This window comes from Mesorhizobium norvegicum (assembly GCF_004919685.1).
GTDB classification, from domain to species: Bacteria; Pseudomonadota; Alphaproteobacteria; order Rhizobiales; family Rhizobiaceae; genus Mesorhizobium; species Mesorhizobium norvegicum.
This window is the reverse complement of record NZ_SMYZ01000039.1, coordinates 53,921-141,147: the sequence shown is the minus strand read 5'-3', so window position 1 is coordinate 141,147 and position 87,227 is coordinate 53,921. Positions and strand designations below refer to the sequence as shown.

The 87,227-nt window shown below is 61.9% G+C and carries 63 protein-coding genes and 1 pseudogene (1 of these 64 cut by a window edge); 32 read left to right on the top strand and 32 right to left on the bottom strand.

All coding sequences use genetic code 11. The features are described 5' to 3' along the window. Window positions 1-23 precede the first annotated feature (23 nt). Window positions 24-968 (bottom strand): MurR/RpiR family transcriptional regulator, encoded by a 945-nt coding sequence (locus FCU66_RS16255; RefSeq protein ID WP_136621203.1) that lies wholly within the window; start codon window positions 966-968, stop codon window positions 24-26. Between the two features lie 322 nt (window positions 969-1,290). Here FCU66_RS16255 and FCU66_RS16250 point away from each other — a divergent pair, with 322 nt between their 5' ends. The 5 genes from FCU66_RS16250 (at window position 1,291) to FCU66_RS16230 (ending at window position 7,207) form a co-directional block, all read left to right on the top strand. Beyond that, on the top strand, window positions 1,291-2,118 hold the full coding sequence (locus FCU66_RS16250; protein ID WP_136621204.1) for an ABC transporter ATP-binding protein: 828 nt from the start codon (window positions 1,291-1,293) through the stop codon (window positions 2,116-2,118). After that, complete coding sequence (locus FCU66_RS16245; protein WP_136621205.1) at window positions 2,115-2,963, top strand: ABC transporter permease; 849 nt, start codon at window positions 2,115-2,117, stop codon at window positions 2,961-2,963. The genes FCU66_RS16250 and FCU66_RS16245 overlap by 4 nt, the downstream gene beginning before the upstream one ends. Before the next feature lie 70 nt (window positions 2,964-3,033). Continuing rightward, window positions 3,034-4,197: an ABC transporter substrate-binding protein gene (locus FCU66_RS16240; protein WP_136621206.1), complete on the top strand. Its 1,164-nt coding sequence runs from the start codon at window positions 3,034-3,036 to the stop codon at window positions 4,195-4,197. Between the two features lie 268 nt (window positions 4,198-4,465). Then, a complete protein-coding gene (locus tag FCU66_RS16235) occupies window positions 4,466-5,557 on the top strand; it encodes a Gfo/Idh/MocA family protein (protein ID WP_136616195.1) in 1,092 nt (363 codons plus the stop codon). A 213-nt stretch (window positions 5,558-5,770) separates the two neighbouring features. Beyond that, complete coding sequence (locus tag FCU66_RS16230) at window positions 5,771-7,207, top strand: amidase (RefSeq protein WP_136616194.1); 1,437 nt, start codon at window positions 5,771-5,773, stop codon at window positions 7,205-7,207. Between the two features lie 299 nt (window positions 7,208-7,506). Here the strand turns inward: FCU66_RS16230 and FCU66_RS16225 are convergent, their stop codons facing one another. Continuing rightward, window positions 7,507-8,751 (bottom strand): M24 family metallopeptidase, encoded by a 1,245-nt coding sequence (locus FCU66_RS16225; protein ID WP_136616193.1) that lies wholly within the window; start codon window positions 8,749-8,751, stop codon window positions 7,507-7,509. A 372-nt stretch (window positions 8,752-9,123) separates the two neighbouring features. Then, complete coding sequence (locus FCU66_RS16220; RefSeq protein WP_246093919.1) at window positions 9,124-9,672, bottom strand: invasion associated locus B family protein; 549 nt, start codon at window positions 9,670-9,672, stop codon at window positions 9,124-9,126. 293 nt (window positions 9,673-9,965) lie between these two features. Between FCU66_RS16220 and FCU66_RS16215 the strand changes: the two genes are divergently transcribed. From FCU66_RS16215 to FCU66_RS16190, 6 genes are all read left to right on the top strand, one after another. Continuing rightward, window positions 9,966-22,868 (top strand): hypothetical protein, encoded by a 12,903-nt coding sequence (locus FCU66_RS16215; protein ID WP_136616191.1) that lies wholly within the window; start codon window positions 9,966-9,968, stop codon window positions 22,866-22,868. A gap of 151 nt (window positions 22,869-23,019) precedes the next feature. Next, a complete protein-coding gene (locus FCU66_RS16210; RefSeq protein ID WP_136616190.1) occupies window positions 23,020-23,526 on the top strand; it encodes a phage tail protein in 507 nt (168 codons plus the stop codon). A gap of 12 nt (window positions 23,527-23,538) precedes the next feature. After that, window positions 23,539-24,042, top strand: coding sequence for a phage tail protein (locus tag FCU66_RS16205; protein ID WP_136616189.1), 504 nt, complete (start codon window positions 23,539-23,541; stop codon window positions 24,040-24,042). Between the two features lie 9 nt (window positions 24,043-24,051). After that, window positions 24,052-24,576 (top strand): phage tail protein, encoded by a 525-nt coding sequence (locus tag FCU66_RS16200; protein ID WP_136616188.1) that lies wholly within the window; start codon window positions 24,052-24,054, stop codon window positions 24,574-24,576. Window positions 24,577-24,605: 29 nt separating this feature from the next. Then, on the top strand, window positions 24,606-25,910 hold the full coding sequence (locus FCU66_RS16195; protein ID WP_136616187.1) for a PLL family lectin: 1,305 nt from the start codon (window positions 24,606-24,608) through the stop codon (window positions 25,908-25,910). An 11-nt stretch (window positions 25,911-25,921) separates the two neighbouring features. After that, entirely contained in the window at window positions 25,922-26,458 is a 537-nt protein-coding gene (locus tag FCU66_RS16190; RefSeq protein WP_246093918.1) for a GNAT family N-acetyltransferase, read from the top strand. A gap of 295 nt (window positions 26,459-26,753) precedes the next feature. Here the strand turns inward: FCU66_RS16190 and FCU66_RS16185 are convergent, their stop codons facing one another. Beyond that, window positions 26,754-27,023, bottom strand: coding sequence for a DUF6916 family protein (locus tag FCU66_RS16185; RefSeq protein ID WP_136616186.1), 270 nt, complete (start codon window positions 27,021-27,023; stop codon window positions 26,754-26,756). A 271-nt stretch (window positions 27,024-27,294) separates the two neighbouring features. Here FCU66_RS16185 and FCU66_RS16180 point away from each other — a divergent pair, with 271 nt between their 5' ends. After that, complete coding sequence (locus FCU66_RS16180; protein WP_136616185.1) at window positions 27,295-28,083, top strand: SapC family protein; 789 nt, start codon at window positions 27,295-27,297, stop codon at window positions 28,081-28,083. Between the two features lie 187 nt (window positions 28,084-28,270). On the opposite strand, the gene FCU66_RS16175 is transcribed toward FCU66_RS16180, so the two are convergent. The 4 genes from FCU66_RS16175 to FCU66_RS16160 form a co-directional block, all read right to left on the bottom strand. Then, window positions 28,271-28,606: a hypothetical protein gene (locus tag FCU66_RS16175; protein ID WP_136616184.1), complete on the bottom strand. Its 336-nt coding sequence runs from the start codon at window positions 28,604-28,606 to the stop codon at window positions 28,271-28,273. 41 nt (window positions 28,607-28,647) lie between these two features. Beyond that, window positions 28,648-29,244: a hypothetical protein gene (locus FCU66_RS16170; protein ID WP_136616183.1), complete on the bottom strand. Its 597-nt coding sequence runs from the start codon at window positions 29,242-29,244 to the stop codon at window positions 28,648-28,650. Between the two features lie 26 nt (window positions 29,245-29,270). Beyond that, window positions 29,271-30,602, bottom strand: a complete 1,332-nt coding sequence (locus FCU66_RS16165; RefSeq protein ID WP_136616199.1) for a gluzincin family metallopeptidase — start codon at window positions 30,600-30,602, stop codon at window positions 29,271-29,273. 137 nt (window positions 30,603-30,739) lie between these two features. Further along, on the bottom strand, window positions 30,740-32,617 hold the full coding sequence (locus FCU66_RS16160; protein WP_136616182.1) for an adenylate/guanylate cyclase domain-containing protein: 1,878 nt from the start codon (window positions 32,615-32,617) through the stop codon (window positions 30,740-30,742). 174 nt (window positions 32,618-32,791) lie between these two features. Here FCU66_RS16160 and FCU66_RS16155 point away from each other — a divergent pair, with 174 nt between their 5' ends. Continuing rightward, a complete protein-coding gene (locus FCU66_RS16155; RefSeq protein WP_342778170.1) occupies window positions 32,792-33,136 on the top strand; it encodes a SapC family protein in 345 nt (114 codons plus the stop codon). Window positions 33,137-33,207: 71 nt separating this feature from the next. Here the strand turns inward: FCU66_RS16155 and FCU66_RS16150 are convergent. Further along, window positions 33,208-33,399: pseudogene (locus FCU66_RS16150) on the bottom strand (DJ-1/PfpI family protein); the annotation flags it as partial. A 505-nt stretch (window positions 33,400-33,904) separates the two neighbouring features. On the opposite strand from FCU66_RS16150, the gene FCU66_RS16145 reads away from it, so the two are divergent. After that, window positions 33,905-34,129, top strand: coding sequence for a hypothetical protein (locus tag FCU66_RS16145; RefSeq protein WP_136616181.1), 225 nt, complete (start codon window positions 33,905-33,907; stop codon window positions 34,127-34,129). A gap of 818 nt (window positions 34,130-34,947) precedes the next feature. Here the strand turns inward: FCU66_RS16145 and FCU66_RS16140 are convergent. Beyond that, complete coding sequence (locus FCU66_RS16140) at window positions 34,948-36,852, bottom strand: adenylate/guanylate cyclase domain-containing protein (RefSeq protein ID WP_136616180.1); 1,905 nt, start codon at window positions 36,850-36,852, stop codon at window positions 34,948-34,950. Between the two features lie 410 nt (window positions 36,853-37,262). Then, window positions 37,263-38,591 (bottom strand): adenylate/guanylate cyclase domain-containing protein, encoded by a 1,329-nt coding sequence (locus FCU66_RS16135; protein WP_168991725.1) that lies wholly within the window; start codon window positions 38,589-38,591, stop codon window positions 37,263-37,265. Between the two features lie 662 nt (window positions 38,592-39,253). On the opposite strand from FCU66_RS16135, the gene FCU66_RS16130 reads away from it, so the two are divergent. Continuing rightward, window positions 39,254-40,351 carry a polyamine ABC transporter substrate-binding protein gene (locus FCU66_RS16130; RefSeq protein ID WP_136616178.1) on the top strand — a complete coding sequence of 366 codons (1,098 nt, stop codon included), beginning with the start codon at window positions 39,254-39,256 and terminating at the stop codon, window positions 40,349-40,351. Window positions 40,352-40,391: 40 nt separating this feature from the next. Here the strand turns inward: FCU66_RS16130 and FCU66_RS16125 are convergent, their stop codons facing one another. Then, window positions 40,392-42,143, bottom strand: coding sequence for an adenylate/guanylate cyclase domain-containing protein (locus tag FCU66_RS16125; RefSeq protein WP_168991724.1), 1,752 nt, complete (start codon window positions 42,141-42,143; stop codon window positions 40,392-40,394). Window positions 42,144-42,619: 476 nt separating this feature from the next. On the opposite strand from FCU66_RS16125, the gene FCU66_RS16120 reads away from it, so the two are divergent. After that, window positions 42,620-43,882 carry a tyrosine-type recombinase/integrase gene (locus FCU66_RS16120; protein ID WP_136616176.1) on the top strand — a complete coding sequence of 421 codons (1,263 nt, stop codon included), beginning with the start codon at window positions 42,620-42,622 and terminating at the stop codon, window positions 43,880-43,882. A 53-nt stretch (window positions 43,883-43,935) separates the two neighbouring features. Here FCU66_RS16120 and dpdD read toward each other — a convergent pair whose 3' ends face one another. From dpdD to FCU66_RS16030, 18 genes are all read right to left on the bottom strand, one after another. Next, a complete protein-coding gene (dpdD, locus tag FCU66_RS16115; RefSeq protein WP_281285530.1) occupies window positions 43,936-46,056 on the bottom strand; it encodes a protein DpdD in 2,121 nt (706 codons plus the stop codon). Beyond that, window positions 46,053-46,574 (bottom strand): phospholipase D-like domain-containing protein DpdK, encoded by a 522-nt coding sequence (gene dpdK, locus FCU66_RS16110; protein WP_168991723.1) that lies wholly within the window; start codon window positions 46,572-46,574, stop codon window positions 46,053-46,055. Before dpdK ends, dpdD begins: the two co-directional genes overlap by 4 nt. Next, window positions 46,571-51,040 (bottom strand): protein DpdJ, encoded by a 4,470-nt coding sequence (gene dpdJ, locus FCU66_RS16105; protein ID WP_136616173.1) that lies wholly within the window; start codon window positions 51,038-51,040, stop codon window positions 46,571-46,573. Before dpdJ ends, dpdK begins: the two co-directional genes overlap by 4 nt. A 2-nt stretch (window positions 51,041-51,042) precedes the next feature. Continuing rightward, window positions 51,043-51,768, bottom strand: a complete 726-nt coding sequence (locus tag FCU66_RS16100) for a hypothetical protein (protein ID WP_136616172.1) — start codon at window positions 51,766-51,768, stop codon at window positions 51,043-51,045. Next, entirely contained in the window at window positions 51,758-54,808 is a 3,051-nt protein-coding gene (gene dpdH / locus FCU66_RS16095) for a protein DpdH (RefSeq protein WP_136616171.1), read from the bottom strand. Before dpdH ends, FCU66_RS16100 begins: the two co-directional genes overlap by 11 nt. Further along, window positions 54,805-55,659, bottom strand: a complete 855-nt coding sequence (dpdG, locus tag FCU66_RS16090; protein ID WP_281285529.1) for a protein DpdG — start codon at window positions 55,657-55,659, stop codon at window positions 54,805-54,807. The genes dpdH and dpdG overlap by 4 nt, the downstream gene beginning before the upstream one ends. A gap of 14 nt (window positions 55,660-55,673) precedes the next feature. After that, window positions 55,674-58,181, bottom strand: coding sequence for a protein DpdF (gene dpdF, locus FCU66_RS16085; RefSeq protein ID WP_136616169.1), 2,508 nt, complete (start codon window positions 58,179-58,181; stop codon window positions 55,674-55,676). Beyond that, window positions 58,178-61,225, bottom strand: coding sequence for a protein DpdE (gene dpdE, locus FCU66_RS16080; RefSeq protein ID WP_136616168.1), 3,048 nt, complete (start codon window positions 61,223-61,225; stop codon window positions 58,178-58,180). Before dpdE ends, dpdF begins: the two co-directional genes overlap by 4 nt. A gap of 242 nt (window positions 61,226-61,467) precedes the next feature. Continuing rightward, window positions 61,468-62,169 (bottom strand): 7-cyano-7-deazaguanine synthase QueC, encoded by a 702-nt coding sequence (gene queC, locus FCU66_RS16075; protein WP_136616167.1) that lies wholly within the window; start codon window positions 62,167-62,169, stop codon window positions 61,468-61,470. Then, the gene (locus tag FCU66_RS16070) at window positions 62,166-62,537 is read right to left on the bottom strand and encodes a 6-pyruvoyl trahydropterin synthase family protein (protein WP_136616166.1); all 372 of its coding nucleotides are present in this window, start codon (window positions 62,535-62,537) and stop codon (window positions 62,166-62,168) included. The genes queC and FCU66_RS16070 overlap by 4 nt, the downstream gene beginning before the upstream one ends. Beyond that, window positions 62,537-63,169, bottom strand: a complete 633-nt coding sequence (gene queE, locus FCU66_RS16065) for a 7-carboxy-7-deazaguanine synthase (RefSeq protein WP_136616165.1) — start codon at window positions 63,167-63,169, stop codon at window positions 62,537-62,539. Before queE ends, FCU66_RS16070 begins: the two co-directional genes overlap by 1 nt. A gap of 5 nt (window positions 63,170-63,174) precedes the next feature. Continuing rightward, window positions 63,175-64,263 (bottom strand): DGQHR domain-containing protein DpdB, encoded by a 1,089-nt coding sequence (gene dbpB, locus FCU66_RS16060; RefSeq protein WP_136616164.1) that lies wholly within the window; start codon window positions 64,261-64,263, stop codon window positions 63,175-63,177. After that, window positions 64,260-65,549, bottom strand: coding sequence for a tRNA-guanine transglycosylase DpdA (gene dpdA, locus FCU66_RS16055; RefSeq protein WP_136616163.1), 1,290 nt, complete (start codon window positions 65,547-65,549; stop codon window positions 64,260-64,262). Before dpdA ends, dbpB (FCU66_RS16060) begins: the two co-directional genes overlap by 4 nt. After that, window positions 65,549-66,658 carry a DGQHR domain-containing protein DpdB gene (gene dbpB, locus FCU66_RS16050; protein ID WP_246093917.1) on the bottom strand — a complete coding sequence of 370 codons (1,110 nt, stop codon included), beginning with the start codon at window positions 66,656-66,658 and terminating at the stop codon, window positions 65,549-65,551. Before dbpB (FCU66_RS16050) ends, dpdA begins: the two co-directional genes overlap by 1 nt. Before the next feature lie 26 nt (window positions 66,659-66,684). Continuing rightward, a complete protein-coding gene (locus tag FCU66_RS16045) occupies window positions 66,685-67,650 on the bottom strand; it encodes a hypothetical protein (RefSeq protein ID WP_136616161.1) in 966 nt (321 codons plus the stop codon). A 581-nt stretch (window positions 67,651-68,231) separates the two neighbouring features. After that, window positions 68,232-69,272, bottom strand: coding sequence for a CBASS cGAMP-activated phospholipase (locus tag FCU66_RS16040; protein WP_136616160.1), 1,041 nt, complete (start codon window positions 69,270-69,272; stop codon window positions 68,232-68,234). Then, window positions 69,269-69,682, bottom strand: coding sequence for a type II CBASS E2 protein (locus tag FCU66_RS42990; protein ID WP_484177839.1), 414 nt, complete (start codon window positions 69,680-69,682; stop codon window positions 69,269-69,271). Before FCU66_RS42990 ends, FCU66_RS16040 begins: the two co-directional genes overlap by 4 nt. Before the next feature lie 41 nt (window positions 69,683-69,723). Beyond that, the gene (locus FCU66_RS16030; protein WP_136616158.1) at window positions 69,724-70,983 is read right to left on the bottom strand and encodes a nucleotidyltransferase domain-containing protein; all 1,260 of its coding nucleotides are present in this window, start codon (window positions 70,981-70,983) and stop codon (window positions 69,724-69,726) included. A gap of 213 nt (window positions 70,984-71,196) precedes the next feature. Here FCU66_RS16030 and FCU66_RS16025 point away from each other — a divergent pair, with 213 nt between their 5' ends. The 7 genes from FCU66_RS16025 to FCU66_RS15995 all read left to right on the top strand — a co-directional run bounded on the left by FCU66_RS16025 (window position 71,197) and on the right by FCU66_RS15995 (window position 82,807). After that, window positions 71,197-71,517 (top strand): helix-turn-helix domain-containing protein, encoded by a 321-nt coding sequence (locus tag FCU66_RS16025; RefSeq protein WP_136616157.1) that lies wholly within the window; start codon window positions 71,197-71,199, stop codon window positions 71,515-71,517. Next, window positions 71,514-72,437, top strand: a complete 924-nt coding sequence (locus FCU66_RS16020) for an ImmA/IrrE family metallo-endopeptidase (protein WP_136616156.1) — start codon at window positions 71,514-71,516, stop codon at window positions 72,435-72,437. Before FCU66_RS16025 ends, FCU66_RS16020 begins: the two co-directional genes overlap by 4 nt. Window positions 72,438-72,738: 301 nt before the next feature. Further along, window positions 72,739-73,701 carry an ArdC family protein gene (locus FCU66_RS16015; protein ID WP_136616155.1) on the top strand — a complete coding sequence of 321 codons (963 nt, stop codon included), beginning with the start codon at window positions 72,739-72,741 and terminating at the stop codon, window positions 73,699-73,701. A 147-nt stretch (window positions 73,702-73,848) separates the two neighbouring features. Next, complete coding sequence (locus FCU66_RS16010; RefSeq protein ID WP_136616154.1) at window positions 73,849-75,978, top strand: ParB/RepB/Spo0J family partition protein; 2,130 nt, start codon at window positions 73,849-73,851, stop codon at window positions 75,976-75,978. 177 nt (window positions 75,979-76,155) lie between these two features. Beyond that, a complete protein-coding gene (locus tag FCU66_RS16005) occupies window positions 76,156-80,496 on the top strand; it encodes a strawberry notch-like NTP hydrolase domain-containing protein (RefSeq protein WP_136616153.1) in 4,341 nt (1,446 codons plus the stop codon). Next, window positions 80,496-81,554 carry a DUF7146 domain-containing protein gene (locus FCU66_RS16000; RefSeq protein ID WP_425462856.1) on the top strand — a complete coding sequence of 353 codons (1,059 nt, stop codon included), beginning with the start codon at window positions 80,496-80,498 and terminating at the stop codon, window positions 81,552-81,554. Before FCU66_RS16005 ends, FCU66_RS16000 begins: the two co-directional genes overlap by 1 nt. Before the next feature lie 314 nt (window positions 81,555-81,868). Next, window positions 81,869-82,807, top strand: coding sequence for a DUF2493 domain-containing protein (locus FCU66_RS15995; protein ID WP_136616151.1), 939 nt, complete (start codon window positions 81,869-81,871; stop codon window positions 82,805-82,807). A 53-nt stretch (window positions 82,808-82,860) separates the two neighbouring features. Here FCU66_RS15995 and FCU66_RS15990 read toward each other — a convergent pair whose 3' ends face one another. Next, entirely contained in the window at window positions 82,861-83,070 is a 210-nt protein-coding gene (locus FCU66_RS15990; RefSeq protein ID WP_136616150.1) for a hypothetical protein, read from the bottom strand. A gap of 295 nt (window positions 83,071-83,365) precedes the next feature. On the opposite strand from FCU66_RS15990, the gene FCU66_RS41155 reads away from it, so the two are divergent. Together FCU66_RS41155 and FCU66_RS15985 are read left to right on the top strand one after the other, a co-directional pair. Next, complete coding sequence (locus FCU66_RS41155) at window positions 83,366-83,533, top strand: hypothetical protein (RefSeq protein ID WP_168991721.1); 168 nt, start codon at window positions 83,366-83,368, stop codon at window positions 83,531-83,533. A 141-nt stretch (window positions 83,534-83,674) separates the two neighbouring features. Further along, the gene (locus FCU66_RS15985; RefSeq protein ID WP_136616149.1) at window positions 83,675-84,115 is read left to right on the top strand and encodes a hypothetical protein; all 441 of its coding nucleotides are present in this window, start codon (window positions 83,675-83,677) and stop codon (window positions 84,113-84,115) included. Window positions 84,116-84,387: 272 nt separating this feature from the next. On the opposite strand, the gene FCU66_RS41580 is transcribed toward FCU66_RS15985, so the two are convergent. Further along, window positions 84,388-84,657 (bottom strand): hypothetical protein, encoded by a 270-nt coding sequence (locus FCU66_RS41580; protein ID WP_181956556.1) that lies wholly within the window; start codon window positions 84,655-84,657, stop codon window positions 84,388-84,390. Window positions 84,658-84,705: 48 nt separating this feature from the next. Between FCU66_RS41580 and FCU66_RS15975 the strand changes: the two genes are divergently transcribed. From FCU66_RS15975 to FCU66_RS15945, 7 genes are all read left to right on the top strand, one after another. Further along, complete coding sequence (locus FCU66_RS15975; protein ID WP_023760184.1) at window positions 84,706-85,029, top strand: DUF736 domain-containing protein; 324 nt, start codon at window positions 84,706-84,708, stop codon at window positions 85,027-85,029. 190 nt (window positions 85,030-85,219) lie between these two features. Next, window positions 85,220-85,474, top strand: a complete 255-nt coding sequence (locus FCU66_RS15970; RefSeq protein WP_136616148.1) for a helix-turn-helix domain-containing protein — start codon at window positions 85,220-85,222, stop codon at window positions 85,472-85,474. 131 nt (window positions 85,475-85,605) lie between these two features. Beyond that, entirely contained in the window at window positions 85,606-85,869 is a 264-nt protein-coding gene (locus tag FCU66_RS15965) for a DNA -binding domain-containing protein (RefSeq protein ID WP_136616147.1), read from the top strand. 120 nt (window positions 85,870-85,989) lie between these two features. Beyond that, window positions 85,990-86,316, top strand: a complete 327-nt coding sequence (locus FCU66_RS41575) for a transcriptional regulator domain-containing protein (RefSeq protein WP_181956555.1) — start codon at window positions 85,990-85,992, stop codon at window positions 86,314-86,316. After that, entirely contained in the window at window positions 86,258-86,767 is a 510-nt protein-coding gene (locus tag FCU66_RS15955; protein WP_136616146.1) for a DUF2285 domain-containing protein, read from the top strand. Before FCU66_RS41575 ends, FCU66_RS15955 begins: the two co-directional genes overlap by 59 nt. A 135-nt stretch (window positions 86,768-86,902) precedes the next feature. Continuing rightward, window positions 86,903-87,184 (top strand): helix-turn-helix transcriptional regulator, encoded by a 282-nt coding sequence (locus FCU66_RS15950; protein WP_136616145.1) that lies wholly within the window; start codon window positions 86,903-86,905, stop codon window positions 87,182-87,184. 20 nt (window positions 87,185-87,204) lie between these two features. Further along, window positions 87,205-87,227: the 5' end (the start) of a replication initiator protein A gene (locus FCU66_RS15945; protein WP_136616144.1), read on the top strand. It continues 1,120 nt past the right edge of the window; only the first 23 of its 1,143 coding nucleotides appear in the window; it begins with the start codon at window positions 87,205-87,207; the stop codon falls past the right edge of the window.

The following is an 87,227-nucleotide window of genomic DNA, read 5'->3' as shown; positions in this document are numbered from 1 at the left end:
CCCCGTGAACGGGGAGAAGGGAGCTAGTCTCCGAGCGGCTCCATCTCCTTGCCGGTGCGGTGGATCTGGGCGTTGTATTTGATGCGGCGGACGGTCTCGCGGGCCGAGCCGTCGAGCTTGTAGGCCGAGGCCACCGCCAAAAGGTCGATCGCCGCCAGGAAGGCGAAGCGCGACGCCGTCGGCTTCAGCGTATCGGGATATTCGGGCACCGCCACCGTCAGCCTGACGTCGCAGGCGCGCGCCAGTTCGGTGTCGGGCGCGGTCACCGCGATCGCATTGGCGCGGTAGTGCTTGGCGAGCTCGACGGCCTCGATCACCTCGCGGGTGCGTCCCGTGGCCGAAATGGCGATCACCAGATCGCCGGGCTTGAGCGTCGAGGCGGTCATGCGCATCAGATAGGGATCGCATTGGGCGCTGATCGATATGCCGTAGCGGAACAGCCGGTACTGGGTTTCCTGCGCCAGCGCCGAGGAGCTCCCGCCGAGGCCGAAGACGGTAACCTGGCGCGCCTTGGCGATCAGCTCGGCCGCCTTCTGCAACTGCGCCGGGTCGAGCTGCCGCTCGGCTTCCTGCAGTGCCCGGCGGGCCTCGCCGAACACGGCGTTCCAGAACGGCATGCCATTGTCGTTGCTGACGGAAGGCGACTTGGCCAGATAGAGCGCACCGACGACGAGGCTCTGCGCCAGCTTCAGCTTGAAGTCGCGCACGCCCTCGCAGCCGATGGCGCGGCAGAACCGGGTCACCGTCGGTTCGCTGACCCCGGCGCGCTGGGCAAGGGCGGCGTTGGAGGCGTCGACGGCGTATTTGACATCGTCGAGCACGACATCGGCGACACGCCGTTCGGCCGGGCGCAATTCGCTATAGGAATCCTTGACCAGCGAGATGATGTCGGGGATGCGCCGGACAGGGTCGCGCGCCTCAGTGTCGTGGCCTGAAACAGGCTCGTCCTGGCTGCCAGCTTCGATCATGGAGTCCTGGTCTTTCCCTGGGTTGCGAGGCTGTTGTCTTAGCATGTTTGCACGCCGTGGCTCCATGTGCCTGACCGCATCGCAACCGGAAACCTCACCTTCTCCGCTTCCTTCCAGCCCGTGCGAGTTCCGAAGTATGTAGGAAAGCAACATATATTTCAAGGTCATGAAAACATCGTGAAAACAATTGGATAGCTATGAAAGCCCATTTTTGTGATACGGGTACCAGCGCTCGTGCTTGACAGGAAAGTAGGATAGTTACAGACTGATTTTCGCGGTCGGGTGAGCCAGTGGCTCATCGCGCAATCTTCCCGGGGGGCAGATGAATACGGGCGATGCAAGAAACCCGAAGCTTGGCGTGCAGGCAGCGACCAAGATCTATCACACGGCCTCCGGCGACCTGCTGGCGCTGGACGGTTGCAGCCTCGACATCAGTGCCAATGAAATCGTCTCGATCGTCGGCCCTTCCGGCTGCGGCAAGACGACCCTTTTGTGGTCGATGTCGGGCCTGCACAGCCTGACCAGCGGCGAGATCCGGCTCGACGGCAAGGCCATCACCGGACCGCATCCCGATATCGGCATCGTCTTCCAGGAAGCGAACCTCCTGCCGTGGCGCAATCTCGACGCCAACATCCGCTTCCCCTTCGAGATCAAGGGCGAGAAGCCGGATCGGGCGTGGATCGCGCATCTGCTCAACCGCGTCGGGCTCGACGGCTTCGGCGGCAAGTTCCCGCGCGAACTGTCGGGCGGCATGCAGCAACGCGCGGCGATCGTGCGGGCGCTGGCACTGAAGCCGTCGGTGCTGCTGATGGACGAGCCGTTCGGCGCGCTCGACAGTTTTACCCGCGAGGAGATGAACCGGCTGGTCGAGGAGATCTGGCTCGACACCAAGACCACCATCGTCTTCATCACTCACAGCATCGAGGAGGCGATCTTCCTCTCCGACCGGGTGGTGGTGCTGAGCGCCCGGCCGGGTCGTGTCGCCAAGGAGTATCGCGTGCCGTTTGCGCGGCCGCGCTCGCTGGAGATCATGGCGACGAAGGAGGTCTTCGACCTCACCAACCGGATCAAGATGGACATTGTCGGCGAGCGCACGCGGCCAAAAGCGCCGGAGCGCCCGAGCGCCGAGATCGTGAGGATCAGACCGTGAGCGGAGGCGACGCCATTCCGGAATTCTCGAAGTCCAAGTCGGGCGACGGCCATGAGGTCAGCCTGACCAACCTGTCGGCCTTCGCCAGTGGCCCCGGCATCAAGTCGGGCAAGGAGGTGGCGGCCATTCTTGCCGTGGCGGTGATCATCATCGGCGGCATCGAGCTGGCGCTGCGGCTGTTCCACGTGCCGCTCTATATCATGCCGCCGCCGAGCTCGATCGCCTATGCGCTGTTCGACGAGTTCCCGCTGATCGCGCCGCATCTCGGCTACACGCTGGTCGAGCTGCTATCCGGCTTCACCATCGGCGCCATCATCGGCCTGGTGCTGGCCGCCGTCATCACCCAGTTCCCGTTCGCCGAGAAGATCGTCGCGCCCTACATCCTGCTTTTGGTCACCACGCCGATGCTGGCGCTGGTGCCGCTGCTTATCCTGCGCTTCGGCTTCGGCTACACGCCGCGCATCATCGCGGTGGCGCTGGCCGCCGGGCCGATGGTGATGATCAATGCCGCCACCGGTTTCCGCCGTGTCGACAGCGCCAAGATCGCGCTGGCGCGCTCCTATGGCGCCAGCACCTTGCAGATATTCTGGAAGATCCGCGCGCCGATGGCGCTGCCGATGATCCTGGTCGGGCTGATGATCGGCGCCATCTTCGGCCTGCTGACCGCGGTCGGCGCCGAAATGGTCGGCGGCGGCTTCGGCCTCGGCAACCGGCTGACCACCTATTCGTCGATGATCCAGATGCCGCAATTCTTCGCGGTGGTGCTGATCCTGTCGACGCTCGGCATCCTGATCTACGTGCTGTTCTTCCTGATCGGCAAGAAATGGGCGAGCTGGGAGGCTTGAACACAAAGGATAAGACGGCGCCCGGGAGGCGGGCGGCAAGAGACTGACGTCAAACAAAAAGGGGAATGCCATGACCAAAGAGAACTCGATCAACCCGGCGGGGATCAGCCGCCGCTATTTCCTGCAGGTGACCGGCGCCGGGCTGGTGACCGCTACGGCGCTTGGCGCCACGGGCCTCAAGGCCAGGGCCGAGGCTTATGGAAAATTCACCTGGATCTCGCCGCGCGGCACGCTCGAAGTGCTCGACGACTATCCCTACTGGGCAGCCAAGAAGGCCGGTTATTTCGACGGGCTGGACACCGACATGCAGCCGGGACCGTCGGACGGCACCGCGACGGTGAAGTTCGTCGATGTCGGCCAGGCCGATATGGGCTTTCCGTCGCCCGGCGTGTTCTCCTTCGCCATCCAGAACGGCATGAAGCTGAAGTCGGTGTTCCACATGGGCGCGCGCGACACGTTCAGCTTTGCCTTCCGCAAGGGCGAGGGATCGAACGATCTGAAGAAGCTGGAAGGCAAGACCATCCTGCTCGGCTCCGCCGCCTGGCAGTCGATCACCGACCCGCTGCTGGCCGCGCAAGGCGTCGACATCAAGAAGGTCAAATATGTCGAAGCCGGCTGGCCGACCTGGGGCACCGCCCTTGCCGGCGGCCAGGGCGACGCCGCCCTGTCGTGGGAAGGGCTGCGTGCCGAATGGATCGCCAAGGGGCTCGACTTCGAATACTGGCTCGGCGTGCAGAATTCGAAGCTGCCGGCCAACACCTTCGTCGTGCGCGCCGCCGACCTCGAGGATCCCGACCGCAAGGCGTTCCTGGAAAAGTACCTGCGCGGCTGGGCGATGGGCCTGGAGTTTGGGTATCAAAATCCCCGCGCGGCCGTCGAAGCGGTGTTCGAGCAGTTCCCGACGCTGGCCAAGAATCTGGGCCCCGAGCTCGGCACCACCTCGATCCTGCAGCAGATCAACGTCTTCCGTGGCGACATGGACAAGCGTGGCGGCTGGGGCTCGCACGACATGGCGAGCTGGCAGGGCTTCTTCGACGAGATCCACAAGATCGGCCAGATCACCGCTCCGGTGAAGGCCGAGGACGTCTGCACCAACGAGCTGATCGGCCCGGCCAACGATTTCGACAAGGCCAAGGTCAAGGCCGATGCCGACGGATACAAGCTGTCGGAAGGCTTCGCCGCGCTCGACGTCGAGAAGATCAAGGCGCATCTGTTCGATTCGGCGGTGAAGTGACAATTGTCGAAGTCGGCGCCGCCCCTCACCTGCCTGCCGGCATCCTCTCCCCGTAAACGGGGCGAGGGACGCTGTCATCGCCGATTTCGCCAATCTCCAATGTCGCTAAGAAGGCGCCAGCGTCGCGGCCAGCGCCTCTCTCCCCGTTCACGGGGAGAGATGTCCGGCAGGACAGTGAGGGGCGGCGCCGACCTGACGTAATTGCCCGTCGAAACATACATGCGGCGGCTCGCCGTCCGCGATCCGATCAAGAATTTGGGAGGCTGACATGGCCGACAAGGTAAAAGTGCTGGTGGTGGGTCTTGGCAATATGGGTGCGTCGCATGCCAGCGCCTATCACCGCTCCGAGGGTTTTGAGATCGTTGGCATCATGAGCCGCTCGATCAAGAGCAACACGAAGATCCCGGCCGAACTGGCCGGCTATCCGCTCTACGAGGATTTCGACCAGGCGCTGAAGGAGGCGAAACCCGACGCCGTCTCGATCAACAGCTGGCCGAACACTCATGCCGAATACGCGCTGAAGGCAATCGCGGCCAATTGCCATGTGTTCATGGAAAAGCCGCTCGCCACCAACAACGAGGACGCCGAAAAGGTCGTCGCGGCGGCGCGGGCCAAGAACCGCAAGCTGGTGCTCGGCTACATCCTGCGCGTCCATCCGTCGTGGATCAAGTTCATCGAGGTCGGCAAGACGCTCGGCAAGCCGCTGGTGATGCGGCTCAACCTCAACCAGCAGAGCAGCGGCAGCGCCTGGCACTGGCACAAGAACCTGATCGATTCGCTGATCCCGATCGTCGACTGCGGCGTGCATTATGTCGACGTCATGTGCCAGCTGACCGGCGCCAAGCCGGTGCGCGTGCACGGCATCGGCGCCAAATTGTGGGCGGAAGCCGACAAGCAGAATTACGGCCATCTGCACGTCAGCTTCGATGACGGCTCGGTCGGCTGGTACGAGGCCGGCTGGGGGCCGATGATGAGCGAGACGGCCTATTTCGTGAAGGACGTGGTCGGCCCCAAGGGTGCGGTCTCGATCGTCGCCGGACAGCAGGCGAGCAGCGGGGCTGATGCCGCCGAAGTCTCGAACTCCGCCGACATCGACCGCCATACCAAGACCGATGCGCTGAAGATCCATTACGCGCAGGTCGACGGCGACAAGAATTTCTCGAAGCCCGACGAGATCGTCAGCATGGAGGACGAGCCCGGCCACCAGGAACTCTGCGATCGCGAGCAGGCCTTCTTCCTGCGCGCCATCCGCGAGGATCTCGATCTGACCGAGCAGATGGATGCGGCGGTCAACAGCCTGCGCATCGTGCTCGCCGCCGAACAGAGCATCGCGCTCGGGCGGACCATCGACCTGGCCTGACGCAATCCGAGTGCTGGCAGGCCCCCTCATCCGGCCGCTTCGCGGCCACCTTCTCCCCGCTGGGGAGAAGAGGGAGGCGCCAGCGCGTGACAGTCTCCTCTCCCCTCGGGGAGAGGTCAGCCGAGCGAAGCGGAGGCTGGGTGAGGGGGCCGCTGCCCGAACGCGGTTATCTGCGAGGCATCAACACAAAGCCATTGGCTGAAGGAGAGAGACATGGTCACTGACAGTCTGCTGAAAACCTATGCCGAGTCCGACGCGCTCGACCTGGCCGGGCTGGTGCGCGGCGGCCAGGTTTCGCCGGCGGAACTGGTGGAGGCAGCGATCACGCTGGTCGAGCGGCTCAACCCGGCGCTCAACGCGGTCATTCACCGCCTCTACGACATGGCGCGCGCCCAGGCGCAGACGGTCGACACATCAGCGCCCTTCGCCGGCGTGCCGTTCCTGCTCAAGGAGCTGGCTTCGTCCTGGACGGGCGCGCCAAACACCAATTCGAGCTTCTACCTGAAAGACGTCGTCGCCGACTTCGATACCGAAGTGGTTCGCCGCATGAAGGCGGCCGGCCTGGTGCTGGTCGGCAAGTCGAACGCGCCGGAAAACGGCTGGTCGATCACCACGGAACCAAAACTCTACGGTGTCACCAAGAACCCGTGGAAGGAAGGCATCACGCCGGGCGGCTCGAGTGGCGGTGCTGCCGCGGCCATCGCCTCGCGCATGGTGCCGATCGCCGAGGCCAGCGATGGCGCCGGTTCGATCCGCATCCCGGCCTCCTGCTGCGGCATCGTCGGACTAAAACCGTCGCGCGGCCGCGTCAGCCTCGCGCCGTTCGGCGACTATTGGTATGGCGGCGCCTACTTTCTGTGCTGTTCGCGCACCGTGCGCGACACGGCGGCCTATCTCGATGCGGTCGCCGGCGCGCTGCCGGGCGACCCCTATACGCCGCCGGTTCCCAACGGTTCTTGGCTCAGCCTGTCGGCGCGGGCGCCAAAGCAACTGCGCATCGGCTTTTCCGTCAAACCGCCCAACGGCACCGCGATCGATCCGGAGGTGAAGGCCGCGGTACTGGCGACCGTCGCGGCGCTCGAGCGTCTCGGGCACGATGTCGAGGAGCACGACATGCCGCTCGACGCCATCAAGGTGTGGAAGACCTACACCAACATGACCTGCGTGCAGACGGCGGCGACCTTCGACTACCTTGAAACGGTGATAGGCCGGCCGGTGACGCCAAACGACGTGGAGGCGGTGACCTTTGCGATCATCGAGCGCGGCCGCTCGACCAGCGGTACCACGCACATCTCCGATGTCGAACAGCTCAGGCAGATCGGCCGCGACATCGTCGGCGACCTCGGCGCTTACGATCTCTTCATAACCCCGACGCTCACCCAGCTGCCGCGCCCGTTCGGCTACTACGACATGTCGGAAACCGACATCGACCGCTACAATGCCAAATGGGCGGACTCGGTGTTTGCCTTCCCCTTCAACATTTCCGGCCAGCCGGCGATCTCGCTGCCGCTCGGCTGGTCGAAAGGCGGCGTGCCGATCGGCGTCCAATTGGTCGGCCGCTACGGCGACGAGGCGACGGTGCTGGCCGCGTCGGCGCAGCTCGAGCAGGAGATGCCGTGGAAGGAGAGGCGGCCGCCGGTGAGTGCTTAGATGCTTGGCATGGAGGTTTTGGCGGTTCGAATCACACGACTTCGAGATTGGCCGAATCGCCTATCGTTTCGTCATCCACGGGCGGAGCAAGGAGCGCAGCGACGCAGCGCAGACCCGAGGATCCATGCCGCGACTTCAAAGCGTCGCTACGGTGCAGAGTTCTGCTCCGCTGCATTCCTCGGCCAAGGTCACGGCATGGATCCTCGGGTCTCCGCGACGGAGCTTCGCTCCTGCTCCGCCCGTGGATGACGAGGTGGAGAGGCTTTGGCCAACCTCCGGCGTTGCAGACTTGAAGTCGGCTAACCGATTGTCTCCAGCCGCCTCGGCAGGCGGTTCATGGCAACAGGTCCGTCCGGCGTGATCAGGAACTGGTCCTCGAGATTGAAGCTGGCGAGGCCGTCGATGTAGAGCGGGATCTCGAAGGCCAGCACCATGCCGGCTTCGATCACGACATCGCTGTCGGCCGCGATGAACGGCCATTGTTCTGAGAAGACCGACTGGCCGACGCCATGGCCGAAATGACCGCGGCGGTAGAAGCGCAGCCCTTGCCGTGCCAGGCTGTCGGTGGCGACGCGATGCACATGGGCGAGCGTGGTTCCTGGAATAAGGGATGCCAGCCCGTCCTCAAAGGCCCGCTCGGCGATGGCATGCAGCTCGGCCTGGTCGGTGGATGGCGGTCCGAAGGTGAAGTTGCGCGACATGTCGGAGGCGTAGCCGCCCACCGTGCAGACCATGTCGCACTTCAGCGGATCGCCGGGCATGGCTTTCGCATCGGCGCTTTTGGCTCGGGCGCCGAGCGTCACATATTCAGCTGTCGCAACCGGATGCGACAGGCCGGACGCCGCCGTGGCGACACCTTCCCGGTAGAGGGCAATGAGATCGGCCTGGCGCATGCCGGCCATGGCATCTACTTGCAGCCGGTCCAGCCCGGCTTCCGACAGGATGATGCCTTGCTGCAGCAGGTCGATCTCGCGTTGCGACTTGATGGCTCGCAACCGATCGAAAACGGCCGAGCCGTCGACCATCGTGCAGCCCGGCAGCAGCGCCTGCATGGCCGAGAAATCGGCGGTAGCGATGAAATCAAGATCGACGCCGATCGTTGCGCGCTCGAGTCCGAACCCTGCCAGGATCTGCTTCAGCTCGCGGACGGAATGGACGAGTTCGAATGTCGCGGGTCGAGAAAAACCAGGCGCCCGGCCGGATGAGGCAAGGCCGACCTCGATGCGTTGCGCCAGCCCTTGCCCTGAGGTCGAGGGGTCAAGCGTGGCGGTTTCGATCCAGATCGGGTGGCTGCGGATGACAGTGTCCGGCAGAGCCCGTTGCAACTGTGCCGCATTGAAATCCGCCGCCACGACGCCGATCGGCAGGTCCTGGGCAGCCGGGATGACGACGAAGCCGGCGCCGGCGCGCCGGAACAGTCCCGCCGGGCCGATCGAGGCTCCGGTCGCATAGTGGAAGGCCTCGGGCGCGCACAGCACCAGCGCCTCGATGCCGGCGCGGTCCATCAGTTGCGCCGCGCGCTGGCGGTCGACGAAGCCTGTCATGGGTTTCTCCGAATGTCCGAAGCGGCAACGGAGCATTCCGGGTATGGACAATCAAGCGAGTTTCTCGCTGTACCGATGCACTGCATGCTTTGAAGACTAGCGGAGACGCTCTTCACTTCGTCATCCCAGGGCGGAGCAGCCGCGAAGCGGCGTCGCGGAGACCCTGGGATCCATGCCGCGATCTCAGCCGTGGAGTGCAGCGGAGCAGAATTTTGCGCCGTAGCGACGCCCGGAAGTCGCGGCATGGATCCTCGGGTCTGCGCAGCGTCGCTGCGCTCCTTGCTCCGCCCGTGGATGACGAAGTGATTGATGTTCCCGCCAATCGCCAAAGCATCCGATCCGTGGACGCAGCCCAAACGAATGGCGAAATCCCTATTTGATGGATTCCAGCTTGGCGACGGCGGCCGTGAAGCCAGCCAGCGACACCGGGATGGTGACCGGCTTGCGGGTGACCGATTCCATGCCGATGTTCAGATTGGTCCCGGACTTCATGGCGGCGATGAGGTCCGCCGACAGCGGGGTGGCGGCATAGGCGCCGTTCTGGTCGCTGGTCTGGATGGCAATCGTCGTCTTCTGCCCCTGGTCGATCTGGTAGGAGGCGCCGGACGGCAGGAACAGGCCGTGCGGCAAAGCGAGCAGCATGGCCAGGCTGCCATTGCCCTTGTCGCGGCGCACGGTCACGGTCAGCACACGCTGACCGGTCTTGGCTTCGGTCAGGTTTTGCGACACCTGACACTGAAGCTCGGCCGTCGATGAACCGCTGGAGCAATTGATCGCCCATGGATTGGCGTCGGCGGGCTTTGCTTCGGCCGGCTTGGCGTCTTCGGCAAGGGCTGGCCCGGCGGCGGCCAGCACCAGCGACAGGACGGCGAACCCAGCGACCACGCCAAGTAGATTAGCTTTCGCTAAAATAAGTGCCATGTTCTTTTGTCGGATGGCTTGCATGTTTCCTCGCCCTGCCAGGTATTCTCGTTGGTGGGGCTTGATACAACACTCGGGACTGTTTCGAAAGGCGGACCGGAACCAAGCAAGCCGGCAAAAATACTGTGACCTTTCGGACACAGCGAGCAATTTTGGAGGAAAGCCCTAGAAATCGGGGAGTCCAGGACTCGCTATACAATAGAATTCGAGTAAGAATTTACACGGGGCACGTGTAGTCCCAGAAGGACTCGCCAGGGATGGGAACTACCGAGAATTCTCGGCAAGTTGGTGAGATGGCGGCGCGTGGGAAGGATTTCCGCGTGCGCGCCGGCTATGGCCGTTCACGAATTGCAAGGCATCTGTGGAAGACGACGGCGCTTACGACGCTGGCGCTCGGCCTTTCCGGCATGGCCGCCCATGGCGATCCGAACGGTCTATGGCAGCCGCAGATCCGCGCCATCATCGGCGCCGACAACAATGGCGGCAACGCCGCGCTCGAAGGCTTCATCCCGCTCAAGCAGACGGCCGAATCAGTGCTGTTTCTGGATGTCCGGGCCAAGCATGATTTCAAGGACAGTTTCGGCCAGGATGTCGGCCTCGGCATTCGCCGCATTGTCAACCCGGACCTGATGATCGGCGGCTACGCCTATCTCAACGTCGAAAACTACAACTCCAACCAGTTCACATCAGCCACGCTCGGCGCCGAAGCGATCACACCGCATTTCGACGCGCATGTGAACGTCTATCTGCCGATCAAGGGCGACTCGACCGATCACTCGGCGAGTTCCACCCTGTCGATGGTCGGCAACCAGCTGATCGAGCAGATCTCGGTCCTTGATCACCGCGACTACGCGGCATGGGGCATCGAAGGCGAGGTCGGCGCGCAGGTGCCGATCAACCTGCCCGACAAGCATTCGCTGCGCCTGGATATCGGCGGCTATCATTTCGAGGACCCGCACGGCAACGACCGCAGCGTCACCGGCGCCAAGGCCGGCTTCGAATACACGATTGGCGATGTCTTCGGCAGCGGCACCGAACTGGTGCTCGCCGGCGAGGTCCGCAACGACAATCGTGACGACACCCAATTCGCCGGCAGCGTGCGGCTGAACATCCCGTTCAATCCCGGCCATGGCTCGGACACGACCGGGGCCATCAGCGAGGCGGACCCGGTCTATCCAGTCAGCGAAGGCCTGCGCAAGCGCGTCAACGAACGGGTGCGCGGCGATGTCGGCGTCAGGATCCAGTCACAGACGCTGACCGGCGGTTCGGGGACGCGCGTGGCGATCAACGCCGCCACCAATGCGGCCTTCGGCAAATTCTATTTCGCCGACGGCGGCCTGGCCGGTGCGGGTACGCAGGCCGACCCGACGACGCTGGACGACGCCGTCACCAAGGCCGGCAGCGGCGGCTTTGTGGTGGCGCTTGGCGGCAACGGCAATCTGACGACCGGCGGCGTGACGCTCGCCAATGGCCAGACCGTCATTGGCGGCGGCGAAAACGTCACCGCCAAGCTTTTCGGCGGCGGCACCAGCACCTTCAACCTGGGCGGCAGCGACGGCACGATCCAGGGCACCAACGTCGCCAATCCCGTCATCCGGCTGGGCAACGGCAACACGCTGAACGGCATCACCATTACCGGCGGCGCCGACGGCATCCTCGGCAACAACATCACCGGCGCGACGCTGACCAATGTCACTGTCACCGGTGCCGGCGGCAACGGCGCCGACTTCACGGGCACTTCGACCGGTATCACCGGCTCCAATTTCACCGCCACCGGCAACGGCCTCGACGGCCTGCACATCGACGGCGACGGCACCTACAATTTCACCGGCACGACGTTGCTGCAGGGCAATCTCGACGACGGTCTCGATATCACGGGCAAGGGCACCTACACCTTCGCCATCATCAATGCGAAGGACAATGCCGACCGCGGCATAACCGTTCAGGGCACGCCGCCCGGCAGCGGCACGTTCACCACCACCGGCGGCACAGTATCGGGCAATGGCGGCATCGCCGTCTTCATCGATCCGATCACCGCGCATGTCGTGCTGGATTCGATCACCCAGACGGGCGGCACGTCGGGCGTCGTGCTCGAGAATGTTTCGGGCAGCTTCACCGTCAACGGTGCGACGACGATCTCGAACACGTCGGGACCGGCGATCGCCATTTCCGATTCGCCGGCGACGATCCGCTTCGGCGACATCAACGTCACCAATCCCGGCGCCGACGGTATCTCGTTTGCCGGCGTCAATGCGGCGGTGGCCGCCGGCAACATCGTCATTTCCGGACTGGGTGTCGGCACCGGCCTCGACTTCTCCGGAGCCAAGACCAATTTCACCGCGCAGTCGCTGAACATCACCGGCACCGGTGCGGCCGGCTCGATCGGCATCGATCTGACGTCGCCGAGCGCGGGCGGGGCAACGATCATCATCACCAATGGCGGTGTGATCGCCAATGTCGACACCGGCGTGCGCTTCGGCATAGCGGGGTCGCTGGCCAATTCGGCCAATGCCGAGTTCACCTTCGGTGGCGGCTCCATCGCCGGCATCACCGCTTCGCTCGACGCGCGCGGCCTAAACCAGACGCTCGGTCATTACGCCTTCGGCTCGACCACCTTCAGCGGTCCGCAGCTGTTCGACCCGCAGAATGTCATCTTCATCGGCTCGTCGGCGACAGGCAGCGGCGACGGCTCCTCGCTGGCGAACCTGGCGGCGGTCGGCACCGCTGATGGCATCACCGACAGCGACGCCATCTTCGTGCTGGTCAATGACGGCACGGCAATCGATGCCACGGGCGGCTTCTCGCTGAGCGCCGGCCAGACGCTGGCCTCGTTCGGCAACGGCCGCACCTTCTCGCTCGGCGGTGTTCCGGTGAACGTCACCGGCGACAATGTCGAGCATGACGTGCCCATCTCGGACGCCGGCGGCGCGGCGACGCTGACCAATTCCGGCGCCGGCGATGTCGTGACGCTGGCCAACAACAGCTCGCTGCTCGATTTCAACATCTCCGGCGGCGGCGGCAACGGCGTCCACGGCAGCGGCGTCAGCGCGGTGACGATCTCCGGCCTGTCCGTTTCGGGTGCAGGTCTGAACGGCGTGCTGTTCGACGGCACCAACAACGTTACCGGCAGCAACCTCAGCTCCAGCGGCAATGGCGGCGCGGGCCTGTCGATCCAGGGCGACGGCACCTACGCTTTCGGCGGCACGACGACGCTGTCGGACAACACAGGCGACGGCCTGCTGATCAACGGCAACGGAACCTATGGGTTCGGCACGCTCAATGCGGACGGCAATGGCGGCAGCGGCGTCAACGCGACCTCGACCGGCGCCGGCCACCTGTCGACGACGGGCGGGACGATCAGCAACAACACCACATCCGCCTTCTCGGCGACAAATATCGGGCTCGGCGTCACACTTGGAAGCATCGGTCAGGTCGGCGGCACGACCGGCGTCAGCCTTTCGGGCATCACCGGCAGCTTCAGCGTTACCGGCCCGACGACGATCGACAGCACCACGGGTGACGGGATCTCGATCAGCGGCAGCGCGGCGACGGTCGGGTTCAGCGGCGATGTGTTCGTCACCCAGGTGCTCGGCAACGGCATTGCGCTCAGCGGCAATAGCGGCGCCGTCAGCTTCGGCTATACGGAAATCGGTCTGCCGGGCCTCAACGGCATCGACGTCCAGGGTGTCAACGGCACGATCGGCTTCGGCAATATCTATATGGGCGGCGTCGAGGCCACCGGGCTCGACCTGTCGGGCAGCCGGTCGACCTTTACCGCCACTTCGCTCAACATCTTCGGCGGCGCTACGTCGACCGGCATCGATCTTTCCGGCACCACCGGCGGCTCGGTGACGATCGGCACCGGTGGCATTTCGACTGACACCGGCGCGCAGATGGGCACGCATGGCGCGGCCGGCACCACCGCCAACACGACGTTCTCGTTCGGCGCGGCCGGGGGTGCTTCGATATCAGGCACGACCGCATCGCTCGACATGCGCGGCCTGTCGCCAGGCAGCGGCACCTATGCCTTCAACACCACGGTGCTGAACGGTCCGCAGCTGTTCGACATCGCCAATGTCATCTACGTCGGTTCCGCCAATACGGGCCTCGGCGACGGCTCCAGCGTCAATGACCTGATCAATGCCACCGCGGCGGACGCGCTGGCGGCCCCTGCCAACACGATCTTCGTGCTGGTCAACAACGGGACCGGAAACATCGATACCGATGGCGACGGCTTTACGCTTGCCGACGGTCAGTCGATCGTGTCCTTCGCCAATGGCGCTTCCGTGGACCTGGGTTCGCCGCCCGCCAATGTCACCGGCACGAATGTCATCAGCGGCACGCAGGTGCAGGACGACCCCTTCGGCAATGGCGGCGCGACGCTCGACAATGCGGCCGGCAACACCATCGACCTGGCCAACGGCAACGCGGTCAAGAACCTTACCGTCAGCAGCTCCGGCTTTGCGATCGACGGAACGGGCAGCAATGGCGCGACGATCGACGGGGTGACGATCAGCGCCGCCACGATCGGCCTTAGGCTCGACGGCACCACCGGTACGGTCACGGCCAACAATCTGACCATCCAGAGTGCGAGTCTGACCGGTATCGCACTTATCAATTCGAGCGCGACCCTCAATTTCACCGGCAACACCAAGATCACGGGCGCCACCAGTGTCGCGCTGTTCGCCAACGATTTCGACGGCAGCGCCAGCTTCGACGATCTCGATATCACCGGCGGCGGCTATGGCGTCTCCATCCGCAATACTTCAAGTGGAACGCTGACCTTCGGCGCCGGCAGTTCCATCACCAACACCGGCAACGCCGCGTTCGATGTCGTCAACAGCTCGCCCAACGTCACCTACAGCGGCACCATCAACCAGGCCACTGCTGCAAGCGCGGTGCATATCTCCGGCATGACCGGCGGCACCGCCACCTTCGGCGGCAAGATCACCGCCAACACGGGTGCCGCCGCCGCGATCGACCTGAGCGGCAATACAGGCGCCACGATCAACTTCACCGGTGGGCTCGACCTCACCACCGACGGCGGCTTCGCTTTCAGCGCCATCAATGGCGGTACGCTGACGGTGACCGGCTCCAGCAATACCGTGGCGACCGGCCTCGGGCCGGATGAAAAGGGCATCCAGATCGCCGGCATGACGATCGGTGCGGCCGGGGTGAACTTCTCCAGCGTCACCGTGGATGGCTCGGGCGGCGGCGTTTCGACCGGCATCGCTATTTCCAACACCAGCGGCGGCAACGTCACCTTTGGTGGCGTCGACCTGTATCGCATCAGCGGCGTCGCCATCAGCCTCAACAATGTCGCCAGCGGCACCTACAGCTTCAACGGCACGACCAAGATCGACACCGTGGTGGGCGGAGGCCCCGGCTTCCTGGTTCAGAACAGCGCCGCGACCGTCAATGTCAGCAACCTCGTAACCACGAATATTGCCGGCTCCGATGTCAGCCTGACCAACAACACCGGCACGATCGGCATTGGTGGCACCATCACCAACAGCGGCACGGGCGACGGCGTCGTCGTCTCCGGCGGTAGCGCGACGATCACGGTTTCGGCCGGCATATCCAGTTCGGCAGGCACGCCAGGCGCGGCGGTCAAGGTCGATGGCACCACCGGTGGCTCGGTGGCCTTCAGCGGCAATGTCACCTCGACCGGCACCGGCAATCTTTTCGCGATCGGCTCGTCGCTGAACCCGGTCGGCGGTGCGATCAGCTTCACCGGCTCGACGCTGTCTGCGACGGGCGGTGGTAGCGCCGTCGTCGCCGGCCTTGCCGGCACCGCGACGCTGAACGTCACAGCTCCGCTGTCGATCACCAATGCCACGGCCACCGGCCTGTCCGTCGCCAATGTCGCCAGCACTGCATCAGCGACCTTCGGGGCGGTGACCGTGTCGGGTGCCACAGGCAATGGCATCGACATCACCAACAATGCCGGCGCCGTCACCTTCGGCACCACCAGCGTGACGATGGGCTCGACGGTCGGCCCGGCCGGCATCAACTTCGCCCTCACCAACGCCGACGTGACCTTCGGCACGACGAACGTGACGCTGGGCGCGGGCGCCAACCAGACCGGCATCGACTTCAGCGGCTCCTCGACGACGGCCGATTTCGGCCTGACGACAATCACCGGCACCGGCGACCTGACCTCGCGCGGCATCGACCTGTCGTCGACGACGGGCAACAAGGTCATCACCTTCCTGCGGGGCTCCGAGATCAAGACTGTCGGCATCGGCGTCGACCTGTCGTCCGGCCTCACCACGGCGACATCGGCCGACGCCACCTTCACCTTCGGCGACGGCGATTCGACCGATGGACTGCAATCCAAGATCACCATCACCGCGCTCGGCGGCTACACTGTCAACACCGTCGGCCTCGATCCGACGAAGGGCAGCTACGATTTCGACGACGTCTTCTTCACCGGCAGCGCCAATCTGGCCTCGGCGGCCGGTTCGGTCACCCTGGTCTCGCAGTCGGGTGGCTTCATTGCCGCTGGGACGACCGGCAATCTCAGCATGGGCGTCAACACCATTTCGCTCGCCGCCGCCGATGCGCTGACCGGCGCGCAGAATTTCGCCTTCGTCGGTACGATCGATCTCGGCGCCACCGCCTTCACGCTCGACTCAGGACAGACCATTGCCGGCTTCGGCAATGGCAGCGTCGTTTCGACCGGCACGATCCAGCCGGCCAATGTCCATGGCAATCTCGGCGCCACCGGCGGCAACATCACCGGCGACGAGGCCGTGGTCAGCGGCACGGCCAACCTCATGCAGCTGCTCGGCGACAATGCCGTGCGCAACACCGCCTTCGACTTCAGCGGTGCCACCGGTGCTGCCTTCCTCATCGACCAGAGCGCCGTCGGCTTCAGCAATGCCGGCGGCATCACCATCGAAGGCGTGACCATCAGCAATGTCGCGGTGGGCCAGACGGCGGTCAAGGTCGTCGGGCTGGACAGCAATCTGTCGGTCATCAACAACAACATCAACGTCGCCGGCACGCTGCTCGACGTCGATGGCGGCACCGGCACGATCTCGGTGTCGCGCGGCTTCCTGCCCAATGCCGGGCCTGCAGGCACGCTGACCGGCGGTGGCATCAACATCGCCAACCGCACCGGCGGCGCGGTGACCTTCACCGATCAGGTGACGATCAATGGCGGCGGCGTGGCGATTTCGGGCGGCAGCGGGGCGGCAGCGGTCAATTTCAACGGCGGCCTCGCCATCACCGCATCGACCGCCACCGGCCTCAGCCTTGCCGGGCTGAACAGCCTGACCGTTGCCGATGCCGGCACGACGACGATCGACGCGACCGGCCAGACGGCATTGTCGCTGCAGGGCACGGTCAACGCCAGCGGCGTCCACTTCGACAGTGTCACTTCGACCAACGCGGGCACACAGGGCGTGCTGATCAGCAGCGCCAGCGGCGGCGCGGTCGATCTCGACGCGGTCACCGTGACAACTTCCAACGGCGCCGGCATCGAAATCCTCAATTCGGCCGGCACCTACACATTCGGCAACACGACGATCGACAATTCGCAGTCGTTCGGCCGTGGCGTTAACATCGAGAATGCAGCCGGCGTCACGTCAGCCACCTTCGACGGCACGCTGGCGATCACCACCGCCACCGGCACCGGTTTGCGTGTCGTCGGCGGCGCCACGCCCGCTAACACGAGCGTGAGCTTCACGGGTGCCGGCATAAAGAACATCACCGCGCAGGCCGGCGAGGCCGTCGACATCACTTCTGCAAACGTCAACGGCACCTTGACCTCGACCAGCGCCACCTTCGGCGCCGGCCACGGCATCAATCTGCAGAATCTGACCGGCACGCTGAACCTTGGTGTCGGCACGCTGAACAACCTGGGTGCAGGCGCCGCTTTCAATGTCGGCTCGGGCGCCGTTCTCAGCGGCGGCAGTGCGGTCGTCTCCTATGCCGGCGCCATCGCCAGCAACGGCACGGGCGCCGCCGTCTCCATCCAGCAGCTGACCGGCGGCTCGGTGACGCTCTCAGGCAATTTGACCGATACGAACGCCGCCGGCGGCGGCCAGATCGTCGTGGCCAACATCAACAACGGCATCGCGGCCACCGTCACCTTCTCCGGCGCCACCAAGCAGATCCAGTCGGGTGCGACCGACGGCGTCAACCTGGTCAGCAACATTAATGGCACCATCGATTTCAGCAATGGTGGCCTGGCCATCAACACGACCAGCGGCATCGGTTTCATCGCTCAGGTCGGCGGCACGATCAGCGTGGGCGGCACCACCAACACGATCACGTCGACCGGGAACGCGCTCAGCCTCAACACCGTGACCGTTGGCAGCGGCATCAACTTCAACTCGGTTTCGACCAGCAGCGGCGTGGTCACCGGCATCGGGCTCACCAACGTCGCTTCGTCCGGCGGTGCCATCAATCTCGGCACGGTCAACCTGCAAGGCGTCAGCTCACGCGGTGTGGACGTCACCGGCACACTCGGCGCGGCGCTCAATTTCAACTCGCTGAGCATCGGCCTGGACAGCACCACGGCCGTGGCCTTCGACCTCAACGGCGCCACCATCAACGCGCCGATCACGGCCAACGATTTCGACGTCACCAACCCGGTAGGCGCCGGCACCTCGATCGGCATCGACCTGCGCGGCGCCACTGGCGGCCAGGTGGTGCGGCTCGGCGACGCCGTTGTCGGCGGCAACAGTTCGAGCATCACCGGCGTCAACACCGGCGTGTATCTCGACAGCGCCACCAATCTCGCCTTCACCTATGGTGACGGCGAAACGGCGACGGACCAGAATTCGACCATCGGCGCCGCTATCGGCATCGATGCCACCAGCGCGCCGGTTGCCGGCACCTACAATTTCCAGGATGTGTACTTCCAGTCGGCCCCCGGCCTCGGCTTCGGTGTCGGCAGGATCTATTTTGTCGGCGCGTCTCCAACCGGCGATGGCACCGGCCGCGACCAGAGCAATCTGGCGACGCTGACAACGGCGGAAGCGGCGTCCGGCGCAACCGATGTCCTGGTCCTCGTCAACAATGGCGGCACCATCACCGCGGCGGGCACCAATGTTGACAACACGCTGGTGCTTGACGCCAACGAGCAGGTGCGTGGCTTCGGCAATGGCAACATCAACCTGGCGATGTCGGTGCCGTCGACCATCCAACTCGCCAACAACAGCATCGCGATCGTCGACCAGACCCCGGACGGCGCGGCGACGCTGACGACGAGCGCCGGCAACAACGCCATCACGCTCGGCGCCAGCGGCAACATCATCGACGGCTTCATCCTCGACGGAAGCCCGGCAGGCGCCGCACGCGGCATCAAGGACAATGGCGGCGGTGCGTCCGGCACCATCATCAGCAACATGACGATCCGGAATTTCCTGACTGCTGGCGTCGAGATCACACCATCGACCAACACGACGATCGACCATGTGACGTTCGCCGGCAATGCCACGGACGTCATCGTCAACGCGCTCAACACCACCATCAGCAACGTCAGCAGCACAGGCGCCACCGGGATCGCCTTCGATATCCGCAACACGACCGGCACCACGACGCTGACCAACCTCAACGTCACCACGGCGTCGACCGGCACCGGCATCGTCTTCGGCGGTGGATCCGGCCCCCAGGGCACGATCACCGGCACCAATGTCGATGTCACGGGCGGCGCCGGCGGCGGGATCAAGGTTACCGGCGGCAACGCTGCCATCACGTTCGATGCGGCGAGCTTTGTCGGCGTCCCCGACACGTCGAGCGGCACGGCGGTCACGATAACGGGCCGCAGTGGCGGCAGCTTCGCCTTTGCCGGGTCGGTCGTGGCGAATGGCGGGGCGAGCGGCATCAGCGTTTCCGGCGCGACGGCGGCCAACACGGTCAGCTTCACCGGCGCGGTCGGTCTCGGCACGGTCACGACGCTGACCGGCACCGCGGTCTCGATCAACAACAACGGCACGGCTTCGACCGTCGGCTTCTCGAACCTCGGTATCGTCACCAGCGGCACGACGGGCTTCAGCGCCACCAACGCCGGCACGGTCAACGTGACGACGGGCACGGTGAGCTCCACCAACGCGCAGGCGGTGGACTTGTTGAACGTCGCAGCCGGTATAACCTTTACGTCGACCACGTCGACAGGTGGTGTCTATAACGTCAGCGCATCCAACGTCACTGGTACCGTCGCCCTTGGTTCCGGCGCGCTGAGCGGCGCCACGAGCGTTGCATTGATAGTGAACAGCGGAACGACCGCGGTCAGCTATTCCGGCAGCGTCACCAAAACGGACGGAACGGGCCTGGGCGTCGCCGTCGCCAACCGGCTTGCCGGGGCGGGTCTGGTTTCCTTGAGCGGCAATCTGACGGTGGACACCTCCAACACAGGCATAGCCATCGACAACAATGCCGGCGGCAGCGTGACGCTGTCGGGCGCGTCCAACAGCTTGACCGGCACCGGCACCGGCATAGCCATCACCAACAACACCGGGGGCACCTACACTGTCAGCGGCGCGAGCTACGACATCAACCTCACCGGTGCGGGCATTGGCGTCAACCTTGCGGGCAACAGCAGCCCGGTGACAATGAACTTCAGCGGCGGAGGGCTGAAGATCGCCACCGCCACCGGCACCGGCTTCAGCGCCACCGGCGCGGGTACGGTCAGCGTGACCGGCATAGGCAATTCCATCACGACGACGAGCGGCGTCGCGATGAACCTGCAAGGCATCACCGTCGCCGGCAGCGGCCTGAACTTCGCCTCGACCAACAAGGGCGCCGGCGGCACCAGCGCCGTGGTCATGAACGGCGTTGCCGGCACCGGGTCGGTCAACCTCGGCACCGGGTCGCTCATCGGCGGCATCGGTGCTACGATCTTCATCGGCGACGGTGCCGGCGGCGCCAACACCGGTGGCACGGCGGGCCTTATCTATGCGGGCGGCATCACCAGCGGAACCGGACGAGCCATCGACATCCAGGACCGCATGGCTGGCGCGCAGAACATAACCCTGTCGGGTAACATCTCGCACATTGTGTCGGGCCAGACCGGCATCTTCCTCGCCGACAACGCCGCCGGCACCATCACCTTCTCGGGTGGGACGAAGACGATCAGCTCGGTGAGTGCAACCGCTGTCAGCATCGCAAACACCGGCGCGAGCGTTGTCTTCAATGGCGGCGGCCTGAACATCAACACCACGTCGGGAACCGGCCTCGATATTTCCGGCACCGGCACGGCGACGATCAGCGGCGGCCTCAACACCGTCAACACTACAACCGGAACCGCCTTCGCCAATCTGGGCGGCAGCGCCACCATCACCAGCGACGCGGCGCTGACGACCAGCGGTGCGGGACGGGTGGTCGACATCCAGAACCGCACGGCCAACAACGTCACGCTGCTCGGCAATGTCATCAACATGGGACCCGGCGCGCTCGGCCTGCGCGTCCAGAACGTGACCGGCGGCACCATCACCTTCTCCGGCGCGAAGATGTTGACCACCGCCGCCAACACCGCCGTCAACTTGAACAGCAACACCGGCGGCACGATCGACTTCACCGGTGGCGGCATGACCATCAGCACCACCAGCGGCACCGGCTTCAGCGCCACCGGCGGCGGCACGGTGACGGTGCAGGGCATCGTCAACACGATCACGACCACCGGCGGCACGGCGCTCAATGTCGCCAACACGACGATCGGCGGCTCGGGCCTGACGTTCCAGAGCATTTCGGCGAATGGCGGCACCAACGGTATTGTGCTCAACAATACCGGCCTTGCCGCCGGCAATGGCGGGCTGACGGTCACCGGCACTGGCGTTACGGCAGGTTCCGGCGGCACAATCCAGAACACAGTGCAAGGCGCGCTGTTCACGTCGACGAAGAATCTCTCGCTGTCGAACATGAACTTCACCAATGCCAACAGCGGCAACGGCACGGTGAACAACATCGACACCGCGACATTCAACAGCGCGGCCATGGCCGCCATCAACATGAGCGGCGTGTCGACCGCGACCTTCACGAATCTCGCTGTCGTCGGCAATGGCGGCACCGGCGGCGCGCAGGTCGGCATCAACGGCCAGAACGTCTCGAACCTGACGATCGCCAACAGCACAGTCACCGGCTTCGGTGATAATGTAGGCGAGGGCAACGTCAAGCTCTGGAATCTCAGCGGCACCTCGGCGGTCACCAATTCGACATTCGGCTTCGTGCCTGGCGATGCAACGGGCGGCGAGAACCTGTTCGAAGTCCGCAACACCAGCGGCACGCTGACGCTGAATGTCACCGGCAGCACGTTCCAGAACACCAGGGATTCCGCCAACGGCTCCGGCGGAATCGCCATCACCACGACCGGTACCGCCACCGCGACCGTCAATGTCTCGAACAGCAACTTCCTCAACCTGAAGACTTCAGGCTTCGAAGGCTTCGCCAGGCAGACGTCGACGTTGAACGTCAACATCACCGACGGCGGCACTGTCGGCAACGGCAACACCTTCGACCCCACCGGCACCAATCAGCTTAGCCGCGCCATCGGGCTCAATGCGCAGGACACCGCGCATCTGACCTTCAACATCAACCGCAACAAGAAGATCTATGGCAGCGGCGGCCCGGTCATCAACATCTACGGCCAGGACAGCGCGAACATCCAGGGCCGCATCAACAACAATGGCGATATCCAGAACAACAACACCTCGGCGACTTCCGTTGGAGGTCCTATCTTCATCCACACCACCAGCACCGCTGCCACAGCCGTGGTCGAGATTATCGGCAACACCATCCTGAACAATGGCAGCAGTCCGTCCATCGAGGCCGATGTGGTCGGCCAAGGCGGAGCCAGTGACCACGGGACGATGGACATCACGATCAGGAACAACACGCTGACATTCGCGGGCAGGAACCTGACGGACAGCAACCTGTTCAATGATGGCATCTATCTGACCAGCGGCGCCAGCAACAGCGATGCTACCACTATGACCGCAAACGTGCAGGGCAACACCGTCACCGGCATAACCGGCCCCAGCGGCAATGTGGCGTTCGTCATTGGCAATTTCGGTGGACCCAGCGCCAACTTCTATCTCGAAGGATTTACGACCGACGTCGCGACCACGTGGAGCAGCAGAGGCAACACGCCTGGGGCCTCCGTGCTCGACAATGGAGGCGTCTTCGGGGCGATCCCGGCTGGCCACAATGGCGGAGCCACGATAACGCCGAGCAACCCGAACCAGTAATTGCCGCAATGTCTAGTTGCGCCGGTGTGTAGAACATTAGCGAAAGCGAATACTGAAATTTCTTGCCGGCAAAGCAAGTCGAAATCGCTGGACAGTTCCCTAGGGGAAGGATACTTTCAACTCCAAGCAAAATTGACGTTGGGGGGCGTAGATGGCCGAGCCTTTTCTCTCGGAAATCAGGATCATGTCGTTCGTCTTCGCGCCGAAAGGCTGGGCGCTTTGCAACGGGCAGCTCCTGCCAATCAACCAGAACCAGGCGCTGTTTGCGCTGCTCGGCACCACCTATGGCGGCGACGGCCAGACGAACTTTGCTCTTCCCGACATGCGCGGTCGCGTGCCGAACCACACCGGCGGTATCGGCCATTTCCTCGGTGAGCGAGGCGGCGAACAGGCGCATACGCTCACCCTCGCAGAGATGCCGACCCATACGCATCCAGCAAATGCGTCCAACAATGCGGGATCGGCCCAGGTGCCGGGCGGCAATCTCGTGGCCAATTCCGCGCCAAACCTGCTCTATGGCCCGACGCAAAATCTCACCAATTTGCGGCCGGACACTGTCACTATTGTCGGAGGCAGCCAGGCACATCTCAACATGCAGCCGTTTTTGACATTGAGCTTCTGCATTGCCCTGCAGGGCCTCTTCCCCTCGCAAAACTGACGGAGACGCACCGTGGCACAGCCTTATGTTGGTGAGATCCGCATGTTTGCCGGCAATTTCGCGCCCGCCGGCTGGATGTTCTGCGACGGACAACTTCTACCGATCTCGGAAAACGAGACCTTGTTCAACCTGATCGGCACCACCTATGGCGGCGACGGGCAATCGACTTTCGCCTTGCCCGATCTGCGCGGCCGCCTTCCAATTCATCAGGGCAATGGCTTCACACTGTCCGAGACCGGCGGCGTCGAAGAAGTCACTCTGAACGTGAACCAGATGCCGGCGCACAGCCACCTCTTCATCGCGTCAAGCGATGTGGCGAATTCGCCTAATCCGGGCAGCAGCCTGATCGGCAGGTCGCCTCAGGTCAACATGTTCATCAACGCCGTCCCTTCGGTTCCGATGGCCCCGCAGTTTATCAACAGCGTTGGTGGAAATCAGCCGCACAGCAATTTCCAGCCTTATTTGTGCGTGGATTTCATCATCTCGCTCTTCGGGATTTTCCCGTCACCGACTTAAGAGGACGTCATGGCCGATCCGTTCATCGCCGAAATCCGGATTTTCCCGTTCAATTTCGCGCCCAAGGGCTGGGCGTTCTGCGATGGGCAAATCCTGCCGCTTTCACAGAACACCGCTTTGTTTTCGCTGCTTGGCACCACCTATGGCGGCGACGGCAAATCGAACTTTGCCCTGCCGGATATGCAGGGCAACGCGCCCATGCATCCCGGCCAGGGCCCCGGTCTTTCACAGCACTATCTCGGCGAGCCTGGCGGTTCGGAGACGGTTACTCTGCTGGAGAGTGAAATGCCGTCGCATCCGCATTCTGTCTTGAGTGTACCAGGCAATTTCGCCGCCAATACGAACGTCCCCACCAACACTGCGATTGGCAAGACATCTCAGGGAAATATCTACACGCCTGCCGCAAATCAGGTGGCCTTGTCGAACCAGGCCATCGCTCCCGCCGGCAACGGCCAGCCGCACAACAACATGATGCCGTACATCACCTTGAGCTTCTGCATCGCGCTGCAAGGCGTCTTCCCGCCAAGAACCTGAATTCCGAGCCAACACGCAGGATCGATACAATGGCCAAGAAAGCAGCATCAGAGTCGACCGCGCCAGGCAGCGCAGCCAAGAAGACGGCCGCGAGCGCCACGGCCACGTCGCCGACCGCGCCCGTCTTCCAGAGCATGCCGGCCGGCGCGCCGTTCTTCGAACTGTCGCGGCTGATGGTGGTGGCCATCGATTCGTCGGCCGGGCGCCTGATCCAGAAGGCGCAGACCGCGCCGAACGGACCGTGGCCCGCGGCCTGGTCGATCATCGCTCCCGGCACCTATGTGCAGATGACGGCCGGCATCACCAAGGACGGAAGGGTGGCCGTCGTCGCGCAGCTGTCAGGCAGCCCCAATCTGTTCTTCATCACCGAAGACGCCAACCAGATCGGCCCGATCGACAAATGGACCGCGCCGATGAACATCGGCGCGCCGGCCGGCGCCGCCAGCTACTACAGTTTTTCGATGGCGCGCGATGTCGATGGCCGCATCGAACTCTTTGTCCTCGACAACCAGGCGCGCATCTGGTGGATCTACCAGAACCCTGACCAGGTGGTGCAGGTGCAGAAAACGATCACGCCGCCCGGCACCTCCACGCCGATCGTCGTCACCGTCGAGGAACGCGTTCCGCCTGCCAAGATGTGGAGCGACTGGCTGCAGATTCCCGGCGGGCTGGTGTCGATTTCGGCGATACGCCAGGCCGATGGGACCATTGCGCTGTTCGGCATCAATTCGGCGGCCAATCTCTATCGCTGCCAGCAGAATAAGGCGCAGGCGCTGAAGGTTGCCGACTGGACGGGCTGGGTGCAGATCGACACTTCAGGCACCGGTGGGTTCACCGTCATGGCGCCGGTTGTCGGTCCGCTGGGTGCCACCAATCTGTTCGCCTTGACGAAGAGCGGCCAGGTTCTGCACACGCGCCAGAAGCCTGCCGGAACCGCCACATGGACGCCTTGGGCAACCACCGGCTACAGCAGGGTCGGCAAATATACGCTGGCTTCCGGCATCGAGGGCAATGGCGACATCATGCTTGTCGCGTCCGACCAGCAGCACGTTCACTCGTTCAACGCCCAGTACGACGCTGCCACGCAGAACTGGTCGGGCTGGCGCGATTTCAACGCCTCCGGCTCCAACACGCGACTGATGCTCGATTACAATGCCGACGGCCGCCTCGCCGTGTTCAGCCTGTTGAGCGGTGCCGCCGGCAACAGCAACTCGCTGTGGACGCTGTCGCAGATGAACATCGACAGCACCGAGTGGGAGTATTCCTGGGTGTCGCTTGCCGACAGCAACGTCAACCAGGCCATCGTGGTGCGCGACCTGACCCCGCCGGTCTGACGTCAGGCAGCGTGGCAGAAGTAAAGCAGGCACATCCCTGTTCAGTGTGGGCCCGGTCTGATAAGGCCGGGCTCGGCTTCCGTGCGGCGACAGCGGCCGATATGCCCTTCCTGTCGCGGCTCTATGCCTCGACGCGCATGGATGAACTCGCCGTGACGTCGTGGACCGACGCGCAGAAGGCTGACTTCCTCGACATGCAGTTCCAGGCGCAGCACGCGCATTACAGAAAACACTATCCCGAGGCCGACTGGCTGGTTGTGGAACGCGATAGCGAAGACATTGGCCGGCTCTATGTCGAGCGTTGGCCGAGCCAACACCGCATCATCGACATCGCTTTCCTGCCGGAACATCGCCGCAAGGGCTATGGCAGGGCGCTGCTGCGCGACCTCATCGACGAGGCATGGTTAGCCGGCAAATCGGCCTCGATCCACGTCGAGAAGCACAATCCGGCGAGGCGGCTCTATGTCGAGCTCGGCTTCGCGGTTCTCGAGGACAAGGGCGTCTACGATTTGATGGCCTGTGCGCCGCGGGCGGATGACGATCTATGATCGTCGGAACCAATTTGCTGCGCCATGGCGGCATTCTCAACGGTCATCGTTTGCGCCGCCCCTCACCTGCCTGCCGGCATCCTCTCCCCGTAAACGGGGCGAGGGACGCTGTCACGGCCGATTTCGCCAATCTCCAGCGCAGCAAGAAAGGCGCCGGCGTCGCGGCCAGCCACTCTCGCCCCGTTTACGGGGAGAGATGTCCGGCAGGACAGTGAGGGGCTGCGCCGACGGCAAAGATTGTCGCATTGGGCCCTGTCACAATGCGGTAGGCCTGCATGCAGCCCAAAACCGGGCGCTAATTGAACACCGCCTCGTAAAGCCGCCCCGTTGCATCGGCCGCGACCGGCACGACGAAGATCTCGTGGGTGCCGCTCTTGCCGGTGAAAAGATAGGTCGCCTGCGGCAGCGCGATTTCGCGCGGGCCCCTGAATAGCAGCGAGAAGCCGCCGCCCGGGCGCGGGCTGGCGACGATGGGGTTGACCGCGCTCAGCTCGAGCGGGATCTGCTGGCCCCCGGCTTCGATGGTGAAGGTCTGCCCCTGTTCGAAATCCGATACCGACGCCATGCCATCAGCCTCAATTTGTCCACTGCCGGCGGCACTGTCGCCGCTTCGCCGTAAGCTGTCCAGAGGCGGGCAGGTTGCCGGGCCATGCCCGCAAGACAATTCGCCGCCGCAAACCCAAAATACAGCACCGCCTGTCCTTTTATGCGCGCAAGAGACGCTGTAGTACTTTGCTCCTGCGCGGGATTCCTTTCGATCCAAGATCAGCGCAAACAAGAACAGATCCCGGCTTCGGGACCATTGGCGGCCGGATCGGCTTGCGGGGAGACGGACGATGGCGGATGCAAAGACGGAAGCAGCAAGCGATGCGATGCCGCTGTTCTATTCCAGGCCGGAAGCGCTCAACCCGGCGCGGCACGGCTCGCTTGGCCTGACCGCCCGCAGCGATTTCGGCTTCGCCCGCTCGGCGCACGCCATTCCGGTGGTGGCGTCGGAAATGCCGGCGGCGATGCGCTCCTACCCGATCGTCTTCATCGGCGCGGCCAAGGCGCCGGTGATCATCACCGGCGTGCGCCAGGATGAGAACCTGTTCGTCGACGCCGACGGCAAATGGACCGGGCCGCACTACATCCCCGCCTATGTCCGCCGCTATCCCTTCATCCTGGCCGAAGACCCGAAGGCGCCCGGCCGGCTGACGCTGTGCGTCGACCGGGCCAGCGACCGCGTCGTCGACCAGTTGCTGGCGCCGTTCCGTGACGAAAAGATCGCGCCGTTCTTCAACGGCAGCGAGCCGACCGAAGCGACCAGGCAGGCGCTCGCCTTCTGCAACCAGTTCCAGATCGACTTCAACGCCACCCGCGCGATGATCGAGAAGATCGAGGCGCACGGCCTGTTTTCGCCGCGCCAGAGCAAGGTGACGCTGGAAGGCGGCGAAGTGCTCAACCTCACCGATTTCCAGGTGATCGACGAGCCGGCCTTCAACAAACTGAGCGACGAGGCGTTCCTCGACCTGCGCAAATCCGGCGCGCTCGGCATGCTCTACTGCCACCTCGCCTCGACCAACAGCTGGACCTCGCTGGTGCACCAGGCATCGTTGCGGAAGGCGGGGCTGCCGGCGGGCTGACTTCTCGCTGGCCCGCATGAGGTGAAAGACTTGAGGAGGCAGCTGCGGAAACCGCATGATCAAGCAGACACTCGACCCACAAAACATCATGAACCCGGCAAGATTTTGCCGGCGTGAGGGCAGAGCCGCTGATTGCCGATGTGACCTTACGATCAGTCACAGAGTATTCGTTTGGCAATGACCAACTTTAGGATACAGTGATAGTCCCATCATCGGGATCACTTGCAATCGTTTCACCTGAGGACTTTTTCTTGATCTGAACATAGTATTCTCCGGGCGAAGCGCCATATTCTGCTTTAACCTTGAAGTTAATTTCTGTTGAATACTCGACGGTTATTTCGTCATGGTATACCGATAGATAATCAGTGCCCTCTAAAGTGACTGCGTAAATAAATTTAATTACCAAGTCTTCTGGGTCGTCAAACCAACCTGGGGCCACCGTCACACCGACCGTGACCGGATCTTTGTCTCTTACAGCATTCCCTTCAGGTGTTTCGACACGTACTATCTCTGCTTTTGCCATGATCCATCTCCTTCGGCATTCTCAATTAACGATCGGAAACGCTAGTCCAAATCGCCGCGCCCCCCGCGGTTCATGGCGCCACCGGACCGTCCCATCGCACCGCCAGACCTGCCCATGGCGCCGCCGGATCGGCCCATCGCACCGCCGGATCTGCCCATTGCTCCACCCGATCGACCAAACGAACGCGGGTCCAGCTCTGCATTCAACAGGACATCTTCGAGCGTTCCGGTGTCGAGTTCCAGCCGCATTGTCAGATCACTCTTGTCGTAGACCCAGACCTGCATTCCGCGCGCAAACGAGCCTATCTGCGATGACAGTCCGGTATAGGCAGGGTCGCTTGGACCACGGCTCATGACCTTGAGATCGGTGGCCCCCGGGGCTGGATAATCAACGGCAGTGCCAGGCCCATGGACAAGAAGTATGGTCGGTCGGGCCAGCTCGTAGAACTGCGCCTCGAAGGTGAACGCATAGATCCTTGCCAGCAGGCTACCGGAGGCGTCGATCTGGTTCTGCAGGAATCTGTTGTTGCCAGGCCTTGGAGGCCGTCCCCCATCGATCCTCTTCTTAAGCTTCAAATCTTCAAGAACTCTACCGAACAAATGTATGGCCGAGGTACTTAGAATGGTTTCGGTTGTCATGGATCACCCCATCTTCTGCATGTCGATCAAAGCTCGGCGCCACTTCTGGACATCCAATATTTCTCGAAATAGCTCATGTCCGGCAGACGCGCCTGGTCCCGTGGAAGAGCGATTCGGCCCTCATGAAAATGGCTCTTTCGGGTTGGCTTCGTCAGGCGAGGCCCGGCACGGTAGCGAAAAATCCCTCTCCGGTCGAAATCCCGGAAGATGATGCTTGATAGTTCTCCTCCGGTCACACTGTCGTCGACCGCGAGCATCGTTCTCGCCACGTCACGGTAGTCCAGGAAATCCGGGGCGAGAGCCCACAGCGTCTCGGCGAGATAGGTACCCACGATATCGCGCGCGTCGAGCAGCGCGTCGACGAAACCTTCTGGATTGCGAGCGAAATCGCGGTCGAAGACTTCCTGGACCGGCAGCTCGGCAGCTGGGTCGATCTCGGCGAGGTCGGCAAGATTTTCGGCCTCCGGCGAGATCAGCCCTCGAGCCACCAAGCTCTCGTGGAAGACATCGACCAGAATGTCGAAGACGGCGCCCGTGAGAGGTTGTGACAGGGCATGCTCGTCGGTCCAGCCGTCCGCAAAATCGGCCATCGTCAGTTTGTTGTTGGCCTCGCGTATCTGGCGGTGCGGCGAAAATTCCGAGAAGCGAGAGAGTTGGTTGGCGATGTAGAGATTCCCGCGCGTCTCCGTCAGAACATTTTCGATCACGGAGGGAAAATGCATGGCCGCGATCAACGAAACGCAGTCGGAAAAGGCCTCCTGAAAGCCCAGATATTCGGGGAGCTCAGCTCCCGGCTTCGGCATACCGAGGACGCTGTAGACGAATGCATGGCCAACCTCGTGCGCGATAATATCGAAGTCGAGGCTGAAGGGGAGCGCGCGTCCGTCTTTCAGGAATTGGCTGCCGAGCTCGAGGAAGCCATAACCGTATTGGGCGTTATCCCAACCCGGCAGGATCGAGATTTCCAGACGGTCGTAGTGATCGCGGAAATGCCAGGTGAGCGGCTGGCCGATGTAACGCTCCCAAACGTCGAGCGTGAAGCGCACGCAACCGAACGCGTGCGCTGCTTCGAAGCCGGGCGTCGAGGGCTGATAGTGATCGAAATTGCCGTCCTCGTCGGGAACGGCCGGATCGAGGATCGCTCGCGTCCAGGGCGGCAGGGAGATGAAGGGCGTGCCCAACGGGCCGTGGTTGACGCCATAGGGCCGCGTCTTGTCGACCGGCTCGACGACATACATACGATCGTCGGACGGGCCAGGTCCGACGCTGCCTGGCGGGGAAGAAACCGAAATGATCTCAGGGCTTGACGCAGGGTCTTCGAACGGAGGCTGAACGAACAACCTGAACCGGGTACCCATTCCCCACCTCTCGGTTATATTAGTAACATAACATAATATCCGTGGGATGGCGAGGGCGTTGGTTTGTCGGGTAAATCTTCCTGAAGGCCGGTTCTTGATTGTCGGCAATAAAATTGTCTCAAGAACAATGCGTATCGCTACTGCAGCAGCTGGAGCAACTTCTGGTAGCGAGGATGACTGCGAACAGAGGCGAAATCGGAATCGTTCTTGAACCAGAGTCTCATCTCGGCGCCAGCCTGCGGCAGCCACGCTTCCAAAAGGTCGATCGAGCGTTCGAACTCCCCCAGCAACGCATAGGTACAAGCGGCGTTGTATTGGACGTTGATATCGCTAGGGTCGATCGCCAGAGACCGGTCAAGCCACTTCGCCGCCCTATCGCGTTCACCAAGGAAGGCCAGCACGATAGCCCCCAGGCAGGCACAATTGGCGTTCTCCGGATGCAGACGGAGTTCCTCTTCAGCTCTCTCCAATGCGATCCGCGCATAAAGCTCCGCGTCGTTCTGTTGGCCGAGAGTGCGGAAGACGTTCACCAGCATGACCGGTGCGCCGTAGTCGGCCGGCTTGATTTCCATCGCGCGCATGAAGTACGTCGCGGCGAACTCGAACTGGCCGCCGGTTACGCAGAACTCGGCATAGTAGCGATTGGCCTCGTGGCAATTGGGGTCGAGCGTAAGAGCCTGTTCGAACGCCGCCGCGGCCTCGGAACGGCGGTCGGCGAGGGACAGGGCAAAGCCCCTGGCTGAATGCGCCTCGGCCAAATTCGCGCCCAGGGCCAGGGCCTTGTCGGCGGTCGCGAGAATGTCGTCCACTTGGATCGGTGAGCCGTAGATCGACTGAAGGCGTACGTCGCAGACCGCCAAGCCTGCATAGGCGCGGGCATATCCCGGATCGAGCTCGATGGCCCTGATATAACTTTGTCTGGCCATCAGGTGATTGGCTCTGGTCGCGATGTGGCTGTAATCGCGCCCTCGAAGATAATGCGTATAGGCTTCCACATTGTCCGTCGGCGCCTGCTCGATAGCTTTCCTCTCCTCGGGCAGGAGTGTGACCCTGAGCTGCGCCACGACCGCCTTGGCGATTTCGTCCTGCACGGCGAAGATGTCGGTGAGGTCGCGGTCGTAGCGGGCAGCCCAGACGTGTCCGTCCGTGGCGCCCTCGATCAGCTCGGCATTGATCCTGACCCGGTTTCCCGCCTTGCGGACGCTGCCCTCGCCAATGTAGCCGACGCCAAGCTCCCTGGCGATGCGTTCCATCTTCTCGGTCCTGCCTTTGAAGGCGAAGACCGTATTGCGGCTGAGCACGAACAGGCCGGAGACGTTCGAGAGGTCGGTTATGATATCTTCAGTGATGCCATCGCTGAAATACTGCTGGTCGGGATCATTGCTCAGATTGGCGAAGGGCAGGATCGCCACCGACGGCTTGTCGGACCGCACCAGCGTCGGGACGCTCCTGGCCGCAACATGCGTCTCGACATGCGGGACGCCCTGGTCCCAGTTGGCGAAATAGACATGCACCGGCTGGGCAATGTTCTTGACGGTCCTGGTGCCCTGATCGGCGAAGTCGACGCCCAGCCTGTTGCCGACCGCATGGCGCACCGCTTCCGAGCAGGCGATGCCACCGGGTATCGCGAGGCCCTGCAGCCGCACCGCAAGATTGACGCCGTCGCCTTGGAAATCATCACCGTCGACGATGATGTCGCCAAGGTTGATGCCCATGCGAAACTTGAAATGCCGGTCCTCGGGGATGCCGGCATTCCGCTCGGACATGCCGCGCTGGATCTCGACCGCGCAGCGCGCCGCATTGATTACGCTGCCGAACTCGACCAGGAAGCCGTCACCCATCACCTTGAAGATGCGCCCACCGTGCTTGGTGACGGTCGGATCGAAGAACTCCCGTCGATGCTGCCGAAGGAGATTGAGCGTGTGCTCTTCGTCGACCTCCATAAGACGGCTATAGCCGACCACATCCGCGGCCAGGATCGCCGCCAGCCGCCGCTCAACATGCTCCTCGGACATGTCGTCTCCTGAAATCGCAGACAATTGTTCTGCCTGATTTAGTTCTAGCTGATTTACCTGCTCGGCGCCAACGCCGCTGGAATGGTCGCTCGCGACGGTCCCGATACGGTTGCCAACCCAGGTGGGCGCAGCACTAGTCGCAACCTAAGCGATCCGGCCGTGCGGTCGACGTGAATAGGAATCGGCACCGAGCCGACCAGGCAGGCGCTCGCTTTCTGCAACCAGTTCCAGATCGACTTCAGGGCCACCCGCGAGATGGTCGAGAAGGTCGACGCGCACGGCCTGTTTTCGCCGCGCCAGAGCAAGGTGACGCTGGAAGGCGGCGAGGTGCTCAACCTCACCGATTTCCAGGTGATCGACGAGCCGGCCTTCAACAAATTGAGCGACGAGGCGTTTCTGGACCTGCGCAAATCCGGCGCGCTCGGCCTGCTCTACTGCCACCTCGCTTCGACCAACAGCTGGACCTCGCTGGTGCATCAGGCGTCGCTGCGGAAATCGGACGGTGTGAAGAGCGGCTGAAATATGGAAAAGGTTGCGCCGACGCTTCCCGGCGCAACCTTTCATGCAATGCGTTCCGACTGACAGATGGGCTAGGCAGCCGCCCTTCTGTCGTGCCGACCTTCCCTGATTTCCTCGGTGAGCTTGTCGCAGAAAGCGTCGAGGTCGCCGGGGTTACGGCTGGTGACAAGCCCCTGGTCGGTGACGACCTTGCTGTCTTCCCAGATACCGCCTGCATTGATCATATCGGTCTTGATCGACTTGTACGACGTGACCCGGCGGCCCGGCGGCCGTTGGCGCTTCTGCCGGAGCCTAAAGCGCGTCGCGTTTGAACGGATTCAGGCGACGCAGCTTTAGATCTTTGTTTTTATGCATGTCGTTCTCCCAAAACCGGGGCCACTTTTGGGCGACATGCATTAGCCGGCAGGGCGCGCGTCCAAAGGGATTAGTCCGGCGCGAAATCCGCCCCAGTCCAAACGTGGCACGGTTCTTGCTTCTGCTGTTTCAGATATGCCGGGCGCAAAGACGCTGTTCCACATCGACACCGGCGTGTGAGGTTAGGACAATGATGTCGCGTAACCTGCTGTTTGGCGTTGCCGTCGTGTTCTTGGCCACGGCCGTAGGGGTAGCGCTGTTGTTGTCCGTGACCTCAAGGGGATTTCTCACCGCGACCCAAAACGATGCGGTCTTTTGTTCAAGCGGTCTATTAGCGAAGACCGTATCGGCGTCGGCGTCGCGGACTTTGCCGCCATGTCCGCCGGGCGTCACAAGGTCATAAGGAGCGCCTCGATGGCCGCGAAACTGAGGATATGGTCGCGCATAGCATTCCTGAAAGATGCGGAGGCGGCCGGTACATCGGTGGTGGGCGGAAAGGGCGTGGTAGCGCAGTTGGCACTAGCCTTTCGCGAATTCGTTGCACCGCGCTACCGGCCAGAGCTCCACTATATGCGCGGCCCCGGGCCGGCGTCTGCGCACCGCGTCAGCTCGCTGAAGGCCGGTCTTCATCCCTCCTGATCTCTTGCCGTGTCGCATGGCGCAGCAACTCTGCGCCTCAAGTATCGCGTACCGCGCACCACGTCTTCCGGCTCGGCGCCCAGGCCCTCTGCTCAACCAAATCCGGTCCTGGCGGTCCGGTATGTTTCCCATTCTCCTACTCCCCGCGCGACTACGGTCCTTGGCTGCTGTTCGCGCTCAGCCGCAATCGTGCCGGCGCCATTTCTTAGGCCGTCGGGACCTCGGCCTTGTTGGATCGGCGGACTGGCCTCCATCGCATCGCGATTGCCGCGAGGGGGACCCGGGGAGAAACCGGTGCCGGAGCTTTTTTGAGCGGGGGAGCTCCCGAACGACGCGCCAGGGTGCTAAAACGACCGCCGCATAGCGCCGCACCGAGCGCGGTTGCCCCGGCCAACAAAGGTAACACTGTCGTCGGACAGCGTGGAGACAGGCGCGGGCAGGGCCGTCGGCCATAACCGAGCTGGCAGCGCTTCGCCTTGCTCGGCCAGGGCGGGCTTGGGATGCGTTCACCCTGATCGTCACGGCAACGCACATCGTCGGTTCTGCGCGCCGAGGAGCGGTCCGGCGCCGCCGCGCGGCACCGATCCATGAGGCAGGGCCCCGCCCACAGACTCCGAGTTGCACACCGCTGCCGACGGTCGGCTTGCCGGCCCGTGCAGACAGCGGGGCGAGCTTGGCGGCTGGCTGGAGCTTTGCACACCGGCGCAACCATTTGCGTCATCGCACCAAACCTCCGCGACAGCGCCCGCCGGTACCGGGCGATCAGCGGCCCGCGCACCTTGCACAGGGCTGTTCTATGGCTCCCTAGGCGAATTCGTCTACCCCGCCTCGCATTCCGGCAGCCGCACAGGTTTGGCGAGATTTGCCAGCGCCTCGGGCTTGGCGCAAAGCGGGAAGCCGGCGAGCGGCATTGTCTCGATGAAACGAGCGCGCTCCGTCTTGCTCAAGCTGAATTCATTGACCATACCCTCGACGGTCAAATCCGAGTAGTGCTTGAGAGTTTCCCTAACCGAAGCATTCGCCTCATCGATTCGACCCAGTGCCGCCCGGGAGCTGCTACGCATCACCCATTCCCATTTGCTGTAGTTATCGGGCGTCTTGCGTTCCAGCATCTTCAAGGCGTCCTCATAGCGGCCAGCCATAAAATAGGCAGTGGAGTAGAAACCAGTTGCCCACATCGGGTAATTCGGGTCGAGCCGTATAACTTGGTCGACCAACTGAGCGCCGCGTTCGGGTTCGTCGAAGCCTGACGCAAAGCCGGAATAGAATGTCAGGATTTCGGCCGAACCGGGAGCGAGGCGGAGGGCCGTGTCCAGCTCGACCTTGGCGCGGGCGTTGTCGCCCTTGTCTTTGAGGCTCATGCCAAAAACGGCGTGCGCCTCGGCGTCGCTCGGATCGAGCCGCACCGCGCGTTCGGCCACATCGGCAGCCGCCTTGATCTCGCTCTCGGAATTGATACCGAAGCCAGCCAATATGTTATGAGCATGATAGAGTTCCACCCAGGCGCGGGCGAACTCCGGGTCCAGCTTGACAGCGAGGTTGAGCAGCCTAATGGCCTCCTCCTCATCCGCTACGGTAATCTTTTCAATCCTTTCAGTTCCGAGCAGATAGTAATCATAGACAGTCAAGTTGTCCGGCCGTTTACGCTTCGCTGCAGCCCGCCCCGCTCCCTGAATCAGTCCCACGCCGTTGCCGAGACGGTTGGTGACCTGCTCGGCGATCTCGGTTTGAACGGCGAACACGTCTTCAGCAGGCCGGTCCCATCGCTCCGACCACAGATGGTTGCCGGTTTTTGCATCGATCAACTGCGCGGTGATCCGCAGCCGACCGCCCTGGCGCTGGATCGAGCCTTCCAGCACATAGCCGACGTCGAGCGCACTCGCGACCTGGCGGACATCCACCGACTTGCCTTTGTACGCTTGCGTCGAATTGCGTGCCACGACGTCGAGTTCGGGGAACTGCGCGAGATCGGTGATGATGTCCTCGGTGAGGCCATCGGCCAGACGCCCGGTGGCGTCGTCGCCGCCAAAGTTGTTGAAGGGCAGCACTGCGACCGACGGCTTGGAACCCAGAGCAGCTGAATGAAAGAACCACCATGTCCCGCCGCCGCCCAGCAGAGCAAATAGCACGATGGCCGCCGCCGTCCCAACCCAGCGCGGCATCGCCTTACGCACGGTCCAGCGCGGCCGCTTGCCATCGAGCCTTAGCCGGTACATCCGCACCGGACGACTGATATTCTTTACTTGTTGCTCGCCAGCGAAATCGAGGGACCAATCAAGCTTGCCTTGCAGATGGTCAAAGGCTGTGCCCGACACGATCACGCCGCCAGCATCAGCTAGTTGCTGCAATCGCGCCGCGACATTGACGCCATCGCCATAGACATCGTTGTCAACCAGCGCAACGTCGCCCAAATTGACCCCGATGCGGAACACGATGCGCTCAGGCTCGGGCAGACCTTCATTGCGCGCGGCCGCCGCGCTTTGGATTTCCGCTGCGCAGGCGACTGCGTCGACCACGCTGTCGAAGGCGACAAGCGCGCCATCGCCCATCAGCTTGATGAGGCGCCCATGGTGCTGGGAGATGGCGGGGTCGAACAGCTCGGCACGAACGGATTTTAATCGCTCAATGGTGCCGGCCTCATCGGCCTCCATCGCCTTTGAGTAGCCGACCATATCGGCCGCCAGGATCGCCAGCAGCTTCCGGTCGAGCGCGGGGACTTTCACGATCGTACCCTTGCAGGAAAACACAGTATGCTGGAAACCCTACACCTATCGGGGTGCCATGGCGAGCACACCGCCAAATCGGCATGTCTGCTGTTGGCCCAAAGTAACGAGGTGAGGCATGTCGCAAATTGGATGCCCTAGGCATCCTTCTTTGGTCACCTTGTCCGCAGAATTGACGCTCTTACGGTTGGGCCCGGCTGCTTCTCTTTTGACCAGTAGAAGCGGCCGCCCAGGCGGGTGGACGCCCTCCCGACCTGGGCGCGCCCTCAGTCCCGGTAACGGCGGTCCTACGCTGTGGGGTAGTTTAATGCGCGCGCGATTTAGCCGGATTTGTTCGGTCTCGTTGGCCAAAAACTTGCTCGACGTCGGTCGGTCGTGGCACCCACTGGCGCGCGGGGTCTTTTTGGCTGTCAAGGACCGGGGATAGGCTGATCGCGCTCGCCCACGGCTTTGCGGGCGAGCAAATAGTACAGTTCCATCTCACCCTTCCCCTTGACATGAACTCGGGCGCGTCTCTCAAACACGTACTCGTCAGCCAGAATCTGCATAGCTGTCTCGGTCACCTGAATCCGGCCGGCACTACCAAGTGACTCCATCCGAGATGCGGTATTCACGGTATCTCCCCATACATCGTAAAATAGCTTCTGTGTCCCGATCACTCCTGCGACTGCCGGCCCTATGTGGATTCCTATCCGAATGGCTATTTCCTCTCCTATCTCTTCCGAGAGGTCGCGGGTCGCGTCCAGCATGTCGAGTGCCAACTCGGCTACCCGTCGAGCGTACCCTTGATGGCGGTCAGGCATGCCACCCGCCACCATGTAGGCGTCTCCAACCGTTTTGATCTTCTCCAAGCAATGGATCGCTGCCAAGCGGTCAAATCTGGTAAAGACTCGATTGAGGAACCGCACAACCTCTACCGCGGGTAACTTGCTAGCGCGAGGCGTAAAATTGACTACGTCGGCAAAAAGAATAGCTACCTCGTCGAAGTGATCAGCGATAGTTTCTTCCGGTTTTTCTTTCAATCTTGCAGCAATCGATGCAGGCATGAGATTAAGCAAGAGGTGTTCTGACCGCTCATATTCACGCTCAAGCGCCGCTTCAGCGCGGTCACCTACATAGAGAGCATAGTAGATCGACCAAAATAATAATATAGATGAGCCAAATAAACAATACTGTAGATTTAGTTCGGCAAAATCTCTTGGGACAGGCTCGAACGAGGAGCTTGGAAACGTGAATTCCACTATATAGAATCCGAAAAGCGCCCAGAACAAAAGTAATATTGCGATCAACATTCGCTTGGATCCGAGAGAAATCGATACCGCGGGGGCCGCTAATAAGAAATAATGACTACCAAGCGAAGAGCCAGCGATGTATCCTTGAACAACAAAACCGATCCAAGATACGCCAACAAAATATGTTGTCGCTACAACTTCGCCAAACCGATTTGACAGCGGAGTAAGTGCCCACATGAACAGGATAAATGACGCCCATAAAATCAAGGCGTGATGTTTAGCGAATCCAAGGCGAAACAAAGACTGTCCTATCACGAATATTGTACTTAGCACTACCAGCGTGACGAATACGTTGAGGGCCCTAAGGTGGCGACTGGATACTGGATCTTTGCCGGTAGTTCCGAACGCGATCATATTTTGTAATGGGCCGGCAAGTCTGGCAAAAATCGTTCGGAGCAGTTTCGATAATTGCAGCGTCGCAATAAGTATGACGTTCGGGCGTGCCATACGAGTTCCCCGCCTGACCATAGAAGTCCGAGCATAGTGGCATGCGCCTGAGCAAGCTACTCAAGAACACCATCACCACCGACGGTCCAGTGGATCCGAGCTGGGCGACTCCTCCCCTCCCGGCTACATTGATTTTCGTCCGCTCCTGCTTCTCGCGATTAGAATTAAGGTTTGCTCGCACCGGTCGGACCACCCTCTGCCCGGGCCAGCCTCGATCTAGCAGTCCCCCGGCTCACCACGCCAAAACAGCGGCCCAGCGCCCTTCGGCTCCCCCAGCGCTCCCCGGCACGGCCCGGGACCAGTGCCGGACCGAGGCTCGGCAGGGCATTCGAGGCCGAGACCCTAACTCTGGTTGGAGTATGCCGGCTTTGTTTGGGCGTCGTCACCAAAATGCGGCCCGGCGTACGACCGCGCAGGGAAGACAACAGAGCGGCGCGAAGACAAGCCGTCCATCGGATGCTATTATGCCGCCGTGTATCGGTCCGGCACCCGGTGCGCTGTCCTCGTTGCGGAGCTAAATCCGGCAAGAGTCTGCCAGTGATACTCGGCGAGTCGGACCCGCTGGCCCGAGAACGACGCGTTCCCCTCCTTTCAGTATGTGCTAATGTTGCTTTTTTCACGTGGCCACAGGCGCAGCTGAGGCCCGAACTATGGTGAGCATCATGATCGGCAAGAGCCTCTTCTGGTCGGCCGCACCTTTGTTTGCCGCCGTCCTGACTGTGTCGGCGCACGCCGCAGACAAAGTGGTCAACGTTTACAACTGGTCGGACTATTTCGAGCCGTCGGTTATCGACGAGTTCACCAAGGAGACCGGCATAAAGGTTGTATACGACGTCTTTGACTCCAACGAAATGCTAGAGACCAAGCTGCTCGCCGGCGGTTCCGGCTACGACGTGGTCGTGCCGAGCGCGAGTTTCCTCGCCCGCCAGATCCAGGCGGGCGTCTTCCAGAAGCTCGACAAGTCGAAGCTGCCCAACATCTCCAATATGTGGGACGTCATCCAGCAACGCACCGCCAAGTACGACCCGGGCAACCAGTATTCGGTCAACTACATGTGGGGCACCGTCGGCCTCGGCTACAACACCAAGAAGGTGCAGGATGCGTTGGGCGTCGACAAGCTCGACAGCTGGAGCTTCTTCTTCAATCCCGAAATGCTGAATAAGCTGGCCGCTTGCGGGGTCTACGTGATCGATTCGCCGGCAGAGATGCTGCCAATCACGCTGAATTATCTTGGATTGAATCCCGAGAGCACCTTGCCCGAAGACTTCGGCAAGGCCGAAGAGGCGTGGATGCGTATCCGCCCTGACCTCCGCAAGATCGAGTCATCGGAGTACATCAGCGCTCTGGCCGACGGCGACATCTGTCTGGCGATCGGCTGGTCGGGCGACGTTCTACAGGCGCGCGGCCGTGCGACTCAGGCCTCTCATGGCGTCACGATCGCATACACAATCCCGAAGGAAGGCACAGTTATGCAGTTTGATCAGCTGGCGATCCCCGCCGATGCGCCACACGTCGAAGAAGCGGATGCCTTCATCAACTATCTCATGAGGCCGGACGTCGCAGCCAAGAATACGAATTATGTATTCTATCCGAATGGCAACAAGGCCTCGCAACAATTCGTTGAGAAGAGCATTCTCGACGATCGGTCTATCTATCCTGACGAGGGAACGTTGAACAAACTCTTTACGATCTTTCCGTACGACACGAAAACACAGCGCTTGGCCACACGCACTTGGACGAAGATCGTCACGGGTCAGTAAATCGGTCGTTGTCGACAAACCGCCCGGTTGTTTTGGCGGGTCATCCGTCATCCGTAATGCCTGCCTTCCGCAGTCCGTCGAGCCAGTGCTCCACGTCCTGCGGTCGGCGATATGGAGAGCTGCGCTTGTAGTCATCCAGAGTGAACTCAGGCTTCCGCTCAAGGCACCTGCCCCAAGCCAATCTTGCTTCATCGGCGCGTCCGAGTTGGCCTAAGCAAGCAGCCAAATTGGCGAACCCCCGATTATAGTTATTGTTGTCCCAGCGGCGGAATGACTCCAGGGATGCCTCATACTCGCCAAGCAGATAGTAAACGAATGCGAGCAACTCGTGGACCTCGCGATGTTCGAGCGGACTCAATCGTCTGAGCCGCTCGCCGATCTCGCGGGCCTTCGTGAGTTGACCACTCCAAAGGCAGATGTACCCGACCCAGATGAGTACGCTCGGGTTTGTCGGGGCCATCGCGAGCGCGCGTTGCCAATGAGTCTCGGCAGCCTCGAACTCCCCTTTCAATCCATGCAGAGCGGCGACGACAGCCTCCGCAAATCCGCTGGCGTCGCCGAGTTCGATAGCCCGCAAGGCCGACTGCATGGCCAACGCCTTCATGTCTCCGTCAGCTCTGAAAACGGAGAGGGTCGCGTAGGCGTCCGCGAGCGATGCATGCGTCCGCGCCGAATCTGGCTCCAAGCCGAGAGCCATCGTGAAGAACTCGACCCCAGCGGCGGCGTCCTTCTCCGTGAATCGGTTCATCGCTTCGATCCCACGCAAGAATGCGTCATAGGCACCAAGGCTCGTCTTGATTTGCCTGGTTCTGGCGATCTCCGCAGCCCCCACCTTTCCGACCAGCGCCCAGGCAATCCTCTCTGTCAGCTCGTCTTGAACGGCGAAGAGGTCTTCGAGATCTCTATCGTATCTTTCGGCCCAGACATGATTGCCGGTTGGCGCTTCTATCAGCTGCGCCGTGATCCTGACTCGCGATCCAGCCTTTCGCACGCTGCCCTCGACGACGTACCGTACCCCAAGCTTCCTTCCGACATCGGTAATGTTTGCCGCTTGGCCCTTGAAAACGAACGAGGAATTGCGCGCGATGACGAACAGGCTCTGACTGCGGCTGAGCTCGGTTATGAGGTCTTCGGCCAAACCATCCGAGAAATATTCCTGCCCAGGGTCTGCCGACATATTTGTGAAGGGAAGCACCGCCACGGATGGCTTGAACGGAGGCGCCAAGTCCTGCGCCGAAGAGACGGGCGGAGGGAGATCGGAACCCGATTCTCCCATTTGGACCCGGTAGGCACGCACGGGCCCCGCAATGTTCTTCATCACGTGCTCGCCCAAGTCGACGAGCGTATAGGGGACCTTTCCCCTGACCTGATCATAGACACTGCGGCCAATAACGACGCCCCCGGCCTGGCTGAGCTTCTCCAACCTGGCAGCGACGTTCACGCTGTCACCGTAAATGGTAGTCTCATCGGCGATCACCTCGCCGGCGTTGATACCCATTCTGAAGGCCATGCGCTGGTCTTGGGGGAGATTGATGTCGCGTGCGGTGATGTGTTCTTGGGTTTCGACCGCGCACTGCAGCGCGTCGACAGCACTTGGGAACTCGACCAGCAGGCTGTCGCCTGCCGTGCCGACCAGCCGACCCCGGAATTGCGCAATCTTCGGATCGATGACTTCGGCCCGCAGCGTCTTCAAATGGATAAGCGTCCCGGCCTCGTCAGCTCCCATCAGACGCGAATAGCCGGCTACGTCCGCAGCCAACACCGCCACAAGCTTCCGTTCCGGCCGGTCCACGAGGCCTCCTGGATTACGCGACGACGCGTGAGGTTCCTTGGAAAGTAGCACTCGCGTTCATCAGTAACTAGCGGGTTGGAAGAGAACACACCTCGCGCGGCCGTGAGTCGAAGTTCGCATTCGGCGGGCGGCACGCTGTTCGGCTCCCCCGCCCGCTCCCCGGCGCCAGATAGCAAAAAGGCCCGGTTACCCGGGCCCTTTATGCTTTTCAAATCTAAAGAAGATTTGGAGCGGGTGAAGCGATTCGAACGCTCGACCCCAACCTTGGCAAAGTCAATTTCTGACCGCGCTGCACTATCCGAATCTCCGCTATTCTGCGATAAGTCATTCATTCATATCTGCATTTCACATTTTGACTTTCGCATCAATATCCGATGATCGCCCCGCATGCTATTTCAAATGCTTACATTACGCTTACATTCTGCCGTCGCTGTGATAATGTAAGCAGAGAAGCCAACAACCGCGAGCTGTGTGCAATGGGAAAACTGACTAAACGCGCCGTAGACGCCCACACGCCCCCGGAAAAAGGACAGACGTTTCTGTGGGATGGCGAAATAAGAGGCTTTGGTGTCCGCGTTGTGCCTTCTGGCTTGAAGACATTCGTCGTTCAGTACCGCAATGTGGAGGGCCGCACCCGACGCATGGTTATTGGCCGCTACGGAGTGATGACGGTCGAGCAAGCCCGTGATCAGGCCAAAGTCAAGCTGGGCGCCGTAGCCGGTGGCGCTGACCCGGCCGCGGAGAACGCCAGTGTGCGCGAAGCGATCACGGTCGCCGAGGTGTGCGACTGGTATCTGGCAGAAGCTAAGGCAGGCCGTATCCTGGGCCGCCGTCATCGTCCAATCAAAACATCCACGTTGGCAATGGATCGGAGCCGTATTGAAACTCACATCAAACCGCTGCTCGGCCGCCGGCAAGTGCGCGCGCTCAAGCTCGGTGACATCGAAGCCATGCAGTCGGACATCGCAAGTGGAAGGACTGCGAAACCGCGCGGCGTTGGCCGCGGCGGAGCCACCACCGGCGGCGCCGGTGTCGCGGCGCGAACCGTCTCGACGCTCCAGAGCCTCTTCGCGCATGCAGTGCGGCTCGACGTTATTCCTTCCAACCCGGCAGCGGGCGTGCGCAAACGCGCCGGCAAGAGGAGGGAACGTCGCCTGAGCGTCGCTGAGATCAAAAGGCTGGGCGACGTGATGCGCGTCGCTGAAAGGAATGATGAGCACCCAGTCGCGCTGGCCGGCGTGCGACTGATGCTGCTGACTGGATTTCGGATATCGGAAGTTCAAGGAATGAAGCGCGACTGGTTGCATGCCGATCAGGGCTATGTCCATTTCCCTGATACCAAGAGCGATGGTCAGGTGCGCGCGATCGGACCGAGCGCCGCTGATCTCGCAGCCAGCCAACCGACGCGCAAGAACTCCCCTTACGTTTTTCCATCAGATATCGGCGATGGTCATTTTACGGCGACAAAGAGCTGTCTTGCTCGGTTGTGCGCCGGGGCCAACATCGAAGGCGTTACTCCGCACACGCTGCGGCACACCTTCGGGAGTGTCGCTGGCGACTTAGGATTTTCCGAGTTGACGATTGCCGCGCTTCTCGGCCACGCCGCCCGGGGCGTCACTCAGGGATACGTTCATATCGACGAGGCTCTCAAACTGGCCGCGACGCGGACGTGCGAGGAGATCGCCTCTCTTCTAGGTGCCGGCTGGGAGCGCTCGGCCTTTGGGGAAAAGCTTCGCTAAATGGGCGAACATCTCACTTACATCAACTGCCGCTCGTCAGTCGACCGGCCGGGTTAGCTATCCCGCACCCACTCCTCAACAGCGCGCAGAATGCTCGCGGCTCCGCGCCCGGCAGCGTAGACGACGGGCCGTCCCCCTCGCCTAGCGCGAATGAAATCTGTTGCGGCATGGGTCGCAGAAGCCGCGACGATGACAAAGAGGTCGGCGTTCTCCGCGAGAGCGCGCAAGCTGGGGCCGCCACCATGGTCGCTGTTAACCCGGACCTGTAGGGTGGCCTCAAGTTCCATGAGAATTGCCGCGGATTGGGCGCCGGCAGACTCGGTGAGCGTGTAAATCCCGATCAACTTGCCTGCTAGGCTGGCAGCGAGTTTCGTCTCATTCGCCGCGTCCGTACTGGCATTGACCAACTCCGTGGGGAGGGTCGCGGTCCAGCCCAGCGCATTGGCCACGCCAATTAGACTGCGTCTCTGGAGGGGCGAAAGTTGATGGGCAATCGGGATTAACCGCGAGACGGCTCCTTGCCAGAATTGCTCTCTCGCGGTTTGATCCGGCGCGGGGGCGGCGATCGTCTCTTCGACAAGATCGATCAGCCAGTAGGTTGAGCGAAGTCCGGCGCTCTCTCCCGAATACTCAAGTAGGTCAAGAAGGAGGCGACGATAGTCGGTCGCCAGGAGGCCCCCCGATAGTAGTGCTCGAGCCAGAACCCCGGCAGAGTCGAGCATCAACGGGGCAAATCGCCCGCTCAACATGATACGCTCCAGGGCCGCTTCATAGACGACATGGCCAGAGACGCGGGGGAACTCCGGATCTTTCTGAAGCCAGGCCACAAAATGCGGCAGCGCTTCCAGGAGGCGATCGAGCGCAGGAGGCTCATCCGATGCGCCCCGAAGGCAGTCCGCCAAACCAGATGCCGTCGCTGGATCCCCCAACTCGTCAACCGTGCTCCACTCTTCGGAACCTCGGCGAGCGATGGTTGAGGCGCTTGTGAATGCGGGTCGCGCAATCGCGCTGAGCCAATGTGGCCAATTTGTCGGCAGATCATCCTGGCCGAATTCCTGATCTAGGTTAGAGAGCGCCCGTCGAACAACGTAGGAACGAAGAAGGCTCTCGCGGTCAGGTTCCGGCAGGGCCTGCAGCAGCGCGTTCGCTTGGTCGTACGCCGAAAGACTGCCGGTGAGGTCAGCTTCGGCAACCGCCTGCGCGGCCAAAAGAGCCGGCTCAGCGTTCTCGGTGTGCACATGGAGGACGGTTGACTCCACCAACCCGGGCACCAGCACGGTCGCCAACTCGCCAAGGTCCGCGCCGGACGCCAATGCGGCCTGTGCCAGGAGGCCAGAGGGATCGGTGGCCAAGGCCTCCATAGCGTAGAGCCGCCAAGCGCCCTCCCCGAGTAGTGGCGAAGCCGGCAGACGAATGAGATCGCGGGCCATCGGTCGTACGGCAGCAGCATAAATACCGACGTCATAGGCTTGATCGCTAAATGTCGTCCAATACAGGCTTTCCAACAGGGCAGCGGTCACAGCCGCCGGACGCCGCGCCTGTACAAGGGACTCGAACGCTGGCATGCCGGCTATGGCGGACCAATCGCGCGCGGCCGCCCGGATCTCAATTTCCAAAAAGCGCAGATTGAGCGCGTCGAGACGGTGCTCCGAACGGCACCTCTGGAGAACAGCGAAGGCGTCGTCGATTGCAAGCGCATTGAGGTGGTCTCGGATTCTCGCCAGCAGTCGGCTGGTAGGTTCCGGAATGGGCTCCGTGCTCGGTGGTGTCCGCGCGACCATCGCGACGAGACGGCCAAGCGCACGCTCGGCGCTGTCCGCCGTTTCCGGCGACGGCACCAGCCTAGCAACGGCTGCGAGGCCCGCATCCACAAGAATCCTCTCGTGAGGCTGGTAAACCTCTGGGTGGTAAGGGAGACCTCCAAAGTTGGTAAGCGTTGGCCCTACGAACGACAGAAGAAGCGGACGAAGACGCCTCCACTCCGCCGGCGTGTTGGCGACGGCGTAGTAGATCGTGACCTTGTTCCCACGAGGCCAAGCGAGTATGGCGCCGGGAAACGCTGCATCTCTAGCCGTAGCCTCCAACGATGTGTGCCGATCGGAAAGCGGGCTTGGAGCAAAAGCCCGAAATGCCGCTAAGACGCCTTCGGCCTCGGATACGGCAGCGCCAATCATCGGCCGTGCCCCCACTTCTCCTCAAGCTGGATCCGCCGCTCGGCCACTGCGGCGGGATCCCGCCGAAGCAGAACATGCTCGTCGTTTACGGTGATGCCGCTCCATGTGAGATTCATGGAGCCAGACAAGACATAGCCATCGCCCAGTATGCCCTTCTCGTGAAAATCGGGCGTGACGAGAACCCGCACAGCACCGCCATTGGCGCTCCCTAGCGCTCGCATCTTGTCCACAAAGCTCACGTTATGCGGATGATCCCGGGTGAGTACGATCACCTCGCAGCCTTTGTTGGCCAGCGCCTCGATCACAGCCGACAAGCGAATGGCAGCAGCGGGCCAATCCGGCTGCAGCGCGGAGAATTGTCGAGCTTCATTGTCGAGGATATCGATGTCTGTGATCCAGCCGAAACCGAGCCAAAGTCTGCGGCTAGGGGACAACAATTCGATGGCGAACAGAGACTGGAGAAGGTCTCGGATAGCCCGCGTCTGACCTGGGCCCGTGAGATCCCTTGAAGCGGTCATACCTGCTCCTGCACGATCAGGGTGGCGACCCATCCGGCGGGATGGCTTTCGACACGTTCCACCCGGGGGAAAAATTGCAGAAACCCGACGTCGACAGGGTCCAAAAGTACCTCCAGGAGTGCGGACCGGAAAGCAGCGGCGGCCGCCGCCGGTGCGAACAGTTCCGCCGACCCTTCCTCAGCTAGCGCCTCTCCGAGACGGGCTTGCCATTCCACATCGACCAGGGATACTCGCCGCCCGGATCGTTCAAGGAGGGCTCGCGCAAGTCGGGGGTCAGCGTGTCGTCGCGCGGCGTATGGACTGTAGGACTGAAGCGCCCGTTGGCTGGTCTCTACACCGCGTGGCCAGAGCACGTTTGCGAGAAGTTGCGCTGCCTCGGCGTGATCCAATTCGTGGGCAGACCCGACCACAATGCGCAACCGCGCCCGGACATTCGGATCCACGCCAAAGACATGGGCAATCTCGCGAACGCCCACCGCGACGCCGATCCGCGTCTCAAGATCCCTCCAGCGTGCCAACAGGTCATGTAGTAAGCCATCAAGTTCCGGTCCATTCATGGGCGTCAGAAGTCGTGCATTCAGCGAAACACTGAGGGCATGGCCAACGTCAAGCCCGCGCGTAGCGAGCAACTGGTAGAGGCGGGCGCGCAATCCTTCCCTCTCGGCGTGGCCGGAAGCACTACGAAGCAGGGCGACCGCTGCACGCACGTCTCGATCGGTGTGCACCAGTTCCACGAAGGCTTCGAGGCCATTCGCGGCGACTTCGAGGTCGGTCGGGGCTAGTGCCCCTTCCATTGCTCGAGCAAGCAGCCGCGGCTCTTCAGCGGCTCGCTCTGCTATGGCCTGGAGCACACCCGCGCCACCTAGCGTAGTTTCACTGACCCAGATCGTCGGCGACGTAGCATGTTCGGTGTCCGCCACAAGCGAGTCCGCGGAAATGTGTCGCGGCGCCATAGCGGCGCACGCTTGGAGGACAGCTTCCGTCAGCGTCGCGATCACCGTGTCGACCATCCAAGCCCGAAAGGCGCGGGGCTCGGGTTCGCTCGCCTGCTCGGAGAGAGTTCGAAGGCACTGCAGGACCTCGTCTCGGCTCATGACGTCGGTCAACGCCTGTTCTTGGCCGCTGAGGTGGCCGTCGGCATGGGTAGGGGGAGCGTCGTCCGGGCCGCCATCTTCGCCGTCAAGATCACTGACGGCCTGATTCTGGAAGATAACGGCCATAGCCAAGCGCAGGCGGTCCACCGCGTTAGGTTGGTCCAAGATGGATACCGCAGCAGCGGAGAGGCCGACGTTCTGATCTACCGAGTCCACAAGTGCAGCAGAAAGCAGGACTTGATGCAGCCATTCGCGCTGAAACGGGTCCACGTCGCTGGGCATTTCCGGGTCATGCAGGATCAGGTGCCGGAAATAGGCGGACCGGCAACCGGCGAGTGTGTCCGTCGGTAGTGTTAAGGCCGCCCTTTGCAGAACCAGATCAAGGTTCAGCTGAAGGCTGAGCGCGTCGACCTCAATTTCAAAACCGATCGCCGCGGGCGCGCCCTCGTCGTCGACAAAGCGATACCTAATGCGTCGGTCGCCGCTCTGTCTGCGCAGGATGGCTTCACCGCCCGGGGCAAAGCGACGAACGCCGATATTGCTCCGGTGTCGGTGCAGGTAGAAAGAGATTTTGGAAACGTGCCTCCGCCAAGGACTGCGCGGGCTTAGGTCGATGGAGAGTGGGTCGCCCTGCGGCACAAATTCAGAACGCCAAACAAACGAACCGTTGGATGTCGGCCCCGCTATATGCCGGGCTGGCGCTTGCAGCCGAACCCGCCACGGACGGTACACGTGAAACGCCCCCTCCTGGGTCACAAAGTCCCCGATATACTCGGAGAGTTCCGCATAATGACTGATTAAAAGAGCCTGGTCGTCGATGTCAGGATCAAGTGGCGACCAATGGTGGAGCCCGCCCCGTTCAACAGCGAAGCGGCGGGTCACGCGGCCCGGCGCCAACTGGGCGAGGGCAGCGGCAATGGGCATCCCCCGCTGCTTTTCGTCTAACTGTACCGTGGCCGGGGGAAGTACGACTGTGACTTCTGGGAGGTTAAGATCGCTAAATAGGTTGCGGGCCACGAAATCGGGCAGCGGATGCCACTCCGTATGGAGATCGAGCATCCCGTCGCGCGGCGGGTGTGCGAGACGCCAGTTTCGATGGAGCCGCCGGGACAGAGTAGGGATGGCGTCTAGTAGCAGTGATCGGGGCGGCTGCCATAGGAGAGTCTCGACCGTGGGTTGGTCAATCTTCAGAGCGCGGCGAAGGTGTTGCGTTAGGCTAGCGATTGCCGTGGGCTCGCCACGACTGAGGTCGAGAAGTTTTTGTTTGGCGACTTCGCGCAAGGCATCGCCTGCGCTCGCTCTGTCACCCTGCGGCCGGCTCAGGACATCCCATGCCCAGCCGCGTCCCTGTTGACCGGCCTGATCCGCTATCCAATCGAATAGCGCATAGGTTGCCTGCATGCGCAGCACATATTCGTTCTGAACGGGCAGTGGTTGGGCGGGAAGGACGGGATCAAAAAGATGTTCGTAGGCTTGAAACGCGACCCGATCCCGTCCGTAATCGCTCAGCACCGTGACGGTTAATGGGCGCATACCTCTAGTTCGCCCCGCGCGACCGCGGCGCTGGAGGTAGGACGCCGCGTCCTTCGGCGCCTTATGTTGTAGCACTGCGCCCACTCGCGCATCATTGTACCCGACCTCCAAAGACGCCGTGGCCACCACAACATCGGCATTTCCGAGCACGCCTGCATCTTCGGACGTCGTTCGACCCACCAGCAACGGTTGATCCAGCCTCCGACCGATGTCCTCGCTTACCCGCCAGTTTTGCCCATCTAACTCCCGTCGTGCGAAGTCCGCCTCACCCGGTAAGGGCCGCCTTAGCGCCGCTAAGGGTTGCGTGCCCCCCCGCGGTCTACCGAATATATCCAGACCTTCGGCGTCCCGGAGATTGTCAAACAATCGGTTGATCACGTCGAGGTTGTCTGTGAACGCAAACAGGCGGCTGCCGAAGCGGCCGCCTGACCGGCCGTTCTCAAGCGGGTCTAGCATACGTGACAGGAGCATGGCCGACTGGATCGAGGTGGAGAGTACGGAACTTCGCGACGCCGGATCGCTGCGCAGCAATACTTGGTATTCAGCCCCTTCCTTAACGAAGGCCGTTGGCGAAGCCTCCTCCACGAGACTTGGATCAAGACCAACGAGATCGGCGAAAAACTGCGTCGCCTGGCGCAGCGTCGCTGAGAGGCCTACGAAGGTGACGGGCGCGTTGACGGCATGGCGCCATCGCCTAAGTGTGAGAGCCGCCTGGGCTCCGGCCGTTCCAGTGTAAGTGTGGACTTCATCCAACAGAGCAAACAACGGCCGTCGGTCGCTGGGTTGACCGACGCCGAACATCCGACGGGCATCCAGGTCAGATAGCCGCTGGTTCAACATCTCCGTAGTCGTGAAAAGGAGATCGGGCGGTTCTCGTCGCAACCGCTGCCGGGTGAGCACTATTTTGTTTTCATCGATCTCGCTGGCGCACCGTGGGTTCACGCACGTCAACCGTTCGCGCCGGGCCGCAAGATCGGCTTCGGCCCAGATCAGATCTCCCCCACAGACCGTGCATGGCAGCCATGGGCAAACGAAAGACCCACCACGGCGCGTCCAGCCCCGGCTCTTCACGTCGGCCGGATCTGGATAGCCGGGTGTGGAACTAAAATAGGCGCCGATCCTGATCGGACGTCTCGGCGCGACCTGGACACCATCAAGCCGTCGAGCCATCCGGTACGTCTCGGCAAATTGGTCCTTAAGTAGTTCGGTGCGCGGATAAACTGCTAGAGCTTTGGTCCAGTTCTCATTGACCCGCACCAATTCAGCGATTCGCGTGAGGGCAGGAAGGTAGAAGGCCATTGTTTTGCCAGACCCGGTGCCGGCTGTAACAATCAGGCCGAGATCTCCGGAACTATGCAACAGGCGCGCCGCCGCTTCCTCTTGAAAATCAGCCAGCAACAAGTCTGCTCCGCTAAGAGCTTCCCAGATCTGCGTTCGAAGAGGCGTAGCCGTGTTGCCGGCGATCCGCAAAAAGACTCTGCTTGCAGGCAAGTCGCGGCTTGGATAACTGCGGCGTCGGATGTCGACGCGAAAGTCGGACACAAGCCGGGGCGCACTGGTCCACGGCGTGTTCGGAAAAATTTGGCGCAGGCGGCTGAGGAGGCGGACCGTTTCTGCAAAGCGCGACCTTAAGCGCCGTTGGTCCCCGGGCGCCCAGACCTCGACCAACAACCGGCCGCGCACCAGGGCATCAAGCGTTACCTCAGGATCGGCTTGCGTCTGAAGCGTATTGGTTATGATCTCGAGCGCTTCGGTTTCCGAGAACGACCCGTCTGCGAATCCCCAACGAAGCGAGCGAAGCTCTAAGCTCTCGAACGCCTCAAGGATTTCGTCCTCCATGCTCAGGTGGTCCTTTTGGATACGATACGGAAGGCATCGCTCAGCTTGCGGTCCTCAAGCCAGGTTGCCACCTCCTCAGTGAAGTCGGAGAGGGCCGCCCCTTGTTGTCCGGCGGCGCGCAGAAAGCGAAGCACTTTCGCAGGCAGACCGTCGCCCGTCATGGTTCCGAGTTCAGCGTCTTTTGCTGAGCGTGCGGCCGTCAACTCCGCGAGTTTGCTGGCGACATGCTCTGGATCCGGAATGCGACTGCGCAGGGTGTTCACACGCTCGGCCACGGCTCGAATGCGCTGGACGTGGCTGTGATAGTTAGGGATCGCTTCAAGTGCGCGAAGGACATCTTCGCTTGGAAGATCCGCTTGTTCATCGACGGTCTCCGTCCAAGCAGAGAGCGCCAGGCGGTCGATCTCCTCAGCCACCTTCTTCACGGCGGGCAGGAACTCAAACCGAATACTCTCGTCCGCATTGCGCAATGCGGCCCGATCAGCGCGGAAGGTCGCCAGGAGTTCCTCTGCGCGACGTCGGAGGCCCGGTAGAGGGAGATGCGCATGGACAGCGACGTTCTGGGCTTTGAGACCCGCCCAGGATGCACACGCATTCGATAGCGCCGTCGCAGGGGCTGACAACTGCGCAGCGCGGGTCGCGAAAACCTGCGCTTGATTGCTTGCCGCTTTCAAATCTTGGTGCTCGGCCAACGCAGCTTTTAGAGCAAGAGCGCGATCAAGTAGCATGCTCGACCTCGAACATGCGCAGTTGGTTGCTGATCACATCTAGGGACGTCTCGATCCTCTGAATGTCCGTCGCCACGGCCTGCTCTTGGGCTGATTGTTGGTCCGCCTGCTCCCGCAGGATGGTTTCGGATTGATCCAGAAACGCCTGCGTCGCTGCGACCAGTTCTCTGGCCGCAATGACAGCACCACGCCGCCCGCGGGCAAACGCGCAAATCATTCCTACTGCGTCCGGAGCGTCCCGCAGTATACGCGAAGCCGACACAGCATCATCGAACTGCACGCCGTCGAACCGCCCGAGGGTCTCTTCCAACTTGCCTGCCGATCGACCGGCCAAACCCGTGGCAACTAAGCTCGTCCTAACATCTGCGAGTGTCGTCACAATCGTTAGCTTCTTTGCTTCCGGCCCAAAGGCGGCCTCCATCTCGCTGAGCCATGACAATCGGTCGGCTCGCTCGACGTTTGCCGCCGGTTCCAGCGCCGCTGCAGTCTTCCGGTAGAGATCTGCCGCCTTGCGAAGGAGGTCGAAGTTTATGTCCGAGGGCGGCTTGAGCGTGAGGCGCCATCCCTCAGCCCGCACCCGCTTGAGAGCTGCGATAGGAACAGCGGGATCCACAAGAGTGCCTACTTCGCCACCCTTGCTCCCGGAACAAAAGGCCCGCAGAACGTCAATGAGCCCGTTGCGGCCAGTGTAAAGAGTGCCATAGACTCGTCGCAAATCATCACTCACGGCCTGAATTTCCTCCGGCCACTCGGCCGTGAAGAGTGCAGCGACGTCCGACGTCAACTCGGCGTCCGCCTTGATTTTGCCGTTCAATGCCGCAGCGACTGCCAGCAGTTCTGCTGCGGCCATCGCATGAGACCAATCGGCCGTAGCAGCAGTCAAATTACGGATTTGGCCAATGACATCATCGCGCCAAGCCGACAGACATTGAAGGAAGGCCGCGAGTGCCTGCGATCCGCCTTGAAAATCCCAAGTGCCATCTCTCTGGGCTCGCAGCAGGCCCTGCAGTGCTAGCGCTGTGCGGTCGAATTCGGCCGCGCTTGCATTCGCGCCCGGAATTTCGACCGAGACCAGGGAGTTTATCGCCGCTGTACTTTGGCGCGTGAAAACGACCGACCGCCGTCGGAATGGGCGAGGGCTGTCGGCGCCACAGAAGGTGCTGCGCTCTAACCCAAGCCCATCCCAATCGATAGAGTCGGCGATTGCGTCGAACAATAGCGGTCGCAACTTGTCAGCAGCGTTTTTCAGCGTGTCTCCGGTTGCCCACGCTTCGAGCTCACGCTCGTCTCGTGTGCGCATGTCTGGCGCCGGTTGGTCCCTCAGAGGTCCGGGCTCGTCCGCAGTCTCTTTCTGCTCTTCTCTCTCTGCCGCATCAGGGATCTCAGGAGCGCTGAAGGCATCCAGAATATCTGGCGGAAGATTCAAAATCGCTCCTGATCCGTCCCAAAGCTCCAACAAGGCGCCAAGACGCCCTTCTTCGCCGGGCATCCGCCTCCGGAGCGAATCTCGGGTCGTCGCCGAAAGATGTTGAAAACCCCCCAGTTCGTCCAACAGCGCGCTGGGTGGGAAGTGCCCGCTTGCAAGGGATGGGCCATGATTGTCGAGCACTTTAACCAGCACATTGGTTTGCAGGGCGCGCGGATTGAAAGCTTCCTGCATCCGCTCATCGGCTCGCTCAGTCATGTTCCACAACGCTGTGGATGTGAAGGGATAGAGGCCATGGCCCATCGTCGTCGCGCCAAAGGCATCGTGGCAGGACGACATAAATGAGCACTCCTCGCAGGCGTTTGGAAGCGGGCTCGCCGATCCAACCGAGTCCCATTCCTCTAGGCGCCCCAAACCAAGGCGAACGGCGTTGAGATACGGGCCCGCGAACGCCGCAAGAGAGGAACGATCCATCCGACCGGACGCCTGCCGGCCAACGGATTTGTCCATATCGACCAAGAAGCTCATTCGCGTATACACGGTCTCGACTACTTGTTCGAAAAAGCCCGTCGTTACCGCAATCGCCCACCGAAGCCTGCAAAGTCTGTTTTCGGAATCCCCCTGTTCGATCATCGCCTGTAGCAGCGCACGATCGAGACCTTGGAGCCTTGCAAAATCCTCGATCAGGAGGATTAGTTCGCGGCCCTCGCTGAAGAGTTGCCGGCGCAGATCGGCCATAAGTCCTATTAGGCGGTCGCCAGAGAAACTGAGAGTCCGCATGATTGCCGAATTGAGGCAGTCATTGATGATAGTCACAGCCATCTGTAGGGCTTCGGGCACTCCGTAGAGGTAGTGAAGGGCTTGCTGAGCAAGTTTGGCGGCCTGGCCAAAGTCTCGTGGATCGACCGGAAGATCGTCAGACGTGAACCGACGCCGTTCGTCGGCGGGACGGTATGCGGTCGGCGCGGCGAAGACGTGATCGACCAACTCAGAAATGACATTTCCATCCCGCAAGAAATGCTTCTGGCGAAAATAAACATCCTGAAAGAGATACGGAAGCACCTTGATAAGCTCCCGTTCTAGATCGAGGTCGGGTGAACCGGGCAAGGGGACCTTTTCACCAATTGCGTACGCGATCTCGTTTAAAAGCCTTTCCTTTTGGCCCGCACGTGTCGCGGTGGCATCGCCAGTTCTTTCAAGCACCTCCCGAAAGCTGATCTGCCTGTCGGGTACGAGTTGCTCGATGATCATCTCAATTATCGAACGCAGGCTGGTGCCGGCCTTTGGGATCACCAAGACGAGGCGGTCTTCTGATTTCGGAATGTTCAGTTTCAACCAGTGGATCAGGTGGGACTTTCCCGATCCACTACGACCATATACGGCAAGTCTCGAATAGTTGACCTCTGGTCGAAGGAATTCACGCAGCAGATCCTCTTGAGACATCCCGGTGAAATGGCTTGGGGCGAGGTCCTGGAACGCCGTTCCCATGGGGGGCGAAACCTGCAATGTACAGTCGCTGTGTACAGCGCGGAATATCGCGGGCGACACTGCTTCGGCCTCGGTGTTAACGACCGCCGTGACACCCGTTGGGCTCCAACAGAGATAATTCTTCACGCGCGCTCGCCCTTATAAATCACCCGACTGAGCCGACGCGGTGCATCTGCGCCGAAATCCATCACCATGGCCTGCGCGTCAGCACGAGCGTCTAGGTGGATCAGACCCAGTTGCTCAAGCCTTATGAGAGCGAAACTCGTGGATTGCGACAGCCGTTGGGCTTGACGGGCGAACGCGGGACGACAGCGGCCTTCGACTTCGCTGCGGACCCTGCCCTCCTCGAAGACCGGCGACACGCTAGCCAAAGATTGCAGGAAGGTTCCGATCGGCGCCTCCTGCCCCTTGGAGAATACTCTTGGGAGCAACCGGCGCAGGGCTACGGTGGGATCCGGGACCATGGAGCGCGCCGCCAGGGCCTCTCCAAACCCGAGGTACCGGCACCAATAGGTAAACGCGTTCCAACGATCCTTATTCGTTAGGTCATAGACATCCCCCTCGTCGCCTAACTGTTTCTGGATGTCATCCTTCTTCGTGACGCCGAATTGCAGAGGAAGCTTTACTGATTGCATCAGGAACCAAGCTATAGCTCTCGCGAAGGCTGCCTCGCCGTCGTCGTCAGGAGCCGAAACTGGAAGCAGAACGGCCTCTAAGGACGCCAAGAATGTGGCTTCTGTAAACTCTCGACGAGACGACAGATGCGAGGTTAGGCGCAGCTTGTCTCCGTCTTCTTCAACCAGGCGCAAGTCCTTTGCAGCCTTCAGAGTCTGTCGAAAGATGACCGTTGGTTCAGCAACGTTGCGCCAGAGTGGCTTGGGTGAACAAAAGGCGAGCAATCGGTCTGGCGTTTCACCTGAGGTTCGCTCGCTCAGTACGGACACCAAGAGGCGGACCCTGCTTGGCGTCGCTTCCATGCTACCTATGATACTCACGCTCTTAGCCTCGCATGGAAAACGTCATAAGCAAGCGACCGACCCGCGTTCGTAGCTTGAAGCGGTACGCCAGGTCGGCTCGGGTCTGTAAGCGTGACAGGTGCTACGATGATCCGCTCCGTCCCGACCCCGCATGGCGCGAGATCGAGGGCTTCAAGCTGCGCTCCCTCGGCAAGCAGCACAAGCTCAGGACCCGTCGGAAGCCGGCGCTGAGTTATGCGCTCGACGTGCGCGACAAACACCGGTCGGTTGCGGCAAACATCCTGCGCTTCTTTGGCCAGAAGGGGGATTTTTCCGACGATCACTAGGTTATGTACCCCCTCCGCGACCAAGCTCTCTAGAATTTCACCAAAGCGTCTACGAAACTTAAGGTTTATTGCCTGAGAATCATAGAAGACAAGCAGCCTACTAGCTTGGTCGAGCAGGCTGGCTAGCCGGCCAGAACCGAGGCCTCTTGAAGGCCACGGGGATGCTGGTTCCAGCCGAGGACGTTCGGGCGCCTGCCAGCTCTTGTCTGCCCGGCAAAGCCGGCAGCGGCTACAGGAATGCGCTTCTGGACCTGCCTCGTAGAGACGTCGAAACAAGGTTGCGGGACATGCAGCGTCAGTCAGAAACTGATGCATCAATGAAAGGCTGGTCTGGCTGGCAGCGGCGAGATCGCGACGGACAGGTTCGACGCGATCCACCCAGGCGTCTTCACGCAAATGATCAAACTCAAGAATACGGATCCGTTCATAGGAACCCCTTTTTCCTTCTGGAGGTTCGTCAGAGCCCATCAATTGGATGAGGTTCGAACGCGCCATCAGGGTGAGTACGCGGGCGTTCCAGTCACTGTTTCGCTCGCCGCGCATATCGATGTCATCAGGCTCGTTGCTCGGGGCGACGTCCAAGGGGACGATGTATTCATCCACCCCATCTGCCGTGCGGCTTTGCTCAAACATGGACCGCCAGCGTTGCCGCCCGCGGGGCAATCCGATTACGAGTTTCTGGTTGATGTGTTCGGCGATCGCATCGTCCCCGTAGGCGGGCATGACGAGGGATAAACATGTTCGTCCGTCACGCCCACCCCGACCCACTTCTTGATAAAAGCGGTCCAGCGTCTCTGGGACGCAGGCGTGCAACACAGACCGAACATGGCGGTAGTCGATCCCAAGCCCAAAGGCGGAGGTCGCTACCACCAAGTCAACGTTCCCTTCACGCCAATCGCCCAGAATCTTCTCGCGCTCTCGGTTTGGGGTCTCGCCATGCACCATCCTAAGGCTACGGAAGCCTGCCGCGTGCAGCAGCGTGAACCATGCCTTTGCATCAACCACACGTGTGGCGTAGAGAATCGCTGGGCGAGGAACATGGTGCAGGGCTTCGAGGACGCGGGACTGCCGATCAAGATCGGTTGTTGACTGAGCCACCCAGTAATCTGGCTCCGACCGCAGTCGGATCGCGGCGACCTCCGCAAAGGGGCTCGCGCCAGCGAACAACGTTTTCAGCATTGCGATCGTTGCCGGCGTCAGGGTGGCCGATAGCAGAATCGTCCTAGCCTTGTATTCCGGCGGAGAGGCATCGACGAGTTCCTGACGAACTCCACCAAGAGTTTGAAATTCTGTTCGGAAGCCAGTGCCCCATCCGTCTACCAGGTGGGCTTCATCGACGACGATGGCTCGCAGCCTGCCACGCTCGGCAGCACGATGAAGCGATCGTCGCAAGGGACCACAGACCGCTTCCGGCGAGGCGACGCAAAGGCCCTGACTATCCTCATCTATGCGGGCGACTAGGATCGCATTGCTCAAAGCCTCGCCCCCGCGATAGGCAATGGGAGCGACAAAGCCCCTTTCGACTGCGGAGTTCTCCTGATCAATAGCCAATGCCACTGTTGGTGTGACGACAAGGACAAGCCCCGGCTCGCGGTGGCCTTTTTGCCCAGTGAAGCCAATTCGCTCGGCCAGCTGAAAGATTAAGCTCTTACCCTCGCCCGTGGCCAAACCCACAGCCAAAGTAGCACCCGGAGGGGTCGTGAGCGCAGCGCGGACGGCCGCGCGCTGCCCCACACTTTGGTAGGTACGGTGGCCGAGAGCCGCAAGAAACGGATCTCCCTCCGTCCGAGCGTCTTCGCCGAAATTCTTCGGCTGCTCGGCCGCCGCATAGCGATCAACCCCCTCGGCCGGCGTAGATCCTAGCCAAGCGGGGCGCCAGGGCGTGAGGTTTATCTGGAGACCTCGCGGCAAAGGATGAGCGCGAAGACCGACGCCATTCCAGTCCGTAAAGTCAAGCAGAGGCGATCCTTGCCCTAGGGTGCAACTCGCGGATGGCCCTTCGCGTTGGGCCGTCTCGTGGCTCAGCGCCTGCCGCAGGAGCAACGCGAGGTCGAGCGGGGAGCGGCCTGCAGGATGCAGCAGTGCTCGCCGCAGACGATCAAAGGATGGGTTGTCGGGTGACATCCACGGCTCTTGCGCTTCCCCGCTGAGCGCGCGTCCCAGGGCAGCGAAAGCCCTTGCTCCCCTTAGGGTCATGGCAACCCAACCCGTGACGGAGCTTGGCTTGAAAGCACAAAGAAACCGATCGAATCCAGGCGAACCCTAGGAGCACGAACCGCCTCGACAACCGCCCTCGCTTCCGCGATCCCTTGGCTGTCCTGGCGACGGGCCCGGCGCCGAAAATCCTGCTCGGCAAGACGCACTGCCTTACAGGTTTGAGCGAGATACTCGGCCTGTCTCCGCAACATAGCGTCGGCATGTTCGCGAATCTCGACACAGGTGGCGGCAAATACCGAAGGCTCAACGATACGGGCAAAAAGGTCGGAGCGGCTCGACAGGTTGATGTCGCGAGCCCCGTTTGACGCCTGCTCCCGCACATAGGGGCGTTTGAGGATATCCAGTAAATGCGGTGGGGCAGTCAGCCCTTTCGGATCGAGGTGGAATTGCATCGTCCACGGCGAGAGGAACGACTGTGCTCGGCGGGAAAGTCCGTCCACGTCAGCAGAGTGGAATACCTCAAGATCCTTGCTGATTTGGGCCTCGACAACAAAGCAAAGCCGGAAGCCACTCCAGGCGATGTCGCTGCCTTCCAGACTGGGATCGACGCGCCATGTAGCGAACGCTGAGCCGCGATCATCCCACCTAAGCGCCCGTTCCATGGCGTCGATAACGCGAGCCCCCGGCCTTAAAAGAGCCGCACCTCGCCTGGATGCGACACGCCGCCGCCAAGTGAGCGGGCGCTCCCGCTCGAGCCCGAACTCGCGCTCCCACGGTTCCCTCGGCAGAAGGGTCTCTTTCACCCAGTCGTACCGGAACGGATCCTCCTCATTCTCCACACGCAACCGCTTCAATTGCAACCCCTTCAACAGCCACCCCTCCGCCGCGAGTTCGAGCATCTTCTCATCGGCCTCCGCGTCCTCGATGGCCTCAATCACTTTCCCAGCGTCATCCGCCAGCGCCACCGCATCCAAGGCGTACTGTTCATCTGCAAGCTGCCGCGCTTCCTGCAACCTGTTCCGAACCGGCTCGATCATTTCGCGAAGGCCGGTTGCGCCGCCTTCGAGGAAAGCTTGCGCAATTTCCGTTTCAAGTCCGTCCAGGATAAATTGAACGTCGCTCGTGGACCGCTCGTAGATCCCAAACCCTTTGGTCAATAGTTCCTGCCAGGCCGCCCATGGGCTTGCATCGTCGTCGCTGGGAAGAAGGATTCTCTGCCGAACCATTGGTTTAGTGCGGCCGAATCGATCCAACCGGCCGATCCGCTGCTCCATTCGGATCACCGAGAAGGGAAGATCCAAATGCAGCAGGGCGTCGGCGAAGTTGAGATTGAGGCCTTCCTCTCCGGCGCGATCGCAAATCAACACCGAGATGTTTGAATCCGTGCGGAAGCGCGCGATGGCTGCGTCAATGTCGGAATTGGTGGAGGCCTCCGTGAAGGTTAGTGCACTCTCGCCCCGTTCAGCCAAAGCACAAGCGAATGCGGCCACGGTCTCCGGACGCGACGCGAAGGCGACAATCTTGGGATGGCGTTCGCCTTGGCTGTGCAGGCGCCGGCGCAGGGTCGCCAGACTATCCGAAGCTACCGCCGCCGCGTTGCGGGTCCCAGGATCCCGACCCGCGATGGCCGCCACGGCGACTGGCAACGTCACGTCAGCAGCAGCCGCGTCCAGATTGAAACCGATAGCCTCCACTTGCTTGAAGAGATGTCTGGCCGCTTCAGCGCGCCCAGCGGAACAGTTGTCGGGATCCGGTTCGGCACGGACGTCCTCCCGCCAGTCTTCGATCGCGGCCAATATGTCAGGCCAGCGAAGGTCTTCGTCGACCTCTTCTAGGACGTGTTCCCGTCGGCCATCCACCAGCTGTCCGCGCGGGCGAAAATAGAGTACCGCGTCGCTGCGTCGGGCGCGTACTAGGCGTTGGTGCACGCGATACGTGTCAGCCAGATGCTGGCGTAAATCCGCGGTGGCCGCGGTAGCCTCTTCCCCACCCGCCACAATCAAGTCCTTCAGTCCTCCAACAAGTTCGTCCTCAGGGATGCGGCTCCCGATTTCGATGGCCGCGCGCCTTACCATCAGCACCGGGGCGTCATCGGACAGGCTCATGAGCAGTCGCCCAAGATCGCGGCCGATCTGCAGTCGCATCTCCAGCTTGGATACGTCCTCGGGTCCGTAGGTCTCTGGATCGAGGAGGTGAAGAAGGTCGAGGAGTCGCATTGGATCGCCGAGGACAGGGGTCGCTGTCAGAAGGAGCAGCCGCGGCGTGGCGTGGGCTTGGCGGCGCAACGCCCGATTCAGCGCTTCATCCGCCAAGAGGCTGTGAGCTTCATCCACGATCAAGAGGTCTGCGGGCAGCCTGGCCTCATCGAGTTGGCTGAAGGCAAGGTACTCGACGCGTCCGGGGAACTCGCCGAGGCCACAGCGATCCTCTAGTTCAGTTCGCCACTGGCTGACCAGGGGCGATGGTGCGAGCACGCGAATGCATCGATCGGGATCATCGATTAGGCATTGGCGAGCGATAACCCCCGCTTCGATCGTCTTTCCCATACCGACCTCGTCGGCCAACAGATAGCGCTGGACGGAATCGGTGAGCACGCGACGGACGGCTGCAAATTGGTGCGGGACCAGTTCAATTCTGCTGGATAAGAAGGCCGTGAGACCTTTGCTAGCCCCCCTCAAAGCCACCGAGCTCTCCAAAGCGGCCCATCGTCGATCATGCAGAAACTGACTCTCGCCGCCACCGCGGGCGAGCACGTCGCTAGGGTCGGCGTGTGGTTCGAACACCCGTACCTGAAGGCGATTTTCCTTGAAGTCACCAAGGTGATTATTCGGAAAACGAACCGTGTACTCCACCCACGGCATACCGGAGGGATCGTAGTCGACTACCCTGCCGATTGCCCAGCCCTTGGGAGTTTGCACATAGACACGGGTCTGCGGTCCCAAATAGGCGCGGCCTAAATCGGATCTGTCGAAACGGCACTCTTCGATCTCGTCAATGGAGTGGAACAGGGCGACTCGGCACTGTTCTCCCTCGACGGCAAGCAGCCTGCCGGTACCCCGCCGTCCCGGAAGGCTGACAAACATACCAGGCGATAACTTCGAATCCGACACAAAAGCCCCTCGTACCTCACCTAGGCCCACTCCGGGTCCCGGTACAAGCGGGGGAGCCTCGAGCGCGAGAGGCTTAATTAGCTCCGAAAAGGGCGTTCAAGTGAATCCGCAAGTTGATCCAAAGAACGCTGTGGACGTTAAACACTAAGCAACTGGAATGCTACCTTCGCCGGGAAAGATGCACAACATGTTGCCGATGGGAACTGGGAGAACTCTTACGGCGTCTTCCAGCGTGTGAAACCGTTCGCTCGAAGTTCGCAAGCTGGGCAGACTCCGCATCCGCGACCCCATTCGTGGGTTGTCTCGGTGTCCCCCTGATAGCAAGTCAAAGTGCGCTCCCGGATCAAATCAACGAGAGCCGCTCCCCCCAGTCGCTCGGCAAGTGCCCATGTCTGTGCCTTGTCTATCCACATGAGCGGCGTCTCAAGAACGAAACGGCGCTCCATGCCAAGGTTGAGTGCGACCTGGAGTGCTTTCACTGTGTCATCACGGCAGTCCGGATAGCCAGAAAAGTCTGTTTCACAAACGCCGGTCACAACATGCTTGAGACCTCGACGGTAGGCGACAGCAGCCGCAAACGTGAGGAAGATAATGTTCCGCCCGGGCACGAACGTGTTCGGCAACCCGGATTCGGTCGTTGCGATTTCAACTTCACGGGTCAAAGCAGTTTCGCTGATCTCGCCTAGCACGGATAGATCCAGCACCCGATCCTCCCCGAGCTTGGCGGCCCATTTCGGAAAATCACGCTCCAAGCCAGCTCGGAAAGCGCCGCGAGCGTCCAACTCGGCGCGATGGCGCTGCCGATAATCAAAACCAATCGTCTCCACGCGCTCGAACCGATCTAGGGCCCAAGCCAGACATGTTGCGGAATCTTGACCGCCCGAAAAGAGTACGAGTGCGGTAGAATCGGACATCATTGGGCGTCCGTACCATAGAAACTACAAGCCCCGGTGTCGCTATCGCGTCTTACGGTTACGCGCCATAAGTTCGGACAGATTGGCGCAACTTTCCGCCAGATCCACGACGAAAGGTTTTCCATGGTCGCGGGTCCAAGATCATTTATCTCATCTAGAAAACGGTGATCGAGACCGTCGCGAGCCTCTTCGAGGGCCTGATCGAGCAGCCCCAGATCGATGACCATGCCGCTCTCTGGGTCAGGGCGACCGCGAACTACTACTTCTGCGCGGTAGGAATGGCCATGAATCCTACGGCTCGGCTCGACGTCGATGGTGCGGTGAAGTGTGTGCGCTGCATCGAACCGAAACTCCTTGCTGAGTTCGTACATTATCGAATCCCCATGAATTTATGGGTCTGCAGAGACAGACGCCAGTGTGGATGTTGCAGGCAATAAGCTATCGCCGCCGCTGTATTTGCCTCGAGTTGGGGGCCGTCGAGTGGCTGCAGGAGGAAGTGGTCAAACGCGAGTTTCTCAAAGGCCTCAGGATCTAGACCGGCTTGCGGAAACACCAGTTTCAGCTCATTTCCCGAAGTTTGCGCCAAGGTTGTCGCCCCCTTGGGGCTAACGGTAATCCAATCAATCCTGTTGGGGGCCGCCAGCGTGCCATTAGTCTCTAAGGCAATTTCGAACCCGCGATCATGGAGTGCCGACACAAGCTCATCCCCCACCTGCAGAAGCGGTTCACCGCCTGTGAGAACGACGAATCGTCTGGACGCTCCACCGCCCCACATATTCTCAATTCCGATTGCCAAAGAAGACGCATCGTTGAACCGTCCACCGCCAATGCCATTGACGCCAACAAAATCGGTGTCACAAAAATTGCAGGCGGCTTTCGCTCGGTCGCGCTCCCGGCCACTCCATAGGTTACAACCCGCAAAACGGCAGAAAACGGCCGGCCGCCCAGTGTGACGACCTTCGCCCTGCAGCGAATAGAACATTTCTTTGACTGCGTAACTCATGGCTTTCAGGCTGCCCTTGCGGATTCGGCCAGGCGCCGCTTGATGACCTGGACTAGGTGAAACGTTAATTGGCGGACATCGGATGGAACGTTCTGGAGTCCGTTCCAACGTCGGCGCTCGGCGCCGAACTCCCACTCGCCCTCGCTCCAAGCGGTCTTTCCCTTCAGCAGTCGCAAGCCATTGGCGAATTCGCCACGCGTTGCGGCACCTGTAACGCTGTTGAGAAAGTCCATGACATACCCGAGAGCGACAATTCCTGTGCCATGAATCAACCGGGAGGTTTTGGGTGTCTTGCCAACCCAGTCTTCTGCAAAGACGTGTTGAACTGCATGAAAGAACTCGCTCATCATTGTGACGCCGTGTTCAAGCAAGAGTTTGTCTTCGCCGGCGTAAAGCCGCAGCGCTCCGTCACTCAACGAGTTCATAATAACTCGCTGCAGCACCGTGTCCCGGATTACCCCCTTTGGATTGGTTTGCTGCTTGATTAGTCCCCTCAGCGACGAGCCCCTGCGATAGTTAAGAGCCTCCGTGGCAAGTGCTGCTTGCGACCGGCTCGACATGCGGTGCGGCAGATCTCCTACCTTCGGGAGCAGTTCGTAGACCAGTGCCTTTGGTAGGGGGCGCGTGTTATTCACGAGGATGAACTGTTTTTGCAGTTCCTCCTCAGTCTCGCAGAGAAAGCCCGACACGAGCACTTCAAAGTCACGGCTTCGTAGTTCCGAAAGCGCCGTAAAGCGCTGTTGCCCATCGACGATCCAACCCGGCGGGCCGTTGGACGTATCGATGACCAGCTGGCAGAGTCGACTTTCCGGGTTTGCTGCTGGCTCTAGCCGAGCCTGCCCCATGAACGCGACCACGATGGCGTTGGGTAAAATCGAGTTCGGCTTTTCGAGATAATCTCGGATTTCGCGAATGTGGCCCGCGATCTGCGGCCGCTGAAAACCTTGAAGCGCCCCGCCGTCATCGCGCCCCGCCCGCTCGATTCGAGCGATGCGTGCCACTTCAGTGGCATTCGCAATAAACGTAAAAACCGCCAGTTTTTGGCTCTGAACCGGCGCGAGCGCGTCAAACCGAAGAATATGGTTGTTGCTCATAGGCTCTCCTGTCGGAATTCGCTTAGATGGGTGTGAAAGACGTGGAGGTTATGGATGCCGCGTCGCTTGTTGCGATTTGAGGTACGAAAGATCACAGCCTCCACGCCGCTCTCCCGACAAACTCGGCAGCCACATCGCTCCCAGGGACGATCGCCAAGGGTGTGGGCGTAGACCTTGCGCTGTCGGGTTGCGGCGTCGGCACGTCGGCTTGGCGACGCCTCATCGTGCCAGTTCAGGGCGGCCCAATACTCCATCACGGCATCAAGGCTTTGGTCCAGGGTCGCGCCTCCGTCAGCGTAAGCACGCACGCCCCGAAGCGCGGCGTCTTCAAGACGCCTCGCATCTTCCTGGTTGAGGCTGCCTTCAAGAGCCTTATGCTTGAGTTTGTTGTTCTGAGTGGCCTGCGGAATGCGAATTGCGGTGTAGTAAGAGAGGTCGCCATCGGGCGTCCTCACCCAGTAATTCTTTCGGGCATCCTTGAAAGCGCGCAAGAGCGGTGACGTCGTATCGAAACTGGTCACGCGGTACTGTTCCAGCACAGCCAGTTCCTCGATTTTCCCGAATCCAAGAAGATGCAGTCGAACCTGATCGGGGAGAGTGTCACGCAGTGCTTGTAGGATCCGGCGGATCTGGTCGATGCTCAACGGCACGGTGCCGCCGATGGCTAAGTAGTCGTATCCCATGCTGGCCAGGCTGGAGGCGGCCTGCGCCATACTCTCAGCCGACCATCCCTGTATTACGCCCATTGGGGTGAAGTCTGGGCCTAGGCCTGCGGCGGATTTGTAGAACTCGGTTGCATTCTGAAGGGTGATTTCGTAGCGACGACGCACATCCTCCGGCACGTCGTCCATGGTCCGCTTCAAACCCAGGTCGTCAAAGTCAAAGATAAGGTGATCGGGCGAACAACCATGCGTGAAGCCGCCATCGGCATAGAATTCCGCTGTGTCGTCGGCGCTATACGGTGGCTCCGGTAGATTCCGATAGGTGAAGGCGCCGCAGTCGCCCATCATCAAGCTTCCTGGAAACCGATCGAGCGGATAGCGCAGGAAACGTCGGGCGCCCTCGCGACGAAAGCGCATCAACTGTGCTTCCGAATATTTTCCTGGCTGCCGCGCGTCGCCGACGATGCCGCGGGAAACCAGGATTCCGTCATAGGGCGCATGTTCGAGGAATTCGTGAGGATACTGGTCATCGCGATGAACTGATCGGCCAGCGCCGTTGCGGTCCGCGACGAAGTCATATTCGGGGTCGATCGTATCGACGCTGTCTGCGAAAACGAACCGCATCACGCCACCTTGGCGAAGGCGTGCATGTGGTCCAGGCGTGCTAAATGGCCCGACAAGAGCTTGATGTCGCGCCCAACGTTCTGAATCTCATTCCAATCGCGCTGCAACTCCGCCCACCTGCCGCTTGTCCAGCGACAGTATGGAGCAATGCGCGACAGCGACTCGGTCGCGTGGAGCAGCAGGTCCGTACCAGGAGCAGCGCGCGACATCATGCGATCCATCAAAAGACTCATCGCCTCGATACCGGCTGAGTGCATAAGCCGGCTTTCGGTCGGTGGGCGACCCCACGCCTCAGAAAAGACGTCACGCACGGCCGTCCAGTAGGCCACAAGTACGCGGTACATTGCATCGACATCGGCGGGACACTCTGCTGTCGCTTTATACGGAGCGAGCGAGCCAAGAGCGCTATTGATGCTGTTACGTATCGCCTTAATCAATGCCGAGTCAGTGACAACGGCGGTCGTGGAATCTTCGGAGACCCGTTTGATAAAGCCTTGGAATGGAGAATCAGATGAAGTGTGGAGGAGATTGACGAGTTCGCTCGGGATTTTCCGAGACGATAAATCCCTCGGAAAAGCGGTCTCTACCTCTGGAAGCAATTCGTTGATCAGCCGCGGGTCGAGCGGTTTTGCCTTGTTGACCAAGATGAACTGTTCGCGATGGACGGATAACTCCTCCGACACAAAGGCGACGACGGGAACAGGAAAGCTCTTGTTCCGAGCCTGAGATAGGGCAATCGAACGCTGTTGGCCATCGACAATCCAAGCCGCCTTTGGGCCGTCGCTTGGAAGCGGGATGCGCAATGTTCCCGCCTCGCAGGATCTTACGTCGCCGCTGGGTTTTTCTCCCCTAGCCTGGGTGAAACGCGCGTGCGGCGAGAGCGCGAGAATAATGGCGTTCGGGAAGAGCACTGGCCCCTGATCAAGAAACTCTGTGATCGCCTGGACGTGGCTCTTAATGCCTTTGCGCTGAAATCCCTGCAAAGACCCTTCGCCGTCCCGGTGAACGCGGCTAATCTCAGCAAACTTGAGGAGGTCGGCACCAGCAACAAAGAAAGCATAGACCGCTTTGTCGGCCTGTTCGGTGCGGACGGCACGAACAGCGAGCATTGCCTCCTTGGCCTTTCGGGGACGCGTCATGCGACTTCCCTTTGCTCGATGGCGAGGCGGTAAAGACGGCTAAACCGCGCTTGCTCGCATGCAACACCCTCTTCATCGCGAAGTGCGCGGAGGATTTTCGCAATGCCTGATTCCGTCTGAAGACGCGCCAGAATTAGCTGAACAATCTCCAAGTCATTGCGGCGTGGGCGGCGTGGGCGGTTGGGTGCCGCCACTCCTCCGATGGCAGCCTCGACGGCTGCGTAATCGGCGTCTCGGTCGCATGCGTCGCGTTCGGTCGCCACCAAACGAACAAAATGGAGCAGGGCCCGTTGAGAAAAGTCGGTCCGGGTACCCGGGAAGATAGCGTCCAAACGACTGTCGTAAGGAGCAACCGATGGGTGGAGTGTGGCTGGCAATGCCGATGCAAGAGATGCGCCGAAGATGCGCAGCCGCGCCAATGTTTGAGGTCCGAGTTCACTCAAGCTCTTACCTACCATCTCGGCATACGGACGGGTAAGCGCGATGAGCACTCGCTCAGAACCTTGGCCGAATACATCTATCCATTGATCCGAATAAGAACCTGACATAAGGCTGGAAAACCAGGCGGCGGCATCGAACTCATTTGATACCTTGGCTGCGACGGATTCAGCGTGCCCCCCAGAGACAGTGAGCCCATAGAGTGGGATCTGCCGGTTCGTATCCACCAGGCCCAACCCGGCAGAAAGGACGTAAAGTTTGGCCTCGGCCATCGTTGCGGCCTGGGTCGCGAGTCCAAACCCTCGACCAGCGTAGACAGCGCCGGCGGAAGCCGCGACTGGCAGTGCCCGCAGCGTCGTGTTCCAGGCGGCTTGAATCACCTCTTGTGAACCCACAGGCAAAGAAACTGCCGTCGCCGCGAGGGGCACCTGCGCCATTTTTCGACGGGTGCAAATAGTGATCACAGCCGCAATCGGCTTGGGGATCGAGTGTTCGAGAGATCGCGCAACTGCTGTCGGATTCATCGATAACTGCGCCTAAAAAAAACCGCTTGCGTATCTGTTGTCGTGGCCGAGGACTACATCTGGGGGGATTGACAGCTTTCGCTACAAGCTGCGGTCCCCCGCACGGTGTGTGTGCAATAGCTACGGGAAACTGACGTGTTTTGCAATCGGGGACCGCAATAAATGCAGGCCCCACGAAAGCTTTGGTGCGAAGGACTGCAGTTATTGGGCCGATTGCTCGCCGAGACGCCTTGATTCCGAGACACGCCTCTTCCTCAGAGTTCGGACCGAAGCTATCGGCTGGGATCGGAGGGCTCCTTGATGGCACCGTATGCTCAGCGAGGTTTAATGGACCTGCTGCGAGACGATTCGATAGGCATCGACTGAGGGGCACGACGAATGAGATCAGCGCATTTCGCTTCGCAGTGACCGATGGCATACTTGGCGCATGCCGAATTTCCGGGCCTTACAGCTCGCGGCCGCTATGTGTCGCATTCGCGCGAGCCACCAGCAACTGACTTGCTGCGCAATTTCTGTTCGTCAGAGCTGCCAAGCTCGGAGCTTTTGATGGTATGAATTTCTCTGAAGGGATCGGGCAACGCCTACGCGACCGGCGCCGGGCACGGAATGAAGGTGTCCGTCTTATCTCTCAGAAACAGGCCCTCTACGTGGTGGCCGGATCCTTCGACAAGACTGCGCGCGGTCAACGGAAGCTCTCGAAGGGACCGGCGAGTGTCGTCGAGCTCAATCGGGGTATCCGTTTCAGGCGGGTCAATACGAACGACGTTGTTCTTTCCGATAAGGAGGTAAGCTTGGCCAAGGGCGTTTTTGGACTGAGCACGGGCCGCAGCGTTGAAAGACCTCATGAAGGCCCACTCCTTCGCCCCACCTGAGCGAGCCTTCTCGTCGACCGCGAAAGTCGACTCGCCGGTGCCGATGCTGAGCACCCGAATGCTCTCGCGTGGAACATCGTAGCAGGCCAAAGCATCGACCACGGCGTTCATCACCGGGTTGTTTGCCCAGATCCCCCCGTCGATCATGATGTAGCCGTCGTCATCGACAGCGGGATAATAAGACGGGGCAGCCGTCGTGTGCAGGGCGACATGGGCGAACTTCTTGTGCCGATCCTTCTGATGGTCGGGATGATGTGGCGTCTTGTACAGGAATGGCTCGCCATGTAGGCCTTCGAAGCTCGGTATCACGAGCCGCTTTGTCGAGGCATCCAGAACCTTGTCGCCAAAAATCTTGAGAAGCTCATCCTTCAGAACCGATTGATCATGCTTGGGTTTGAAGATCCAACGCGCGAGCTTGGCCAACTTCCTGACACCGGTGCTGATAGGAAAGATCCGTTCGCCCCGTTCGACATAGATGTTCAACGCCTGCTGCGCCGTCATTCCGTGTGCCAATGCCAGTGCGATAATCCCGCCTGTGGAGGTGCCCGCGATCATATCGAAATGATCGGCAATCGACGCTCCGCCGAGAAACCGCTTCTCCATTTCCGCCAGATAGGCAGCCGGGAAGACGCCGCGAATACCACCCCCGTCGATCGAGAGGATGCGGAACAGCCGATCTTTCGGCCAAGGCAGCTTGATGCGGGTGTGTTGTATCGTCCCGTCCGATCGGCGTGGCGGCGAATAATTCATTGGATCCTATCCTCTATTGAAGGGATGCGTGGGTGTCCGGCGTGCCGGCCCCCACCTGTCCATTTGCCTGTCATCAGCCAGAGCTCGTAACAGGCTAGCCAATCCAGCGCCCAGGGCACTGTCGTTTCCGCAATCCGCATGGACGCGTTCCACTCATTGTTCTCGGGGTCGAATAGACAAAGCGTCGGGTCGTCAGAGGGCGGATAGACATGAGGAAGTTGGCCTTCCACGTTGTCAGGGAGCCGTACGAGAACCGGTTCGAGTATCCTCACTTGTGGCGCCATACCGACCCGATAACGAATTTCGAGCATGTAACGGGAGTGTTGCGGCCGCACATCTCCTATCCAACGAACCGACTGGGTACGCCGGTCTATATTCCGTGCGAGTAGCTGCGGCCATGTCGCCTTCATGGCCGCAACCTGTTCACCGACGGATAGCAGATAGGCAGCCATCAGATCTTCTTGCCGAAGAACGTATGCGGCCGCGCCGCTGCCACGGCTGGACTTGCGAGCGGCGCGGCTGCGAGTCCGGCAATGATGCCCGGCGTCGGGAAGAGGATGCCGCCCTTGTTCGAATAGAGCTGCTGCGATTTCTGAATTGCCGAACCAACCTGGCCTGCAATATTGTCCGCAGCCCGGGTTACCACCCGGTCGCCGAAATTACCGCGCAGCCAGTCCATCATGTCGTCGGGGAACATTTCTCCGCGGCGCATTTGCTCCAGGCTACGAACAAGCGCCCGCAGATGACGGGCGAATTCATCCTGCTGGGCCACCGACTCTGGCCAACGGTCCGTAAACACGTCATCGGCGCAGACGGGATTGGCGACATGCAGCTTACGTCCGTAGAGTGAAGCATTCTCGATATCGGCGATGATCCAATTCGCAATCCGGATCATCATTGCCGAAAGCGAAGAATTGGGCTGCGCAGCCTGACCGGCGTAAAATGACAGCATCACCGACGGAGGAACGCGCCCGGAGTATCCGGCGTATTGAATGTTCCGGAGGCGTTTGATGAGCTGAAGGGCCAGGGTCGCAGTGTTCTTGACGATGAAGTGCGTCTGATCAGGGACGTCATCCACCTCTGCATCGGCCTTTGCGGTGCGGCTATACATGTCGCGCCAGCGCCGATTGAATTCGCTTGCCATACGGGCTTCGAGCGGAGTTCTTTCATCATACCACCCCGCAAACCCATAGGCATTCATATCCACAAGGCGATCGTCGCTGGAGCGCGCGGGGCCTTTGGCGTGGGTGATGAAGCTCTCACGCTCACGCGTCCCGTATTCCCGCAGCGCGGGGGTGATGTCCAAATGCATTTTGTCGGCATAGTAGAGCGTGACGCAGCGTGTCTGCCTCCTCACGCGTTGAACTGGATAGTCGGCCAATGCAGCTTCAAGGGCACGCAGAATTTCCAGCGGCTCCATGGTGCGAAAACGGCCACCCAGTTGGGAAACGATGTCGAGATCGAATTCGTCGTCGGTACCACGGTTGGAAATCGTAGCGTCGATCGCCATCGAACCCTGCGGGTAGAAATGCTCGATCTGATCGTGGAACGCTACGGTTGCTTCCAGATGATTCCTGACCGCCTGGTACCGGCCCTTGGCCTTGTCGTGAAGCGAGGGCGGGAGCTGAATGCTTAGAGCAATTTCAGCGAGAATGCGGTCCAGAGGATCGTCAAACGGGTTAATTCCAGAAAGTGCCTGCTGCGTGTTCAATGTTCTTCTCCATCCCGGGACTCAGTCCCGATTGATTGTGGGTCGTCATGCCGTCCTCCCCTGAGCCAGTAGGTTCACTATGATCTGATTCAAAATGTCGCTACTCCGAACATAAATGGGTGCCTTGAATGCTGCTGTCAAGGGCCTTACAGTTAGCCTAGTCCGAACTTGTGGATAACGGACGATTGAGACAGCTGTTACGGTGGATTTGAAATGAAGTTTGGTACCCGGATCAAAGAGCTGCGAACGCAGAAAGGACTGACATTAGACCAACTCGCTCAAGAAACAGGCTCCGCAAAAAGCTACATCTGGGAACTTGAGAACAAGAATCCACCGCGCCCATCGGCGGAGAAACTTGCGGCGATCGCGTCGGCGTTGGGCGTCACAGTGGACTATCTGATTGGCTCGGACGAACAAACGTTGGAAAAGGCGGAAGACACTGCATTCTACCGAGAATACAGCAGTCTCCCAGAAGACACGCGCCGGCAGATTCGAGAGATGGCCAAGATTCTTGGGACCAAGAAGCCAAAATGATCGAAGCCGATCGACCTCGTCCGTTGAAGGAAGCCGCTCGCATTACGAAAATGCTGGATGCCGTCTTTGGGGACGACCGCTTTGATCGCGGCCCAGTTGATGTCGCACGACTTGCCCTGGAATACTCAGCAAATATTGAGCCCAACGGTCCCATCCACGAGGTCGTCGAGCGTAACATTCCTGGTTGCATCGGAGCGCTGGTCTACAGCGAACCTCGGCCGCGGCAGTGGGCCATCATGTATCATCTCAATCAATCAGCCGGCCGACGGGCTTTCACGATCGGTCACGAGTTGGGACACTATGTCCTCCATCGTCGAATGATCGAGGACGACGACGCCTACGATCACGGCATCTATTGCGACGAGAACAGCATCATCCGTCGAAATGGGTCAGGAATTGAAAAGGAGGCGGACGAATTCGCCGCGGCACTCTTGATGCCGTTTCATGATTTTCGAAAACAGCTGCCGGCGAAGGAACGTCCTGACTTTGACGCGCTCGGCCGAATCGCAAAGCGTTATGGAGTTTCGTTGACCGCGACGATTCTCCGTTGGCTCGAGTACACCGAAACCAGGGCGATGATGATAGTGTCGAATGAAGGGTTCGCACACTGGGCGAAATCGAGCGGTCCCGCATTCAAGACAGGCCGATATCTCAAGACGAAGGACACGGTATTTGAGCTGCCTCAACAGGCTTTTGCTGCGCGCCGAGACTACTCGGACGCGGCGACGGTCGGAACAATGCAGGTAGCGAATGTCTGGTTTCCGGAACCGGTGTTTGAAATGTGCTTCCGATCAGACCGATACGATCAGGAGATTACGCTTCTCCACTTCGAAGGCGAGGGGCCGCGAGACCAAGGGGAGGAAGAAACCCCCGATACGTTCGACCGGTTTATTCAAAACGGACAATTTCCGGCTACATGATCTAGATCGGCGCAAATGATCTGCTGCCGGATAAGCGCTTAGCGACTTTTCGTCGTTTTTCGAGGGCCAATCAGGGCGACCCCAGAGGGGCCGGGCTGTCGGCAAAGCTGAAGCCCCGCCTGCGACGGGTCTTCACCCATACGGGCTTCCATCCCTGACGCGAGATCGGTCACGCCGACGTTCCTTGCTTCCGCCTGTGGGTATCGAGACGGGTCGACGAGAGTGAGAGTGCGGACCGGGTTTGCCGTGACGGGTTGAAGGTCGGGAGAGAGGCTCCTGGCGCCCGTCGCGGAGAACCGCGATGTCCAGAAACACCGCTAGCGCCCGTTCCGGCAACGACCGGCCAGGCCTCTATCAGGAAATCACCGACAAGATCATCGCCGAGCTGGAAGCCGGACGTATCCCGTGGGTGCTGCCCTGGGGGACGGCGGCGGCAAAGGCGCCGCTCGCCATGCCGGAAAATGCGTCGACCCACCGGCGCTACTCCGGCATCAACATCCTGATCCTGTGGGGCGCGGTCATCGAGCACGGATTCACCGGCCAGAGCTGGCTTACATTCCGCCAGGCGCTTGGCCTCGGCGGCAACGTCAGGTTGGGTGAGCACGGCACCACCGTCGTCTACGCCGACCGCTTCATTCCGAACGACGAGAAGAAGCGAGCCCGTGAGAGCGGAGACGAAGCACAGGCGGTTCCGTTCCTCAAGCGCTTCACAGTCTTCAACGCCGATCAATGCGAGAACATGCCGGAGGACCTCGCCGCCGTCGCACCACCACCTCCGCCGGGAATGATCGAACCGCAAGCAGAGGCGCTGATCCGGGCCACCGGCGCGGATTTTCGGATCGGAGGCAGCCGCGCCTTCTACAGCCCGCCGCACGACTTCGTGCAGGTCCCGCCGCCGGCCGCCTATTTCGAACCGATCAATTGGCACCGCACCGCATTCCATGAACTGGGGCACTGGTCGGGTCATCCTTCCCGGCTCGGCCGTGACATGGCCGGTTCCTTCGGCTCCAAATCCTATGCGCGCGAGGAACTGGTGGCGGAGATGGCCGGGGCCTTTGTCTGTGCTTCTCTCGCCATCGCGCCGACGGTGCGCCATGCCGACTACATCGGCTCATGGCTGGAGGTTCTGCGTGAGGACAACCGTGCCATTGTCCGTGCCGCCAGCGCCGCGTCGAAGGCCGCCGAATTCATCCTTGGCTTCGAGTCGGGCATCGATCGGCCGGTTGCGGCAACATCCGGAGAAGACGAGCGGGAGGCTGCGTGATGCTGGCCACGCCGAAACGTGGAGCTGGTAATACGCTTCTCCGGCTTCCCGGTTCGGTGCCCGCAAGAGTGAGAGGGGTGCCGGTTTTTCATGACGGGTTTTGGGTCGAGAGAGCGGCTCTCGGCGCCCGTCGCGGAGACTACCGACATGGCTAACGCCGTTCAGAAAATCATCCTCAGTGCCTCGCGGGACATTCCCTTCAACAAGCTGGTGCTCAGCCAGTCCAACGTCCGGCGGATCAAGGCCGGTATCTCGATCGAAGACCTGTCCGAGGACATTGCCCGGCGCGGACTACTTCAGAGCCTCAGTGTTCGGCCGGTGCTCGATGCCGATGGCGCCGAGACCGGCATGTTCGAAGTTCCGGCCGGCGGCCGCCGCTTTCGGGCGCTCGAACTCCTGGTCAAGCAGAAGCGCCTCGCCAAGGCCGCGCCAGTGCCGTGCATCCCGAAGGCCGCCAACGCCGCTACCTCGGCCGAGGAGGATTCCCTGGCGGAAAACGTCCAGCATGTCGGGCTGCATCCTCTCGATCAATTTCGCGCCTTTCAGGCACTGCGCGAGAAGGGGCAGTCCGAGGACGACATCGCGGCCGCCTTCTTCGTCTCGGTCCACGTGGTGAAGCAGCGTCTGCGCCTCGCGGCCGTGTCGAACGCTTTGCTGGACCTCTACGCCCAGGACGGTATCACGCTGGAGCAGCTCATGGCGTTCACCGTGACTGGCGATCATGCCCGTCAGGAGCAGGTTTGGGAGACCATCCAGCGCTCCTACAGCAAGGAACCCTATCAGATCCGCCGCATGCTGACGGAGACGACGGTGCGGGCCTCCGACAAGCGTGCGCAGTTCGTCGGTCTTGACGCCTATGCCGAAGCCGGCGGCGGCATCATGCGCGATCTCTTCCAGGGCGACGATGGCGGCTGGCTGGAGGACGCCGCTCTGCTCGATCGCCTCGTTGGCGAAAAGCTGAAAGCCGAGGCCGAGGCCATCGCCGCCGAAGGCTGGAAGTGGATATCGGTCGCAGTCGAGACGCCTTACGGAAACACGCACGGAATGCGCGCGTTGGCGGGAACGTCCGCCGACCTGACAGCCGAGGAGCAGGCAACGATCAACGCACTGAACGCCGAATACGCCAAGCTCGAAGCGGAATACGAGGAAGCCGACGAACTGCCGGACGAGGTGGACGAACGGCTCGGCCAGATCGAGACGGCGCTTGCCGCCTTCGACAACCGTCCCGTCATCTACGATCCAGCCGAGATCGCGCGCGCCGGAGTCTTCATCAGCATTGACAGCAACGGCAACCTCTCGGTCGATCGCTGCTATATTCGCCCTGAGGACGAGGCCGCTGTGACGATGGATGGCGATGGAGTGGATGCCGACGGCGCGACGCCCGAAGCATCCGACCCGACTGCCCCGGTTATCCAGCGCGCCGTCATCACCATCGGCGGCCAGGCCGAGCCGGAGGATGACGAGGACGATGTCATCAAGCCGCTTCCGGATCGCCTGATCAGCGAGCTGACCGCGCATCGGACGCTGGCCTTGCGCGATGCGCTCGCCAACGAACCCTCCGTGGCCTTCCTTGCCGTGCTGCATAAGTTCTGCCTCGATGTCTTTTCGCGGTACTCTCCGCACGCTGTCTGCATGGAGATCTCCGTCAGGAATGTCGGCTTTGCCCAGCAGGGACCTGGGCTCAAGGAAAGTGCCTCGGCCCAGGCCGTCGATGCCCGCCATAGGGCATGGGAGGAACGCCTGCCCAACGATCAGGCTGACCTTTGGGATGCGCTAGCCGCGCTCGAAGGCACGGAACAGGCGGCGTTGTTCGCGCATTGCGCGTCGTTCGGCGTGAACGCACTCTACGAGAAGGCCGACCGCTACGGCGCCGGCCCGTCGGCGAGTGGTATCCAGCGCCGGCTTGACCAGGCCGACGCGCTGGCTCGAGCCGTAGGCCTCGATATGGTCGCGGCGGGTTGGAAGCCGACCGTCGACAACTACCTCTCCCGCGTTACCAAGCCCCGCATTCTTGAGGCCGTGCGCGAGGCAAAGGGCGAGCAGTCGGCCCAACTCATCGACCATCTGAAGAAGGGCGACATGGCGAAGGAGGCCGAACGGCTGCTCGAAGGCACCGGCTGGCTGCCGGAGCCGCTGCGTCTCGCCGAGATCGAGCCCGCTACCGAACCGAGGACTGAAGTCGACGCCGACGCGCTGCCGAGTTTTCTCGCCGGCGATGACGACGAGGTCGCAGCCGACACCGATGAGGAACGTCAGCGCATGATCGCGGCAGAATAGTCCTGCGACCGCGGGGCGGCTCCGGCCGCCTCGCATCTCACAGCCCATCAATCCCATCGAGGTCCAGCTCAAGGCCGCGGCGGGAGAGGAAGAGGAAGGCCGGGACGGGTTGAGCCGATGCGGTCGAGAGAGAGCGCCGACCGGCTCGACCCCTCCCGCTCTCCCGAGGTCTCCTCCATGACGAATGCCAAAGCTTTCGCGGCCGCCCCTGCGCCTGCGTCCCTCCCGCCCGCCTCTATCGCCGATCCCACCATCATCGTCGCCCAGGCCGCACGGCTTCTCCTGCCCCATCTCGAACGCGGCCAGCGTGTCGATGCGACCGTGCTGCGCACCGCGATGGAAACGGCCTTTGAAGCGTCCGATGCCTCCGGCGCCTGGGACTGGAAGACCGCATATGACGCCTGCGAGGCGGCGACGGTGCTCTTCTTGCGCAAGTTCGGTCCGGCGATTCGCTCGCACTCCGCATCACCCGCCGCCATGCTGCCGATGCTGGCCAGGATCGCGGGCCTTCTCCCCACCCACACGCGCCGCTCCGAAGAGAGCCAGACGCTGCAGCAGTTCTCAACGCCAATCCCGCTTGGACTTGCCGCCAGCACGGCTGCCGCGATCACACCCGCCGACCGCGTGCTGGAGCCTTCGGCCGGGACAGGCCTGCTCGCCATTCTCGCGGAACTTGCCGGCGGATCGCTCATCCTCAATGAACTGGCCGAGACCCGCGCAGGGCTGCTCGGCCGACTGTTTCCAAACATCGCCGTCACCCGCTTCGACGCGGCTCAGATCGACGATCACCTCGACTCGCGTCTCGTTCCGAGTGTCGTGCTGATGAACCCGCCGTTCTCGGCGATGGCCCATGTCGACGGTCGCATGGCGGACGCGGCGCTCCGCCATATCGCGTCGAGCCTGTCGCGCCTTGTCGATGGCGGCCGCCTCGTCGCCATCACCGGGGCGAGCTTCACGCCTGACAATCCGGCCTGGCGGGACGCCTTCGTCGGGCTGCAGGAGCGCGGGCGCGTGGTGTTCTCGGCGGCCATCGACGGGGCTGTCTATGCCAAGCACGGCACCACCATCGATACCCGGCTGACGGTGATCGACAAGGCTTCGGCCGAAGACCCGACCGCGTTTCCCGTTTCGCCTGGGACAGCGCCCGACGTCGCCACGCTTCTCGGCTGGGTCGCCAATCATGTCCCGCCGAGACTGCCTTTCGGTGCCACCGTGGCGCCGGTTGTCGGCTTGGCTACCCCTCGAAGCGTGCGCGCCTACGCGATGCGCCAGTCCTCTGGTACAGCGGGAACGGCGGAGCCAGAAGGCGTCGAACTCGTCTATGAGGCCGTCGATTGGAAGCCGGCTGAGGGTGGCCGGATCACCGAGGCGCTTTATGAGGAATACGGATTGCAGGCGATCCGTATTCCCGACTCTCAGGTTCACCCCACAAAGCTGGTGCAGTCGGCGGCCATGGCCTCGGTCGCGCCGCCGACACCGACCTATCGGCCACACCTGCCACCCGTCGCCGTCAGTGATGGCCTGCTGTCCGACGCCCAGCTTGAAAGCGTCATCTACGCAGGCGAGTCCCATGCCGGTCATCTCGCCGGATCATGGACGGTGGATGAGACGTTCGACCTCGTCTCGGCTGCGCGCGACGACGCCGAGAACGCCGTCCGCTTCCGTCGCGGCTGGTTCCTGGGCGATGGCACCGGCGCCGGCAAGGGCCGCCAGGTCGCCGGCATCCTGCTCGACAACTGGCTGAAAGGCCGCCGCCGCGCCGTCTGGGTGTCGAAGTCCGACAAGCTGATCGAGGATGCTCAACGGGATTGGTCGGCGCTGGGCATGGAGCGACTGCTGGTCACGCCGCTCTCGCGTTTTCGCCAGGGCACACCGATCCGGCTTGCGGAAGGTGTCCTATTCACCACCTACGCCACGCTGCGGTCCGACGCGCGCGAGGAGAAGGTTTCGCGCGTCCGGCAGATCGTCGACTGGTTGGGCTCCGACTTCGATGGGGTGATCATTTTCGACGAGAGCCACGCCATGCAGAACGCCGCCAGCGGCAAGGGCGAGCGCGGCGACCAGGCCGCCTCGCAACAGGGCCGTGCCGGACTTCGACTTCAGCACGCACTCCCGAACGCGCGCATCGTCTACGTCTCGGCGACCGGCGCCACCACGGTCCACAATCTCGCATACGCCCAGCGCCTCGGCCTCTGGGGTGGCGAGGATTTTCCGTTCGCCACGCGTGCCGAATTCGTCGAGGCGATCGAGGCCGGAGGCGTCGCGGCGATGGAGGTGCTCGCGCGCGATCTTCGGGCGCTCGGCCTCTATGCGGCTCGGTCACTCTCCTACGAGGGCGTCGAATACGAGTTGCTCGAGCACACGCTGACCGACGAACAGGTCCGCATCTATGACGCCTATGCCGGGGCGTTCGGTATCATCCACAACAACCTCGATGCGGCGATGCAGGCGGCCAACATCACCGGCTCGACCGGCACGCTCAATGCGCAGGCCAAATCCGCCGCGCGTTCGGCCTTCGAAAGCGCCAAGCAGCGCTTTTTCTCCCACCTGATCACCAGCATGAAGACGCCCTCGCTGATCCGGTCCATCGACCGCGATCTTGAAGAGGGCCACTCCTCCGTCATCCAAATCGTCTCGACCGGCGAGGCGCTGATGGAGCGACGCCTGGCGGAAATCCCGACCGAGGAATGGAACGACGTTCGCGTCGACATCACGCCTCGCGAATATGTCCTCGACTATCTCGCCCATTCCTTCCCGGTGCAGCTCTACGAGCCGTTCACCGACAGCGAGGGCAAGCTGTCATCGCGGCCGGTCTATCGCGACGGCCAACCGGTCGAGAGCCGCGAGGCTGTCGCCCGGCGTGACCGATTGATCGAGCGGTTGGCGTCGCTGACCCCGGTTCCCGGCGCGCTCGACCAGATCGTCCAGCGCTTCGGCACCGACCTGGTGGCCGAGGTGACGGGTCGCTCGCGGCGCATCATCCGCAAGACCGGCGTCGGTGGTGTCGACCGTCTGATGGTAGAGACCCGTGCCGGCTCCGCCAATCTCGCCGAGGCGCAGGCGTTCATGGATGATGCCAAGCGCATCCTCGTGTTTTCGGAGGCAGGTGGCACCGGGCGCAGTTATCACGCCGAGCTGTCGGCGAAGAACCGCCGGCTGCGGGTTCACTATCTGCTCGAGGCGGGGTGGAAGGCGGACGCCGCCATCCAGGGGCTCGGTCGCACCAATCGCACGAACCAGCAGCAACCGCCGCTGTTCCGGCCGATCGCGACTAACGTCAAGGCCGAGAAGCGCTTCCTCTCGACCATCGCACGTCGGCTCGACACCCTCGGCGCCATCACCAAGGGCCAGCGCCAGACCGGTGGCCAAGGCCTGTTCCGGCCCGAGGACAATCTGGAGAGCCACTATGCCCGCGACGCTCTGGGCCAGCTCTACCTGTTGCTGGTCCGAGGCAAGGTCGAGGGTTGCTCACTGCAGATGTTCGAGGATGCGACCGGCCTGTCGCTGATGGATTCTGGCGGCATCAAGGATGACCTACCGCCGATCACGACCTTCCTCAACCGGTTGCTGGCGCTCACTATTCGATTGCAGAACATCCTGTTCACGGCGTTCGAGCAATTGCTGTCCTCTCGCATCGAGGGGGCTATCGCGTCGGGCGTCTATGATGTCGGGCTGGAGACCCTGACCGCTGAGAGCTTCGTCGTCACCGACCGTCAGGCGATCTACACCCATCCGGGCACCTCCGCCGATACCCGGCTTCTCACGATAACCCAGCGCGAGCGCAACCGGCCGGTCACGCTCGACCAAGCGCTGAACCACCTCACCGACCCCCGAGCGATGCTGCTCATCAATGGGCAGTTGGGCCGCGCCGCCGTGCAGGTCCCGACCAGCAGCCTGATGCTCGACGACGGCGAGGTCGAACGCCGCGTCCGACTCATCCGACCGATGGAGCACCCCGCCATGCCGCTGGCGATGATGCCGCAGACCCATTGGGTCGAAGCCGACCGCCAGGTGTTCGCTCGCGCCTGGGAGGTGGAGCTGACCGAGGTGCCGACATTTACCGACAGCATCATCCACGTCGTCTCCGGGCTGCTGCTTCCGATCTGGAAACGCCTGCCGAATGAATCGACACGCGTCTATCGGCTCCAGACCGACACCGGCGAACGCATCGTCGGCCGGCGCGTCTCATCCGCCTGGGTCGCGGGTGCGACGGCAACGGGCAGCAGCACCTTGAGCCCCGAGGACGCTTTCACGGCGCTGATGGATGGCAAGACGATCCTCGATCTCGCCGAGAGGCTCCAGCTTCGCCGGGTCCGTGTCATGGGCGTGAACCGGATCGAGCTGTCCGGCTTCACCGACGCGATGCGCGATCGCCTGCGCACCTACGGACTGTTCCACGAGATCATCTCCTGGAAGCTGCGCATGTTCGTGCCGACTGACGCCGCTGGCCCCGCCATTCTGGCGAAAGTGCTCGAACGCTATCCGCTCGCGCGGATCGCCGAACGGGAGGCGGCATGATGGCCCGCGACGCTTTCGATCTCGCGCAACGTCTCGGCCGCAACGCCGAGGCCGTCTGCCGCGAGTATCTCTCCAATGGTCGGCGTGACGGCCGCTACTGGCTGGTCGGCGACGTCCAGAACAATCCGGGCCGGTCAATGTTCGTCCGGCTGAAGGGAGCCGAGTCCGGCAAGGGCGCGGCGGGCAAATGGACCGATGCCGCCACCGGCGAGCATGGCGATCTGCTCGACGTCATCCGCGAGAGTTGCGGACTGGTCGACTTCAAGGATGTCGCTGACGAAGCCCGACGTTTCCTCAGCCTGCCCCGACACGAACCCGACCCTCAGCCGCGGCCCCGATCGTCGTCCGCACCGGCGGGATCGCCGGAATCAGCACGGCGGCTGATTTCCATGTCGCAGCCGATTACGGGCACCATCGTAGAGACGTATCTGCGCAAACGCGGCATTACGGCGTTGCACGGAACCGGAGCGCTGCGCTTCCATCCACGCTGCTACTATCGCCCGGACAGCTTCAGCCAAACCGAGACCTGGCCGGCGATGATCGCTTCCGTCACCGATCTCGGCGGCAAGATCACCGGGGCGCACCGTACCTGGCTTGCACCAGATTGTAGCGGCAAGGCGCCGGTCGATACGCCGAGGCGTGCGATGGGCGACCTCCTCGGCAACGGGGTCCGTTTCGGTGTTGCTCACGATGTCATGTCGGCTGGCGAAGGCATCGAGACCATGCTGTCCCTACGAATGGTGCTGCCCCAAATACCGACGGTGGCGGCGCTTTCGGCTGCACATCTCGGCCAGCTCCTGTTCCCGGCAACACTGCGCCGTCTCTACATCGCGCGCGACGACGATCCGGCCGGTGAGGGGGCGGTGCAAAGCCTGGTCGAACGGGCGCAGGCGGTCGGGATCGAGGCGATCGCCCTGTCGCCACGGCTCGGGGACTTCAACGAGGATCTCCGTGCGCTCGGCATCGATGCGCTTCGGGCGGCAGCGCGAGTTCAGATCGCACCAGAAGATGTCGCCCGCTTCATGGAGAAGCCGGCATTGGTCGGCATGGCGACGTGAGCCGCGTCCCGTGACCAGGGTCCTGCGTCGGCCACGCGGGTTGCACCGCACCATCGGAGAGAGCCACGACCACGGCCTTCTGAGAGGGCGATCGGGACGGCAAGCGGACCGGACCGGCAATGGCTGTGCCCGGCTATTTTCCGCCGGCGGGCAAGCCCACCTTTGCATCGCGAAGCAAAATAGCCGGCCTTCGCCATCCAGCGCCAAGGCTTGGCCCTCTCGCTTCGCTCGGAGTGCAGGTCCGGCCCGCCCGCCTTCTTTCGTCGCCATGAAGGCCGCGATGGTCGCGGCTGATCCGACGAAGGACGAGCCCCATGACAGCCGATCTCGACGACACCTACGAGCCTCACCACGCTTCTTCCCCCACCGACCACCTCCTGTCCGAACTGCAGCTTTACGGCTACCGCCCCTTCCAGGACGAACGCGACCCGAGGCCGCTCCCCGAGGGGAACGTCGTCGCCGGCGCCATCGCCGATATCTTCGACGCACTGATCACGAGCATGAGCGACACGCGCCTCGAGCCCGACCTCGACGACCTCCTGTGGTCGACCGTCAATCTCTTCCACCGCGCCACCTGCCGGATCGAGCGCGAGTTGGACGACAACGAGCAGGCGCAGCGACGTAGCCAGCGTGAACAGGACGGCAGCGAGGTGAAGTCGGTCGACCTGGAACGCCTCACCGCCGAGGGGCAGACCATGATCGAGCGCCGAAACGCCTTCGAGTTGATGCGCGACCAGGCCGCCGAGCACTTCGAGCGTCACACCGGATCATCGTGGAGGCCGCGAAGCGGATCAATGGTCAACCATCGCACCCTGACCTCGGCCATGATCGACAGCCGCGATTTCCTCGCCGCCAAGCGCCGGGCAGAAACCGAGGTGATGCTTCCGACCGGCCCGAAGGTGGCCTTCACCGGCGGACTCGACGTCAACGATCACCGGCTGATCTGGGAGACGCTCGACAAGGTCCACGCCAAGCATCCCGACATGGTCCTGTTGCATGGTGGATCGCCCAAAGGCGCCGAACTGATCGCCGCGAAGTGGGCCGAAACGCGCAAAGTGCCACAGGTCGCCTTCAAGCCCGACTGGACGAAGCACGCCAACGCCGCACCGTTCAAGCGTAACGACGCCATGCTCGACGTCCTGCCGATCGGCGTCATCGTCTTCCCGGGCACCGGCATTCAGGACAATTTCGCCGACAAGGCCCGCAAGCTCGGCATCAAGCTGTTCGACTTCCGCAAGAGAGGCGGCGCGTGAGCGCCGCCGCATTTCCGTAAAGCCGTATCGCCATTTCCACTGAAAACCGGCTTTCAGTCAGGTTTTCCCGTCACCGCGATACGGGCAGCGCGTGCATAGTGCTCCAGTTCCACATCGCCATCGATCAGCTGATCCAGCAGCGCTTTCATGTCGGTTTGATCCGATGCTGACTGAAACGGCCCCGGCTGTCGCGCGATCGCCAGCACTGCGATGGCCAACGCCTTCTTCACTAAATGCAGATCGCGATCCTTGAATTCTGCCATGACAATCCTCCAGAACGATCTGACCGATCACACCCCGCGCCGGTTGCAGAAGAGGCAATGGGCCTTCAGGGCTCGTGACAACGGCTCCTGGGCAAGCGAACACCACCCCCGCTCCAAATAGCGCTGATCCTTGGTCCCGCCCATGGCCTGACGCCATCAACCCATAAAGGGTCCGCTACGCGAGCGTGCGGCCTTGAGGCTTCGCCCCTGCGGTGATCGCGGCCGTGGACTGGACACATCGGGCGCCTCTCGCGCGGGGGATGGTCTCCCGCCTCCAAGGACAGGAGCCGGAACAATGTCACTCAACGACGCTCACGCCTTCGCCTTCAGCCTCGCCGCAACCCTCATGGCCATTATCGTCATCTTTCAGGCCGGCGACGGCAGCCTCGGCGTCATGCCCGCCAGTGAATACGACGGCGATACGGCCGCCATCGTCCACGAGATCGATCCTTTCGCCCCCTGAAAGGGGGCTGCCTCGCCGCGGGAGCGGAAGTCCTGCCGGATTTCCGCTCCCGCCGCCGCTCATCTTCGGCTATACTTCAAACTGCGCCGTGGTGGTGGTGGAGGCGCGACCGTCAGACCATTTCTCACGGAGACCACCAACATGATCGTCCTCGGCATCCTCCTTTGCATCGCCGGCATCGGATTCCTTTGCTGGCTCCTGTTCATGCTCGCTGTCTACGCGCTTCCGCTCTTCGTAGGCGTGACTGCGGGCGTGTGGGCCCACGGCACCGGAGCCGGTCCGATCGGCGCGTTCATGGTCGGCATCGCAGCGGCCGGTGTGACGCTCGCGGCCGGCCAGTTCATCTTCACCTTTGTGCGCCCGGTCTGGGCTCGTCTTGCGGTCGCGCTCCTCTTTGCCGCACCAGCAGCGGTTGCCGGCTATCACGCGACTCATGGTCTCGCGAAGCTCGCCATGCCGTCCGTTGGATGGCAGGTCGCGTTCTCGATCATCGGCGCTGTCGCGATCGGCATCACGGCCTGGGTTCGGTTGCTGGCGATGGCACCGCCCGAGCCAGCCATGCGAGGCGTCGCTCGCGGCTAGGCGCCATTCGGAGCTTGAGGGCCAGGACGGCGAGGATCACACTACCAAGCCGCTCCTCGCTGCGTCAGGGTCACGGACAGAGCGTTCAAGCCCAAGGGGTTCCCACCCCCACGGCACAAATCCGAGCAGTACCCCGTCTGGCATTGACCGCTATGACGACCTCGAGCGGCCGTCGATCGCAGATGCAACAGCGGTCTTCTCCCGGGAGGCTCATTCCGGTGACATCGCGGATATGCCCGAAAGGCGGGCTGAGCCCCGTAGAGCATCGCCGGCTATTCGAAGTGAACGTTGGTCGCCATGTTCTCGCTTGAGGTCATCGTGCAGGTCGACCGCTCCAAAACGGCCTCATCAATGGCCTGATCTGACCGAAGGTCGGCTACGCCTCGATCGCCTATGCGGCAATGGCGCCGATCGACTTTCTTCCCCTGCCGGCTGCGCCGCCATTCCTCGCGAAACAACAAAGTCGCCTGGCTGCCATCCTCCGCTGACGCTGCGGTCGCAGGCGATGCCGCGTCGATCGCCTCCGGCCTGCCGATCGCCATCGAGGCCGCAATGGTGCGGGCTCGAAGCAGAGATCAAGGAGAACTACCATGGCGACCATCGGCACTTTCAAGAAGTCCGGCAACGAATTCACCGGCGAAATCGTCACCCTGAGCCTTCAGACCAAGAACGTCCGCATCGTCCCCGAGAGCCGCCAGGTCGGCGAGAACGCCCCGAGCCACCGCGTCTTCGTCGGCCGCGCCGAGATCGGCGCCGCCTGGTCCAAGACCTCCAATGAGGGCCGCGACTATCTCGGCCTCAAGCTCGATGACCCGAGCTTCAACGCTCCGATCTACGCCAACCTCTTCGACGACGAGGAAGGCGAAGGCTTCAGCCTCATCTGGTCCCGCCCCAGCCGCCGCAACGGCGAGTAGGAGGCCTGAAAAACGCCCCGCCCGGACACACCGGGCGGGGCCAAGCCCTTTTCGGGCGACCGAATCAGTTCGGGCTTAATTCCCCAAAGCCAGCTCCGCGCGGCACTTTTCTCTCGCCATATCACCAAAGAACGACTATTTTAGCCGTAGTTCTGGCGTGCGCATTTGGGTCTGTAGGAGGTGGTCATGCATGATCACCGCCCGACAGACGCGGGCCGCGCGCGCGTTGCTTGGTTGGACGCAGGAGACGCTCGCTGAAAAGGCCCTGGTATCCCTGACCGCGTTGAAGCGCCTTGAGTCCGAGAACGACTTCAAGGTGTACGAGACAACGCGCGATCAGGTGCGCCGGACGCTTGAGGGCAGCGGTATCGTCTTTCTGTCCTCCGACCAAGGGGAAGGAGTGATGCTTGTCCGTGGGAAGACCGATTCCCCCAGTTCGTCCTAGTCTCTCACGGACCGGCGCGGCGATGCGCCGCCTGCATCACGCGATGCTTTCGTGCACTCGCGCATTCACCTGCCAGCCTATATTGCTGACAACAATGCAGACGCTGCGATGACTGGCTGCGGGAGATCGGCGTGACACAAAAAGCGTTTCTGGACCAGCCACCAGAGAGCCAAGAGCTCACCAGGTACGATCGCGAGCACATGAAACTGTATATCCGCCTGCTTGACGCGGCGGCGGACGGTGCCGACTGGCACGAGGCGGTCAAGATCCTCTTTGGTTTAGATGCTGACCTTGAACCCGAACGGGCCCGTCATGTCTACGGCACCCATCTTGCTCGTGCCCGCTGGATGACAGAGCACGGCTACCGCAAGCTTGTTCGCGAGAGCGGTCACTAACTCGACCGCGATGCGGCGCCCGCATCGCGCGTTGTCCACGCAAGGACTTCCCGAGGCCTTTCCATCCGGCAAACGTGTCGCTCCCAGCATGTACGAGACATGCACGATTGGAGGACACTGATGCGGCCGGACACATCACAGTGGCGATCCTCGTCGACGTACGACTATCTCGACGACCTCGTCGCCGCGGATCTCGCCTGGGAATGGTTGCGCCGCAACGCCGACTATCAGCGCGACTACGCTGAATCTGAACGTCCCGACGCGGACCGTGAGCGCCTGACGAACATGGTGCGAATGCGCTGGGGGCTGCGATTTCTCTGTCGACCCGACTTTCAGTGCCATCAAGACAACGGTGTTTTGGGCGCCGGAAGCCGATCCGGGCATAGTCATGCTCACAGCGATCCCGCCATCTCCATTGCCAGGCTTGGAAGGCTTTGCGCCACCTGAACTCGATCCGCGCAACGCGCGCTTCGGCCCTGAGGGGTTGAGCATTGTGTATGGCGAGGGTGTTGCCGCCATCCGCCTTCTGGTGCTTGGCGATGCACGGCTCGATCAGCCGCTGGCGGCCCTTGTTCCGCTTGACGCCGACGGCCTCGATCGCATCGACGCCGTCACGCGGCTCTGGCGCGGGCTGCATAGCCGTCGCGTTTTCCCCGATACCCGCCTGACGGCACAGCAGCGCCGAAGACTACGCCACATGCTGCAGGCCGTCGACGGCAGCATGAACGGCGCGAGCTACCGCGAGATCGCAAACGTCATCTACGGCGCGCCGCGCGTTGCAGCCGATTCCTGGAAGACCTCGGCGCTTCGAGACAGCACCATAGACCTCGTCAAGGACGGCCGCGCCATGATCGCCGGCGGCTATCGCAAGCTTCTGCGCCATCGCCGCAAGTCCTGACACGCTTCGCGCCCGACGGGGTGCGAATTTAGCTCACCCTTCTTCGCCATCCCCCCTCGCGGCGCCTCTCCGCCACCGTGGCCTTCGTCCGCCGCTGATCGCCAGCGGCCTCAATGAACCCACGGAGGCCCGATCATGTCCGCCAACCTCACCGGCTTGCCGCCGCGCTTTCTTCGTACTCCCGAAGCCGCTCGATTCCTGGGTCTGTCCGGCCGCACCCTGGAGAAACACCGTACCTACGGGACCGGCCCATCCTACCGAAAGCTCGGCGGGCGCGTGGTCTACGCGATCGACGACCTGCAGGCCTGGGCGGACCGGGGCGCCGTTACTTCGACCTCCGATCCCAGCGGCACTGTTCTCCCCGCAAAGCGCCATGAGGCCGTGACGCCCGTCGTTGCCGGCCGTCACGCCCGCTGACCGTCGCGCCGGTTTCCTCAATGCCGGTGCGCCGTCGCCCCCT

Coding starts and splice junctions, on each gene's coding strand:
- FCU66_RS41155 (WP_168991721.1), top strand. CDS start 83,366: ATGTCACTCAACGACGCTCACGCCTTCGCCTTCAGCCTCGCCGCAACC.
- FCU66_RS16160 (WP_136616182.1), bottom strand. CDS start 32,617: ATGTCCGAGGAGCATGTTGAGCGGCGGCTGGCGGCGATCCTGGCCGCG.
- FCU66_RS16235 (WP_136616195.1), top strand. CDS start 4,466: ATGGCCGACAAGGTAAAAGTGCTGGTGGTGGGTCTTGGCAATATGGGT.
- FCU66_RS16185 (WP_136616186.1), bottom strand. CDS start 27,023: ATGGCGTCGGTATCGGATTTCGAACAGGGGCAGACCTTCACCATCGAA.
- queC (WP_136616167.1), bottom strand. CDS start 62,169: ATGATGTCCGATTCTACCGCACTCGTACTCTTTTCGGGCGGTCAAGAT.
- FCU66_RS41580 (WP_181956556.1), bottom strand. CDS start 84,657: ATGGCGATCGGCAGGCCGGAGGCGATCGACGCGGCATCGCCTGCGACC.
- FCU66_RS16130 (WP_136616178.1), top strand. CDS start 39,254: ATGATCGGCAAGAGCCTCTTCTGGTCGGCCGCACCTTTGTTTGCCGCC.
- dpdD (WP_281285530.1), bottom strand. CDS start 46,056: ATGATTGGCGCTGCCGTATCCGAGGCCGAAGGCGTCTTAGCGGCATTT.
- FCU66_RS16200 (WP_136616188.1), top strand. CDS start 24,052: ATGGCCGATCCGTTCATCGCCGAAATCCGGATTTTCCCGTTCAATTTC.
- dpdE (WP_136616168.1), bottom strand. CDS start 61,225: ATGTTTGTCAGCCTTCCGGGACGGCGGGGTACCGGCAGGCTGCTTGCC.
- FCU66_RS16145 (WP_136616181.1), top strand. CDS start 33,905: ATGGCCGCGAAACTGAGGATATGGTCGCGCATAGCATTCCTGAAAGAT.
- FCU66_RS16045 (WP_136616161.1), bottom strand. CDS start 67,650: ATGAATCCGACAGCAGTTGCGCGATCTCTCGAACACTCGATCCCCAAG.
- dbpB (WP_246093917.1), bottom strand. CDS start 66,658: ATGCTCGCTGTTCGTGCCGTCCGCACCGAACAGGCCGACAAAGCGGTC.
- FCU66_RS16040 (WP_136616160.1), bottom strand. CDS start 69,272: ATGAATTATTCGCCGCCACGCCGATCGGACGGGACGATACAACACACC.
- FCU66_RS16020 (WP_136616156.1), top strand. CDS start 71,514: ATGATCGAAGCCGATCGACCTCGTCCGTTGAAGGAAGCCGCTCGCATT.
- FCU66_RS16005 (WP_136616153.1), top strand. CDS start 76,156: ATGACGAATGCCAAAGCTTTCGCGGCCGCCCCTGCGCCTGCGTCCCTC.
- FCU66_RS16180 (WP_136616185.1), top strand. CDS start 27,295: ATGGCGGATGCAAAGACGGAAGCAGCAAGCGATGCGATGCCGCTGTTC.
- dpdJ (WP_136616173.1), bottom strand. CDS start 51,040: ATGGAGGACGAAATCCTTGAGGCGTTCGAGAGCTTAGAGCTTCGCTCG.
- FCU66_RS16215 (WP_136616191.1), top strand. CDS start 9,966: ATGGCGGCGCGTGGGAAGGATTTCCGCGTGCGCGCCGGCTATGGCCGT.
- dpdG (WP_281285529.1), bottom strand. CDS start 55,659: ATGGAAGCGACGCCAAGCAGGGTCCGCCTCTTGGTGTCCGTACTGAGC.
- FCU66_RS16025 (WP_136616157.1), top strand. CDS start 71,197: ATGAAGTTTGGTACCCGGATCAAAGAGCTGCGAACGCAGAAAGGACTG.
- FCU66_RS16135 (WP_168991725.1), bottom strand. CDS start 38,591: ATGGCACGCCCGAACGTCATACTTATTGCGACGCTGCAATTATCGAAA.
- FCU66_RS16015 (WP_136616155.1), top strand. CDS start 72,739: ATGTCCAGAAACACCGCTAGCGCCCGTTCCGGCAACGACCGGCCAGGC.
- FCU66_RS16250 (WP_136621204.1), top strand. CDS start 1,291: ATGAATACGGGCGATGCAAGAAACCCGAAGCTTGGCGTGCAGGCAGCG.
- FCU66_RS16195 (WP_136616187.1), top strand. CDS start 24,606: ATGGCCAAGAAAGCAGCATCAGAGTCGACCGCGCCAGGCAGCGCAGCC.
- dbpB (WP_136616164.1), bottom strand. CDS start 64,263: ATGAGCAACAACCATATTCTTCGGTTTGACGCGCTCGCGCCGGTTCAG.
- FCU66_RS16100 (WP_136616172.1), bottom strand. CDS start 51,768: ATGCTACTTGATCGCGCTCTTGCTCTAAAAGCTGCGTTGGCCGAGCAC.
- FCU66_RS15955 (WP_136616146.1), top strand. CDS start 86,258: ATGCTCACAGCGATCCCGCCATCTCCATTGCCAGGCTTGGAAGGCTTT.
- FCU66_RS41575 (WP_181956555.1), top strand. CDS start 85,990: ATGCGGCCGGACACATCACAGTGGCGATCCTCGTCGACGTACGACTAT.
- FCU66_RS15970 (WP_136616148.1), top strand. CDS start 85,220: ATGATCACCGCCCGACAGACGCGGGCCGCGCGCGCGTTGCTTGGTTGG.
- FCU66_RS16240 (WP_136621206.1), top strand. CDS start 3,034: ATGACCAAAGAGAACTCGATCAACCCGGCGGGGATCAGCCGCCGCTAT.
- FCU66_RS42990 (WP_484177839.1), bottom strand. CDS start 69,682: ATGAAGGCGACATGGCCGCAGCTACTCGCACGGAATATAGACCGGCGT.
- FCU66_RS15950 (WP_136616145.1), top strand. CDS start 86,903: ATGTCCGCCAACCTCACCGGCTTGCCGCCGCGCTTTCTTCGTACTCCC.
- FCU66_RS15990 (WP_136616150.1), bottom strand. CDS start 83,070: ATGGCAGAATTCAAGGATCGCGATCTGCATTTAGTGAAGAAGGCGTTG.
- FCU66_RS16000 (WP_425462856.1), top strand. CDS start 80,496: ATGGCCCGCGACGCTTTCGATCTCGCGCAACGTCTCGGCCGCAACGCC.
- dpdF (WP_136616169.1), bottom strand. CDS start 58,181: ATGACCCTAAGGGGAGCAAGGGCTTTCGCTGCCCTGGGACGCGCGCTC.
- FCU66_RS16230 (WP_136616194.1), top strand. CDS start 5,771: ATGGTCACTGACAGTCTGCTGAAAACCTATGCCGAGTCCGACGCGCTC.
- FCU66_RS15995 (WP_136616151.1), top strand. CDS start 81,869: ATGACAGCCGATCTCGACGACACCTACGAGCCTCACCACGCTTCTTCC.
- FCU66_RS16070 (WP_136616166.1), bottom strand. CDS start 62,537: ATGTACGAACTCAGCAAGGAGTTTCGGTTCGATGCAGCGCACACACTT.
- FCU66_RS15975 (WP_023760184.1), top strand. CDS start 84,706: ATGGCGACCATCGGCACTTTCAAGAAGTCCGGCAACGAATTCACCGGC.
- FCU66_RS16220 (WP_246093919.1), bottom strand. CDS start 9,672: ATGGCACTTATTTTAGCGAAAGCTAATCTACTTGGCGTGGTCGCTGGG.
- FCU66_RS16165 (WP_136616199.1), bottom strand. CDS start 30,602: ATGGGTACCCGGTTCAGGTTGTTCGTTCAGCCTCCGTTCGAAGACCCT.
- FCU66_RS16175 (WP_136616184.1), bottom strand. CDS start 28,606: ATGGCAAAAGCAGAGATAGTACGTGTCGAAACACCTGAAGGGAATGCT.
- FCU66_RS15985 (WP_136616149.1), top strand. CDS start 83,675: ATGATCGTCCTCGGCATCCTCCTTTGCATCGCCGGCATCGGATTCCTT.
- dpdK (WP_168991723.1), bottom strand. CDS start 46,574: ATGACCGCTTCAAGGGATCTCACGGGCCCAGGTCAGACGCGGGCTATC.
- FCU66_RS16255 (WP_136621203.1), bottom strand. CDS start 968: ATGATCGAAGCTGGCAGCCAGGACGAGCCTGTTTCAGGCCACGACACT.
- FCU66_RS16010 (WP_136616154.1), top strand. CDS start 73,849: ATGGCTAACGCCGTTCAGAAAATCATCCTCAGTGCCTCGCGGGACATT.
- FCU66_RS16225 (WP_136616193.1), bottom strand. CDS start 8,751: ATGACAGGCTTCGTCGACCGCCAGCGCGCGGCGCAACTGATGGACCGC.
- FCU66_RS16120 (WP_136616176.1), top strand. CDS start 42,620: ATGGGAAAACTGACTAAACGCGCCGTAGACGCCCACACGCCCCCGGAA.
- FCU66_RS16170 (WP_136616183.1), bottom strand. CDS start 29,244: ATGACAACCGAAACCATTCTAAGTACCTCGGCCATACATTTGTTCGGT.
- dpdA (WP_136616163.1), bottom strand. CDS start 65,549: ATGCGGTTCGTTTTCGCAGACAGCGTCGATACGATCGACCCCGAATAT.
- queE (WP_136616165.1), bottom strand. CDS start 63,169: ATGAGTTACGCAGTCAAAGAAATGTTCTATTCGCTGCAGGGCGAAGGT.
- FCU66_RS16210 (WP_136616190.1), top strand. CDS start 23,020: ATGGCCGAGCCTTTTCTCTCGGAAATCAGGATCATGTCGTTCGTCTTC.